The sequence below is a fragment of the Vibrio sp. L5-1 genome, from assembly GCF_021728315.1.
Classification (GTDB): domain Bacteria; phylum Pseudomonadota; class Gammaproteobacteria; order Enterobacterales; family Vibrionaceae; genus Vibrio; species Vibrio splendidus_K.
The window spans coordinates 692,057-807,399 of the sequence record NZ_JAKKCQ010000003.1 but is presented as its reverse complement, the minus strand read 5'-3'; the positions used below and the strand labels follow the sequence as shown (position 1 = coordinate 807,399).

Here is a 115,343-nt window from a genome sequence, read left to right as displayed (position 1 = left end):
GTCGAAAACGAATAGCTATGGGTTCTCCGAAAGTGTTCAAACAGAGAATACATTCAAGTGGCCTTTGGTTGGCGAGACTAAGCTTACAATCAAGTTAGAAGCGAACCAGAGCTTTGCTGAAACCAATGGCAACTCCACTAGCGAGCAAGTAACACTGCAAGCTCGTCCTATGGTTCCAGCGAATTCGGAGCTTCCGATTCGAGTTGAGTTGTATCGTTCAACCATCTCTTATCCGTACCGATTCAACGCTGACATCAGTTACGATGTTGAATTTAACGGCTTCCTTCGTTGGGGTGGTAACGCATGGCACACTCACCCAGACAACCGCCCGTACAAAGCTCACACCTTCACTATGGGCCGTAGCAGCAATGAATCAGCCGATATTCGCTACCAATGGGATCACAGATACATTCCAGGCGAAACGAAATGGTGGGACTGGGGCTGGGCTATCAAAGAAGCCGGTTTATCAAGCATGCAGTACGCGACTGGAGGAAGCTTACGCCCATTCCACTCTTACGTATCTGGCGACTTTAACGCTGAATCTCAATTTGCAGGCACCATTGAAATTGGCCAAGCAACGCCAATTACCAACAGTGTTCGAAGCAAAAGAAGCGTTGATTCAGTCAACGAAACCACTGAGCGCATTGGCGATATCGAAGTTACCACCAACTTCAATGCAGATGAGTTGAGTGACTTAGGTTTCGAAGGCGCTGAGATGAACATTAGCGTTGTCGAATAACGCAGTAGCTCACATCTAACACTCGATTTACCAGTAACAAAAAAGCCCACGGCAGTGTTTATATACAAACCTAACGTGGGCTTTCTTCTTTTTAATTTAACTGTGTAGAGCCTTTAGGACGACCCTCAATAACCTATACCCAAAACGGTTCAGGTTATACTGGCTCTTCCAACAGAAGCTTAACACCTAGCCCCACCAGCACCATACCCGTCACACCTTCCATCCACTTCATAAAACTCGCGTTCTTGAGCAAGTTTTTAGCTGAGTTAAGTGCCCCAGCCAAGCCGCATTGCCACACCATCGCAATCATAAAGTGGACCGAAGCCATCAACATAGATTGCAATAAAGGCGAACCTTCAGGGTTTACAAATTGAGGTAAAAAGGCCAAATAGAAAACCGCTGTTTTGGGATTAAGAACGTTAGACAAGAAGCCTTCACGCAAAGAACGTTTTGCACTGTATGCTTGCTGAGCTTGTTCACCGACCTTCAAACCACCACCGTTTTTCATCAACGCTCGTAAACTGCTTAAGCCAAGCCAGATGAGGTAAACTGCACCTACCATCTTAACGGCTTGAAAGAGTTCAGCAGACTGGGCAAGAATTGCAGAAATACCCACAGCAGAGAAAAAAGCGTGTACATAAAGGCCGCTACAAATACCAAAGCTCGTCATCACACCGTCAGATAAACCCGAGCGGCTCGTGTTGCGAATCACCAACGCCGTATCTAAGCCCGGCGTTAGCGTTAAAATAGTGATGGCAATTAGAAATGCCTCAAAGTTCAAAATATCCATATTATTGTCATTGTTGTTCAGCGATCTATCATCAATACCGTTTATCTGAACAATTCGCAAGCAACAATTACCACCAGCTATACAACTCACTGATTTTGTGCACAATAGAACAGTTTAATTTGTTAAGAAATAGTAAATTCAAGGCATCGTACTGCCTCATGCTTTTATCGCTATATCTTCTATCGCTGTATCTTCAACTACGAAGTACTGCGTCATTAAAAAGCAGAGCCATAATCTAAGTACATGAGAGATGAACCTTAAAGCTGACGCAGCCCTAAGGATCATTTACAGAAACCAAATTAAGAGTAGTCAAATGAGCGCATTCAAAAAACTAGTCGAGCACTCTCAAAAATGTTCACGCTTTCAACACCTAGCCTCTATTTGTGGTTGGGACCAAGCTTCAATGATGCCTGCCGGTGGTAACCAAGCTCGTAGTGAAGCGATGGCCGAACTTTCGGTTCATATTCACGGGTTGATGACGCAACCACAGCTTGGCGATTGGATTGCAGACGCTGAGAACGAAGCGCTAAATGGCGAGCAACAATCGTCTCTGCGTGAAATTAAACGCCAATGGCAACAAGCGAACCTACTTCCAGAAAAACTGGTTGAAGCGAAATCTCTAGCGGGTTCAAAATGTGAACATGCATGGCGCAGCCAACGTGGTAACAACGACTGGGTTGGATTCGAAAAGAACTGGCGTGAAGTGGTTGAGCTATCTCGTGAAGAAGCGCAGATCCGCGCCGATGCAGCGAACCTAACGCCTTATGATGCAATGCTGGATATCTATGAACCGGGCACCAGCTCTGCTTCGCTTGATATCTTGTTTGCAGACGTTAAAACCTGGCTACCAAACCTGATTGACGAAGTCATCGAAAAACAGTCGAGCGAGCAATTTAATGCGCCATCTGGGATCTATTCGACCGAGAAACAGAAAGCACTGGGTTTAGAAGTCATGAAGCTGCTTCAGTTCGATTTTGAACATGGCCGACTAGATGAAAGTGTTCACCCATTCTGTGGCGGCGTGCCTTCAGACGTACGCATCACAACCCGATACGACGAAGCGGAGTTCGTTCAAAGCTTAATGGGTATTGTGCATGAAACAGGACACGCACGTTACGAACAAGGCTTACCAAAACACCTAGCAGGCCAACCAGCGGGCGAAGCGCGCTCTATGGGCATCCACGAATCTCAATCTTTGTTCTTCGAGATGCAAGTTGGCCGCAGCGACCCATTCATTGGGCACTTAGCGAACCTCGCTGGTCAGCAATTTTCAGGCTCAGAATTTGAGAAAGAGAACTTCCAGAAGATCTACACTCGCGTGAAGAAAGACTTCATCCGTGTGGACGCTGATGAGCTTACCTACCCTGCGCACGTTATCTTGCGCTACGAAATTGAACGTGACTTGATCAACGGAAAGATCAAACACACCGACGTTCCAGAGTTATGGAATACCAAGATGCAGTCATACCTTGGCTTAAACACTCAAGGAAATTTCACTAATGGCTGCATGCAGGATATTCACTGGACAGAAAGCAAATGTACAGTGCATAACTACAAGGACGGATGTTTACAAGACATTCACTGGACTCAAGGAGCATTCGGTTACTTCCCGTCATACACCTTAGGCGCAATGTATGCGGCTCAGTTCATGGCTGCTATGAAAAAGACTGTTGATGTAGATGCTGCTGTACGCTCTAGTGATTTGTCGCCAATCTTTAACTGGCTGTCAGAGAAGATCTGGAGTCAAGGCAGTTTGCTAACCACCGATGAGCTAGTGAAACAAGCGACTGGCGAGACACTGAACGCCAGCTACTTTAAAGAGCATTTGAAGAGTCGTTATCTTTGATCATTTTGTAAGGCAGGCATAGCCCAACCTATTTTGTGTTTCCTGCCTTCACTGTCATTTACAATGAATATAAGCAAAGCTATTACTCTCTAAATAAGCTCGTTGACGACTATAAGATGACTTCTAGTTATATAGAAACAGCTTCTCATCTGCTTACTGGTCACTGTTATACGCGCACAATCAACGCTCAAGCTAGTGAAATCTATCAGCGATATGGTGTATCAGCCTTAAAGCCCGCTGTGGAAGCTGTACACAAACATTTAGATTACTACCTCTCGACAAGCAATAACCCTCAACACACGATTAGGAAAATTTACGAAAAGTATGCTGAGTTGTGCGAACGGAGTTTTGAGTATGATGACTTAGAGAGAGCTGTTGATATTGCCAAGCGTGATAGCTCAGAAGATAGATTACTTCGATTAAAGTCTGCACGAACAAAGCTATATCGTCGAAACCCTGACGTGGTTGCTGAAAGACTGTTCTTAGCTAATGGAATATGTGCAGGATGCGAGCAAAAATCGCCATTTCTACGGAAAAAAGATAGCAGCCCTTATCTCGAAGTGCATCACATCATCCACTTGGCCGATGACGGGTTAGACTGCTTAGACAACACCGAAGCACTTTGCCCGAACTGCCACAGAGAGCGACATTACGGATAATAAAAAAGGAGCTGAACGCCCCTTTTCTTCTCTATTACTCTGAACCATGCAGCACATCAGAAAATGATGCATCTATTAATTCATTTAAGTCCTTGGGGAGCTCTGTAGCTGAAATTAAATATGCTCCCATAAACGACGTAAATTGCCTTATGCGATTGTTTTTACTTACAATCTCCTTACAGTAGCGTTCTTTGCTTTTATCTTTTTCGACCAACTCTCTAAAACCCAGCTCCCTAATAGGATTGATGCATTGCTGAATATTTGAGGGGGAGTCCATTAAGTTTCTAGATAACTCAATAAAACCATCCCAGTTATTGAGCTTTAACTCCGCCTCAACATGCACGACTTTAGGTTGAAGGGTTTGTAATTTATTTCTTAAATCAAAGCTATCCTTTCCGCCCCATATGTAATACTTCAACGCCTTTTCAAAGACCTTTTCATTCGCATCAAAATCTACGATATTGCGCAAATCATGGACAATTTGCGACATCAAATAAGCGAAAACCGACAAAGAGTATAAAAATACAGCTCTATGCTTTTCCTTTGTTGGGTCAAATTCCCCCCTCACCTTCTTTATTGCAGCAAGAAGTTTACGAAAGCCTTTCACGCAATCCTTTTCTAGTGGAATATCATTACAAAGAAAGCTTAAAAACTGCTGTAAAGGCTGGTTGCCATTGCATGACTCCTCTAACTTCACCCAGCTTTTAATGTTAGTGCTATATGAATAATCAATGTTAAAGTCCACAGAACAGGACTCACCATAGCTATTAAATTGCTTCTCATCAAAGAGGTGCACACCAATCTGTTTCGCAGACAAGCGATGAGCTTCAGACGCTCTCTTTCTAAGCACAATAAACGCTTCTTGACATCCAGTGAAGTGCATTAAGCCCGACGCCCAGAATGCTCGATTAATTGGGCTGGTGCTTTTTAAGGTTTTACAATCAAAAATAACCTTTCTCGGCTGACCAGTTGAGTCAATTCTAACCCCAAGCGCATCCACATCAGTAATAACCGTAGATGAATCAGATAACTCTCGAAAGTTCTGAACATTCACCTCCAAAAAAGGAATCATCCCATTTACTAAGCAGAAACGAACAGCCATTTCTTTCTGGTGCAAGTCCTTGTCAAATTTAGCCATTATGTATCAAACCCCAAAATCAGTTGTTCAAACTGCTCACTAGCTTCACTATCCATTGTTACTCGCTCTCGATTTTTCAATTCAGCCGAAGAGATAATTGACTGTATGTATTTTTCATCCTTAGAAAGAGCCAGCTGAGCTTCTTTCTTGACATCCATGTTAGCCAAATCGCCAGTTTCGAGCAAACTAATGGCTAGGTTCAAAGCCTCAATATTTTCAGGTTGCTTATTTAAGACGAACTGACACCTAGTGCCATAGGTCTTACGTAACGACCCTACTTTTAGGAAAACTAAGTTTTTATATTGATTTTCAGCTTCTGAATTTGAACCAATATAACCCTTATCTCTTAACGCCTTTAATATGCTCACTGGGTATCTAATTCTGTACTGGTCCGCTAATAACTGCCCCTTTCGAACGCAAGAAACAAGCGCCATAGCGCGCTCATAAATTTCTCGATTCATCACATCAAGCCTAACGTTGCCGGGCTTTGGTGTGAAAATGAACATTTCTGATTTATCTTTAAATTCAATAGATGGCGGCTTTAATATGCCTTCACTACAAAGTTGAACTAGTAGCTCTTTCTGTGTGGTGGTTATCTTTCTCCCACCTAGCTCTAATCGACTTAAAACAAGGGATAAAGGCCAGCCCTGATTTTCTTTAATAATACTTAAAACTGTTGATATATCATCAGCACCAGCCTTTGCTGACATATCAGCAAGTCCATCTAGATTATCCGCAAAATAAAATGGGCTAGCCAAGATATCTCGCCCTCGCTTTCGATACTCTTTAAAATAGTTACCATGTTCGCCAATTTTCAAACAGCGACCCAAGACCCCATTATCAATCCCTGTGGATGATATGATTCTATTCTTATTTTCAGGCTTGTTCTGCAGAGCAGAAAGTATAAGTAGCGTGCCTTGTTCGTGCTCATTCAAATCAGAAAATGTAAAGTAGTCACCAACGCCTTCATAGAGGTCTTTAAATCTAGGTACTTGAGGGATTATGCTCAGGATTTTTGTGCGTTTTTTGTTTACGCGTATGTATTCAATTTCAGCAAGTATTGATAAAGCTTCTTTCAGTGCGATTGACGGGATATTAAAATAATACTCGCTAACCATTCGTAGTACATCGTACTCAATTTCGGGCATACCTCTTAGGTGCACAGCTAGTGTTGCGGCCATCCCCATTTCTCGCAACCCATCAAAATCAGGCACATCAGTATTACCGAGACCAGACTGTATGTCATATGACAGCTCAACTAGTTTGCGACCCTTCAACTCTTCCATATGATTTTTTACCTATCTTTATTCGATTGAGACAACACAGAAGCAGCGAACTCTTTAGTTTCGTCGCTATACTTGTCACTCTGGAGCACTGCCGAAGCTTTCTGTTCCATGCCCTTGCCTGTCTGTTTCGACTTATCAGCTTGAGCCATAGCACTAGCCGCTAAAGACTTTTTGATTTTTGATGCGTTAGGGTCTGATAGTGCTTGAGCCGCTTTAGAAGCAACTTGCTTAGATGTTTTCTTCTTATTCATACGTCCTCCAGAGTGTTTACCAAGTAACCATACCTAATTTGGGGGCACTTTTCGTAATATCAAGTCCAAAAAACTACTTAAAGTCATATATTTCAATCACATAGTAACAGTTCTATCAATACATGCAGGTGCAAGGAACAATGATACGAACTCAGCTAAGAAACAACTACAGCCAATAATCAACGCCAAACTTTAATTCCTCTAGCCCTCGCATCACGTCGAGGGCTTTTTCATGCTCAAAAACCTGCTCAGAAACTCTATATAAATACTTGCATATGAGAAATGCATCTTCTCATGCACCCCACGATTCCTACTAGTGAGCCGCGCTAGTGGTGCGAAAAGCGGCAATTCTAAATTTACAACATAGAGGCAATAACATGAAAAATGCAGGCGGCAGACCAGAACGGTTTGATGAGGCAGCCAGTGCCGAACTGGCTATCTTGTCTTGTCTTGGTATCAAATCGATTAGTTCATTAGCTCGTGAAAACGACTGTTCACGGAACACAGTAATCAAGTATGTGAATCGATTTAAAGAACAATTAGAGGTACTTGGCTATGCAGCTTAAGATTAACTTGAACCACGTCCAACGTGATACTTCCAATCGTTGGCTTGCTAGTGCTGTTCTCGATGCTATTCAATATCAAGCGCCAGAAGCGTTCCAAGCTTCTTGTCGTGTTGCTGGCGGGCTTAGTCAATGGCTAGACGATGATGACTTAGAAACGCTTCTCTCAGCTCATGAAAACGAATTAAAGCAATTTAGACAACATGCTGAGAATGAACGACTCAAGAAGAACAAAGAAGAGTCTCAAGTACTCTATGCCTACGACAAAAAAAACGATGTTCTTAAATTCGCTGTTGGTAGAACAACACTAGACAGTGAACAAATGACTTTTACTAATTCTCAGTTCAAGAACTGGGTTCAACGTCAGTTAGATCGTAATGACATTACGGTGTCACAACGAGAGGATTTGATTGGCGCTAATTACTGGCTAACGAAAGCCGAGCAAATAACTATTAGAAACGGGATTTAAACATGTACTTCCAAGAATTAAAAAAAGCAGCGTCTGCTTTAGATGGCAAGTTTTTCTATAGCGTTGTCAGTCGATTAGCAACTCTTGAAAGCCAGTCAGAAAACTGCACAAGAGCTTATCAGGCTATGTTTGAAAGCGTGTTAGAAACAAAGACTATTCAGCAATTATCTTACACTGAAGTGCGCTTTGGAACTAAAGGGACAATGCAAGACCTAGCCGATGATGCAAAGTACTTACTTCACGGCAAACACTTAGACCAGTTCATGAGAGAGAACACGCATTACGCAAGCATGCCAAAGCCAGTTGTTAAAACCGGTGCTCGTACTTTTGAAGAGTGGCTTAAATCAAACAAACCAAACTTGGTGGTATAAAGATGAAATTATCTAAAGAACAACAACGAATCAAAGAACTGGAAACAGCTTTAGCCACGGCTCAAATGCAGATTGAACGACTTACAGAAGAGCAAGACTATCAAGAACCAATTGTATCGGGCATTGAAGTTAAACCAGTTGAATTAGTGACATTCAAACAACACTGCCGAGCAATCGAAGACGAGATTGAAAGTAGCAACTACTTGTCAACTGGTGTAACCGATGCTCTGACTGAATTACGTTGGATGGTAATCAATTGCCAGACTATCTCCCAAGCAATAGAGTATGAAAAGCAGTTGATGAGAACTAAAGCCGTTAACACTTCAGACAAGTACATTGGTCAGCTTGCTCGTGATGTTGCAAAGAAATCTGTACTTGGTTCTAAAGTCGCTACTCAACTATCAGTTTTTAATGCTCTTTTTGAGCTAGATAGGATTCAAGAAGAAATGGACATCATCGAGTTTGAAGAACATCTTTTGAATCATGATGCAACATCACTTCTTGCTAATTCAAGTGGTAAACTATCAGATTTAGTAGCATTAAGAAAAGCAAGAACAAATGGCTCTTTTTCTCAGATCGAAGAGATAATCGACAAGATTCTGGATGACGATGATGAATAAAGAAGTGCTTGAGATTGAGCGAGAAGAGCTACTTGGTTTGATACGAATTCATCAAGCTCTTATTGAAGAGCTAGACAACAACGACAATCTAGTATTGAAGTCTGCCGTCACAAGAAGAAAGTAAATGAACTTACGAAAGAAGTTCACGCTATAGAAATGGCGATAAAAACGAGCTAGTAGCTCGCTTTTTTAGGTCTAATATGCACTAGCCCATACTCGTTCTGACAGCTTTGCTGATAAATAACGATAAAATCGTACACACGTTCCGTTCGTATCGTGACTTAAAACTGGACAATTTCAGTTTCGTAAAGCGAGCATTAGCAAACTATAAACAATTTAAGGTATGGCAATCGATAATTTCTATATCTAAATACTATTAAAACCCCCATTATTATAAAATCGTGTTGTATCTATCATTAGTAACTATTTTCTACTACAATAATCTGTGCAATATGATTTTATCAAAGGTTCCTATCACATATTTTACATCATGGTTTAAAGTCTAATGTCATATGACACATTGAAAATTCATGTAATACAAGACTCCTAGGGAACCTTGTATTAAGATTAATTTAAATCATGAAGCAACTTTTAAGTTCTTCTTTTCATTTATTTCAAATTCAATTATTGGCCAATTATTATAACAATATTGTAGAGCAGGCTCATGACTAATGTTATCAGTAATATGTCGTATATACTGCTTATTTTTGTCTAATATAATGTTAGCACATATCCACTTGTTTGAAGTTAACTCAAATGATTGACTTGCCCCCTTAGACTTGCCTGACTTAGAAATAATTTCGTTCAACTTGCTTTCATCTATAGGTTTATTTAAACGTTTCAATGAAAACTGCTTATTTATTTCCAATATATCTGATGAGTCTTCATCAACTTTAGAGTTATTGACTAAGGTAATAGCCTCTTCATATTTTTTAAAAACCAAATATATGAAAGATTTAGAAATAGAATACTCAGATTCCGTCATTCCTCTAAGATATGCTGTGTCTATATACTTAATTGCGCTAGGCATATCGCCATCCAATATAGCCAAATTAGATAATGATTTGTAGTATTCACTTTGGCTTATGTTTTTTTTGATGAATTCTAAATACAGTTTTGCATCTTCAGTCGAATTGAATATGTCACAATAAATATCAATAATCTTATCGTAGTACGGATAAGATTCTTCTTCTGACTTTAGCTTGTTAATTAAATCATAAGAATAATTCTTATCTAGTTCTATGTATGAAAAGAAATACAACCTGGAAAATACAAAATGAACTGAGTTAGAATTGGAAAAATCATTAGACTTGATGAAATAACCAAAATCTGATTTATAGTCCTTCCCTTTTCTGAGATGAAGGCCAAGTAATGACTTTGATATTAACCTTTCAAGACTATCTCTTTTTTTTGAGTTTGAAACCAGCCTCACTTCGAGCATATCGCAGATAATCTGTTTAGAGTAGCATGTGGTATCCTCATGGACAAAACTATGTAACTTCATCTTAAAGAATTCAACATGAGAGTTATTTAGTTTAAATTTATCTATATGTCTTTGAGCCTTTTCTTTGATTTTTTCATCATTTTTATTTTTTTGAAGTTTAGAATCAATGCTATAACAGCTTAAAAGTAAAAGATTTGCCTTATTATTAATAGATGGGTTTAGTAGGAGACTTTTCTCTATGATTTCTATAGCTTTGGCTAGAGTGTAAGGAGAATTGATTTTTTCCTCAAAAGTATCAATCATACATTCACCCAATGTATTCAAGTAGAGAGGCTCATTTTTATATTTATCGTAACCTTCCATGAGAGCATCGATACGCTTCACTAAATCCGAATAAAGAAAAGCCTTACAAATCAAGTATTTACTTTCATACTCATCTGTTTTAATAAGTTCATCGGCATACCTAATCGCGTCAAGCTCATAATCACAGCCTAGTAATTTATTGATTGAGATTAACCTTTCAAGTACTTTTTTTCTAAAGTCTATTGAAATGTCATCACTTAATATCCGTAAACAAGATGATTTTGCATTAGGAAAATCTTCTGCCTTAATGCTTTTGTCGATATTAAGTAGTGTTTTAAACTCAGAGTCATTGATAGAAGTATTAAGAGAATCGTTGTTATTGAAGTCAATAATATACTCTAGAATATCTTTCTGTGTATTCTTCTTTTTAAGAGATGTTATATCTTTATTGATTATTTCATTGTTTCTTAGGTTATACTTATCAGTAACAAAGCTATTTATTATCTTATCTTTCTTTGTTTCATTAAACTCATTAAGTATTGATATGTCATTCTTAACAGTACTATTGACCTTAGCCATAAACTCATCGAACCCATCAATCTCTACGATAAAAACTTTATCATAGTTATTTAATAGATTTGATAGTTTCTCACTTATTCTATCACCTCTACGGATACACCAATATATCCCATTCTCGAAAAAGTCAGCCTCACTATCTTCCAGTAGCCTCTCTATACATTTCATTACTGAATCGTCATTACCGGCATATCCTAAAACGATAAGGCCAAAATCTTTAGAAAACTCTCGAAATTTAGCTTCGGTATTTTTTTTCGAGTGTATTAGTTTCTATATTAGTAGACTTTATACCATCATATAAATAATCGCCATGAAGTTTAATGATCTTTGGACGCTCAGTATGAGTAGATAAGCTCTTTACTGAAGAGTCATGTGCACAAAGAATAGGTCGGTCTTGACCAAATTGATAAAATGAATCATTTATTAAGTCATCAAAGTTTGTAGTATAAATTGTATCAAAATATTTATTATTTTTATCACATAGAGAAACTAAATATGTATAACCAATGGATGGGATTTTTCCGTCAACTTGAGATTGTATAAACTTTCTGCGTTGTACTGGTAGATGATAAATCTTTTCAAAAAATGAAGAGTACTCATTACCTGTTTTATACCATGTGCTTTCATTTTCAAGATGTTTAGATAACTTATCTTCCGAATAGTCGTCGCACCCAAATTTAAGCTTAAAATACTCTCTTTTCCATTGTTGAACTAAGTCTACACCAGTACCTATATCTGAAGTGACAGAGCAACCTGCTCCTAAGAGAAGACTATAATTTGGTATTCGATCACTGATTTTGTTTTTTATGAAGAAAATGAGTTCGGATTCACTTTTAATTTTGTTTGTATCTATTTGATGCAACTCTGTGTATGTCATTTGTATTCCATCGCTCTTCAAATCCAATAAAATTGATATGTATGCAGTTACACTGTTACCAGTATCAGTACTGTATGCTAAAAATCACATTTATCAAAGTAATATGTTTGCACTCTGCATGATGGCTGGTTATTCAATCTTAGGGGTATGTTTAGGAATGCATTTTCGGAGTGATCGTAAGTTAAAACTTGCTTTGCTATAAGAGTTTACCCCTTAACTCAACACAAGAACTCACAACGTAAGACATTAGAAAAATAGATAACTTTTAGTGAGAAAAAGCATATGAATCCGTGAAAGTCTAACCAAAAAATGAGGTAACAGGCCAGGATTTCTTAGCTGTTGCCAGCACACTTCAGGGCATAAATGAGGTAGAGTAATCTGTCAGATCAGATTAAACCTTGAATTGAAAAGTGACAGAGTGTGTTCTGACTAATCCATCCAATACCCTCGTATTACCTTTCTGAACTCAATCGGCTCCGAAGCCAGATCAAGTAGTTCTTCATCACTCCAATTTCTGATTACAGACATAAGATTTTCAAAATAATCAAAGTCACGATCAGTTAAACCACGAACTCTCTTTCTATCTGTTTCTTGTATTTTAGACCAAAGTTTGTTGATTAATAGTTCTCGGTCTATTTGTTGGTCAGAAAGATACGTTTCTGGATCGACGTTTTGACTTGATAATAAGCTTGGACAAAGCATTGAATACACCTCTTGTTAGTTTGATATATTTATGAATTCCCTATAGCCAAAAAAAGCAGCCTTTACGGCTGCAAATTGAACCAACAAGAGATTTTAACAATCATATTTATCCAACTCTCCACGGCAGTAAATAGCTCTATAATTGCTTCTAATCGACTTTAAAGATACATCCAGAACCAGATACTACTAGCCAGTTAAAACCTCCTTAGAATCGCATTGAAGAGCAATGGCTAGCGCTATACAAGTCAAATACAAACCAGTAGACAGTCAAAAGCTAGACTGTCCGGTGGCACGAAGTGCTGCCGAAAGACGGTGACTGCGTAGCAGTCTCTTAGTCATCCAGTAGAAACCACTTCAAGACTATCTACTTGTAGAGCGAAGCGATAACAAGGTGAGCCTAAGGCGAACGGGCGAAGCCCCAACTGAAGACCTATTGAAGCCACGTTCCAAGAACGACCGATTAGCCCTTCGGGCGGTCGCTTCGCTCCCCGTTCTCTTCTTGTTGTCCTTCCTTGGACTCTCGTTCTCTATCTCGTTGCTCGCGTTAATGTTCCTCTTAGACCTCAACTGCCAACCTTTTGTTTTTACAAAACTTACTTCAGCAAAACAATGTCGAAAATCATGTCAAAGCCATGTCAAAAGTCATGTCGAGATTTAATTAAAACCATGTCAAAAGTCATGTCGAGATTTAACTAAAACCATGTCAAAAGTCATGTCTAGATTTAACTAAAGTGTACTTCAAAACGCACGCGAAATTATAACCCACTCATCTTCATCACCTTGCCTATTTGAAAATAATTTCAACTTTTTTCACTCAAATCATCAATCACCGAACTCAGTTCTTATAAATAAAAGTGAGAAATAACAATAGAGAAGAATTATGAAAACAAGACGCAATAGAAAACCAAGACGTTCACTTGAAGAGCAACGACGCATTTATGACGAGTTCATGGACGGTGCGACATACCATTCCCTTGTTAACAAGTACATGATCAGTTCAGCGACCATCAGCAAGATAATCAAACACTTTGAGGAATCGTAATGAGCAGATATCTAAACGAAACAAACAATACTCGGCAAGTAAGAATAAAACTTAGAAAAGATCTACTTGATGAATTTGACATCATTTCAAATGATTCATTAAACACAACACTTAATCAATTACTACAAGCTCATATAGCGGCTCACAAGGAAAAACAATGCAGACAAAACCATTAACTAAAAAGGCAACACTATTCACTAATAACAATTTGATTCAAGTTCGCTTACAAGAACAAACAGGTCAACGATCATATAAAGACTTGATCAAACGTGTGACTTTGAAGAAAACAGACAAGTTAAATGTTCGCACATTGATTGAATACGATCGCAAAGATAAACAGCTTGATTTAAGACACAGGCAACTAGCTAATAAGATTTCTAGTAAACTGCACAACACTTCCGATTTGTATACGGCAGTTACTGGCAATTACTTTATAGCTCTTGATGCAACTACCGCTCAAGTGCTATTTGCCGACATCAACACTCACGAAATTGAAATTGCTTGTGTTAAATGTGTTGATAAAAACGAACTTGGTGAAGTACACAATGGTGACGCGAAAAGCATACACGGCAAACTAAAAGAGACTTCAACTCTCTTAATCAATGACGAACTCAATTTCGAAGCGATTCTCCAGAATGCTTGCGATACATTTAGTCGTTCAAAAGGTGAAATACTATCGATTTTTGAAAATAGCATAAAGAGAAAACAAGTGAACGAATCTAAGCCAAACAGAATATCTGTTGAGTCAACTCTTACTATGAACTGGCAAGTAGAAGAAATCGACTTAGTTCTTGAAGAGAATGAAATTGATGCTTTATTTGAGAATGAACCAGAAGTAGAACAACGAATCGATAACATGATCAGTTCATTAGCGATTAACTACAACCGCGACTTACTCAAAGCGGTTAAGCCGTTAGTCGAACCCAAGCATGTCGAATATCTTGAAGATGTCGTAAAGCTGCTTGATAAAGGCATGAGTCTTTTGCCAGAACGATTCACTATTGAGGTGATCACTAACAACTATGCATCGATGTTCTGTAATGAGAACTTTCAATACACCCAAGACACTATTGCCCAAGAAGAATACCGATTAGCCAGTGCTCTCCTAGCTGAGAAAGATTGGTCTGAAGAGGAATCTCAATTTGAAATGCTAAACGGTTGAAACCCTACACTCTATACACCGCCTACACGTAAACGTGTAGAGCGTGTATAGTTGCTAAATAACTTTTTACACATCAAAAAAGTAATAATTTCCTGAGTTTTTGCGTCGTCGCTCAATTCCGAGCTGTACAACTTGTTTGCCGAATGCAGTGCTCGACAAGCTTTTCTCTTTGTTAACTTTACGCCATGAGTCATACAGCGCAAAAAGTTCTAACGCTTTATACGATTCTTTAACATTAGTCTCACGAAATTCATCTAGCCAAATCTCAACCGATGAGCGACTACGCTGAGTTTCATACTGAATTTGTGTAATACGTTCAATGTGATTATCTACGTACAGTGGGCAAACATCACTTTCATCTACGCATCGCCACAAGTTTTCAAAATCTACGCGCTCTAATGCGTCAAAAAGTGGCTTTTTCAAGTTAACTTGCCAAATACGACGCGAACCTGTTGAATCTTTTAAAATATCGCTAACATCTACATTACTTGAAGCTATCGCATTTGTTACTTTTTCAAATTGAAGCATCGTAGACGTGTTCGGATTTCGCATGGCGACTTTATCTGCGTAACACCACTCTTTAAATTTAGAGAGCATTGAGTTGTTTATCGAAGAAATTTCATCAAAATCAACAACAAGCAGCTTTCGCCACAAGCCGTTACCGAATGAATCTCGAATTGAACTAACATCTCGACGTAAAGAAAGCTCTGCTACAGGCTCATACAGTTTTTGATTGAATGTACTTTTGCCGTAACGCTGCTCTGTTGAGAACAGTAACGGTATCGGAACTTGCTCTTTTTCTAAATGATTAATTGTACGTTTTACATTCCAAACCCAAGATTTGTATATTAAAATATCATCATCTGATAATTCAGCATAACGTTGTAACTTAATAAACTCATCTTCGAGTGATTCGTCATACTTCAACTTATCTTGAAGCTGATTTAGTGTTTCATCATATTGATTTGCATCATATTTCGTAAATGCCGCTTTAATATATGTACTTTTATGCACTGATGTGTCTACACCTTTACGTTGCATCCAGAGTTTAAAATCAGCATCAAGTTCAGTCGGAGTGATTGTTCTATTATTGTTTAAGAAACGACAAAAGCCCCATGTTATTTCAGATTCATTAAAATAGCGTTCAACAATCTCTAAGCTGTCTGTACATGCAGAAACGCTTTGCGCCTCTGTTTCATTCATTATTTCATCAAATCTAATAATATTGCTCATGATAGTTTCTCTCTTAATAGCCTGAAGTTAATAACGGATTTTTGTCGATTTCATTTGTGATTAGAAACTTCTCTGTGTATGACAACACTTTTCTAATGTCACCTTTTGAAGCTGACAAAATCTTGCTGACAATAGATAAGAAATTTTTGTTTAATGCTTTGTTCTTACTATTTTTTTCAACAATATTTGCTATATATTCAATAACTTTATTTTCATTATTTGCGTGATTGAAATCAATACCGTTAACTCTTGATATTAAGTTTGCTGGCAATTTATCTATGCTATTCGCAGTCATAATTACGATACAATCAATTTTATTCGCAAATTTATTATAAGCTGATGAAATCATTTGCAATTTAGTACTATTCAACTTATCAATTTCATCTATGACAATAACGGGAATATTATTGTTTAAATCGCGAAAAGCGAGTTTTCTATCTAAATTATCAATTTGCTTTACTGATTGAGTGCATGAGGCATCAATAAAAAGTGTTGTAGATGAGATTGATTCAGCAACAAGTTTTGCAGCAAGAGATTTTCCGCTACCTGTACTATTGCTGTGAATGAGATAAAAGCCTTTCATTTTACTAATAATCTCTAGTTGTATTCTGTTTGATTCAGACAGAATCATTTCGTCAAGTGTTGTCGGTTGCTTAAAGTACATAATTCGTTTCTCTTCTCAGTTATCGCTATATTCGTATGTCTCTGTGGACGTGTATATACGGTAAACCGAGAAATGGTCATTCTAAACAAATTATTTCTAATAAAAATAAAAATCAATAAAAAACAACACTTTAACGTTAAAATTATTTTCGTGCGGTTAAATTTTAAGCTTTAATAAATCGATAAAGTGTCGCAACACCAATACCAACCGCTTTCGCTGCTTTCTCTTTGCTTAGTCCTGCCTCTACATAACTCAAAGCCTCTTCACATTTACGTGAAGTTTCTGGAGAAGCCACACGACCGCGATATTTCCCTTCACTCTTCGCACGCTCAATACCAATACGCTGCTTATCAAGAATTTCGTCTCGTTGCATTTCTGCTACCGCTGCTAATGTCGTTAGAACTAGCTTACCAGTCGATGATGTCACATCTAAGCCCCCTAAATCATCTACGTACACGTTAACTTCCCGCTTCTTCATGCATTCGATGAACTCAAGCACTTCAACTGTATTACGACCTAAACGACTCACCGAAAGTACTACAACACTATCGCCCGACTTCAAATTGCTCTTCAGTTTATTAAATTCTGGTCGATCAAGTGACTTGCCGCTCGCTTGTTCTTTGATTATCTTTGCATCGGCATGAGTACGCTGAAGATATGCCGCTTGTTGGTCAACGTTCTGGTCAGTAGTCGATGTTCTGGCATAGATGTATTTCATTGTGTACTCACTTCACTATCATTTAAGTACTCATATGATAAATCTATCTTTTAAATTATGAAACCTTTAAATGATAGGCCTCTATCGTAATACTCTATGGTTATAGTCTATTGATAGACAACAAATACAAAAAAGCCCCCGTATCTCTACGAGGGCTAGTGAATCAATCGACAAGTAACTTTTCTAGTGATTCAATTCGTTCACCGTTTTTCTTCGTCGTTTGTTTTATTGAGTCTATGTCTTTCAAAAAGACATCAGTTCTCTCGATCATCAAACCTTGCTGTACTACTAAAGTATCTAAAGTCGAGTTCAACTCACCATAGTTAGTTGAAAATGAAATATTTGAAATTGCTAGTGGCATTATCATGATTACAAGCCCAGCTAGTAGCTTATTCATTTAAACCTCCGAGTTGTTCAAGTGCCTCTCTGCGCTTACGCTCTCGCTCTGATTGCTCAAGTAACGCCTCTTCTTGCGATTCCAACCGAAGTTGTTCATGTCGTGTCATCTTATCTCGAATGGCGTTCATTCGTTTACCAGCTTCTTCTTGGTACTCTTTATCTTTATTCCGCTTCCGTTGAACTTCGTCGAGGCTGCCACACATTCTCAGTAGATCAAGTGCATTGCCACTCCAACCCTGTTCATCTTCTTTTTCGCTATTACTTCGAACCAGATTTAAAAAACTCATAACACCTCCAAATCGGCTTCGAGTGATGCAAGAAGAGCTTCTTTTTCCGACCTCGACAAGTCATTGATGATTGACAGCTCCAACTTAGACGCTCGATTAGTTATTCGCTTTATCTCGGCTTCACAGATAGCCGTGATCGCTCTTTCTGCTAAAACAACTCCAAAGTCACCAGACAATACCATTTTTAGAATCTGACTAGTGTCAATGTCGGCAGCACCAGTCAATGGCATTGACATATCTTTTAACTTCTTCTCTCGATTTTCGATGTCTCGTAACTCTGCTTTGCGTTCTAGCTTTTGTAGTTCAGTGGCTTTTTTACGTCTCGCAGCACCACTACGTCGCCCTGCTTCTTTAGCTTTCTCGTTATCAGTGAAATAAAGATTTTCCTTTTTCATACTTGTTCAACCTGTTCATTAATATGAATATATTTATTCAACAAATTGAAGCCATTAAAAAACCGCCCATCAAAGGCGGTTTCTATTGAATACGACGTTCTTTCAGTCGATTTTAATAAAGATGAATCTTGTTTGTTACCTGTTCAACAAAGCCGACTGCTTTACTTTGTAGTTGAACCATTCATCTTCAGAGCCAAACGAGAATACTTGATTTAACTCTCTTCCCTGATTCAATGCAGCCGTATACCCTTTCGAGCTGAAACGATATGTTTTCATTCCATCATAATCAACAACGATGTCGTCGTTCGTTTTTGAAATGAGTTCATGAAGATTCAAAGCGGACTTGTCGCCAGTATTGTATCTAATGAATGTACGCATTGTTTTGTTTTCACCACAAGTATTTTGAACGTAGTACTTTTTATTGTTGATAGTTGGTAACACGTTGTAGTAATTCATATCTTCACATTTGATATCAGTATGGATATAAAATGAACTGATTTTAGTCATTTTATCTTTATTTCTATATTCTCGACTCCCCTTTTTAGGCATTACACTCGGAATCACTTGTAATATAGAGTCATTGTTTTTTGATTTTGTATACACTGCATAAAGAACATCATTTGTACTCGCTACTTTATAGTCTCCATGCTCGGTCATCACATCAGGCATGAGATACTTAGAATCTGAAATCACTTGATGAACAAGTGACTCATTACCCTTTCTTAAACACTCCCTTGTAGTTTCTGCACTCAATGTCTTGCCATATGGATGATTGAAACGACGCTTATCCCACTGGATAGCTGATAAAATTGAATTTGTATTATAAGCCGCATCACGTTGCTTTATTAATAGATCAGTAGAGTCCATATTGCCAAAACGTTCTACTTTCTGACCTTTGTCTATTCGCATGAATTCGCCGCAAGTCATGTCACCAAAAACCTGCTCAACCGTTTTAGGGTTCTTAACAAACTGATATAGATTGGTGTCCATTCCTTTGTCTACATTTGTCTTTACTTTGGTCGCTTGACAACCAGCCAATGCAACCACCGACAGCGCGCTCACTACGCTAATTTTTACAAATTGTACTTTGTTCACTTTATTGTTCATAAAAACCTCAAATAAAAGCACCAAGCACCCATACGGGTGCAACACGCCTTTATCTTATATGTAACTCTACCTGCACCCATAAAGGTGCAGATAAAATCATGAACCAAGTCACAGAAAAAAAGAACATTACTGGCATTAAAATCAAAGAGATACGGTTAAGTAAGTCATGGTCTCAAGCAGATGTAGAGCGTGAGTGTAGTTTGCTTGGAATAGACATTACTCGAAGCAAACTTGCAAAGATCGAAAGCGGCATGATTCGTGTAACTGACGAGATGATCAAGAATTTATGTGTGGTGCTAGACACTGATGCCAATTCACTGTTTGAGTTTTGAATAGCTCTATTTAAACTCAAAAGGGAAGCTTTTCGCTTCCCTCTCAGATCACCAATGAGCATACTAAGCCAGTAGTGGTTTTAGTCTTCTGTTAACTATCATATCGTTATCAACAAATCGTACTCCACCATCACTAGCGACCCTGAATTCAAACTGCTCATCGGTGATAAACGTAACAGTTACTAATGGCTCTGATTTTGAATCATCCCCCCGTAACTTAATCACAATATTCTTGCATACGCTCTTGATTAGAGTTCGACACTTTAGCCTTGCCGCTTTGTCACCAGCCTTCGCTTTATCAGCTAAGTTAAGAAGTTCATCAACCCATTTTTCTAAATCATTTTGGTCAATATCTGGCTTTTGTGAATCTCTTTCGTTTTGAAGCCTTTTCTTATCTAGCTTCATTTTGTCGTGAACGTCTTTGAACAAATCCCAAGGCGCACCAGACGTAACCTGTTCAACAATATGTTTTATTTTTGCGTCAATTTCATCAATCAAAGCACTATAATCAACTGAGTTAGCGGTAGGAACTAAAGCTTGAGGCTGAACACCGACACAAGTGGCAAACAATACTGCATTCTCTATTGATTCTAAAAACACAGACGAACAACAAGAGCTTGTTTCTTTATGCGTTAAGCAATGTAATCGTGTAACGGTTTTACTGTATTCTCCAGAACGCTTGTATTGCTTTTGTGTTTGAGCTCCTAACCCGCCACCACAATAGCCGCAAATCGTGAACCCTTTGCCATGACCAGTAATTAAATGCACAGTCTCACCACGACCATGCATTGATTTACTTCGTTTCGTTCTATGCTGTTGTAGTGCCAGCCACTTAGACTTTGTAATTAACTCGGGATAGAAGTCTTCAAGATCGTAATCAACGCCTTGTACATTGATTCTCTTCAATCCATATAAAGCATGGGATTTCACGATATTGGCAACTGTGGTTTGTCCCCATGCGATCCTCTTGCCTGATAAAGTTGGTATGTTTTCTTCTGTTAACTGTCTTGCTATCTTTAGAGAGCCAATGCCCTGATTATAAAGACTCAGAACTCGGCGAATCACTTCTACACGTTCATTAAACGAATACGTTCCATCGTCTTTGTTAAAATCAAGCCAACTAGGGTCAGCACCAAATCGTCGGATCTTCCCACTTGTTTGATATTGCTTTAATGCACTCTTTAAGAAAGCATTTGAACGACGCTGTTTAGTTTCAGACTCTTCGTTTGCTCGAATCATCACAACTAAAGACATGATTAACTTAAACGGGTTCTGTTGAATCTCTTCCCGTGAATAAACTTGATTGTCCGCGGCAGTTACAACAGTAATACCAGACAAAACCAAGTCGCTTAATGCTGATTGAGCAATTAATGGATCTTCTCGGCTCAAACGGTCGAGTGATTCAACCACCAAGACTGACCCAGACTGGACTTTGCCTGCCGAGACTGCGGCTAAGAATCGACCAAACGCACCTTTAGTCTTATGCGCACCATGAAATGCACTGAGCCCCTTATCCATCATGGTTAAGCTCTTATCTAGCTCTAAGCCATGCTCAAGGGCGTATTGTTCAGCAAAATGTGACTGACGCTCGATTGATGTACCTTTAGCCTGTTCTGGTCGGCTAAAACGTATATAACTGTATACTTTTCTCATAGTTACACCATACTACAAAATGTAAGTTATCACTATACATTAGACAGACGGCGCATTCGGTTACTTCCCATCTTACACACTAGGTGCGATGTACGCGGCTCAGTTCATGGCTTCAATGAAGAAAACTGTCGATGTGAACTCTGTGATTGAAAATGGCGACCTATCACCTATCTTCACTTGGTTAGAATCAAATATTTGGAGCAAAGGCAGCCTGCTTAACACCGATGACTTGGTGAAAGGCGCAACGGGCGAAACCTTGAACACTCAGTATTTCAAAGATCATTTGAGAAATCGTTACCTTTAATGGAATAAATCGATAGAGGCTGATCAGTTTATTGATTCAGCCTTTTTAATCATATTTTCAAAACATACTTAGGTTGATTTGAAGGCTTTATCCCTTAATCGAACTTAACAATCACGGAATATCCTGGTACCTGCTAGCACGGAATTTGACGAAGACGTGTTTCGGTTTCCAGCGGAAGATGAGACTTCGGATAAGCGCTATTGATTTAAATTCCCAGTTTTACTTACCCACTCCAATCCTGTGGCTAAATGTCCAATTCACTAAGCTCACTATTACTTAAACCACTTTATAAGCGTTTGAAAGATGGCATAATTAAGGATATGAGAATGCCTCAATCAAATACACTTGGAGTACAATAATGCGTTACCTATTGAGTTTACTATTAGTGGCGACTTTATCAGGGTGCGGAACAGTACCAATGGCTTATCAACCAAAAGATATGTCATTAGAACAGGCATATGTAGTTGTAGAGCAGATGGTTATGACACAGCACCGTAACTGGAAACCAGATTACTTTGTTATGACTGAACATTATATCGGTTGGAACTTCGGTACTGTGTCAAAGTCAGTAGGTACTGGTACAAGTTTTGGTAATAGTAATGCAGTTGTAATTGCTTCAAGTAATACAACAACAAGAAATGTCGGTGAACGCATTTACTACAATCAAATAGAAGAAGTAAAGTTATTAAGTTGGAAGCGAAAATTTAAACAATGGTACGTAGTATCATTAACTGATCTGAATGGCAGAGTATTAAAGCATATTGTTAGAACAAGACAATTACGTGATGCTGAATTAGCTACTGATGCATTAAACGTCATCCTAAAAGATCGCCAAACAACTAACTAATCTGAAACCCCATGAAATTTACAAGCCCATCGGTAGAGATGTCAGTGTGATTTTGAGTTCTACTTCGACAAAAGATATGAACTAATGAGCCTTCAAATGACCATATACTTAGCATTGAGGTCAAGCTTTGTTTATCTGTTATTATTTCAAGTATTGCGAGAATCGAGCATTCTAGTCATCGTAATTAACGGCGCTCACACACTATTGGACAAAGACGTGTCAATGACTCTCCCAATTTAGCCGCGCCTGAATAACTTTTAGTATCTCAAAATATGAAAAGGCACTGTTGCTACAGGTGGCGATTTTGATAAGAACTAGGCAGTTTCTTCTATCTTCAGTTCGTTGTGTCGGGTTCACTTGATGCACTTTTATTTGCCGAACATTCAACTCCGACTGAATCGCTTATGCCCCTAAGTCTCTGATGTGAATATTTAACAGCAAGTTCAAGTATTAGTTTTAAAATACTTCCAGTTATTACTCAAGGTGATAAATACTGTACTAAACCTTTCTGGCTCTATGTCGGTATAGCCTACCAATAATATATAATTGACATATACATCAATATCTTACATTTAGATCTTTATCAAAATAACTAAGGTATTTAGCTGGTAAATTGCACAAAAATAATATGCATTTAAGTGAGAAAACATGAAATACATGGCCATTGGATTAGTGTTAATTGCAAGCTCGGTATTTGCCAATCCACTCGATAACCTTAACTGGGAATATGAAGGTATATATGACGTACCAAATCAAGACGCAACGATCCTAGTTATGACTGAGCAGTCTTTGGTTAGAGGTGATGACGCAGCAATTTTAGAAGAAGAAATTAATGGAGTTCCTAGCTCTCCAAATGCAGTTCTTTTAAACCAAGATTTAAGCAGATTTATTATAACAGAAAGCAGACCTGGCTTTATAAAAATGGATGATTGGGAAGAAAGTATTGATAGCAATGATTTACTTCAAGAGCTTATCGATAGTACAGAGGATGATAATAAGCATAGGAAAGGCGCGCTTCTCTTTATTGATGGATGGGCAGAGAAACCAACATTAAACAAGAAAGAAGCAACGATGTATTATGCTATAAGAGCGCACAGTAGTGAGAATGAGAAAATAGTTAATGCAAGAGCATTGAAATTATCTAGAGAAGGTTATAGTCAAATCACTTGGGTAGGATCTCAAGAGCAATTTATATCAGCGGAAGATAACTTAGCGCCGACTCTAGAGCAGCTAAAGTATAAAAAAGGCTATACCTATAAAGACTTTGTTCCAGAGACTGATACGGTTGCAGCTTTTGGAGCTGGTGCTTTGATGTACAAATTGATCACAGGGAAGGTTGCAGGTAAAGGTGGATTAGCTATTGGAGCTCTCTTACTCGCCTTCGGGAAAAAGCTATGGTTTCTTATATTCTTGCCTGTGGTTTGGTTAAAAAACAAACTATTCAAAAAACACAAATAGCAGTGAGGTTAATTACTGGGGCTACTGTACTATTTAGTCCAGATATCCTCGCAGTCATCAATAAGTGCAGGCAATTTGGCCAGTTGCGAGATATTACTGCCAACGAAAAACACAATGATGCATACGAAAATTACAAGATGAGAACATCGTCTGCGCACACTTTTGGGAGATTCCTTTCACAACTCCGGTAATAGCAACCATAAGTAAAAGTGCGATAATCTCAGTGGCTCGATCTGCCACTGAGTAATTACGTTAACACAGAATGGGGCAGTTTCGAGTTATGTCGTGCTAGCTAAGGTGGTTTTTTGTTACTCAATACTCAATACTCAATACTCAATACTCAATACTCAAGTTTATTTAAAAACATTGCCAGATGATGGCTCATAATAAACTCTTCCAGAAGTGTTACTATGATTACCACAATAGGTAAAATACACTCTTCTTGGCTTGTAGTTAACTGAACGTACCCAACCACCTTGGTGCTCAAAATCCTCCACTGAACAGACTCCTGTGTTTATGAGATCCTTCGATACTTTGATGAACTTTGCCTTGTAAGATATGTAGTCATCAGAACTATCTAACGCAGCTTCTAACCTGTTAGATGACATAACTCTCAATTCAGTTGGTTTATGTTTTGACAGATACTTAGAAGAAACCCACCTCGCTACTTCCCCATCAACACCTTCTATAGTGCCATCATAGTACTTGGAAATTCTTGACCAACCATTAGTCGTCTCAAAGACCTGCACCAATTGTCGTCGATATATTACATTGGTTTTCTTGCCTGTCTTAGCCGGAGACAGTCTAACGTTTAATTCACTTGCGGTTACGTAAAAATCACTAATTGTAATAGTTGTATCAGATGCAGTTACTGTTTTAGATTGAACAGAAGCTTGATTATTACGACTCTTTTTATCCTCGACATAGGTATTATCGTTATCAGACATTCCTATATATCCTAAAAATCCTCCCAAAAAAGCAGCAAATGTTAAGTATGACCATTTATTCTGCTGACTTGGGGTTGGTAACAGTACAATGATTGCTCCAAAAATTGGACTAAGAATAAAGGACAAAAAGAAAAAACCTATACCAGATCTTCCTTTACGCTTTGCATAAGCACCAACAGCTACAGACAACCCAATCCAAATAATATAACTAAACATATTAACTCACCTGTTGGGAACCGTTTTGGATCGGCCTAAGCACTTTACTTCACTACCTTATATAAACTTTAAGGCAAAGGTTGGATAACGCAAACTTTCACAAAAAAATATTTCTTAATTTTATCCGAAAAGTTATTTAATTGCGTGACGAGTAGTTTCCTTGCTCAGCAATGGAACAGCTTAGTCGATAATGAATTAATGATCTATTTGATAAGCCCTGCCAATGGAAAGAACGAGCCTAGATTAGATGAGAAGAAAAACTGAAACTCACAATAGGGCAAAACGAGTTAAACTAGGATCTACCTAATCTAAAGATTTGCAGGTTACATTACACCATAGATCGACCGGCGCATTTGGTTACTTCCCATCTTACACATTAGGTGCGATGTACGCGGCTCAGTTCATGGCTTCAATGAAGAAAACAGTGGATGTGAACTCAGTAATTGAAAGCGGTGACCTATCCCCTATCTTCACTTGGTTAGAATCAAATATTTGGAGCAAAGGCAGCCTGCTTAACACCGATGATTTGGTGAAAGGCGCAACCGGCGAAACCTTGAATGCGCAATACTTCAAAGACCACCTAAGAAGCCGTTACCTTTAATGTTTTATTAAAGAGTTTTCGAACAAAGAAAACTAGGGAATAGACGAATAAAAAAGGCTGAGCAGATTATCTGACTCAGCCTTTTTACTTTTTAAAACTAGCTCATTTATCGCCAGTGAGCATATCGAAGAAGAACTGTCTCGACTCAGGTGTGTTGTCTCTATGAGTTTCGTATCTTACATGCGTGTTTGCATCAACTGCTTTTGATAGCTTGATGCTCCAAAGTGCTTTCAGTTGGTTCGGTACGATTGAATAGCGGACATCGATAATACGCAGCTCGCCTGTTGGATCTTGTGCCACATAGCCATTCGAAAACCATCGAAACCGTTCAATGTCTCTCGCTTGTTGTGAATTCGGGTCGATCCAAGGGAAATCTCGGCTAACGTTGAGTTTAGCGATCGATTCTCCAGGATATTTCTTAACCGAGGTGCCGACCCGCACAGCATCTACATAGTATCGATGCTCTGTTTCATACACCACTTTCCAAACTAAGATGTTCGCAAAGCTCGGCTTAGCCTCTAATCGAATCGGCTTATGTTGTCTTTCTTCCGCTAATTGCAAACCAATAACCTCTGCCCTATCTCGCTGAATCATCCCTAATGTTGGGTAAACCAAAGCCCAAGCAAATGCGACACGTGCTAGCCAAGGTGCTCGTTTCAACGTTGCAAACACAAGTAAAATTAAGATGGGAAGCGTATAAACAGGATCGATTATTGATATGGTATTCCAAGCAAAACGCGCGTTGGTCAAAGGCCAAAGTAACTGCGTGCCATAAGTGGTACAAGCGTCTAACAGTGCATGAGTGCCGTAACCTAGAGTACAAAACAGCCAGCTTTGTTTGAAAGAAAGCCCGCGCCTTTTTGCAATGAGATGATGCAAAACCAAGGCACAGATCAAACTGCCAATGGGGATAAAGAAGAGTGAATGGGTAAATTGTCGATGAAACTCCAAAGCCAACAAAGGATCAGTCTGTGACTTAATCAGTGCATCTAAATCTGGAGCCAATCCAGAGAGTAGACCTAATACCCCAGCGACAACCAAGTTCTGTTTTTTGCTTGCCGACTGTGACAAAGAAGCGCCTAATACGCCCTGCGTTAAAGGATCCATAAACCACTCATTGATAGCATTCCGTTGAATCAAACAAGATACATTTAGCTATAGCAGTGAATCCCGTTAAACAACAAGATTTCATCAACATACTCATATACATAATCGTATAAATGTAGACTGGCAAGCAAAAAAGAGCAGCCTCGTGACTGCTCTTTTTGTTTGAATTTAACGATAGTTCTTACTTCTATATCGCTTTGTTAGCTTACAACTCTTCCCAATTTGTCAGATCGCACTTCCGATATGTCCAAAGGTAATACGCACTCATAAAAACAGAATAAAATGCACCAGCGATGAATGATTCGTACAGCAAGTTTAAAAAGGTCACTCCCTCTCTCGATATACTTAACAGCGATATCAAAGGAAGGAAAAAGACAAAGAATTCGACAAAGCGCACCACTACATTTCGTCCAAAAGACACATAATAAGGCGGCCTTAACTTAAGTCCTGCCTTTCTTAACCATTGATGCAATGGCGGGTTGTAGTTCCATTTTAGAATTTTGGCGGCTTGGAGTTGCAAAAATGCCCTTTTAAGCTTTGTTTTATAACTCATGTTGGAGATTTCCCGCGGCATCATAAATTCCTTTGGGTAAGTGTTTGATCAAATTTAAAATATTTATAAAACAGGACAATTCTATTATGAGCCATGATGCATTAAAAGGCGTTAATGCGGCGATTGATAGACTCAGATCGCAATTAGACATTTACATGCATTTTCTCGCACCTAAATGTCTAATTGATAAAGAAACTGAATCAGTACAGGCCAGAGGGCGGTCTTTAATTAACGCGCCACCATGCTTGCCGCGATAACCACCAACAATACTGAAAAGATTTTCTTAATCGTTGGAACCGGTAAATGATTGGTGGCTTTTGCGCCTAAAGGAGCCGTAAACCAAGACGTGCACACAATACCCAGCAGCGCAGGCAGATAAACAAAGCCAGCAAAGCCGTCTGATAGAGCAAAGTGGCTGCTGCCTGAGCTGATGTAACCTATCGAGCCAAACAACGCGATCACAATGCCACAAGCTGAGGCGCAGCCAATAGCCTTTTTCATATCGACAGAGAAGAACGTTAATAGCGGAACCAGCAATGCACCACCACCAATACCTATCATGGCAGACAAGCCACCCGTAATGGTTGTCAGCACCGTTAGCACGCCCTTGTTTGGCAGTTTTCGTTCCTTAGGTGCATCATTTTTACTGCTTAAGAACATCTTGATCGCAATAAGAACCACACTTACAGCGAACACAATACGAACGACTTTTTCCGGCAACAGAGCCGCCATAAAGCCACTAACCAGTGCACCTAGAGCAACACCGAGCATGATCCAAGGCGCCAGATCCCAAGGCACGTTCCCATTCTTGTGGTGAGCAAGTGCAGAAGAAGTTGAGGTGAACAGTATCGATGCCAACGAAGTAGCTATGGCCGCAACAACCACTTGATCCGCAGGTAGAATCTCTAAGTAAAGTAAAATGCTGCTTAGCACCGGAACAATGATCAACCCTCCGCCAATCCCCAAAAGCCCGGCAAGAAAACCAACACCACTGCCTAATAATGCACAGTATAAAATCAACAACAGCAATTCACTCATTTCATCCATCTCTTAATTAAATTAATCGTCTTAAATAACACACTATTAATGTGGTTATATTTCCATCAAGCTAATTAATATAACTGACACCGGCTTAAATATTCAAACAGAATAGATCATGAATATTCCTCATGTTCAACGTGAAGTAATACCATTGTTAATGGTGAACCTATCAACGTATAAAAACCTTAAGCGATTAACTTTATACGACATTAATTCTGCTAAGCATTAATGTCAGACAGCATAGCCTTCGATTCTTAATCCGGTCACAAGCAAAAAATAAAAGCCGTTTTAATACTAAAGACCGAGAGAATCAGAAAACAAATTGGGATACCAAATCAGCATGAATAAAGAATTTAATTTTACGATTAAGAGCATTAGCCTCGACGAAAACTACCAGCCTGCAGACAGCACGCGCATCACAACTAACTTTGCTAACCTGGCTCGCGGTGACAGCCGTCAAGCGAACTTACGTAATGCACTACAAATGATCGATAACAGTTTCAACGCGTTAGCACACTGGGACAACCCTAAGGGCGACCGTTACTCTGTTGAGCTTGAAATCATTTCTGTTGATATGGACATTGAAAGCAACGGCGAAGCATTCCCTTCAATTGAAGTGCTGAAAACCAATATTATAGACCGTAAAACTAACGAGCGTATTGAAGGCATTATCGGAAATAACTTCTCTTCTTATGTTCGAGATTATGACTTTAGCGTACGTCTATTGGATCATAATAAAGGCCAAGATAAATTCAGCATTCCAGAAGATTTTGGTGATTTACATGGCAAACTTTTTAAATATTTCGTTAACTCTGACGCTTACAAAAAGAACTTTAATAAGCCACCTGTTATTTGCTTAAGCGTGTCAGATAATAAAACCTATTACCGAACTGAAAATCAACACCCTGTATTGGGTTTTGAATACCAACCGAATGAGTCCTCTTTAACTGAACAATATTTTAAGAAGATGGGCTTACAGGTTCGTTATTTCATGCCGCCAAACAGTGTTGCACCTTTGGCTTTCTATTTCTTTGGTGATCTACTGAACGATTACTCGAACCTAGAGCTTATCAGCACCATCAGTACCATGGGCACGTTCCAGAAAATCTACCGTCCTGAGATTTACAACGCGAACGCGGTTGCGGGCAACTGTTACCAACCAAACTTGAAAAACTTGGATCACTCGCTAACTCAAATCGTGTATGACCGTGAAGAGCGAAGCCAGTTAGCGGTTGAACAAGGTAAATTCGCAGAAGAGAATTTCATTAAGCCATACCAATCAGTTCTCGATAACTGGTCGGCAAATTACGCACTTTAATCGTCTATTGCGCGCTCAAATCATCCAAGGATAGGCAGTATTATTATGAAAACACTATTACCGACTTCAACAGCGGGCAGTTTGCCGAAACCGTCTTGGCTTGCACAACCAGAGACGCTTTGGTCGCCATGGAAACTTCAAGGCGACGAACTCACAGATGGCAAACAAGATGCGCTGCGTGTCTCCCTGCACGAGCAGCAGCAAGCAGGCATTGATATTGTGAGTGACGGTGAGCAAACACGTCAGCACTTTGTAACGACCTTCATTGAACACTTGAATGGCGTTGATTTTGAAAAGCGTGAAACCGTTAAAATCCGCGACCGTTACGATGCAAGTGTACCTACAGTCGTTGGCCCTGTTTCTCGTCAGAAATCCGTGTTTGTCGAAGATGCTAAGTTCTTACGCCAGCAAACCGACCAACCGATCAAATGGGCTCTGCCGGGGCCTATGACGATGATAGATACGCTTTACGATGCGCATTACCAAAGCCGTGAAAAGCTCGCGTGGGAATTTGCGAAGATCCTCAACGAAGAAGCGAAAGAGCTAGAAGCTGCAGGCGTTGATATTATTCAGTTCGATGAACCTGCGTTTAACGTGTTCTTTGATGAAGTGAACGATTGGGGCATCGCGTGTTTGGAAAGAGCCATTGAAGGGCTTAAGTGCGAAACTGCAGTACATATTTGTTATGGCTACGGCATTAAAGCGAATACCGATTGGAAAAAGACGTTAGGCACAGAGTGGCGCCAATACGAAGAGGTATTTCCTAAGCTGCAGCAATCGAATATCGATATTATCTCTTTAGAGTGCCACAACTCTCATGTACCACTTGAGCTACTTGAACTGGTTCGAGGCAAAAAAGTGATGGTCGGAGCGATTGATGTGGCTACCGATTCCATTGAAACTCCGGAAGAAGTGGCCAACACTCTGCGAGAAACACTTAAGTACGTTGATGCAGACAAGCTCTACCCTTGCACTAACTGCGGCATGGCACCCCTGCCTCGCGAAATTGCCTCAGCGAAGCTTAATGCGCTAAGTGCAGGCGCAGAGATCGTTCGTAAAGAGCTTTCAGCTTAACGCTTCCCCAACAAAAAAAACTATACCCTGAAGCCTAAGTATCATATCGATGCTTAGGCTTCCGTACTCTTCTCAACTGCCATTCTCTATTTATCTATTTATCTAAGAAGGTAGCCATCTTCTTCAGAGTGATTAGCGCCTTATCAAGCTCGTCTCTTTCAATGCCTTCAGCGCCACTTTCAGCCCATTCTTCCTGTTTTTTATCTAATAGCGAATACGCTTCCTTGCCCTTTTCAGTCATGTTAACCAGCTTAGCTTTTTTGTGATTCGGGTTATCAAGCCAAGTTAGCAGACCATCTTTCACCATGATGTCGGTAACACGCTGAGTCGCTTGTCTGCTTTGCCCCATAATACGAGCAATTTGAGAAACCGTGACCAAATCATCCGACTTTTCGATCGCACCCATCACCTTCCATCTGGCACTGCTTAACCCTAACTCTTCGGTTAATTTGTCACCCTCAGCATTCAATAGACCACTGACCTTAAAGATCTCTAGTGCGATCTTTGTGAAAACTTCTCCATTCGTATCCATAATACTCACTTTGACAACATGCTGTCATTAAATTAGACTTAAACAAAATTGACAATATGTTACCAAACTAAAGGCACAAATGATATGAAACCAATAATCCACAAAACAGCTGCATTAACAGCAACACTGTGTGTCGCGACATTCTTTACCAGCACATTGTTTGTAGAACTGTTTGGCACTTTAGAATCAGTGAAGCTAGTCAAGTCGATGATCGTTTTTCCGGGCTTGTTTATTCTTGTCCCAGCCATTGCGATCACTGGTGCGACCGGTGCAGCTATGGCAAAACAACGTAAAGGGAAAATAGTTGAGCGTAAGAGTAAACGCATGCCAATTATCGCGTTCAACGGGATCGTTATTTTGATTCCGGCCGCATACTTTTTGAATCAATGGGCAAGTTTAGAAGAGTTCGACTCAGTGTTTTATGGCGTTCAGGTTTTAGAACTGATAGCAGGCGCGACCAACCTAACACTGATGTCTTTGAATATTATGGACGGTAGAAAGTTTCGTCCTAAGAAGGCAACACAAGGCTAAGCTCATCGTGTTTAAGCAAACAGATGAGCTTTATACGCGGCTGTTTACCAGGTTTTATCTAAGTCTTGAGCATATAAAGAGATCGCTCGCTGGTACTCTTTGATCGCTTCGCTATTCGTCGTGGAAACTAAAAGCTCAAGTAACAGCGATGTCGCCTCTTTATGGCGACCTAAATTGTACAAACACATTGCGTAGAAAGGTTTCACTTCTATCGAGTCAGGATACTCAGCCATAGTCTGTTCGAAATAGCCTAAAGCCTCTGCATAAAGGCCAAGGCTTCGATAAGTACTCGCCAAGCCGAACAGCGCATCAAAACGCTCTACTGAAGAAAGCACGCCAGACAGAGACAATACATAGTGATCAATCGCCTGTTGCTCTTTGCCCTGATTGTCGTAAGACCACGCAATCTGTAAATGAGCTTTCGCCGCATAGTTTTCATCAGTGAGTAGCGTTGCCAGTAAGTCACGCGACGCTTGGTACTTCTCTTCCTTTCGCAATTCGATTGCTTGTTTGATAATGGTGTCCATAAGTCTCCCTGACGCTTAAGCGCTGTGCTATGCGTTCATTTCCTCGAACATCTGTTTGTAAGACTGAGTTTGCAGTGCCGATTGAGTCAACCCGAATTTATTGGCTAACAACCCAAGCTCACTTTTATACACAGACAACTTAGACTCATCGTCCGTCATGATTGCAAATTCGGCAAAATCACCAATACCCGCAAGAGAATCGACCGTGATATGGAACTCTCCAACAAAGTAAATACTGCGAGTTTTCCGCGCTTTAAGAATCACTTCGTATCCCAAGTTCTCTAGCATGCTCTTGGCATTCGTCGCATCGGTGATATTTGTCGCTTCGCATCGATCAGGCTCAGGGCCTTTTACAATCCATAACTTGATGCCCGACGGCTCCATAGTACGAATACACAAGCTTTTGTTCTGAGCCTGTAAGCTTCTATCAGGGCTATCGAAATACCAATCGCATTCTAGGTTGTCTTGCAGCATTATTTCATGAGGAATTAGGTTCAAAGTTTTCAAGAACTCAGACTTAGAGCTAAGTTGATACTTCAGCTCAACCTCATATTTACCTTTGAAATGATCGTTAGTCATAGATTAGCTCGATGCAAAAAAGGCGATACTAGCACACGGACCGCATCCGAAATACAAACTGACGCACAACACAAACTAAAGCCGTGGAACTATGTTCGACACGCTAACAAATGCTTCCATTCTTCTTGGCTCATAGCGCCTTTAGAAAGGTAAATATTGTGTTTCTGCATTGCACCTTTCGTGTATGAAAGCTTGATAAATGAGCCAATTTGAAACGGAAGAAAGCTGCGCTGTAAAGTCACATCACAAGCAACTCCATTTAAACGTACGTGACCGTTCGTGATTTCAAATGAGCTATCGCGAAGCTTCCACCACAACATTAGAATTTTTATTAGTGGAGGAACACAAATTATTAGCCCTATGGTTAGCAGCGATGAACGATCACCGTCTGATATCCAATAGACAAGACTTAGTGCAATAACAATAAACAGCAACTCTAAAAATAAGTATTTAATAAAATTTAATTGGATACGACTGTCCATGATTTCTCTCGGTAATACAGCATGATGAAGATGTGAACACCTTAGTTGTTCAACGAAAAACTAACGTGATAGTAAATCACCATATTTGTTTTAATGGCTGACTCAACAGGGCAGTAATAACAACTTTAATACGTAGAGGATTTTCATCCCACATGGTTCTGACAGATTGCACCGTATGGGAAAAAACGCGGCTAAAGGTCAATCATTCATTCCGTAGTCACAAACGATGCACCAGTTACTTAGCACTATGCTCCTTTATGAAAGGAGTGATTTTTTCAAGTAATTGTTGTTGCTTCTCTTGAGCCTCTGTCATGCCAATCTGCGCTCCAAGCTTTGCTAACTCTGGCGATTTTTGTATCAGCTTTTGCCCAATTGGCGTGTCGTAGAACTCTATTATTTGGTTCATTTCCGTAACGGTAAACTGATTAGAATAGAGCTTTGCAATTTCGATACGCATTTTTACTCTATCAATATCATTTTCAAACCAATCTTTATAAATATCTTTTAGTTGGTCAGTTTCTTGAGAGTTAAGCTCAAGCTTACCCGCAAGCTGATTAACGATTGGCAACATGGCCTCGAAGCCACCTAACATTTGTTTGTCAACATCCATCGCCGTCAACAATTCTTGCGCAGTTTCAAACTCAACGGAAGTATTAGCTTGTGCAAATGTACAAATGAAAACTGACAAGACTAGACTAAACCCTTTAAACATGCTGATTCCTTTTATTTGATAGAATGCTATGGCGTATAGCGGTTATTAAGCAGACAGCGTCTGATTTATAATCCTAAGCTTTCTGTTCCGTTCTTTACGTCACTAATCTTACTTGAATTATTTTATAAATAACAAGAGGTTATATAATACTAATCCAACTTTATTGGAAATATGCAACATCGCACAAGATTTCACAAGTTTATTTACAAACAACTCAGTTCCGTTTGGATTGATACCTGCTCAAAATTCTGAAAACTGATAGAAATAACAATATGAAAACCCAAAGATATAATTATTGATAGATTTTAAATTTAACGAAATTAGCACATTAAATTCAAAAATTATTTACGATAAATAATAAAAATTAATCTCTTAAAATATTGTAATAACACATGATATTAGGTTGCTGAATATAGACTTACTATAAAGATGTGGGAGAAGATATTTAGATTAAAATCAGGAAAAAAGAGCCCACAACGTCAAGTAAGCTAGAAGATATCAACCATTCTAGGTACGTCGTTCAGCTTCACTGCATGCGCTGAAAAATAGTCAGAGTTGATAGTGATATTTTTAGAACGTTAGTTATGTGTATCGCTGCCAGTTGTACTCCATTTGCCGAGCGACTATCGTGGAGAATTCTAAACCATAGCGCTCAGATATCAGATGCAAGCTCATATCTATACCTGCTGAGATACCGCCTGAAGTTGTGAACTTACCTGATGTCACCCAGCGCTGATCGGCAGTCACATTTAAATCAGGAAACTGTAATGCTAAGTCGGAAATATCTTCCCAATGGGTAGTGACTGTTAACCCCTTAAGTAAGCCCGCTTTAGCCAATAAAAACACGCCAGTGCAAACTGACACAACTTGTTCAGCATTTGGCTCAACGGATACCAACCAATCCAGTACATTCGACTTGTTCATCTCGTCAGTATGCACACCGCCAACTACCATTAACAAATCTATCTCTGGATGATTTTGTAACGAGTAGTCAGTCAGAACCTTAAACCCACCACGGGCGACAACTGGCTCGACGTGCTCAGAAACCATGAATACATTTAGATCTTCAGCACCTAAGCGCTTTGCCGTACTAAAAACTTCAAATGGGCCAGAGAAATCGAGAACTTCTGCTTGATTATAAATATATATACCGATGTTCATTGTACCTCCATGTACAAAATGATGGATATTGAGGCTTACCTTCGCATCTTATTTAACTAATTAACACACCTATTTAAGAACTCATAAACATAGATAATTGACTTGTTTACAGCTGTCTATTTTCAACTGCGATAGAAAGAAGATGTGCCTGTATAACAGAGATCGTGAACACGATTAACGGCACGACTATTGAAAATAACGAGACGAAAATTATAAAGCCAGACATAAACAATTTCTCAATGTAACCAGTGCTATGAGCCCAACCCGCAACGTGACCGTCTGCAAAAAGACCGAATGCACCATAATAATAAAATGCATAAATCACAGCAGACTTATGCCATGAACCTCGTTGAAGGTCATCTATTGTATAAATCGATGCGAAGCCAGCTAAAACAACGCCCAACCATAAGAACACAAAGTCGAACGGGTAAACTGACGCTGTGGCTAGATAGTCTCCTCGAGAACTTAGCCATACAATTACAAACCCTATAGTAAGCGTAATGAACGCATTTTTAATTATTAACCATCTCATACTTTCCTCCTGGATTCAGTATGGATAGATGCCAATATAGGATTGTATGAAAACCCGATCTTTTCGATCTGCCTCAATAATAAAATTGGGGGGGAGGAGTCAACGTGCGTTAAAGTTAGTCGCCACTTCTTCATTGCCTAACAAGTACGAAACTGAAAATGCTGTTAAGTGAGCTATCTTTAATGCTTACGTGATTGTGGTTCGATCTGTTGGCTATCGAGCCAACTACACTAAAACTTGGCGAGTGTTCCTGATGAAGTAATGCACCTGACGTTCAATTTTCAAATCGACCATCTCTGTTGGACGACACCCATTTGGACATGCCATACGAGGTGTTGTGCCAAATAATCGACAGATTAGTGGCCTTTCTTCATACACTTCGCACCCATTAGGCCCTAAATGCACACAATTATATTCATCTAGGGCAGCTTCATGCTCAGCGTCAGTCTTCACTGGTAGCCGCGACATTTCTTCAGAAGAAGTCGTTACGGGCCCACAACAATCATGACAGCCCTTAACGCATTCAAACACCGGAATACTCTCTCGGAGGTATGTAATTATTTCTCTATTATTGTTCATCAATATCTTCTTCTCATGTAATACGCGATCATTATAGAGCAATACATAATTCGCTAGAAGTTGAGAACTAACCTAAATCAAAGGCACCGCGGTCTGGCGAAGTCATCAGGACCACTACGTATGCAAATCGTCGGTACGTATGCAGAACGATAGTTATACCAATTACACCAAACCAAGTTGGAACAAAAAACATCATGCATTAACTATAAGTTGGCATTATTCTTAAGCTCGCTTTCCAAACTTTACGGGTTCAATGCCCTTATTTGTAGGCCTAACAACGACTGTATTGGCAATTAAATCATGCCAACCTTGTTTCTTTCCGCTAAACGCAATCCAAACAAAGCCAAAACACAGTGGAAGAATACTTACGTAATACGCAAGGTACCTTAAAATTGATTTGCCCGTAGAAAGCGCCTCTCCGGTCTCCGCATTCACAACTTGAAGCTTCAAAGCAATTTTGCCTGGAGTGCCCGATCGATAAACCCAGAATATAACCGTTGCGATAAAAGGGAACACCCAATTTAACAACATATCCCAGCAGCCTAAGATGAACTCATCTGAATCAAAATAGTAGTCACCATATACCCAATACAATAAAGGCATAGTCACCAGCAAGAACAGGAAGGTATCAATCAACGCAGCTCCTAATCGCACCCAAAAGCCTGCATACTCTAATTGCTCATTGTCCATAAAATATCCTATCTATTTTGTTTAAATCACATTGCAGCCGAGCGCTCTGTTGAATTGTGATTACGACTACCAACTAAAACGATTGGCACCCAAAGTAAAAATGCCAAACGTTGTGAATCTTACCAAATCAATGCCTACCGCACAGATTATCGCTGCTTCATAAACGCCACAGCTAACCCAGAAGAAACGAATGTAATACCTGCACCAATATTCAACCCTGACACTAACTTAGGCTTGTTCCTGAACCACTCTGATAATTGAGACGAGAAAACACCCATTAAGCTAAAGCCAACTGCCGTTAATAAAGCAAACCAAACGCCATAACCGATCATTTGAGTTGTCACTGACCCTAAACTTGGGTATACAAATTGAGGTACAAAAGCAAGAACAAACATACCTGGCTTTGGATTAAGCGCGGCAGATAGAAAACCCGTAGAAAAGATGACTTTTAGAGGCTGTTTTTTCGCTGGTTCTAATGTGAACAAATTTCTCGTACGAAGCACTTTCACACCCAACCAAATTAGGTAAGCTGCGCCAACGAGTTTGACAACGTAAAACGCTACTTCAGATGTTTGAATGAGAAGGGTAAGCCCAAAGGTCGCGGCAACGACATGAAATAGAATACCCACCCCAGAAGACATACCTGACATTATTGCTGCCAATCGGCCTTGGCTTAAACCTCGACCTATAGCAAGCAAATTATCCGGCCCCGGCGAGATAACTAGCAGTAAACAAGCCAGCGTGTAAGTAACAAATATATCTAATGGAAACATAAAACCTCCTTGTAGTATGGCTCTTAGTGCTAACGTCACGTTATTAGTGAGAGACACATCCACATCGACTGTTTAATCGTACACACAAAAATCGACTGAGACGTGAGCCCGTATTACGCAGGCACGAGTTAGCCTATTATGAATCCAGCCTCACTTCAAAACATATATATCGGCGTTAATGTGGTAAGTCCCAGTTAGATATTCACATCCGTCCACCAGACTTATTTTTACTCAATAGAACAAGTACAAACTGCGAATCGCTCGCGTTAGCCGAAGGTCGCTTGTCATGTTTTCTCCGTGAAACTAACGATGAATAAAGATGGTGGTGATGTGACTGGCGTATTTGAGAAGCAAACCGGCTCAAATGGTGCTCTATAAACTCGATATCTGCGCGATAAAAATCATCAAGAGAAATAGCTTAGGGCTCTAGCCAATAGAAAGTTTGCTGTCTTTCTGCTTCGACCATTTTAGGCTCATCATTCTGAACCGCACGCAAAACTACATAATGAATCTCACCACCGACGTTATTCAAAGCTTGATGAGTACCGAGAAGTTGTAAATCTTTAAGACCTGTATCTTCCCACAATTCTCTAATTGCGGTTTGGCTACCCAACTCACCGGAATCAACTGAACCTCTAGGGAATTCAAAAACCATACCTTGAACATGCCTAAACCTCGTAACAAAACGACCTACTGGAAGCAATACAACCCATCACTCATTAACCGCGGATCTCTGACCTTTGGATTAGTGAAGAAGCGATAAGCGGGTGGGCGCAAAGCAAACATAATAAGCACGGGAGGCCACGTCGGTTCAGTGATTTAGCTATCACTACTGTGCTCATGGTGAAGCGAGTTTTTTCTATGCCACTGAGAGCGCTGCAAGGATTTATCGACTCGATATTTAGACTTGCCAATGTTCCATAAAGTTGTCCACATTACACCTGCGTCAGTCGTAGAACCAAGCAGGTTGAGGTCTCATTTAAGACTAAAATGAGAGGAGCAATATATGCACCGAATGATTACGTCTTTCAAAGACAAACTCCTTCAGAAAGCTTCCTTCGGTGCATATAATTTCAAGCGACTGACATAAATGACTAGCGCAAGAAACTAACGTAAATGGCTAACGCAAGAGACTAACGTAAGAAACTAGCGTAAGCGTCTCAACACAACCTGCTGGTCGAGCTCATTCTGATAGTCCGTGTAATCAAGCCCTTGGTCAAATATGTACTCAGTGACAAGAGTGCGAATACATTCAACTAACGTGTTTGCTTGCCAAGGCTTTTCAAAGTAACGGTCGATGCCTGCTGCATTAATCGCATTGATGGTATCGGTGTGAGTGGCCTGCCCCGTAAGAAGAATTTTCTTTGTATTCGGAAAGCGGCTGTCATGGAACACTTCAGTGAGTAACTCCACACCCGTTTTCCCTGGCATTACATGATCAGACACGATGACGGTAATGTGTTCGCCTTCTGCGTCAAGTTCATCAATGAGATCAAGCACTTCTTGCGCTGATTCACAATCTTCAATATTCAGCCAACTCGCCAGCGGCTCTAAATCTTGTACCACTGCGCTCAGTACTTCTCTCTGGTCATCGACACAGATTAAATTAAGCTTCTCCATGTTCACCCTCTATTGGTAACTTGATTCTAAATACAGTTTTAGAAGCATCACTTTTCACAATGATACTTCCGCCATAACCCGCCACAATCCGCTTAACGATTGATAAACCCAAGCCCAATCCAAACGATAAACCACCTTTTTTAGTGGTGAAGTTGGGCTGAAATACCTTTCTACGAGTCCCCTCGTCTATCTCAGGGCCGTTATTCGCAATCGTAACTAATATTCTTTTCTTACTTAATCTGGTTTGAATTTCTATTGCAGCATCGTCTGAATTCGACATTGCATCACAAGCATTCTTTACAATGTTGACCCAAATCTGAACGAGCTCTGTTTTCGATCCTTTAAAAGGCGGCAAATCTGCTGGGCTCAATCGCACAGATACTCTACGTAACTCACTTTGTAACAACGATAAGGCATGGTTAATGGAGTCGTTAATATCAACCGCTTCTTCGGTGTCAATATCAATTCTGCCAAGTTGTTTAACCGATTTTACGATGCCAACGGTGTGTCTAGATGCCAAACGTAAATCATGTAAATCACAGCCCATCTGCCAAAAGCGAATCGCTTCTTCTGGGTTTTTCAGCCAATGTTTTGAAATAACGTCTGTTGCAGATAAAGCGTTAATTGGAATCGCCTTTGCAAGAGAGCGTGCAATGTTTTTATCTAAACCATATTTTCTTTCAAATTGTCGCCCACGTGTTCGCGCTTCTGACGACGACGTTTTCTGACCATGCATTAACCCAAAATCGAAAAATTGACTGGCTTCTGGATGCACTTCTTCAAGTAGATCCATGATGACCGTTTCAAGTCGGCCAGATTTACTATTTACTACACCAATAGCGTTGTTAAGCTCATGGGCAATCCCTGCAGCCAATTGACCCAAGGTCGTCATTTGCTCAGCAGTATGTAACTTCTCTAGCGCTTTTTGTTTCGCTATCGCTTCTTGTGTTGCACGACGTTGACGACGCGACAACTCATTGACGATCACAGGTGTAAACTGTGCGGTAAGAGGGCCAAATTTACGTTCATCTTCTGCCGGCGTGTCTTTATCGATCCACGCTAACTCAACATCGGTTTTGGCAACAACCGTTGAAGATGCTGTCCAATTACCTGAAAAGAAGCTGTGAACGCCTATAAAAGCCCCACTACCCGCGCTAAACACGCGTACTCGCGGTGCATTCGCTTCGGTATAAAAGCCTTCCAGTTCTCCACTAAACACATAATATAAACGTGTGTTTAACGCTGATTGTTCAATAATGGTGTTACCAGCACGGCACGTCACCCGACGTTCTGTCTGATTAAAATAACGATCGATAAGTGCTTCTAGCTTTTGTTGATACACGTATCGTTATCCTATGTGACCAATTGAATGTAGCACCCACACCATAACAAAGCTCAGTAGCACACCAACCACACCCAAAATAATACCGATTCTGGCCATTTGATTACTTTGCACATGACCAGTGGCATGAGCCAACGCATTCGGTGGCGTACTGATTGGCAGAGACATACCTAATGAAGCGGCAAAAGTCACAACCAGAATTAACGTTAACTCACCGCCTAGTGGCGTAAGTGAAGCCATAGACGACCCTAATGCAGCCATAATTGGCATTAACAAGTTAGCCGTTGCGGTATGAGACATAAAGTTTGCCATTACCAAACACAAGAACGCCGCTCCGAACAACACCACATAGGGTGAGTAAGTATCAAACGGAATGCTGTGTACCACCAGCCTTGCTAAGCCAGTTTTATCGAGAGCTAAACCAAGCGCAATACCACCTGATACAAGCCACAGTACGTCCCAAGAAATCTTTTTCAGGTCTTCTTTATTGATGATCCCTGTGAGTGAGAACACAGCGACAGGAATCAGAGCGACGGTATAAGAGTTCATGCCATGGCTTGAGCCCATTAACCAAAGAATAATGGTTAGCGCAAAAGTGACGTATACCGCAATGGCTTTGGGCGTTTTAAGGAATTTGCCTTTGATGCTTAGCTCGATTTTCTTTTGGTCAGCTTTGTACATAAAGCCTATTAAAAACCACGCTAACGCCATCATAATAATGACAAACGGCACACCAAATGCCATCCATTCACCGAACGTAATGAGGTTATCGCCAACTAAATATTTAAGTGCGATAGCGTTCGGCGGGGTACCGATCGGGGTACCAATGCCACCGATGTTAGCGGCAACAGGAATACAAAGCGCAAACGCTATACGACCGGGGTCTTTCGGGCCAAACACAGCCAGTACCGGCGTTAAAATAGAGAGCATCATTGCCGTTGTTGCCGTGTTAGACATAAACATCGAAAAGATACCAGTGATCAGCATTAAGCCGAGCATCACAAACTTTGGGTCTTGTCCAAATGGCTTCAATAATACACGGGCTAAGTTTACGTCCAATCGATACTTAGTGGCGGCCATTGCTAAGAAAAAACCGCCCAAAAACAGCATGATGATTGGGCTGGCGAATGTCGCCATGATGTCGCTGTATTTTAACAACTCACCAAAATGTTCCTGCCCATGCTCAAACCTTAAAAAGATCAGCCCTTTATCCGACAACATCAACAATTGCAGAACGATAATAACAACAGACGTCGCGTAGATCGGAATGGGCTCGAACACCCAGCACAATGCCGCTAATAAAAAGATCGCGATAACGCGTTGTTGAATAATCGTAAGGCCTTCAAATGGAAACGCTGATAGCGGCATTACGAGGATAATGAAAGGAATTAAAATAGGGATAATGTATTTAATATAGGGGCGCATAGCACAAAGACTCTTCCTGAGATAACAACTACTTAGAAATTAGATTTAAAGTTCTAATTTAGATCCGACAACGAATTATCGACCTCTTATCACTATCTCACTATCGGCTAGATCAATGATTACGTAATCGCGATATCCCCTTTTTCGATTCTGTGCGCTACCTCTATGTTTATATGTGATTTACTGTTGCAATTAAATTCCGAGAAACAAAAGGCAAACGTTCGCCTTTGCGTGGGAGATCCGTAAACTTCGGCGCTTGCACCGTTGCAGAGTACTCGCCTAAAACTTTTATCTCAGTTTGGTCTATCAGCTCACTCGTTCTAAGCCACACATTGTCGGTTGTTCTGAAATAGTTATTAAGGTGATTCGTTGCTAAGTAGGCTTTAAGCGAGCGAGGTTGTGGAAAGGCGCTGCTATAAAGTGCCTTTTCCAATAGTTGGTCGCTTGTCATATTTCCTACGTGAAACTGATGCCCTATAGGTTTGGTAGTTATATGACTAGCATCTTTGAGAGGCAAATCGAACGGTCTACACCGACATATTTGCCATACGCACTGGATTCTGAGTAAGAGTGGCGACAATAAAAGGTCACCGCTTTTGAGTTAACTCTACGTGTCGATAAAACGGCTTTTCGATACCCTTTTTCGATCGCAAGACATTCGAGTTGTTTCAATAAATATGAGCCAGCACCGGCTTTGTTAGAGTACATCCGCTTAAGTTCACAAACTTCACTTTCGTGATATCTAAACACCCCACATGCCACAGCGCTATCATTCAGATACACCACGATGCATCCATCTTTTGATGGGTTAAAAGCGTCAGATACAAATGAGCTTTCACCTGTGTCATTAGTAATCTGGCGAAGTGACAAATTCAACTCAACAATTAATGAATTAAAGTCTCTATGATTGGAGTCTACTTTCTTATATTCGAATTCCATACCTGCCACGCACACCAAATCAATCTTAAATTTATGTTAGTGCTCAAATCCCAACTCTTTGCGCATTGTCTTAATTATCAAGTTTCTAGTTTCAACTAAAGAAACTCCCAGCTCATTCATCTGAATTTTACTCGGAGTTTCGAAGTTGAATTTACCAGTAATAAAGGATTCCGGAGTAAGAGATAGCTGAATTTCCTCCAGCATCTGAGGTTGTAAACTCATCATAGCTTGGTATGTCCCCTCAAAATCATCCAACAGTAAAGCTAACTGATTACTACATACAATTCTAAGGCTAACAAGCTCATTCGTAGCTTTCATAAACCCGTCATTAATGTCTTTGGTGAAAGCATTTAGTGTTTGCTGATATTCGACTAGAGCTTCTGGAGAAGAATGGGCTTCATAGAGCTGACGTGAAGCGTTAGGCAGCGTTTCAGTCAAATATTTATCGTAGTCCTGTCCCGCTAACCTCGCGGCTTCTTCCATTTTCTTAAAGTACCCCTGATACTCTTCTTTTCTCGTGTCAAAGAGCTTTTCTTCTCGTTCTCGCTTCACTTTATATTTATGTAAGAGAAACGGGAAAAGACCTGACGACAGCAAAACCATGAATGCTGGAACAACGTATTTTGGTTCGATCCACATAGATGTAGTTGAACATACTTCCTCTAAAGCCAAATTTTACTCCTGAGTACTAACGTCCCGAAAAGGCGTGAGTGAATGTGTGCCATCTGGGATGAAAACAACGCAAAAAATAAGTTGTTCACGCTATAGTCGTTTATTATGGGCAGGGAGACTACTCAGCTAGAACAGCCTCTATCTTAACTACTATGTCATCTGGACCACTTATTTTTAGTGATAAATCTTCGATATCATTTCCAACAACATCGATTTTTATTTGTAGTGCTTCATCTTTTGAAATAGCAGACTCAACTGTTTCTTTAATGCCTTCAACTACTGCTTCTAACATTGCTTTTTCTAATTCATTTTGAATATTGGCTTTCGTCATCGGCTTGCCATTTATAGTCATTTCAACTTGGAACATTTTTGTATCCTTTAAAGTAAGTCGATACTGCTAATAATATTAAGAAAACTCATGCCGCCAAGTTGAGGAGTGAACAACGCAGACACCTTACCTAAACCATTGTGCTATAAACACTAAACTTGCTTGAATTGAAGGTGCCAGCGTTGTGAATCACTCTTAAATACTTTGTTTAGTCACTTCTTAGTACTCAACTTTTTTGAGTCTTCTCTCGGCAGCATCTTTGTAGAAGTTATCCTTACCATTAGATTTCTCAATGATAGAATTTAACCATTTACGAGTATTATCCCATTGCTTTGCACTCCAATAAGCTTGAGCAATTTGATATCTAAAGGCTTGCAAAGTAGGTGCATTTGGAAACTCATTTTCTAATGAAGCAAAAGTTTCTAACACTTGTGGCATATAAGTACCAAAGTCTCGTTTTACTCCATAAGATGAGCCATACTTTCCTCGCTCTTCCCAACCAAGTAGAGTTCTTAATTTTTCTTCATGCGCAATTCTAGAAGCCTTTGAATTTGGAAACTCAACAATAACTTTATCGTACCACTTATTAGCAGCCTCTACTTTTGGAATCCAGCTAGAGTCAATAATAAATGTATTAGCTCGGTCATCAGACCAGAAGTCTGCATGCTTAAGATATGAAGCTGCAATAGCATTATCTACGCTCTCCTGAGCGTTCTCCCCAACAATTTGAGATAGCTCTTCAAGGCGGCCTTTTACAATTTTGGCTTCGGGCGAACTCGGATAAATTTCTACTAATTTTTTCCAAGAACTTAAAGCTGGTGATACTTGGTTATTTTCGAAAGAGATGTTGCCAAGTTCATAGTATGCTTTAGCTTTCACTTTACTGTTTGATTTACTGAAGATCACATCAATTAATTCTTCTTTAGCTTGTGCATGCAAACCATGTTCGGAAAGTAGATTTGCCTTATCTATAGATGCAGCAAAAACACTAGAGCAAGACAACGCGATAGTTAAAGCTAATACAGCTTTTTTCATAGTTAAATACCTTTACATTTTTATTTACAGAACATCATACAGGTGAATTTTCAAGCTGTAAATTAACAAATATCAGACAGAAAAATTCCATATCTAAATGCAGCGTTTTTCAGTCTAGTTTTTATATGACCTATCTTAAGCGACTGACTCTTTTCATAACAATGACTTATGTTTATTAGTTTGTGATTGAACAAGAAAACGTAGAAATTTTATGTCTCACAGAACTAAATGAAGAAAACTTGATAAGTTCTTTGATTGATATTGTTAAAGCAAGTTTACTATTGATAATAAAGACAATATTGCCACTTCCAAAAATTCTATTATTTACTAATTTGTTATTAAGATGAAAACAGGAAAATATCGAAGTTAACTTAGATACTTTCATTCTATAAATTAAAACAAAGCGGATTTTAATAACTCTCACCTCTTCATGTATTTACGATAAATAATAAAATTAGATTTTATAAAAACAATTTGATCAATAAGAGCTTTTGTAAACTTTGAATTACATACTCTAAAAATAAATCTCCCTGATAAACTTGTCATAAATCCAAATGATCTTCCAATCTTGATTCGCAACACATGGCATTAGTGTGTTGCATATAGACTTCCTATAAAGCCGTTGGGAAGAAGGAGTTTATATTAAAATCAGGAACGAAAAATGAACCAACAACGTCAACTAAGCTGGAAAATAGCAGCTATTCTAGGTACATCTTTTGGCTTTAATGCACACGCTGCAGAAATGGTCAGAGTCGATAATGATGCATTACTACAACAAAGCCTCGTCGCTCAGTCGAAGAGTGTTGCCCCACTAGAATTAGGTTTTTCTGAAGTTAAACGGGTGGTATTGCCCAATGGAAAAACCAAAGTCCGCTACCAACAAACTCATCTAGGTTTACCCGTCTTTGACACTTCGGTTGTCGCTACCCTTTCCAAGAACCAACCCACTCAGGTGTTCGGCTCCATGGCACAGGGGATCAGTGGTGACCTATCCAGCATCGCGCCAAAACTGAATCAAGAGCAAGCGATTGAAGCCGCACTGTCCGCTCATCGCACGTTTACCGTCGGCAAAAAGTCGATTGAAAATAAAAACGCGAAACTGATGGTGAGATTGGATGAGAACCAAGTCGCCCAAGTGGTGTATCTGGTCGATTTCTTTATCGCGTCCTCAATGCCAGAGCGCCCTTTCTACTTTATTGATGCCACAACTGGCGATGTGCTCCAAAAATGGAATGGACTAAACCACGCTAAAGCATTGGGTACTGGCCCAGGTGGTAACCTCAAAACCACTCGATATGAATATGGCAGTGACTTCCCTAGCTTTCCCATCGACAAAACAGGCACGACGTGTAAGTTAGAAAATGAATCAGTTAAGACAGTCGATTTGAGGAACGGAACGTCTGGCAACACAGCCTACAGCTACAACTGTGCCGACGGAACCAACTACACCGATCATAAATACATTAACGGGGCTTACTCGCCTCTTAACGATGCGCACTACTTCGGTAATGTTGTCTTCGATATGTACAAAGAGTGGATGAATACGTCGCCTTTGACTTTCCAGCTGACGATGCGAGTTCACTACAGCACGGATTATGAAAATGCCTTCTGGAATGGTACATCCATGACTTTTGGAGATGGCAAAAATACCTTTTACCCATTGGTCGATATCAACGTGAGTGCTCACGAAGTCAGCCACGGGTTCACAGAGCAAAACTCGGGGCTCGTTTACCGAAACATGTCAGGCGGTATGAATGAAGCCTTCTCCGATATTGCGGGCGAAGCGGCTGAATACTACTTGCGTGGCAATGTGGATTGGGTGGTTGGTAGCGATATCTTCAAATCGGAAGGTGGTTTGCGTTACTTTGATCAACCTTCAAAAGATGGCCGCTCGATTGATCATGCCTCTCAATATTACGACGGTTTGAACGTTCACTTATCTAGCGGTGTTTACAACCGCGCCTTTTACCTTTTAGCGAACAAATCGGGTTGGAATGTACGTAAGGGCTTTGAAATATTCACAGTCGCAAACCAACTGTATTGGACGGCAAACAGTACCTTTGATGCCGGTGCTTGTGGCGTAGCGAAAGCCGCAGCCGACATGGGCTATGTGTTTGCCGATGTTGAAGATGCTTTTAATACCGTCGGCGTGAATGCGAGTTGTGGTGTCACGCCTCCAACTGTCAATGTACTGACGAAAGGCACACCGATTACGAACCTAAGCGGGAATCAATCTTCGGAAAGCTTCTACACATTCACTGTTGATTCTGCATCAAGCGTGACGGTTTCAATGTCTGGCGGTTCAGGCGATGCCGATCTTTACGTGAAATCAGGCAGCAAACCAACGACATCGAGTTACGACTGTCGCCCTTATCGCGCTGGCAACAATGAGCAGTGCAGTGTGAGCGCGCAACCGGGCGTGACTTATCATGTGTTACTGCGCGGATACTCGAACTACTCTGGCCTCACGTTGCGCTTAGATTGAGTTAGAACGTACCGCTGAAGGTAGCAAAAAATAACAAAGCCTACTCATATGAGTAGGCTTGATTGCTTATTAGAAGGCTGAGTTGTTCTAGAGACTTCGGCGACCTCTTAAGATGCCGAATTAATCACGCAGACAGTTTTAAGATCTCACTGGTAAACAGTTCTCTTAGCCATCGGTTTACGATGTCGTCATTGCGATTGCTGTGCCAATACACACTCAATGATGGCTTGTTGTATTCGAATGGCAGTTCAAACATCTTTATTTTTTCTTCATCGAAGTACGCTTTCGCCACACTTTTGGGGAAGGTGGCGATCCAATCACTGTTGTAGATGGTCTCAGAGAAGTCAGCGATCGAATTCAGCTTTCTTGCTACTTTTCGCTCTGAAAAGATTGGGCTGTGAAACTCAGAGAGTTGGTTCACTCGGTAGTTATCATGTGTGAGTGTCACATGCTTTTCTGAAAGGTATCCCTCTAAGCTGACTTGCTCGTCGATGTTCGAGTGGTTTTGGCTACACACGATACACAACTCGTCGCTCCATACCTCTTGGCTTAATAAGGTGGGATGTGCGCTGGTTAAGTCGACAACAAGGTCGATCTTTTTCTCTCGAATGTCGGTCGCCATGTCTTCTTTGATGTTCACGATTTCAATAACACAGTCTGGTGCTTCTTTCTGAATCCTATCCAGAACTTGTGGCAGCGTCACGCTGCTTGAAATACTCATCGCGGCAATTCTAAACGTGTAGCTGCACTCTTTCGGTTCAAAGTCGTGGGTTTCAGGCAGCGAGTGTGAAATAAGCTTGTGCGCTTGCTTGAATATCGGGTACAAGTCGTTAGCAACGGGCGTTGGTTCGAGTGTGTACGATTTTCTAACGAAGAGCAGATCGCGATACTCATCTCGGAGCTGCTTCAAGTGGGCACTGAGACTAGGTTGTGAGATGTTGAGCCGTTCTGCTGCGTACGTTAAGTTTCCTTCTTCATATATCGCAATAAAGTAATAGATGAGGTTCAGATTAAATCGTTTCATTCGAGCCCTTTAGGCGGTCATTTAAATCAATAAACGGTGAAAATAATATCGTTTAACTTACCTTCTATTATCGTGTTTCATTCCCATCATTCAGTTAAGGGCATGACAGTTCATTGTAAAAACACCAAGTTCAAATAACATGAACTAGTACGATAGGATCGAATTGAATAGCGAGAAAAACAGACAAGGTTAATAGGCAAGGCTCTGGTTTATATAGAGATATAGGATTTCCTGATATCTAGTATAGGCGTGGCGTTATATTAGAACGCAGATGACTTTGACATAATTCTCGGTTCCTAAACAGACACGTGTAGAAATAGATAATGATGAACCGACTTGTAAAACCGATAATAATCTCAATGAGCCTTGTGACCTTATTTGGCTGTGTGGGCAGCAATGCTGTGACAGGAAAATTAATGGAGTTTAACGTTAAAGCCGTTGATAACCGTTACGCTCGTGGTGGCCTAAACATGTTACTTGCCCCTGCTTACGGTATTACCGTTGCCGCCGATTACATCGTGTTTAACTCACTGGAATTCTGGACGGGTAAGAACCCAATCAACAAGAAACCACACATCTTTGACACCAAAGTAGATACCTACATTGATATCAATGATCAACTGGATGACAGCCTAACAGATGCGCCAATCGACCCGCTGGCAAAGCATGTGATTGACCACAGTGACATGAGAGTGATCAACGAGGACCAAATCGCAATTGAGCTAACTTACAACGACGGTTCTCACGCGACATTAACGGGCGAGCGCTTTGGCGATGAAGTTCACTACTCTATTGATAACCAAGTTATCGCAAAAACAAGCTTAGAAGAGATGCAAATGTACATGGCATCCGCAGAGCAATCACAAGGCTAAACGACATTATTTAGCGCTGCGTCGTACTGATAGTTACAGTTACAATTACAGTTACAACCATCAGTATTTATAAGTACTGCCGTGTGCTTATAGACATAAAAGGGTTAGCCAATCGCTAGCCCTTTTTCGTATCTATCAATATGACAACCAACATACATTCGCATATCTAAACATATATAAGAAAAGCCTCAATAGTTAATAATCTTGTTAATTAACTATTGATTGGTTTATAAATTCGCATATATCAAGCCAACATCCGTTTGATATTTTATAAATTACTTAAATTGGGATCCTGTGCTGCACAATGAAATAAAAATAGCTGTCTAACTTTTAAACACATTCACGTTACTGATAGGTTAATCCTTATAGGGCAAATGCTCTATTAATGATAAAAACTAAAATAAGGATTATTTATGAGACCATCTTTTTCTATCAGTATGGTACTTGCAACGACAGTGGTTGGCTTTCAGTCCTATGCAAACAACATCGACACAACAAACTCACGATCTCTTTCGGAGAACGCCTCAGCACAAAAGCAATCTTTGGCGTTGCAAATCAGTGCCCGCTACTCCGAACTTGAGCTTTCTTTAAAAGACCAGATAACAGAAAAGCAGCTGTCTACGCCGATAGACAAGCTTAACTCAGCCAAGTCCTACTCTGCGTTTTCAAGCAAGATGCAGAAAGCCGACCTTAGCTACCGCAAGATGAAAGGGGTCAACGACTTCAGTGACTCTTTGCTAGAGATTCGCATGGCCGATGAAGCGATGATTGAAGCCTGGAAAAACGGTGAAAGTCCATTATTCGCATTTGAACCATCAGGTGATGATTCGAATTGGCAATACATTGAAGCGTATGACGTGTACGGACAGGTTCATGAACTAGATGTGTACCAAATGCCAGACGTCCCAGTATTTGTCGTCGATAGTAACGGTGCCGAAGAGCTCAAAGCAGGCTTAATGGCAATGCAAGCTGAAATGCAAAAGCTGGGTACAACAACGCAAATTAATTCAGGCTCCAAAAACACAAGCAGCAACAGTGAAAGCCGTAGCATTAAGACACAAACATTTATTGGTAAGGCTACGCGCTCCATGGCTATGTCAGAACCTGAGCCGTTGAATACCACTCAGTTAAAAAAGATTCGTTTGGCTGTAGACCAAGAACCGTGGATCTCTGGCAAAGCTGAAATCTACGCCATTGTGACAGGGGTCGATTCAAGCCGCTTAGAGCCACAAATAGATCTAGTCGAAATGCCTTATCTGGACTACGACAAACAGACGTACTACCCAAATCAAACGGTCATTTTCTGGCCTCGCTACCGCTGGGGCGCTGCAGATATGATCTTAATGGAGCACGATGATGGAACAGACTATAAAGCGCTAGCAAAACTCTTAGTTCAAGCCGCAGAAGAGATACTGAAGATGATTCCTGATCCAGAAGTTCAGGGTTACGCGATCATCCCTCAGATCACAGGCAAGATTATCGATGTGATTCCTGATGGTGTATTAGTGAATGATGATGACTTTGTGGACGTGTACTACACCTTAATGCAAAACACCTCTTATGTTGATCACCCAGGTGCCGGCGGAAATGCAGTAGCTTCGTTCGCCCCGGTGACTATCTCTCCTACAGAGTAGTTGGTACTTTCTTGATTAGGGCTTTCTCGGTTAGGACTCTGCCACACAAGCCCTAACGCTTCGTTATTCGAGATGACTCAGCGTATATACCTTGTATAAATAAACTTTAGGTATATACGCTTTTATCGCTTTTATTGCTTTTAGCTTTGGGCTTTTAGTTTAGGCTTTAGGCTTTAGGGAGCATGCAGAGAGGACCAATTATAGAGAGTAATCAAACACGATGATGTCGTCTAACAGCGGACGAAATACATCTTTCAGCGCATCATGCTCTGGATGTGGAAGATAGTTCTGACGCCCCTTTTCATCCGTAAACGTCATTAAAACTGAATGGGTATAACCTTGGTTCTTATTCTCTGGGCTATCATTTAACCCCCACTCTACTGAAGTTACCCCGTCAACCTTGTTTGGCATCGCTTCAAACAGCATCTTTAGTTTTTGAACCTCTGAAGCCTCTGCGTTTTCTTTAAACTTAATCAGTAGAATATGACGAATCATTCCCGTTTCTTTTTGAGTCATTCCTTGTCCTTTTCGAATCGTTCGCTTACTGGCTTGTAATGCTTAACCAACACCTAATAGCGTTCTAGAGTTAGAGTTAGAGTTAGAGTTAGAGTTAGAGTTAGAGAACAAAATGCCACACGTTACACAACATGCCAAGGCTAGATCACTAAGGTTTATAAAATACTCCAAATCCCAAAACAAAAAATGCTGCACCCGAGGGCACAGCATTTCTTATGACAATGATAGTAAGGTTAGCACATTAATCTCGGCGGCCATTCAACTGGATCGCTTGGTCTTGATCTACGTTCTTTTGGAATTGGATTCCGCCGTTAGACGCTTCATTTCTTCCTTCAAGAGTAGGGTTAGGCTCTACACGCTCTGCGTTTACCTGATTACCCGCGCTTCTTGTCATATCGATGGTTCCTGTATAAGTTCCATCAGCAGCAAAAGCAGTATTCATTGAGATAGCCATCAAGCCTAGTGCGATTAACTTTTTCATACATCACCTCTTATGATTTTTTAATATTATATTTGTTTGGTTGTTGTGTTTCTTTGTTGAAATAACTTTAACAACCGAATATCAGATTTTCGAGGAAAACCAATATTTACTAAATGGAAACTCGTTGAAAAATCAAAGAAATAGTTCACATCTTGACGTTGTGCTGTCTTAAAAACTGGCAGTGATGATTATGATATTAGAGTCAGATGGTCTTTAGGCTTTCACTGCGCCAAAGATTAGCATCGTTATCATCTAAGCAATTCGGAGTGCTTGTGGACATCAATCTCGATATTCAGAATATCTTGGTCATCAAACGTATGTATGAGCTTCGTAATGTTGGCTTAGTTGCAGAATCGCTAGGAAAAACCCCAGGGGCGATCAGTAAGAACCTTTCGAAATTAAGAGTACAACTGGACGACCCACTGTTCATTCAAACCAAGCATGGGTTCGAACCAACGACATTTATTGAAAACAATATTGATAATTTTGAGCAGATACTAAGCAGTGTCGAGGCGATAAAGCATCAAGAGTTCTGCCCTGTATCTTATCAGGGGGATGTGAAAATCTACGCCAATACACTTTTTTGGGAGCGCTTTGGTTCTAAGCTCTATCTCACTCTGAGTAAAGGAGCCCCGCATGTTCGCTTCTCACTGGAGAGATGGAGCACTAATGTAAAAAACAGAATCATCGAGGGTGAAGACGCAATAGCCGTTCACTACTTTGATGAAAGCCTGCCGCAGTCCATTTCACAGAAAGAGATTGGAAAAGGAAAAGTCGTATTCTTTGTGAGAGAAGATCATAAAGCACAAAGCTTTAAATCGCTCGTCAACTATCCAATCATCTTATTTAAAACCCCGGGCTGGAATGACAATAAATACCCTATTCTCGATCGCCTTCGAAATATCGGATTTCATGTCGATCCAAAAGTGGAAGCCGATCACCCCGCAATGATCCACGATATTGTACTGAAGTCCGATTATTTTGGAATCACCCTAGATGGCAGTGTGCCAGAAGGGTGTCGCAGCATTGATTTACCAGAAAAGCTCACGATTGATGTGAGTTATGTGATGAGTTGCCGTCGTTCTCAGAAAGATGCTCCATTGAATCAATGGCTTTTTGATACGCTGAGCTCAGTATTAAAACAGTAGTAATCCTGCGGTTTTAGTTCTGCTTGCTCAAAAAAAGCAAAGGCTCCAATAAGAGCCTTTGTGTTAATGACTGTTTAGCTTTCACTGAGAAATCAGTTCGAAAATTCAACAGACCTTAATGTATTTCCTTGTACTTTAAGCTTCTTCTAGCTCTGGTTTACTCTTCTTTATAGGTTGTTTGATACTGGTTTCTACCTCTTTCAAGCGCGCTGTAAAGTGTCTTAACACAGGCGGTTCATAGGTAAAGTCGAGCCCTTTTACTTTCCCAGCATTCTCTTTTACTTTCTCGAATGCTTCGATAATGAAATCCATGTGTGTTTGTGTATAGGTAGCGCGAGGAATGGTAAGGCGCAATAACTCCGCAGGGCATGGGTGCTGTTCACCTGTTGCGGGGTCGCGGCCTTGCAGCAATGAACCAATCTCAACCGCTCTGATACCCGCGACTTTATAGAGTTCGCACGCCAAAGCATGTGCTGGGAACTGACCAGCCGGAATATGAGGAAGCAGTTTACCCGCATCCACAAACGCAGCATGTCCGCCGGCTTGCTGACACACGATACCCATTGCTTCTAATCCATCAACGAGATATTGAACCTGGCCAATACGGTACTCCAACCAGTCTTGACGCATGCCGTCATAAAGGCCAACCGCAAGGCGTTCCATTGCACCTCCCTCTAAGCCACCATAAGTTGGGAAGCCTTCTTGCACGACACACAAGGTTCGACACTCTGTGTACACATCCATGAAAGAGTCGTCTTTAAAGCACAACAAGCCGCCCATTTGTACCATCGCGTCTTTCTTAGCCGACATGGCTAAACCATCCGCGTATTTGTACGACTCACGAGTGATCTGTTCGATTGTCCAATCTTGATAACCGGCTTCGCGCTGTTGAATGAAGAAGGCATTTTCAGCGTAGCGTGCAGAATCCATAATCACTGGAATATCGTACTTCTGAGCCACGTCATACACAGCTTTCAAGTTCGCGATTGATACCGGCTGTCCACCAGCAGAGTTACAGGTAATGGTACTCACGATGTAAGGAACGTTGGCAGCGCCCGCTTCTAAGATCGCTTCTTCCAATTTCACAACGTCGAAGTTGCCTTTAAAGTCAGCATTCACTGAAGTATCAAACGCTTCTTTGGTGTAGACGTTTTTCGCTACACAACAGTTCACTTGAGTGTGACCTTGTGTTGTATCGAAGAAGTAGTTAGACAGGGCGACCATTTTGCTGCGATCCAATCCCTTTTCCATTTCACGCATCTTGATAAGAACAGGAATGTAGATCTGCTCTGCTCCACGTCCTTGGTGTGTTGGAATCGTCAGTTGGTAACCAAAAATATCTTTCACTGCATTCGCCAACGCATAGTAACTTCGGCTACCACTGTAAGCTTCATCCCCCATTAACATCGCTGCTTGCATACGCTGAGTAATAGAACCTGTACCACTGTCGGTCAGTAAATCGATAAACACATCATCACTATCCAGTAAAAATGGGTTCATGCCCGCGTCAACAATGGCTTGCTCACGATATGCAGAGGTTGTTCTTTTTACTGGTTCTACAACGCGAATACGAAACGGTTCTGGTAGATGCTTGAAGTTTTCCATAATAGTACCTTTCAACAAATTCAGCCTAAATGGGAAAAGCCAAATTCATTATTTTCAAATGTCATGAGTCATCACCATTAATTTAATTTCACGCACGATCACTCTCGTGATAATTACGATGAAAAATTAATAGCTAGAAATAATTTATTTAATCAATAACGTATTGATTAGGACCCAATTAATAATAACTAAGAGATAAGAACTTCATGCACAACAACACAAATAGCGGCCGCATGGGTTACGAAGCTTCTTAAAGACAAAATTAACAGGATTGGCAAAGCTCAAGGGCTCTGCTGGCGCGTGACGCCTAGAGGGTACTACTCTGAAGAAAGGCGGAACGAGAGCTGGTGATCTAAGGTATACCAAGCTAACAAGGTTAGCCATGTGGTTGATTGCCATTTCAGATACATGTTCACAATATATCCCTACGTTGAAATCAAGGTGATCCGAAATTTAAATATAGTGCAATTGTTTTATAAATACAGCTTAGAAAAGTATAAATGTGATCAATATTTAGAATGGCAATTAAATACCATAGCGTGTCATATAAACTGTGAATTCCATCCGTTTATATACTATTAAACTAGTTCGTTGAGTTACTTAATAATATCGAATCTCTTTTAAACTCAATACTTATCTAATAAGGGGCGAAGATGGCTGTTTTCTAAAAAGCTATCATCTAATAAAGCCAAGCAATAAAAATCGCCGATCTAGAATAGCTAAGTTCTGATGAGCCTCAAGCCCCACCAGAACCGTATTCGCAGTGAATGACTTACTTTTTCTTCACAACTTGCTTGATGGCCATTTCAGCCAGTTTTGGTGTCGCTGCCTTCAATGCACTTGGTGCGACCTTCTTACCGGCCTTCACTACTTTGTTCAGTTGACCTTTAACCGATGTTCCCCGTTTCATTGCCTCCAAACGTTGGCGGTTTCTTTGCACATTATTAGCATCAGCTATGCCTTCGATTAGCATCTGCTTGAGTGCTTCTAAACCAAAAATCGTCTTTTCTGGTGCAATAGCGAGCGGCAACACGATATCAGACTGCAGCAATATATGGTTGTATTCGAGTGCTTGAGCAATGATCTTTGCTTTGGCCGATGTTGGGTTCTCTAAGTCATACGGAGGCTGCCACTCATCAACAGGCTTTAATCGGTCGACCTGATTCACAACCGAAACAACGATTGGCTTCTTGCGTGAGATGTTTTTAGGATCGCCATAGAAAGTATCAAACTTGCCCTTCAATTGCTTATCCAGTTCACGAGCCGATTGATTGGCTTTAAGAACCCAAAGTACAACATCGGCTTGAGTCATCTCTTTAAGCATCAGAGCTTCGGTTTTGGCATTGCCATCCAGCCCTTGAAGATCAACCACTCGAACATCATTGTCATCGACAAACGCGTTGTATACGGTTGAAGTGTCGGTTGATGGCAATACATCCACCTCGGCAACGAGCTCTTGCTTGAGCGCATTAATCAATGAGGATTTCCCAGAGCTTGTTTGCCCCACCAGCACAATTCTTACTGGCTCTAATTCTGGTGCAAAGCGCTGTTCATCTATTTCAGAAACATCAGACGCTCTTAATGCTTCATCTTCAATGCTGAATCGACCGCTATAGAGATCAATCGCTACCGCGGCCACCTCATCGAGTAAGGCTTGTTTCGCGGCGTATTGCATGTCATCCACCACGCCTTTGGTCATGGATGATGTCGCTTGCTCTCGACCTAAATCAGAAATCACTTTCAATGGATTCAAATACAGATTCTTAAGGTGATTGCCCCAGATAGCGGCTTTAACGATCTTCTGCCCTAGCTCACCGTACTTGTCATAGGCTTCGTAGCCCGCTTTGATATAGGAAACCTTAAGATACTCAATTCCCGGTATATGTTCCCGTACCACTAACTTGTATCGTCGGCTCACTTCTTCAAACAGCTTCAGCCCTTCAGGGATTGAAAAATCGAGTGATTTCTTATCAAACTTTTTGGCGACGAACTCAAGTACCTCTAAACCGGTTTGGTCGAGATTACCCCACTCGATGTCGACCATTAACTGTTGTCGTACATGGTGTTTCGAGTCGTTCCAGATTGATAGCTCTGCTTGAGACCATTCATCAGACGCTTTAACCAGCGCATCATTGATGTCTGAATTCTTGGGCGATGCTCCGGCTTCAGGTTGATCATCACTTTCATCATGTGAAGAAGAGTCGCTATAAGTTGGTTTACGCGAAGAACGGCTAGAAATGAATAAAGGAATGGTGAACACCAAGGTACTCACCGCAATGGCAATCGACATTTCCAATAGGTAGCCATATTTGATCGCCAAAAAAAGACCAAAAGCCATCATGATAATGCTCGGGAAGATGGCCGAAATCAGAGCAATACCCCAACGCCCACTAGACAGAACGGCCAATAATCGAAATAGGTTTCTAATTTTCTTCATAGCCCGACGCCGCCTTACCTTTTTTCAGGGATTCTTTGTAAATCTTTTGCATCTCTTTCTCAGAGACTTCTTCGCCTTTGTTCTTATGATAGAAGTAAAAACAAGCCGCTCGACCTAAACCATAGCTGGTACCGAAACTCATGGCGGCGGCTGCAACCGCTCCGACCGTTTGACCATAAACCGGAATCAACTTTATCAGCTGTCGAGTGCCCAGCTTCATTCCGTATTGCAAAGCAAAGCTGCTTCCCAAAGTGCCTATCAACTCACTGAAGACTCTCTTGTTCCATTCGACCCCATATTGGTTCGCCAAACTGTGGAGCATTTTCGCTTGAATCGCAGGTACAGACACTAAGCCAACACCCGGAATCAGGTCGCTCGCCGCAGCGCTTCCCGCATACCAAAGCACTTCGTTTTCGACTTGGTCAAAGTTGGCTTCTTCTTGAGTGGAATGCTCTTTGTCTACCACCATCATTCCAATAACAGGAAGGATGTTGGTCAGCTTTTCTAACAAGATGTCATAGTTGTAAACTGAGCCACTGTTATTGCTCAAGTCATCCGTTTCGAAATCCACCGCAACCGATTCCAATCCCTTACCCCAAACCGTTTCTACTTGGTTGATGTTGAATTGAATTTGTCTTGCGCGGTCTGTTTCATTGGAAGACAAAACTGCAGTATGAACAAGCAACAAGTGTTTAATTTTCTTTTGTTTCTTAATCTGTTTCAGAGCTGTAAGTACGGCAGACTGTTCAGGCTCATCAGCTTTCATCACCACGACTAATGCATTACCCGCTTGGCCGATCTCTTCTAGATCCTCTTTAGGATCATAATCCGCCTCACCCAACCCTCTGGTATCGAGGAATCGCATTACCGGCTTAATTTGAGGAAACTCATACGACATTGCCGTCATAGTGCATGGAGCAAAGCCATTCCCCACTTCAATAGAGGAATCACCCGTGACCGCTTGAATAAACGATGACTTGCCCGCTCCCGTTTTCCCCAACAGCCACAGCGTCGGCAGATGCTGACGTTGGTATTCCTGAGCCTGTGTGAGGTCTGGATTCTTACTCGGATTGATGAAATCTTTTATTTGATCAAACATGGTTGGCTAACGCTCACTTAATCTTGAAATTCGGGGTGGTGACAACGCAATACTAGCTTATATAATCACAAATCCTATTAGACTTATGTTTGTTCAGTCGCACAGGTTTACAATACCTAAACACTTGTTTTTATGTGCACACTTATTTTGTATACACGCTTTTTTATACGTGCGTGTATCACTATATTGATTCACGCATCGAACGAACAACAAACACAGAGAAGTAAAAGGTAAGTATGGAACAAATCTATTTGGCGGGCGGTTGCTTGTGGGGTGTACAAGAATTTATCAAATACGTTCCGGGTGTCATCAGCACAGAAGCAGGCCGTGCGAATGGAAACTCCGCACAGACACCAATCGATGCCGTAAAAAGCAATACAACAGAAAACGGTACATCAAATAATAGTGACTATGATGGCTACGCGGAGTGTGTCCAGATAGAGTTTGACCCAAGCATCACTTCAGTAACCATTCTGATGGAACATCTGTTTGAGATCATTGACCCATACAGCGTCAATAAACAGGGCGTCGATGTGGGTGAGAAGTATCGCACTGGTGTTTACAGCACTAACGCCCTGCACCTAACGGAAGCTGAGCGCTATATTACCTCTCGTGATGATGCAGACCGCATTGCTCTCGAGATCTTGCCATTGACCAGTTATGCCGCCAGTGATGATATCCACCAGCATCACCTTAGCCAGTTCCCTGAAGACCATCACTTGTGCAATATTCCTTGGGGTCTGCTGCATAAGTATAAATAACAGTAGTCACGACGTAAGATTGAGATGGTCACGACGTAAGATCGATAAAGCCTCAACAGGCATTACCCGTTGAGGCTTTTAAGTTTTAATGACCCAGACAGCTATCGTAAATTTGTTTGATAGCTCAAACCATTAAGCGTTTAGCATTAGCCAATAAGTTACTTAGTTGTATTCTCAAGCACGTAATCTGGACCCGCTGTTTCAGCCGTCACAACCGCAAGTTTAGACACGTCTGCACCTTCACCTTGGTAAGCGTTCATGCCATTAGTGACGGTCATTGCTGGTAACTCAACGGAATAGCTCGAAATCTGCTCAGATGCTGTCACTTGGCCAACATATGTTTCATTGTCATACGTTGCGTTCACTAACGGGTAATCTTCCGTTGCGCGAACACTGACAAACTCTGGAGACTCTGAATTGTCGACAACATTATTATTAAACGCGATATCAACACCGGCATAAATCTTTTCAACTTCGGCATTATTGAACAGGCTCACACGGTGAGTTTGATTGCCATAGATGATGCCCCACTGTGTATCAACCAATGAGTTGTTCTCGATGGTGCTGTTTTTAGGCGTCCACTGTTTGTTCAGCTCTTTGCCTTTAACCGACTGATCTAGCTCTTCGCCGTTTGCCACATCAATAATACCCGTATTAATCACGATACCACCACGTAGGTCAGCATTGCCTTCAATCACACCGTCACGTCCACGTGTATTCGCAATGTAGTTATTACGGATAACATGGTCTTCATCATAGATTCGAATGCCACCAGTTAAGTTCTTTTTATTACCTAGAATAATGTTATTTTCAACACTACTTCCTTTACCATGACGCAAAGAAATCAAAGCAGAACTTTCAAAAATTGTATTACCAGAAATTGTGTTGCCACCCGACTTAACTGAGACAAGCTCGCGCTCGCCATCCATGTCGATCATCAAGTTATTAACGAATTTTGAATTGGAATCCCACTGAGAGGATTTTGAATCACCAATACGAAGTGCTTCCCAGCTGTTGCCGTTGTAACGAATCGCTTCTTTGATGTCGAATTCATTAAACTGATTCGGTTTCTGGTCCATGAAGATGTTATTAGCAATCAAGTGATTGTCTGCAGAATCATCTTTTTGTACACCAATCAACGTACCGCGCTTTTGTTTGCCTTCAAAGCGGTTGTTGATCACTTTGCCGTCTTTACCCCACAGAGAAACCCACAGGTATCTCGGGTATTCAGAACGACGCTCATCGGGTTGATATTCATAAGCGTGGTTAAAGTAGTAAAAGGTTGAATTCTGTAAAGTGTTGTTGTCGCCCATCATTCGAACGCCGCCAAATCTTTCGTTTGGACCACCTTCGGTAAAGACTAAGCCATCTAGCGTGATGTCATCACCTTTAAGTTCAAACTGAACTAGGCCAGTTAACCATACAGAACCGGCTTGCTCTGCTTTAACGGTAATGTCATTCGCGGTAATAGTTATTTGACCTAAGTTCGCGTATTTACCGTTAGGAATAACAACTTCGTCGCCATCTTTTAGGTTTTCAAATTGTGCTTTAAGCGCGGCTACTTGCTCTTCTGATGCAACGTTTATTGTATTGCCATCCACCTCAGTTAAGCGGTCACTACTCAATAAGTAACTACGGTCGATTTCGCTAATAGCAGGCGTAGCTTGTTCAGCGACACTGACTACCGGTGCTGTTTTTTCTTGTGTTGTACAGCCTGTTGCAAAAGCGAGCGTGAACGCGCTAATAATGCTTACCGATAATAGTTTTTTGTTCATCGTACATCTCACGTTAAAGTTTGGATTATAAAAATGACGACCACCCATTTAGGTGGCCGTGATGTTATTTAGGATGCGTATTAAATTAGCCTTCGGCTGGAGTCACTTCGTCTTGTTGCTCGACTTTGTCATCGACTGCTTTAACAAGTAACAGACCAACAGAGAACACAATCAAGCCACACAGAACGAATACCATGCGTCCCCACATTGGGTTTGGCAGTACAAACATAGTCATTACGCCCACACCCGCTACCGCGATAAGTGAACCCAACATACGACGTTGCTTGTTATCCAGTTTCTTCTGTTCATTACTTTCAGCAACTAATGGTGTCGCTAGGTTGTTGAAGAACTTGTCTACGTCTTTCTCACGGTGCGCCGGTAATGGCTTGTAGAACAGCGTTGAAAGAACAAAGAAGCCAGCAGTAAATATGATGTGACCGATAAGACCGATAGCCACTTTTAGGTCAGACCATTCACGGCCTGTCAGTTCATTCAGACCGAACCAGTTTTGGATCATGTCAGCAGTGATAACGAAACCAACGAAGTAAGAAACCACACCACCGACAACTAGCGTGCCCCAGCCTGCCCAATCCGGTGTTTTACGGATAAAGAAGCCACAGAATGCTGGAATTGTCATTGGGAAGCCGATCAACGCGCCCACGTACATCATCGTATCGAAAAGGCTCAATCCTTTAAGCGAGTTGATGAACAGTGCAACCAAGATGATCGCGATGCCGAAGAAAGTAGACGTGAGTTTAGAAACGACCATTAGCTCTTTCTCTGTCGCTTTAGGGCGAAGAATCGGCTCGTAGAAGTTCTTAACAAAGATACCTGAGTTGCGGTTTAGACCAGAGTCCATTGAAGACATTGTTGCAGCGAACATCGCGGCAATCAGAAGGCCAACCATACCTGCAGGCATGTACTCTTGAACGAAGTAAAGGTATGCGAAATCAGCGGCTTTGCTGCCAGCTTCAGGGTAAGCGGCTGCTAAATCAACACCTTGACCAGCCATGAACCAAGAAGGCATGAACCAAATGATTGGACCAAGCGTCATCAGGATACAGGCAAGTAAAGCTGCTTTACGTGCGTTGTTTGAGTCTTTCGCTGCAAGATAACGGTAAGAGTTCAGCATGTTGTTCGTGATGCTGAACTGCTTCAAGAAGATGAACACTGCCCAGATGCTGAAGATGCTTAGGTAATTAAGGTTATCACCCGTAATGAATGAATCGGTTGGGAAGTCATTGATGATTTGTGTAACGCCGCCACCGTGGTAGACCGCTACTACAGCACACGTTACGGTCACTGCCATAATGATAACCATCTGCATAAAGTCAGATGCGATTACTGCCCATGAGCCGCCTGTTACTGACATTACCAATACAACCAAACCCGTTAGGATAATCGTTGTCGTCATGTCAAAGCCGAAGATACCCGATGCGATGATCGCAAGGCCGTTCAGCCAGATACCCGCAGAGATAACACTGTTTGGCATGCCCGACCAAGTAAACACTTGCTCATTAACCTTACCAAAACGCATACGAATCGCTTCAATAACCGTCACAACGCGCAGTTGGCGGAACTTCGGAGCGAAGTAAAGGTAGTTCATTAGGTAACCGAATGCGTTCGCGATGAAGATAATCGCTACGGCAAAGCCATCCGTAAAGGCTTTACCTGCTGCACCCGTAAATGTCCACGCACTGAACTGGGTCATAAATGCGGTTGCACCTACCATCCACCACAGCATATTACCTCCTCCACGGAAGTAATCACTTGTCGTACTTGTAAACGTTCTGAACATCCACCCTATTGCAATTAAGAATAGGAAGTAGATGCCAACTATCAGGGTATTGAGTTCCATCTTGAGACCTTTTATTTATGTTTTTTTGTTAGGTTCACTATAGATAGATGACAAGCATATTTGTACTACAATAATCCAAATGCGTGACAGTGATCTTACAGTACTAGACTCAATTAATCATACAAGTGATCGAGTTCAAAGTTGTACCGCCTGCGATCATAATTCCTCAAGTGAGTGCAGCCATCCGCACCAAATTTCGACAAAAACCCAAAAAACATGAAGTAACTCTCTAAAAACCGAAGAACTATCGACAAAAACCATCATTCGTCACGTTCAAAGCTCGAAGGAAATCAACAGAAATATCGCTAGATATAATTTATAAAAATGAATAACATCGATACATTTGTATTACAAATACAAGTGAAGACTTGCTCTAAAAAGTTCCCTATATGCGTCCGTCATTAATGCAAACTTGAAAACCATTATTAGATACTGACAGTGGTTCTCGGAAGTGAAATGCTTTTAACACACCAGTTACACTTTCCCCTCGTCCATTAAAAAGGTGTCATTATGAAGAAATACGTTCCAATCTTAATTGCTCTTAGTACGGTATCTTCTATGAGCTATGCAGCCACCAGCGATGATGCTGTTGACTACTTACAAATGCGCAAAGGTGTGGCTTATCAAGTAAACCACTCAAAACCCTTTACTGGTCAATTTGAAGAGAAGTTCGATAACGGCCAAGTCGCGACCCAAGCTCAATTTGCCGATGGCCTAGAACTTGGGTTAGAAACCAACTGGTACCCAAATGGCCAAGTTGCTTCTAAAGTGAATTATGTTAAAGGTGAACTGCAAGGTAAGGCCGAGACCTGGTATCCAAACGGACAAAAAAAAGCGGTGCTCAACTATAAAGACAATGAACTGTCGGGTGTTGCCTCTCGCTGGTATCCGAATGGCGAACAAAGCCTAAAAGCCGAATTCAGTGACGGGCAAAAAGATGGATTGGTAACGGACTACTACCCTAATGGCAATAAGGCCAGCCAAGCGAAATTTGATGAAGGCGAAGTAGCAAACGGGAAACTCACTCGCTGGAATACTAACGGAGACAAGGTTGAAGAACTGACCTTTAAAGACCACAAAGTCACGTCTAAGCAGGTTTGGATGCCGACGGAAAGCTAATACTAAAAAACGGCTCTCACAGGGTTAGTCTCCATACATATAAACGTCTACAGCGAATCCGTCTGCAATTAAGCGACAAGAGCAAGATACATGACAAGAGAAACGAGCATTCATGTGACTAAGCGTGAATGTTCGTGGCTTTTTCACTTGCTCTTTTCACTACCACTTCCCCTCATCACTTTGGTCCGACTATACCTCAATCTCTCGTTATTATTTACAGCACTCCATCTAGTGATAAAACAATCACCAATAGTCATTGAAAATAATAAATATTTAACTTGCGCATAACCTTTCCATAAAATACTGTAAGCAAACGTTTCCGTTGCGAGTCAGATCCCAGTTATCCGCTTGTAAGCTACTGATCACGCAAATAAGAGAAACGAGACTCCCAAATACGTTGTTGAGTCATATTGTTTTGCTTTGGTGCCTGCCTATGAAAATTAAAACCTCCCTTTTTAGCCTTGCTTGTTTATCCATTATTTCGTTATTGGTTGTCGTCTCGTTCACTGAAATGGCAAACCTAAAGCTGATCAAACTTGAGAAAACCCTGATCAAGGTGAAGTCGCTTGAAGTTTCGATGCTTCAACTAAATCGAACGGAACTAGAGTTTCTGATCAGCCACGACAAAGCCCTCAAGCCTGAATTCGCCAAAGAGTATTCACACTTCCAACAGTTAATGAATAACTTCTCTGTTTTACTCAAAGAGTCAGACATTGCTGTACCAGAGTTAGACAAGCTGACACGAGAAGTAAAACAATACGACAAAGATTTTTCCTTGATGGTAGACGCGATAGAACGCAACCCAGCAAAGGTCAGCGAACTGAAATCAGAAATGAAAATGCTGTTTGAAGATATCATCTCGATATTTACCGGCGTTGAAGGTCGTTTAGAACAACAGGTCGAATCGATTCAACAAACCATTACCACGTTTATTGTGAGTTCCGTAATCGCCTTCACTGGATTACTGATCGCGCTGTCCTTTGGGATCTCATCGCGTGTCGCTAAGAAGATAGCCTCGTTAAACGCAACCATGTTGCACGTATCCCAACAACGTGACTTTACCGTTAAAGCGGAAGACAGCGGTTCAGATGAAATTGCGGATATTGCCAAGTCATTTAACACCGTATTAGAAGATATTCGTCAACTTATTGGTCAAGTACAAGGGTCGATTCAAGAGCTCGGCAACATTTCGAACCAGTTGCAACACGACGGCATAGAAGTGGAAAGCGCTTTAAACAAGCAGCAACGACAAACAGAAAATATTGCGACCGCGATAAATCAAATGGGCAGCAATATCCAAAGTGTTGCGACCAATAGTGAAAATGCATCATCAAATGCACAGACCAGCTTCTCCACGGCGAATGATGGCCTGAACGATGTAGCCTTCACCAGAGACACAATCAATACGCTTTCAACTGACTTAGTAAGTGCGAGTGAAGAAGTGAATCGCCTTTCTGTGCACTCAGAAAAGATCAATACAGTACTAGAAGTGATCAAAGAAATTGCTGAACAAACCAACTTACTCGCTTTGAACGCCGCTATTGAAGCAGCGCGCGCTGGAGAGCAAGGTCGTGGTTTTGCCGTCGTCGCCGATGAAGTGAGAACCTTGGCTGGCAGAACACAGCTTTCAACCGAAGAGATCTCAACCATTATTCAAGGGGTTCAAGATCAAACCCAAATGGTGGTTAACACGATTCAAAATTGTTGTGAAAAAGGTAACAGCAGTGTCGACTCTTGTGAGAAGGCACATTCAAGAATCACATCGGTTATCGCAGACATGGAAACCATTCTAAATAACAGTTTAGAAGTCTCCAATGCTATGAAGGAGCAAAGTGAAGTTACGTCAGAGATCATCGAAAACGTAGATGCCATTAAACAGCTGACACTGACAAATGTAACGAGCGCTTCAAAAAACGCCGCTTCTGCAACTTCAGTAGTAGAACAGACAAACTCACTTGAACGCGCTGTCATTAACCTAAAAGCCTAGCTCTTAAGCCGCGGCTTACACGCTTATTGCGCTTCAAACGACTCTCTACTCAAATTTCAGATAAAAAAACGCTCATGTTGCCTGTATCAACATGAGCGCAAGGGTAGATCTTCGACTACCGTCTCCTACCTTTCTAAACGAAAGCAGAAGTTATAATTAGAATAGTTGGGAGCAATAATCAAAATGCTTTCGCAAGCACTTCAACGATTTCTTCTTTGTCGCTAATAAGAACAACGGGTAACCATTCGAACCCTGTTCATTCCTATCAAGTTCATATCTATATAGCAGGCTATGTCACTGCCTTGCCTACTACATTTCAAATCATCTCTGGTCGAGCTCTATAACACCTAAAACAAATGCCTAGCGGTTTAAAGTATTTTGGCTTTTAGCCATTTTCCTTTCTAACCATTGAGCCTTTAAATCATTTTTACTTATCCGCTTCGCAGCGTCAGTTCATGCAATCAACACAGCAAAGTTATGTGTTGCTACAGAAAGTTAGTAAATAATAATGTATTACAAATAAAAATGACATCTAAAGATTCAATTTTTTGCTGTAGCGCACATTAATTGATGAACAAAACCCTTAAAAACCATTATCAACAGACAAATAAAACACTAAAAATCATAAGCTTACCTAGACAAACCAACTTTGTAACCCTTTGTAAATAGTGGTTTTGTCTCCACAACACGATCCAATTCACAGATCATACACCTTCAAATCGTTAGCATATTTGTATTATTTAAATGCAAAACAAACTTGGAATGGCTAAGAAATCGTTTCAACAAAAAAATGCATTGAAGACAAGAACTACTCTATTTGGCTTGTAATTATGGCCAATACTCAACCTATAAATATGGAATTAATACCATGAATAAAACTAAAATCGTGATTGCTGTGGCATCTGTACTCGCTGCTGGCTCTGTTTCTGCGGCGTCTTTCGATATGAGACACGAATACAAGAGTCATACAGATCAACACGCTACTCGTGTAAAACTGGGCGATAGCATTGGCAACTTCCTTGTAGATATCGAAGCGAAATTCAAGGGAGAAGACGGTAAATTCATGGAAGATTTGAAGAATAACGGTTGGGAGCTTGGTCTAAATTACCGTCATGTACTAAACGATAACTGGACAATGACTTACGGTATGCCAATTGAAGGTCGCGAATCTGGTGTTACGTACAAACCTCAAGTTCGTGCAACATATAAATTGGATAGCATTGACGGTTTAAGCCTAAGTGCTCGTTACCGTTACGATATGAGACAAAATACTAGCACAACTGAGTACGAGCTCGACGGTAATGGTGACATTGTCGGTGTTGAGAAAAACATTGAAAACCAACGTCGTCACCGTCTAACGGCAAACGTTAACTACTCAATGGAAAACTGGCGCTTTGGTTTAGAAGGTAACTACTACAAAGCGGATGGATATGACATCTACGACAACGACGACACCAACTACGAGTTGAACGCAAGTATTCGCCACATGATGGGCCAATGGGCACCATATGTAGAGTTTGGTGATGTGAGCACTTCATCGACTAAAGCGACTCGTGAACTACGTAGCCGTGTTGGTCTAACTTACAGCTTCTAATCGATAGCTATATAAATAATCTAAGATAATTACTGTCCTAGTTTTCTTAGACCTAAACAAAAGCCAGCTTAATCGCTGGCTTTTTTTCCTTTCAAATCGATTCGTTCAAATAAGAGCCGAGCACTTAACGCTCCTAACTCTAGTGACTGATCCGATAGAGAAATGCAACGGTCACGTCATCGTTAGGCACAACTCTCTTTTGTTGAGCTAAAAACAATTCTGCAGTTGATACTGCATCAGCAAGCGCATTATGATTGTTGTATTCAGGAAGCCCGTATCTTTGGCGAGTGCCTGCTAGAGTCAAATCCACTTCTTGATGGTTGCTGATCGCTTTCTCCATACTCTTTTCGATACACAATGTGTCTAGCCAAAGCAGAGGAATCGCTCGTAAACCGTAGCAGCGAAGAAGATATTGGCTAATGAACCTCTCTTCAACCATGCACGCGTGCGCGACAATAATCTTGCCTTTCGCTGCTTCGAAGAACGTCAGCATCGCATCATGAATAGAAGCGCCCTCTTCCAACATTTGCGGCGTAATATGGTTGATCACGGCGGTTTCGGCGTTGATCTGCGAATCGTTATCCAGGTAAATATGCTTGGCGGACGCTAAGTCTATTCGCCCCTTGACCACATCGACCCAACCCATGGACAGAATCAGATCTTGTTCGCTGTCTAGACCCGTGGTCTCAAGATCCAACACGATATAGTCACTGTCTTTGGCCAAGTCCGCCATCTCTGGACACGGCTGTTCAACAAGATCGTGTAGTGCTTCAGGCAGTTTAACCGTGTTTAGGTATTGTTTTCGCTTGCGCTTGACTCGCTCAAGCGGATGAAAATAATTTAACAATGCTCTCATTAGCGCGCTCCGAAACGAATCTTCGCCGCCTCTTGGAGATCAGCAATGATCCTAAAGGCATCTTTCAAGTGCTTACGTTCAAAGCTACCAAAACTGTCTGGGTTGATGTTGTTGTCAGGCACATCCCCGTTCTTCAGCGCTTCAAGTTGATGACCAAATCGGAAAGAGAGAATGAACTGGTAAGCACCCAGAATGTTCTTAAATGCGTCATCGCTCAGCATGCCTTTTTCATTGGCAGCAGCGAAACGTTCATCAGTGGCCGACAAGTCGCACTCTACAGCAAGGCCATAAATACGTGCTAAATCAATAATCAAGTTGATGGCGTATTTCTTCACGTTCAAGGTTTTCTTGTTCTCACCCGATTTCTCTAACACCAAGCTGTTGAAGATACCCAAAGGTGGATTGGTATTGACCGCATCTTTCACGAGCGTACTTAGGAACTCACGGTTGCCGCGAATATTGGTATGCAGCTCATCACGAAGAATGCCTTCGAACTCACTGTTGCCATAAATAGTACGGATCTCTAGGAACACACTGATGTTGAGTAGGCGTTCGTACTCAGGGTTTGCGACCCATTTTTTATAGTAGTGCTTCCAAACATTGAGTGGCTGACACCATTTTGGCGTCGCTGCCATGAATTTACCTGGGCATAACGGGTAATCGCAGCTTGCCAACCCGTTGGTCACCATCATCGCTAAGTGTTTGAAGTAAATACGGTCACTGTCTGTCGCATCATCAGCCAGTACAATCGCACTGTCTTGATCCGACAGCATGTGAACTTCGTTACGCGCGTGTGAGCCAGCTACGATCCAAGAGAAATCACACGGTGGTGGGCCTAACTTATCAATCGCGATCTGAATCAATCGGCGGGTGTAGGCATCCATGATCATGGTCATTACCTTACCGACGGTTTCCGGTGCTACCTTGCCTTCCACCAGCGCTTCAAAAATAGCTTGTCGCTCTGGGGTAAACGAAGACATGGTTTTCACACTGCCCGCGTATTTGATTTTCTCGATTAAGAAGATCGCTTGGACACGGTGGTTTTGAACTAAGTGAGACGTGGTGAGAAGACCAACGACCTTATTCTCTTTCACGACGGGCAAGTTACGGATATTGAATTGCATCATTATAGATGCAGCATGCAGCACTAAATCATCCGGCTTCACTGTGAGTGGAGAGTGTGTCATTACCTCTGAGATCAGGCTATCAGTGCTGACACCGTGGGCGATCACTCGCTTAGTCATGTCTCGGTCGGTGATCAAACCAACAATGGTGTCACCTTCATAGATCACCGCACACGGTGAGCGTTGATGAAGCATTTCAACCGCAACCGACTGGATGCTTTGCTCAGACTTAACAATGGCCACCTGCCCGCTTGCTACTTCCTCGACTTTACGAATGAATAGGCCTTTCTCTTTATTTGACCACACCACATCCAATGCCGACTTTAAGCGAACCTGCGCCTGTGAAGCGAAGTGTTCTGCGCAACTTGGAAAGGCTTTGAAAAGCGTTTGAAGTGCCGAGTGTGGAATCACATAAAGTAAGGTGTTCTCAATTGCGATGGCTCTGTAGCCTTTCTCGTCGTTAACTTCAGAATCTAAGAATGTAAAACCGAACAAGTCTTCGCTACCTAGACGTGCGCGAAGCACACCGTCCGATTTTCGTTGCTCCATAGAGCCAGTTCGAATGATATAGAGCGACTTTTCCTTGCCCGATTCACACAGATCAACCACATCCCCTTTGCCGAGGTAAGTTATCTGAACATTAGAGGCAAGTTCACGCAGCGCTTCTTTAGGGATCTTATCGAAAGGGTCTATCTGACCGATAAACTGAAGAATATTTGGTAATAAAGACTGAGGCATAATCACACTCGCAATAATTTGATTAGTATTATTATATAACTAACGAGACTGGTTGCTAGTGGTTTTAACAAAACAGCAAAGAATAGGTTAAATATTGGACACTGGTCAGGTTTTCATCAAATTCGAATACAAAAAAAGCACGTATCAAACGTGCTTTCCTGGTGTGCCTTTTAGTTCCAATGAACTCATTCCAACAAAGATTCAAAGTAAAAATCTTTTTAAAACCATTAACTAGCGATTGGTAACCTGTGGTTCGTTTCTAGCAAGTGACTCGCTGACGCTTGACGCGCTTTATCACTGTTCCCCGCCATGATTGCTTCATAAATTTGGCGGTGTTCTTCAATGCAAGTACTTCCCTCTTCAGAAGAGTGAGAAATAAAGTTAACAAACATAGTCGTTAAGATATTGCCGAATGGTAGGTAAAAGTCGTTCCCTGTTGCGTTGAAGATTAGGCTATGGAACTTCATATCAATATCTAGCCAACGCTCTTTATCAAGAATTTCTTCGCTAGATATCTCCACCATTTTTTGGAAAATTTCTGATAATTCAATTCGTTGATCCGCAGTCGCAAATTTAGCGGCCAACGCACAAGCTTCAGGTTCGATGGCACGGCGCAAGCCTAAAAACTGATGGCAGAATTGGTCGGTGTCAGCTAAACCGTCCATCCATTCGATCAATTGTGGATCTAAGAAGTTCCAGAACGCGCGGTCAACAACACGAGTACCAATCTTAGGGCGAGATTCTAATAGGCCTTTTGAAGTAAGAAGCTTAACCGCTTCTCTTAATGCTGTTCTACTGATACCAAATTGCTCACACAGAGCCATTTCACCAGGGATAATAGAACCTTGAGGCAAATTGCCCGACAAAATACCACGAGCGATTTCACGTGCAACTTGCACATGAAGGCTTCGCTTAGAGCCTGAAATAGAATTGAAATGACCAGCCATGTGTCTACTTACTTATTAGATATGTATTATTTAATTCGTACTATAACACTGATTTATATCTCTACCAACTCAGTATAAGAATAACGTGAGGTCACTACCAATATAGGCTAGAGCATTATTTTGACAATCTTATAAGTATTAAGCTCATCAAACCAAACACACCCATTTATTCATACAAATAGTTCTTATTTACACATTTTTTGTATGCGTGAACTCACAAAACCACTCTTACTCTCACTATTTATGTCGGTAATGATCAGTTTTTAGATGAACACTCTTGAATATAGCAAGTGTTATTGTATGATTTATTAACGCAAATAATCTACAATATAGGCGACTCTGATGTTTAACGATTTAAAAGGCAAACGCATTTTAATTACTGGCTCTACTGCTGGTATGGGCTTAGCTACTGCACGCATTTTTGCAAAGTACGGCGCAAAGATTGGCATCAATAGTCGTGCTTTCAGCCCAAAAGTCGATGACGTTCTCACCGAACTCACCGCATTGGGTGGCGATGTTGCGTTTTTTCCTGCAAACCTAATGGACACATTAGAGTGCGAAAGGTTAGTCAAAGAGTTCACCGACCATTTTGGCGGCATGGATGTGTTGATTAACAACGCAGGTGGCCTTGGTGGGCGTGCAAGTCTAGAAAATATCGATGACGAGTTTTATGAGCGTGTGATGAACCTGAATGTTCGATCCGCGCTGATGACAACTAAGTTCTCCATCCCACACTTGCGTGCATCTGCTGCTCTATCGGGGCAAACATCGTGTGTGATTAGCACGGGCTCTATTGCCGCTCGCGAAGGCGGTGGTGTGGGTGCTGGCGTATATGCCGCATCTAAAGCGTGGTTACACGACATTCACCGCAATTGGGTAAAAGAGTTCGCGCAAGACAATATCCGTTTCAACATTGTTTCACCGGGCACTATCGACACCGCATTTCACGATGGCAAAAGCGACGATCTGAAAGCGACCATTGCTAACAACATTCCAATGGGACGCTTTGGCAATATTGATGAAGTTGCCCCTTCATTTGCTTTCTTTGCATCGCACGCTTGCAGCGGGTACATCACAGGGCAAATCCTAGATGTTAACGGCGGACAAATAACGCCCTAGCTAGCTGACTAATATAAGCTCACTAAGTTATATAGAATCGTTAAGTTATATAAAGTCGTTAAGACCGTCACACTTAAAAAGGTCATCAGACCCAAGTAGATGAGGGAAAACCTCACACTATATTAGACGTATACACTGACACTAAGCGCCAGATTCGTCTGGCTTTTTTTGTTTTCAAAGTTTCAATTTCAGGTGGTTTAAATGTCAATATTTACATTGGTGGAAGATTCAAGCCGCCGAATTCATGTCCAAGTCGCGAGACAAATTGCTCGCAAAATCTTGTCTGGCGAGTTGAAAGAAAATCAGAAGTTACCTAGCGAAATGGAGTTGTGCGAGATCTTTGGAGTCAGCAGAACTGCCCTTCGAGAATCCACTAAGCTGCTTTCAGCAAAAGGGTTGATTGAATCAAAGCCTAAAGTGGGCACTCGTATCAAACCAAGAACGCAATGGCACTTTTTAGATCCTCAATTACTGTATTGGATCCAAGATTTAGAAGACACCAAACCCTTCTTATCTCAATTCTTGGGCTTAAGAAAAGCGATTGACCCAGAAGCATGTGCGCTTGCGGCATCCAACGCTACGGTAGAGCAACGCAAAGAGCTTTCGATCCTTTTCCAAAAGATGACCATTGCCGCAAACGGCTTTGATTATCAAGAGTGGACAACCAACGATCATCTGTTTCACCAAACGATTTTCTTATCGACGGGTAACCAGTTTTACATTCCGTTCGCGAACATTCTTTCGACAATTTTCAAACAGTTTATCGACCACTCTGCCGAAGGCGGTCGCTTCTGTTTAGAAGAGCACAAAGCGATATACGATGCGATTATGTCAGGCAATGCGAATCAGGCTCGAATAGCCTCTCAAGCTTTACTTGATGATGAAAACCAAAAGCTGTCTAGGGTTGAATTAGCCATCGCATAACCGAGATTGACCAGACTGACTCGTGTATCCCAATACACGAGTCAGTCATGTTTTAGCACCCATTTTTAACCATCCATTACCGTAGTGTTTCATCTTTAAATGTTGAACTCGGGTCCTCTCAGAGAAAACTTACGGTTACACACATAAGGTGTTGTTTGTGTCTACACAATCGTATGTAAGGAAAAATTTCTCTCTCGCCTGGCCCCTAGCCCTAAACGGTATATTGATGCAGTCGATGTTGATGATCGATACACTGCTCGTTTCTCCTCTTGGTGAAATACCTTTGGCTGCCATGGGAATTGCGACGACTATGGTTGCCTTTGTACTCGGTATTCAAATGGCGCTGGCAAACGGCACTCAGCTAGTATTGAGCCGCGCCGTGGGTTCTGGCATCACCGCTTCATTATCCAAAGCGTTTTGGGCAGGTCTGTTCATCAACTTAGGTATCGCGACAATATTTTGGTTTCTGCTCACCTTTTTAGAACAGCCTCTAATTCAAGCCTTAACCGACGATAAAGCCCTTTACCTAGAAATTAGCCACTACCTTGATATCTCAAAGTATCTCGTCATTTTCACAGCATTAACGCAAGTGATTATCGCCCTATTTAATGCATTAGGAAGAACCAAAATACCGTTTAAAGGGTATTTGATTGAATTGCCGATCAACGCTGTACTTTCTTATGGACTCATTCACGGCTTTTCAAATTTCGAAGGTATTGGTGTTCAAGGCGCCGCGCTAGGCAGTGTTATTGCTATCACCCTTCGACTTGTGTATCTGGTTCTTTGCGTGTATTTGAGCTCAGCAATTTCACTCAAATTAGACGCCCAGCGATCTGAGTTCATGACAAACGTTCGTCGTCACTTTATCGAGATATTCCCTGTCGCAGCAAATGTAACCATGCTATTGATTGGCGCAACGATTTATCAGTTACTGTATTCGCAACTTAACATCAACGCGTATGTTGCGATTACTTTGGTGATGCCTTGGATCAGGGCTGTCTCTCAATTTATTACTGCTTGGGCTCACTCTTCCGCGATTACTATCAGCCAAGCGATTGGCTCTAAAAAGATGGATGACCTAGTCAAAAACGTCGATACCAGTATTGATATTGCGGTAGTCATTTCTTTTGTGTGTGCAATCTTGTTCGCTGGCTTAAGTCTGGTGATTGGTGACATTTACCCGAACTTGGACGAATCTACGTATCAAGCATTGGCCGTTATCGCCCCGCTCTACATCTTCTTACCGATTGTTCGTGGCTACAACACAGTTCATGGAAATGTATTGAGAGCACTAGGAAAAACAACCGCGGTCTTCAAAATCAACTTTACTGGTCAATGGGTAATTTCAATCCCATTATGTGCATTGATCATCTTTGGATTAGACGGTTCTATCTTTTGGGCGTTTGCTATCCAACCATTCGAAGAGATAGTTAAAGCTTTCCCATTCCGTCACTTGGCTCGTAAGTCTCTTAAAGAGTTTGATGCCGACAAAGCCAAAGAGTTGATGTATGACTAAACTCCGTATCTAATTGCCATCAGAGCTTTACTCGAACTTTCTAAAACAGCCTTGTCTTTTGACAAGGTTGTTTTGTTTTAGCTGTACTTTTCATTGGTAGGCTTCAGGTACACCCTCTTTGATACCAAGGTCAAATTGTCACCAAGGTCACATTAATACCAAGGTCATCTTAAAGCTCATATAAAACAAAAAGACCACTCAACATTCGGTTAAGTGGTCTTCGAAAGTATTCCTTAAGGACTGCGTCTAGCTAGCCTATTGGTTATGCTACGTGCTATTTACCGTTCAACTTAAGCGCTGAGAAAGTCACACTGTTGTAATCGCCATTCTTTTTATCGACAGCGAAATCGCCAGTACCGCCACAACCAGGCCCCCATACAGGGTGAGAATCGCTCACGCTACATTGACCGTATGCGCCCGCTTTGTAATAGAAGTCATCTTCAGCATAACCCGTTGGTGAGTCAAGCTCATCAATACCCTTGCTCAGGTCGATTTCATACTTAACGGTATCGTGACGCTCGGTTTCAAACGTTAGGTACATCATGGTGCCTTTCACTTCCACTTTGTAGCTAAACTCTTCACCAAGAGCAATACCCGCTTCACCCGGCTCTGCAGGGTTTTCCCACGTGTTACCCCACACTGGATAAGCGATATCGGCACGGTTAGGATCTTTTTTCTCTAGGTTACGTTCATAGTTCCAGAATACTGAACCCATTTCTTGGTCAGGAAACTTCTTATAGAAGATCTTTAGTGGTTCATTACCATGCCCATAACCGGTTCCAGCTTTGATTAGCTCATTGTGTTTTTTAGCATGAATCTGACCAACCACAACAGAATGCGCTGGGTATTTTTCTGGGTACTTTGCGTTAACTGAAACGTGATTCACTTTTAGTGTCGCTTCTAGTGTACCGCCAACCGCACTGTACTCGTTTGCTGATGGATGGCTCGACAGTGCCCACTGGTTTCCTTTATCAGCCGTATCGATAGAGAAGTCAGCGCCTCGTGGCATTTGTCGTAATTCAGAACGCGCATTCTTCGAATTTTTTGTCGTAATCGCTTGGTTCTGAACTTCAAATACAAGGTTACCGTCTTTATCAAGATGGAAGAAATCACTATGTGAGTAGCTCATCATGGCTACCCCCTCTATTTCATCAACACGACCATCTTCATTAATATCTGAAGGTATGGTTATTTTCCAATTATGCATATCGAATTTATCGGCAGGTACGGGGTAAGAAACACCGTTATTTGCGAAAGTAACCATTGGTACAGTCGCTAATAACGCCACTGCTAATATGTTTTTCTTAAACATGACTCATCCTTTATTGTTAACAGATACTGAGTACACTCTCAGCACAAAAACTACTTTTGAACACGAATTAGTACTAAATATTTTCTCTTCGACTTAAATAAACCAATCAATAAATAAATAGAATTTACATTTCGCCATCTTTTAACTTTTACCAAACATTTGACGGTGGTTTATATCTATATCCCTCAACATGCTCCGCTATGTTTAAACCACAATAACTAGAACATCGATATGAAAGCGTGGGAACATCCTTATATTTGTATTATTTTAACACATACATATAACTGAGCTTACAAGGTTTGTTAATATGAGAACTGAGTCATGATTGATTTGATTGGCAAGCCTTAAATTGAGATATTCATAACATTTAGCTATATAAATAGGCCATTAGTCGGAACTTTTGATAGATCTCACAGAAATCTACCCTAGAAATAAATACCATATTTGTCATACATTAATTTAATACCATGTAAGGTGTTGGTTTGTGAATCAGGGGTACATTGGATGTATCCAAAATAAAAAAATAATAGTGAGACAAAGGTATGAATTCTGTTACAAAAATTGCTGCAGCTGTTGCATGTACTCTTTTGGCGGGCACAGCTGCTGGTGCATCTCTTGATTATCGTTACGAGTATCGTGCTGCGACGGATTATACAAAGACTAATGGTGATACGGCTCACGTAGACGCTCGCCATCAACACCGAGTTAAGCTAGGTGAAAGCTTTAAGCTGTCAGACAAGTGGAAGCACTCTACTGGTCTAGAACTTAAGTTCCACGGTGATGACTCTTACTATGATGAAGATTCAGGTTCTGTTAAATCAGCAAACAGCCAGAGTTTTTATGATGGCAATTGGTACATCTATGGTATGGAGATCGATAACACTGCGACATACAAAATAGACAATAATTGGTATCTACAAATGGGTATGCCTATTGCCTGGGATTGGGATGAGCCTAATGCTAACGATGGCGATTGGAAGATGAAGAAGGTTACGTTCAAACCTCAGTTCCGCGTTGGTTATAAAGCAGACATGGGTTTAACGACCGCAATTCGTTACCGTCATGAATATGCTGATTTCCGCAACCACACACAATTTGGTGACAAAGATTCTGAAACTGGCGAGCGTTTAGAATCAGCTCAAAAGTCTAAAGTTACACTGACGGGCTCTTACAAAATTGAATCTCTACCTAAGCTTGGCCTTTCTTACGAAGCAAACTATGTAAAATCTTTGGATAACGTACTTCTTTATAATAGTGATGACTGGGAATGGGATGCTGGCTTAAAAGTAAACTACAAGTTCGGTTCTTGGAAACCTTTTGCTGAAATCTGGTCTTCTGATATCAGTTCATCTTCAAAAGATCGTGAAGCTAAATACCGTGTTGGTATTGCTTACTCATTCTAATAATAAAATAGCCATAATATAAAATAGCCCTCTCCTCTTGTAATTTATTTGGGCATATTTTAATTACTTTATTTTAAATAATAGGATGTTCTAATCAGAATTAGCTTCGTCCTAATAAATATTTAACGACTATTCATTATCTATTTCTTATGTGATTTACATATGGATTTAATATCATAAAGAGAATATTTTATGCAAATTTCTAAAGTCGCTACAGCTGTCGCTCTTTCGACAGGTTTATTATTCGGTTGTAACAGTGATGGTTTACCTATTCCAACAGACCCAGGCGGAACCGACCCTGTTGAACCTGTTGAACCTGTTGAAGTTTACTCTATAGAAAACGTCTATTGGGATCTGACAGGTGGTGCTGTTGCTGCACAGTCACTCAGCGGAACTTCACCATATCGCTTTGATAATAATGAGGAAGGTACTCGTGCTCTAAGCATTTACAGTGGAGACGTAGCTAATGGCTTCACTTTTGAGAGTTCAATATATACTGCTGAAGAAGAAGGTGTTGTTTCATTTGAAGGTAAGGACTGTACTTACACAGTGACTGAGCAACAGCTAGATATGACCTGTGAAAAAGATGACGTAGAAACAGCTTACTCAGCAACAGAGATTACAGATGAATCTGTTATAACTGCATTAGAAAATGCCGATGATGGAAAGCCTAAATCAGTCGATGATGTGAACGCTGCGATTGCATCAGCAGAAGATGGCGCGATTATTGAACTATCATCTCAAGGTACCTTTGATACTGGCGTTATCGAGTTAAACAAAGCCGTTATACTTGATGGTGCTAGTTTGGTAACAATTACCGGAGATGCTTGTATTGATGTCACTGCACCCGGTGCTAGTATCAAAAACATGACTTTTGCCAATGATAATTTGGCCGGATGTTTTGGTAGAGAGTCAGCAGGTACTTCGGATAATGAAACTGGTGCGATCATCATTGGTAAAATTGGTAAAGATTCAGATCCTGTAGCACTTGAAAACCTAAAGTTCGATGCAAACGGCATTACCGGAGATGATCTGGGCGAGAAAAAAGCAAGTTGGTTATTCTCTCGAGGTTACTTTACATTAGATAGTAGCGAGTTTGTCGGTTTAAGTGGCAGTATCCAAAATAATGCAATTCGTATTAACTGTAGCAGTAACAACGCGCGATTTGGTTCACAAATCACAAACAATACATTCACTATTAAATCTGGTGGTAGTGATGTGGGCGGAATTAAAGTTGGTGATTCTAGCAGTGCCGTCATAAAGAATAGTGATAACAACCTTAGCTGTAATGTCACTATCGAAAGCAATACGTTCAATGGTTACAAGACCCTACTTTCAGCTGACAACGGTGAAGATATAAGAAATACAGCCATCTACGCACAACCATCTGCCGTGAACACTGCGACAGGTAAAGAAAATATCTTGAACTAAGACTAAAAATATCAAAACAGACAAGTTGACATGCTGTTTTCTTATCTTAGAACCTGACTTATCCAAAGCCATAGCAACTGCTATGGCTTTTTGATTCTTTAGAATACAGAGGTATGATGCGCTTACATTTAACAAGTCAATATCCCTGATTATCTCCAATTCCAAACTAGAATAACTGTAGTGCAAATTATCACTCTGTCCTCCCTACTTATTTAGCCCTTTCAAAGCCCTGTATCTATCATATATAGATAAAAACCCTCAGCTTTACACTTATCCAACAAATTATTATTCAGCGTCACCGTACCATTACAATCAGAGCATTTACGGCCTGCAAATAACTAACGCTAAAGCGCATACCCGTGAGCTGTTAGAGTCGTTTGATTATCGACTTAAACCTACCTATGTATTTCATAAAGCATAAGAGCTAATAGAGTGATGGCTAACCCTACCCTTCTAATTATGAAAAAGTTAAAGCACTATTTATGGCTGTTACTAGGAGTCTTACTAAACAACCCAAAAGTGACGGTTTCAAGAACAGTACGGGAGTAGTCAGCCGAGCTAACGTTTATAAGTAGACCACGCACAATAATACGTTCGTGCATTGGCAAAGCCTTGAGAACGAGGTCAAAGTTTTCGAGCTATGGTGATTTCGATAAACATCACGACATTATTTGGGTTTGAATTCGCGACAAGTTGGCCTATTAGTAACTGAGATTAATCATGATCGAGGTTAATGGTGATCGGCGCTTGGGGGGTTAATGGTGACTAAAACTGATAGTGACTCAAGTTAATAATGAATGAGCTTGATGATAATCTCCCAAATTCTGTGTAACTGATAGCCTCCCTACTTTTACTTAATCAAATCATAATATTACGCCCAAACAATAGACACAAAAAAGCCTCCAAACCCTGAGACTGGAGGCTATTGCGATTGCTTTAGTATTAAGTGTTATTCGGTTAGATTACTTTTTGTATTGATCGTGCGATACGTCTAGCTGGTAGAAAGTCGCTTGTGAGTAATCGTCTAGGTCACCGCTGATGTTTTGGTTGTAAACACCCGCTTTGAAGTACATGTATTTGCCACCAACGTCGTAGCCGCTTTCGCTCATATCAACGACTTGTACAACGTCGTCTTTGCCTTCACGCATTAAGCTAACAGTCATCGTGTTGCCTTTAACGTCAATGCGGTAGCTGAACACTTCACCAAGTGCAATACCGTCTTCACCCACTTCAGCCGTCATGTCGCCCACTAGAGGGTAGAAGTCCTCTTTGGTCGCGTCTTGGCTTTCGTGTGCAAAGTAAACTGCGCCCGTTGCTTGGTTTGGCAATTTACGGTAGTACAAACGAATCGGCTCATCGTTTTGATCGTGAATCTGACCAATGATAAAGCGACCTACTTCATTCGCATTACCTGTCGTTGTTGCGTGGTCGATTTTCAATGTCGCTTCTAGAACGCCGTCAATCCCCGCCGCCGACTCCAAGTCAGATTCAGGCGCGCTTGAGAATACCCAGTTGTTCTTGTTAACACCTTTAGTGCTAATAGACTGATCACCACGACGCATCATTTCACGAAGCTCTGTACGCGCGTACTTAGTGTTTTTAGAGGTACGTACACCTTTCACGTAAGCTTTGAATACTAGGCCGCCGTCATCAGCTGTGTAGAAGATTTCAGGGTGTTGGTAACCGTTTGCAAGGTTCCACTCAGAAACGTCATCAGGTTTGCCATTTTTGTCATGGTCGAATGGTTGAGATAGGTACCAATGCGTCATGTCAAAGTTTTCGCTCGGTGCGTTACCAGCAACTGGTGTCGCTGGTAGGCCTGTCGGAACTGGAAGTGCACTGCGAGTGTCACATTCAACGGTCGTCTCACAAGGGTAAACCGCTGCTACACCGAAGTTACCAGAGCGTAGATCTTTGCGCGCATCTTTACGTGCTTTTTCTGCCGCTTTCATTTCAGCGATAATCACGGCTTCTGCTGCTACCACGTCTGAAGTGATGATATGGCTAGCAGGACATGCGTTAATGCTACAGTTAACCGCCGCTAATCCAGTCACACTGTTCCAACCGTTTTTGGTGTTACCGTGACCAACGTATCTTACGTAGCGTGCTTGCACTGCTGGCTCAAATTGGAAACGCTCTAGGCCGATCGCTTTACCTGAGCTTAGTTGGTTTTCTAGTACCGTTGTCCAGCTTTCGCCATCGACACTCACTTGAATATCAAATTTAGATTGGCGCTGATTACCTTTACTGAAAGATGCCTGAACCGCGTCAAACTCTTGTACTGAACCATAGTCTAGCGTTGCCCACTCGCCGTCACCCGCAGATGACCAACGTGTAGTTAGGTCTTGGTCAACGAGACGATCAGGTCCGTTACCATCATGGCTACTAGCGGTAACAGCAACTGGCGTCAGAAGCGCTTCACCAGTTTCTTTGTTATTTGGAAAATCAGCAGTAGGCGTGCTCGTGCTCGCACAACCAACCGCAAGTAGAATAGAAGAAGCGAGTAAAGTTTTTAGAGTAATTTGTTTCATATTTAATCCATTATTATAATACAAAGACAGCGTTCGTAAGTGAAAGCTAAATCAGCAAACACGAGCTATAAGGCGATTCACCTATCAGTATTTGCGATAACATGAAAATATTACGTAATCTTATAATACAAATAAAACACTTCGTTGGATAAATGAGACTAGGAACACTTTCCGATTTTTCCATACTTTAACTGGATCACATTTCCTATTGATAAAAGACAATATATAAGAATTTAGAATGCGAAATGAGCTAGCAAGGGCAGAGCAAGCGAGCTGTAATCGTATGTATTTGCAGGGTTCAAGCAGAACATTTGTCCCTACAAACACATCACTGTAAGTGTCCAAAAACAAAAAAAGACCACATTGTTAGGAATCAATATGGTCTTCTTCATTACCGACATGGCTAATCAAACATCAGAGAACTCAGTGATGCTCTGCTCTTAGAGAACTAAAGCTCACATCAAACACTTCACCCGCATAGTCGCTATCAGGCTTAAATTGTGGGTAGATGCCCGCTTTGAAATAGAAAGCGATGTCTGTCGATGTCCAATCTGACGTCAACGAGACCGTGTCCCCATTTTTATCTGGGTAATCTTGTCCCCAAGGGATTGAGTGAGAAACAGTATTGGTTCCATCTAAATCATGAGTCGCCAAGTAGACACCGTCTTGATCAGCGCGAATCGTATATCGCCACTCTTCACTTGCCGAATAAGTACCTAACTCGACACTGAATGGGTCACAATGGTTACAGTCTTGGTTGTTGCGTTCAAAATCGGAGTTCAGTATCACTCTTACTGGCTTACTCTCTCCTTCCCATAACAACTTCACCAATGCTTGATTGATCTTCCAACCATGGATTTGCCCAACTACCACTTTTGGATCTTGATTATTGATGTTCGGGTAGTCTTCAATTCGTAAGCTTGCGGTTAACTCGTGACTGGTAGCGTTCGTTCTAGTGTCCTCCAAATACCAACTTGTATCTTCATCGCTGGTGCTACAATCCGGTTGAGCACTGCTTTGATACAACTCCCTGAGCTCAGAACGAATATAGCTAGAGTTTTGTGTACTAGTGCCATATCCCATATCAGCTCTAAAGTGCATTCTTCCGTCATCGGTATTGAAATAAGAAAGACCAATATCGCTGTCGTAGACATCACTGTTATTGGCGAGAAGGTCTTTGCTCGATTCGCAGCGCTCAGGTTCTAGTTCAGCCGCACTGTCACCCCCACTTCCATACCAGGTGTCTTTACTCGCAGGAATCGTCAACTTCCAATCATTAATATCCCAATCGTTTGAGCCGTTGGCCTGTGTTGTAGTGTATCGCAAAGCCTGAAAGTGGGCCGTAGCTTCACCATTTTCAAATTGATTATAGATACCTGCTTTAAAGTAACTCAGTAGGTGCTGCCAGTAGGTGATGTCTTCGTCGACTTTAACTTCATCGTTCACTTTGAGCGAAAGGGTGTTTTCATAAACAGAAAGATCAAACTTGGTGAAACTATCGAGATCCGCCTCTCCCAAATCGTAGCGATTATATGAAGTGGCGTAACAATCCGAAGAGTCAGCAGCACTGCTACAGTCAATGGCATTGTTTTTCATGACCGCCCAGTAGTGACCTGTGAGGCCATCTCGTTCCTGCTCCCAAACTACACGCAATAGCGGATGAGGGATATAATCCGTACCATTCTCGTCAGTGCCCTTATTGTGTATCTGTAGCAACGTCACTTCATCATGATCAGCGGGTGAACTCGCCATTGCATGTTCGATATCAGGTAAGCTTATTTCCGCATACAGGCTTCGTCTTACACCAGTTTCATTGATATCGAAGTTTTCTCCCTCACGAACCTCTGAACGCATCTTATAGTTCGCCATTTTGAAGATTAGGTTTTCCGTCTCTTCATCCGCGTAAAAATAATCACTGATGTAGCCATCGAAATCCCCACCTTTAACTTCAGAAGTTTTATTACCCTCTGTGCCATTAGGATCCGATACCTGAAGGTCAGAACTCGAGAGGATGTTTTGATACTTAGCAATCTCATAAGGCGCAACAACACCATAAGAAGTACCTGGACTGGTGTTATCAGAAGAGTCATTGCTATCGCTTGAGCTGCTTCCACCGCAGCCGTATGTGAGCGAAGCGAGCGCAACGATGATGATTGGCTTATTCACATTTATCTCACTTATCCATAAGAGTAGAGTGATAATGTATATTTGTACTATTTTATGTCAATTATCTATTTATCAGAATGTGAGATACGGCAAATGAAGTGAAATTAACGGATATTGCGTAGAATTAGATTCAAGAACAACGCAGAAAAGCCACTCTAAACTCGACAGTTAATGAGTGGCTCTCAGATCAACAACTAAACTTAGTATGTTGATTTTTAGATATAAATATTAGAAAGATTAAACCTTAAAGCTGCTCATCAACTCACTAACGCTACCGTTAAGTGTTTTGATTTCTGCTGATTCAGTCAACTGATCTTGGCTTAGCTTATTAAGTTCCTCAACAAAGCTTTCAATCTTATGCATGTTCTTAGCAATGCTCTGAATAAGGGCGTTTTGCTCAACAGATGAACCCGAAATGTCATTGTTGAAACGACTTACTGTTTCCATCTGCTCGGTTAGCTTCGCCAACATGTTTACAGCTTGAACCACTTGAGCGCGAGTCAGTTCACAGTTACTTTTGGTCAACTCAATCGATTTAACCAAACCATCTGATTTAGACTGCAAGCCAGATAACGCTTCATCAATTTCAGAGGTACTGATTTGCGTTCGGTTGGCTAACGCACGGACTTCATCAGCAACCACCGCGAAACCTCGACCATGTTCACCCGCTCTCGCCGCTTCAATTGACGCATTCAATGCCAGCAAATTAGTTTGTTCCGCAATCCCGCCAATCACAGACACAATAGACTGGATGCTCTGCGTTTCATTGGCCATTGAGCGAATATCATCAGAAGTGGTGCAGACTTGCTTCTCAAGATCACTGATATAGGTTTCCGTCACGGTGTTAATCTGTTTAGTCTCATCACTGAACACAGCCGCTTCTCTTGCTGCTTCTGCCGCGGACTGAGAACTCTTTTCTACTTCATTCGATGCTTCAGACAAGCCGTTAATCGCAGAGACCACTTGAACCGTTTCATCAGTATGAACTTGCAGTACGTCGCTGGTTTCTTTACAGCCTTCGCGAATACTCAGTACCTTGGTATCGAGATCCGAGTTCTTATATTTCACATCCTTAACCATCTCTTGTAAGCCGATAATGAACAAGTTGATGTCTTTGGCGATATGTCCTAAGTCATCATTCCCCTTCTCAGCAAGCCTTTGAGTCAGGTCTCCGTTACCTTGAGATAGGTCGTGGACGATTTTGCGTAGTGACACGATTGGGCGATAAAAACGATTTAGAAGCAAAATCATCAATATCACCGAGCCAAGCACACAAGCCACGATAAGGATGCGCGCACTCGACATCACGCCATTCAACTGATTGAGCGCGAGCTCAGGGTCAATACTAGAGATCATGAACCACTCTTTCTGGCTGCCAATATCCACTTTCTTGGCCATCAATATTCTCTGGTTACCATCAATCACACCCTCAATGAATTGATCAGGCTGTTCAATGGCACTGTTGAGTTTCATCCGCGTATCTGCGGAAGATATATTGCTTTGCGGAAGTACGTTTTCGATTGTTGAAGCGACCACCATGCCCTTCTCGTCGATGATAATACCTTTGGCTTCGTAGATGCTGTCCAACTGTTCAAGCTGCGTTTCCAAATCGTCAAAACGTATGTCGGCCATGATGACGCGATCTTGGTATGAGTACGTCACACCAATCATAGGCACTTGAGTACTCTTAGTGAAAAACAGATCACTAAAAGATAAGCCTGATTTCAATTTCGCTTGTTGATACCAAGGTCGAGTGGTTGGATTGTACTTTTCTTTGATTCCAACACCGTTAGGGAAAGACTCTGACGGACGAGAAGTGTAAGAACGGCCGTCGTCAAAACCAACTACGATTTTATCAATGCCACCGAGCTTGGCTGCGTAATGCATAAGCGCTTCATTAGGCACTTGGTATGGGGATTTCATGAACTCTTGTGCGACAGAGTTTACGGTATCGATAGTGCGCTGAACGGTACTTTCTATTTGATTGATTTCTATCGTTAGCGAGTGGTCAATCTCGTTATAAATCGTTTGGTTTACCTGGTCTGCTGCTAAGTCAAGCGTAAACCAGTTCGTAAATGCCAACGCACTAGAACTGACGATCGCCACCATTAAAATCAATTTTCCTTTAAACCCTAGAGACAATTTTGAATTCATAAAACTCATCATCCATATCAACCTATGTCTATTATTTTCATCCGAATGAAATGGTCATTTTTTACATTTTCGAAGATACGGGAAGCGAAACTTGTTCATGCCGATTCATCGTCACAACCATTACTTTAATTAATATTGTATGTTTAATTAGCGAAACTTTCTGTGAGCGATATTGACATATTAAAACTGGCTAAAACCACCCTGTGACATAGGTATCATTTATGAGTCTTGGCTTTTAACGCGATTGGGAAAGAGCAAGTAAATCACGAAAAATGATCGACTTTTAAATAACAACCAAATAAATTCGCCGATAATGCTTCTAATCAAATTATTAATATCAATTTCGATTCACTGACTAGAAAGTGAGCCTTAAGTCACATTTTCACTAACCAACCATTCACTAAAGGCATTCAACCTTTAGATTTATTTGTAATACAATAACCCCTAATGTATGGTGTACTTGAATCATAACTTAAGTTATTTCTGGATGCTTTTGTGCAATTCAAAGTGGTAATTGAAGCAACGCGCTTTAAGGTCATTGAACACGTTTAATGTAGAGACTGTCGGGGGATCTCGTTAATCGTTATTTTACTTGTCTCGTTCATTGGTTTTTCCAGACGGCTAGTCCGAATACGCCCACACAGTCACCAGCTGTGTGGGCTTTTTTTTTACTTTCTTTTCAGACCCAATATACGAGTCGTTTTAACCCATCGCTAACAGTCAGTTAAGTGCACTGGTTTAAGCTTGCGAGGAAAAGTGAGTGAACGAGTGGGTGCTAGAAGGCTTTGAACTTGCCGTTAGAATAGATATAGATATAGATATAGATATAGATATAGAAAAAATAGGAATTGAGGCAGTAACAGAGTTAAACAGAGTTTTGATAAGGTGTAGCTGAGGGAATTGAAGTAGAAGTAGAAGTAGAAGTAGAAGATTTTAAACAGAGAACAAAGGATTGGATATGGCAGATAAAAACGAACCTCGCTGAGGTATCGCCGCCTAGAAGACAAGCGATACCCTAGCGAGGTCGTACGTCGATTACTTCTCTAGTTTAGCGAAGTAGTCGAAGATTACTGGTACATCGTTGTTACCCATGCCTGCATCAACAGCAGCTTGTAGGCTTGTTGCAGTACCTTGAGCGATTAGAGACTCAGTACCTAGCTCTTCACAAAGTGCAAGGAAGTAACCAAGGTCTTTGTTAGCGTTAGCAACAGAGAAACCTAGCTTCTCTTCGCCGTCTACTGCGTAGAACTTACAGAATTGCATGAACGGAGAGTTAGATGGACCTGCAGACATGATATCAAACAGTTGTTGGCCATCAACACCAGCGCGTTGAGCAACAGCGAAAGCTTGAGACATAGTTGCAACAGTCGTCATGCCCATGAAGTTGTTTACAAGCTTAGTTACGTGACCAGAACCTAGAGCGCCTAGGTGGAATACGTTTTCGCCTTGCTCTTCAAGAACAGGTTTAACTTTGTTGAAAGTTTCCATGTCGCCAGCAGCCATGATGTTCAGAAGACCATCTTTAGCGTGTGCAGGAGTACGACCTAGAGGTGCGTCGATCATGCCCGCGCCTTTTTCAGCAAGAGCTGCGCCGATTTTCTTAGTAGAAGCAGGGATAGAAGTACCGAAGTCTACTAGTACTGCGCCTTCTTTGATGCCCGCAAGAACACCGTCTTCGCCGTATACGATTTTTTCAACAACAGCTGAAGTTGTAAGACAAAACTGAACAATGTCACTTGCCGCAGCGAGTTCTTTAGCAGAAGTGAATGCAGTCGCATTACCGCGGTCTGTAACGCGAGCAACAGCTTCAGCGCTTAGATCCATTACGTTTACGTGGTAGCCGCGCTTTTGCAGGTTTTCAACCATGTTGCCGCCCATAAGACCTAGGCCAATGAAACCGATTACAGGTTTAGTCATGTTCAAACTCCAAATATAGTATTGTATGATTATATGCTCATTATAATAACTACGTATTTCTCGTTTCGCAATAGTTTTAGGGCATTGATTTGATGGTTAGACGCAAGTTGTGACGGGGGTTCACTTTACGAGAAAATATGGGGCACGCTTTGTACTTACAGGAACTATATGCCACCTAAAAAACCGTCTATTGATGAAATAACATACGTTAAATGTCATACGATTAGTAAGAACAAGCTACGCCTTTACCTATGTATAGTTCACTCCTCCCTTACTCAGCCAGTGATTAGGCTGTTCACGGAAAAGTAAGTCATAACAATTTCTAGGAAACAGGCGTTGGCGCCCTATTCTTCTAACAGAGCGATACATGCGAGTCTCTTATACGACTCCCGCACATTTCATTCAGCATAGTGGCTAAGTACATATCCGGCCTTTGTGTGCATCAGTGTCCAGATTCAGCCCCTTGAGCCACTGACTTAGCATCAAGAAGCTATTTATCTCTGGCCAATTAAGTTTTCTTGCAACCCGATGGGTTTGCTAACTGATTTAACTCTTCCAGCTAACTAGACAAACAAAAAAACTCCGAGCTTTCACTCGGAGTTTTAATATCTAGCTTCTGTTACTTCAGCGGATTACAGTTCGATTGAAACCGTTTCACCGTCAACATTTAGCAGTAACGTGTTGCCTTCAAGCTTATGAGACACTTCAACTTGCTCGCCTTCGTTCTTATTAGGAACGAGAAGCGTCAAGATGTTGTGCTCTTTCGATGGCTTGAATTCCACTTCAACGTGACGGTGGATCTCAAGATCTTTAAACTCGTATGGGTCAACTTCGCCGAAACCTTCAACGTTCTTAACTGAAGTGATGTTATCAGCAGACTCGTTGATGAAGTTTACGTCTAGGTGTGCAACTTCACCGCGGATAGTGAAAGACTTGTCTGCCACTTCGTTTGCGAAAGTTGTGTGCATTAGCCAAGTCATGTCTTTCTCTTCAGAAAGCGTAGTCTTGTCTTGCATTACGAATACTTTACCTTGAACGAACCAGACTTTACGCTTGTAAGATTCGATTTCAGGAACGAAGTACTTGTAAGATGCCGTTGCATCACCTTCAACCATCTTCACATCAGATTCTGTATCGAAGTCAGAGATAGTGCCGCCCGCTTCGATACAGAAGCGATCTTGGTGGTTTTCGTAGCCTGTGTTCTTGTTCTCGCCGTACTGACCTTTACCGCCAAATAGTGGAAGGTTTTTAGAGAATGTTTGACGACGCCACTTAGTGTGCATGTCTACACCGAAACCACCGTAGTAACCTGTTACTGACGCTAGCGTTTCACCGAATGCGTGCAACGTGAATGCGTTTTGGTCACCGTGAGAGTGGCTGATTGAGCCAAACGGAGAACATTTGAATACCATGTGAATATGGTTATCACGCTCAGTCATCTTGTTGTGGAATGCAGCCCAACCCGTGATTGGGAATACTTTCAACAGTGGATCATTCGATGGTGCTTTCTCTTCAGGAGCATCCCAAAGGAAGTTAAAACGAAGATCGTCGTAGCCGAAGTCCCACCAACCAAAGTTGTAGAATTTGGTGTGTGCTTCAGTATCACGGCCTTTCAGTTGGTTGTAGTACCAAACGTACTCAGGCTTCTGGTTAACACCTGCGTAGTGCTTGATGTTGTAAGCCAGTTTTAAACCTGGGAAATCACCGATTGAAGACTGGTCACAGAAGCTCGCGCGCTTAGAGTGAACAGGCATACAGTAAAGTGGGAAGTCACCTGTGTTTTCGTAGAATGTTTTGTTAAACATGTCTACGCCACAGTATGCTTTCAATAGGTCGAATGCTTCGCCTAGGAATGCTGTTTGTGTGTTCCAGTAGTCAGGACCTTCAGCCCAACCGCCGTCTACACCGCCCCATGGTGGGTAGTGTACTGCGTAGTATTCTAGAGCGTAAGCGATGTACTCGCCTGCTTTCGGGTGATCGTGGTAAAGCGCGATACACGTTGGGATGATAGCAGAAGAGATAGAACGAACACCGTGGCTGTTTAGCGGGTTGTTTAATAGGTCAACCGTCACTTTCAGGTGGTGCATGATTTCGTCTAGACGCTCAATTAAAGCATCTTGAACTTGCTGACGTTCTTCATCTGTGAAGTAGCCGTGTAGCCAGTCGTAACCCCAAGCCATAGCAGCGATAACACGGAAAGCCGCTTCATCGTTATAGCCACGAGAAGTCACGCCTTCTGGATCGTACGTAGACAGTTTTAGAGTCCAAGCTTTTGCTTTCGCAATGAGCGCTTCATCTTCTTTCACAACACCAGCAATCGCTAGGTTACGTGTCGCGTTCAGTGCCATTTGGCAATCAACGTACATTTGACGCCAATAAGGACGCCATAGAGAAGCTTTACCTACCGTCTCAGCTGGGTACGCTTGAGGCTCTTCAAAAGGAGCAGTCTCAAGGAACTTAACTGTCGAGTTGTTGTAGAAGTCATCAAACATGCAGTGAGCTTCATCAGCTTTCACTTTCGCTTTGAATTCTTCTAACTGATCAGCTTGAACAAGAAGACGCGGACGTGCTTCGCTCAAGGTGTCTAGGAATGATAGGTCAAAGTCACGTGTTTGAACTTCGATAGGGAGTAGGTCTACAAGATTACCTGCTGAAGTATCGTTTTCCAGCTTCATCTTCCTGATTGCATCAAGAGATTTTTGGTCGCTCATTCTAACTCACTTATTTTCAAGTTGATTGAAAGGAATTGCGATCAATATACGTCTTATTGTAGGACAATTGAATATATTTCGATTCGATTGAACCACTTTGTACAGTTTTCGTGATTTAGGTCAGATATCTTTCACCTGACGGTTTTCCGGTTCCGCAGAATAAAAAATGCGACGCCCTTTCGAGTCGTCGCATTCTATTATAAACGTTTTCTATGTATTAGCTTTCTGTTACTGCTTTCGCTTGCTTGCCGCCGTCATCGACCGCTTTCACAAGTAGAACACCGACACCACCAACTATCACACCACATAAGATGAAGACTAGGCGTCCCCACATTGGGTTAGTAAGAAGAGCCATCAACATGATACCAACACCCGCTACCGCAATCAGTTTACCAAGCATTTGACGTTGTTTGTTATCCAACACTTTTTGCTCTGCCGATTCTGCTACTAATGGTGTATCTAAGTTGCCAAAGAACTTATCAACATCCGCTTGACGTTCTTTTGATAGAGGCTTGTAGAACATCGTAGATAGTACGAAGAAGCCACCAGTTAGCGTGATGTGAGCAATCAGACCAATCGCAACTTTAACGTCAGACCATTCACGTCCTGTTAGAGTATCAAGACCAAACGCCGCTGCTACCATCTCCGCGTTGATAACAAAACCAACCACATAAGATACGATACCACCAACAACTAGCGTACCCCAACCAGCCCAGTCCGGAGTCTTCTTGATGAAGAAACCAAGGAATGCAGGAATCGTCATAGGGAAGCCGATTAACGCACCTACGTACATCATCGTATCAAACAGGCTCAAACCTTTTAATGAGTTGATGAACTGTGCGATTAGGATAATAGCGAAACCAAATACCGCTGAAGTAATTTTAGATACGGTTACTAACTCTTTCTCTGATGCTTGACCTTTACGAACGATTGTTTCGTAGAAGTTCTTAACAAAGATACCTGAGTTACGGTTTAGACCTGAGTCCATTGAAGACATTGTCGCTGCAAACATCGCGGCAACTAATAGACCAACCATACCTGCTGGCATGTACTCTTGTACAAAGTATAGGTAAGCAAAATCACCCGCTTTTTTACCTGCATTCGGGTAAGCCGCTGATAAATCGACACCTTGACCTGCAATGAACCAAGAAGGCATGAACCAAATAAACACACCACACAACATCAACACACAAGCAAGCAGTGCGGCTTTCTTTGCATTCTTTGAATCTTTTGCTGCTAGGTAACGGTATGAGTTAAGCATGTTGTTCGTGATTGAGAACTGCTTAACGAAGATGAAGAATGCCCAAATCGTAAAGATGCTTAGGTAGTTGATGTTGTTGCCCCAAAGGAACGAACCACCATCTTGTACTGGGAAGTTGTTAACAATCTCACCCACACCACCACCTTGAACAACCGCTACAACCGCGCAAGTTACCGTTACCGCCATGATGATAACCATCTGCATGAAGTCAGATGCGATTACCGCCCATGAACCACCTGTTACCGACATCGCCAACACCACTAGGCCAGTTACCCAGATAGTCATGTTCATGTCGAAACCGAAGATACCCGAAGCGATGATTGCCAATGCGTTTAACCACACACCCGCAGATACCACTGAGTTCGGCATTGAAGACCAAGTGAATACTTGTTCGTTGGTCGCACCAAAACGCATACGAATCGCTTCAATTACCGTAACAACGCGAAGTTGACGGAATTTCGGCGCGAAGTACGCGTAGTTCATGAAGTAACCAAATGCGTTGGCTACGAAGATGACCGCTACAGCGAAACCATCGTTATACGCTTTACCTGCTGCACCGGTGAATGTCCATGCACTAAACTGGGTCATAAAGGCGGTTGCACCAACCATCCACCACAACATGTTACCGCCCCCGCGGAAGTAGTCACTAGTAGTGCTTGTAAATGTTCTAAACATCCAACCTATCGCAATCAAGAATAGGAAATAAATGCCGACAATAATCGTGTTGAGTTCCATCGTGTATCCTTTGTCCGTTATAATTTGTTACGAGGACTATAGGAAATTCGACTCTTTATTTGTAGTACAATAATCCAAATAAGTGATGGTGATCTTATTTTAATTGATTAAGTTAATTATATATATGACATAGGATGGAATATGACTAATCCATTAAGGAAATTGTTAGGGTTTTAGGTAAAAACCCAAAAGATCAAACACTTAAAATAAATTTCACCTTAAAAACAACGACTTAAAACAAAAACGAGACTTTGCACATTTATTAACAAATACAACCAAACACATATAAACATAAAGACCTAAAAAATAATAAAAGAGAATTCGAGACCAAATCCACATCATTCATCACACAATAAACCAGTGTTTTTTATCAAAATCGAGCGGGTAATATCATTAGAATTCAATTTAAATATCTAAATATTAAATCCGAGAACCCTGTTTGTTTAACCCCAGATTTAGAATACTGAGAGGTGAAAAATCCCGGCTGTCGCATAACTACTTGTCTGATACGGACAGTCTAAAAATGTGTTTAGAACGATGCTTGGGGATTATTACGTAGACGTTAAAAATAAGGCGGGTTGTAACGTGGAAGAATAGCTTAACAGACGTAGCGAAAAGACTGACCAAAAATAGTGCTACAGATAGTGCAACACGCGGCCTAAAAACCAAAAAAGGCATGCACTAGGCATACCTTTTAAAGTCGTTTATCCGAACGTGAGGATGTTCATCTCAAAGTGAGATGGCTCAGGTGCGCTTTAAATCATTTCTATTATGCTGTTGCCAAACGATGGTTGGCATCTTGCAAGTGAACAGCAGAAGCAATTCTAGCCTTGTCACAATCACCGGCCATGATAGCTTCATAGATTCTGCGGTGTTCATTGATGCATGTGCTTCCCTCTTCAGAAGAATGCACGATGAAGTTAACGAACATAGTAGTCAGAATATTACCGAACGGTAGATAGAAGTCGTTACCGGTCGCATTGAAGATCAAGCTATGGAAACGAGTATCAATGTCTGTCCAACGTTCTTGGTCAAACACTTCAGCTTCATCCACTTCGACCATCTTTTGGAAGATCTCTGAAAGCTCGATACGTTGTTCAGCAGTCGCAAATTTTGCCGCCAGTGCACACGCTTCAGGCTCGATCGCACGGCGAAGGCCTAAAAACTGAGAACAGAATTGGTCTACGTCGGTTAGTCCGTCCATCCATTCAATCAGTTGAGGATCAAGGAAGTTCCAGTATGCGCGGTCGACTACGCGAGTACCAATTTTAGGGCGAGACTCTAACAGACCTTTAGAGGTCAGTAGTTTAACTGCTTCACGAAGTGCCGTTCGGCTGATACCAAACTGTTCACACAACGCCATTTCACCAGGAATAATAGAACCTTGCGGCAGATCACCAGACAAAATTCCACGAGCGATTTCGCGTGCTACTTGCACGTGCAGGCTACGCTTCGAGCCCGAAATTGAATTAAAAGTGCTAGCCATAAGTTCGCTTATTTATATGTTATGTTTATGTATTATTTAAGGAACACTATAACAGTATTTAAACCTACAGCCAATTGAGTAAAATCAAAGCGGATAGTACCTGTTAATTTATTCAATTAATCAAACACTTAGAAAGCATCTAATTTCTCTTAGCTAGAAACACTGTGTTACACCACTAACAAAACCCTCGCCGAGCATGTAGGTTCGTCATTCTCGTTTTCTCTGCTCGCTTCCAAAAACATCACTCAATTGGGCTAAAATAATGGAACCGAAAAACGGTTAGTTTATTCACTACACAAGTTAACCTAGTTCAAATTAATAGGTTCAAGTCGTCTACGTACTGCAAATTCAGACATAAGCTCTGTAGCTCCCAACGCTAATTCAATTCCATCAGAACCGCACTTCGTTGACCACAGTCCCTATCCCTTCAATCGTGACACTCACTTGGTCCTTGTCGGACAAAGCATAGGTTCTTCCCGGCGTGCCCATGAAAACAAGATCGCCCGGTTTGAGGGTAAAATAGTGGCTCAAGTAGCTGATGACTTTTGTAGGTTTGTGAATCATAAACGATGTATTCTCTTGTTGAACAACCTTGCCATTTACACGCGTGGTTAATTGCACGTTGTTATAATCGATACCACGAACAATCGTATTACCAACGGGGCCAAAGCCATCTGAAGCTTTCGCTCGAAGCCATTGTAAGTCCGTGCCTTGCCAGCTTCTTTCTGTAATATCATTGCCCACCGTGACACCAAAGATCGCTTGTTCGGCTTCTTCTTCACTGGCTTGACTGAGTTCTTTCCCAATCACAACCACCAGCTCGCCTTCAAAGTGAACATTTCTTGCTTTTGGTGGCACTTGAATCACTTCGCCTGTGAGAATCAAAGAGGAAGGAAGTTTAAGAAACATCGGCGGTGGTGCATCGGCAGGTGAAGCTAAGTGGCTAGCGAAGTTCATCCCGACGGCGAATACCTTCTCTGGTTGTGTTGGCAGTAGCACTTCAACCGAATCCAGTGGAATCGAAGCCTTCGCGACTGAATATTCGCCAAAGATGTCGCCACTAATTGGCAGCACTGCGCCTTTATCTAACTTTCCATAACTGATCTTGTCTTGATATTGATAACGTACGAACTCCCCAGTTTCGACACTGCTATCAGACTCTTCATTTGCTAAAACAGCGTTAGCAAAAACAGAGGTAGAACAAGAGACCGCTAGTATTAATACCAACCCTTTCATTAACTTCATGATTCACTCCCTAACCGTTTATTCCTATCAGTTACTGTAGTCTAAACACAGGTGAGCATTAGCTATTTTCCTTCGCTGGGGTTAACTCTTTGTTCCTTATCCCTTCTAGTAAGCCGTTCAATTCTGTTTCCTACACGCATAAAAAAACCGAGCAACTCGCAGTGAGTTACTCGGTTTGACTTATTCCCGATGTTTTCAGTCGTTGTTGGTTTCAACGAATGATTTTTCAATCACGACTGAATTTCAATGTGATGCTTCGTTCCCGCAAAGCACCACATCAATACATGTCGTCGTTAAACGACATGTATGTTAATCATTTACAGTTGAGCAAATGATCCTTCCCACGAGTATGTCTCACCCGCGAACTCAACAGTGTGAGTTGCTTGCTGCGTGTCTTCAGCTTGGTTTGAAATACCATAGTGGTAAGTGTTGCCAGAAGTAGTCTGAATGCGAACAACAGTCCCGACACTGTTATCGCCCACAACAGACACTGATTTAACTAGACCACGAGCGCCTACAGAGGCTTCGATAGACTCGTTAAAGTAACCATGCGTTTCTAGTACAGAAGCAAACACGTGGTTTTGACCAGACTGACGTAAGATGAACGCAGGCTCACTCTTAAGGTTGAAGTCTGGATCGTTAGCACCAGTGCGAGCAAAAATCACTTCGCTGCCCGCATTCGCGCTGGTTACTAGGCTGTAGTAGCTGCTGTCATGTAGCCAGCTAACTAAAGAACCTTCTTCGTTCACTTTGCCTGAAGCAACGTTCCATAGATGTTGATAACCGTTATCTTCACCTAATGGCTTAAGCGTTTTTTCCATGTTGTAATCAAAGTCAGTACGGATGATCTGCCCAGAGTGGTGAACGGGTAGGTCGTACTGGTGCTCAGCGTCAGCTTCAATGCGGTATACATCGATAACTAGTGGCTTCTCGAACTCAGGAAGTTCAGCAAGAATCACGCTGCGTTGCATGTCTATGCCTGTGTAGTACTCAGAAATTGTGCCACTCATGCCTTGCAGAGACTGGTCGTCTGCTACGAAGAAGTGCTTCTGACCAAACTTAGACTCAGCCAATGCTGTGTTGAAGTTGTTCTGCGTTTTCTGATCAACCGTTACGGTGTTGTGAGCAACCGTCTGCTTACAGTAAGACTTGTTCTCAGGGATGTAACGACCGCCAAACTTAGGCTCAACGTTAACCCAGCGACCGAAGCCGTAATCGTGCAGCACTTCGTGGCCACGGTTGAATACGCTTAGGTGCAGTCCATCATAGTGACCGTGGTCTAGAGCAGAGTGGTACTGGTGATCGCTGCCGTGTTGACCAAACCAGATCAATGCCATCGTGTCGTCATCTTGCTCGTCACGGTGACGAAGGATGCTTACGCCGCCTTTTTCGCCTTCAGGGCCATCGGTTACAAACAGGCTACCCCAGTTGAATGCTTTGATGTCGTCAGCTGAATCAACCGCGTCAGACAATGTTTTACCTGAAGCATGAACCCAAACGTTTTGTTGGTGGTTAGCCATACCAAGCAGAGTTTCAGTCTGCTCGTAACGGTGGTAACACACAGACGTTGCCATGATAACGCCTTCATCGTTGATAGAGATTGTCTTCGATGAATCGTTCAGAGCTGGCAATGTACCGTCTGGGAATGCGGTTTTGAATACAGAGTAAGACGTTGTCTTGATCACTGAATCGTTGAATTCATAGATACCAACTTCAGGCTGACGACGTTCAATCGCTTCTGCGAACAGGTAAATTGGACGTAGAGAGAAACGGTGGTAGTAAGGACCTTCCATGTAGTAGCCGTCTGGCGAAAACAGTTGGTCAAGTTGCGCTAAGAAACCGCCGCTTACTTTGTCTAGTTTCAGGCCATATAGTGCTTTGTCTACAGATTCTTGGTCGTTGATCGCGTAGCCACAGATACCTACTGCTGCCACTGCCCATAGGCCGTGGTTGTGTACGATATCGAAGTCGTGTGCGTAAGTAACAACGAACATTTCGATCATTTGCTTAAGAAGATCGTCTTCGATCAGGCGCTTCTGCTCTTCAGAGATTGTGTGGTAAATACAGCTGTACGCACAAGAAGCGTAAAGCATCCACATGTTCTCGTTCAACGTTTGGTGGAACAGCTTACCCGGAGGGTTAGAGTCACGGCTTACGTTGCTTTCAAGTGTTGGGTACACCGTCGCGTACGCTGTTAGCATATCAACGATGTAATCACGGTACTTTGTTTCCTCAGTGATAAGGAACAAACGACCTGCTAGATCCATGTGGATGTAGTTTTGCTTGTGGCGGTTGTGTTCGTAACCGCCGCCTTCACCGTGACCTGGTACTTCAATGCCAACTTCAGCCATGTAAGCGTCAGTTTGTTTAATGTCGCGAGTCAGTGCGTTACCTAAAAGGCTATCCTTGCCAAGTTCTTTACGAAGCTCTGCTGCTTCATCAAAGTTAAGTAAAAGTGGTTGATAGCTCATTATTATTTCCCCTGCTCTGTTGTGCTTGCTAATTCTGGGTTTAAAATTGTTTCTACTGAGTAGAAGCCCGTCCAGCTGTATATTTTGCCGTTCAGTTCTACTTTGTGTTCAGTGCTGTCAGTCGCGCCAAGTTGGTTACTGATCATCACTGTCACGTTTGATTTCTCTGTCGTAATCTCTACTACTGAACCTACATTCGTGTGAGCAACAACATTGATGTTTTTCACAACACCACGAGCGTTTACTGATTGCTCGAATTCTTCGTTAAAGTAACCGTGTGTTTCTAGAACAGAAGCAAACAATGTTGTTTCGCCTTTGCTGCGTAGAATGAATGCAGGCTCTGAACGTAGGTTAAAGCTTGGATCGTTAGCACCAGTGCGAGTGAAGATGATTTCTCCGTTCTCGTTTGAACTTGTACCCAACCAAGTGTAGTACGTGTTGTTTTGTAACCAGCTAACTAACGCAGTGCCATTCACTTCACCACTTGCTACATTCCATAGGTGTTGGTAACCGAAGTCACTACCTAGTGTATTTAGCTCTTTGTTTGCTTGGTATTCGAAGTTAGTGCGAACAATTTGACCTTGATATTGATGAGAGTAGTCAAATTGGTGATCGCCTTCACCGCCTTTTGTAGAACCTAAGCGGTACAAGTCTAGCAATAGCGGAGACTCAAACTCTTCAAGGTCTAGCATGAACACGCTGCGTTGCATGTCAAAACCTTCGTAGTGATCGTTAGCAAATGCGCTCATGCCAGTGATTTTCTCGTCTTCAACTTTGAAGAAGTGAGGTAAACCGTGTACCGCGTCTGCACGTTCAACGTCAAAGTTGTTCTGACATTTTTCATCAATCGTTACTGCGTTATGAGCAATCGTTTGACGAGCGTAAGATTTGTTTTCGTCTAGGTAACGACCGCCGAATTTTGGCTCAACGTTAACCCAACGACAGAAGCCGTATTCACGTAACACTTCTTGACCGCGGTTGAAGAAAGAAATACCCAACGTATCGAAGTTGCCGTGGCCCATGCCGTGTTGGCCGTAGTTCATAACAAGTTGAGAAACGTCGCCTTTCTTATCCTGCATACGGAGAAAGCCTTGTGCGCCGTTGTGGCCTTCAGGACCCTCGCTCAATTCAACACTTGGCCAGAAAGGCATGCCGATTTCTTGTTTAGCTGAAGCCTCTTCGTAGGCTTTAGATAGCTCAAGACCACATGGGTGCATCCATACTGCGTCTTGAATCTTCGCCATACCAAGAATGTTTTGGTCAACGCCACTTTCAGAAGAGTAATGCTTGCTGTAGACGCTAACCGCTACTTGAACACCCATATCTGTGATGCCCATAGTACGAGACGCATCGTTTAATGCTGGGAATTCACCGTTCGGGTAAGCCGTAGAAAGCATTGCTTGTACTGTGTTACCAATCACGCCGCCTTTGTAGTTGTAGATATCAACTTCAGGCATGTGACGGTGAATAACTTCAGCAAATACACACGTTGGACGAATCGCGTAACGGTGGTAGTAAGGACCTTCCATGTAGTAACCAGAAGGTGCAAACAGTTGAGAAATTTGCGCTAGGAAACCGCCAGTATCGTTACGGTCGATGCCGTACACTGACATTTCAAGGTACTCGCGCTTGCCTAGAGCAAGACCACAGATACCCACAGCGGCTACTGCCCAAATTCCGTGGTTGTGAATGCGGTCGAAGTCGTGTGCGTATTTAACCGTGAACATTTCTAACATTGGTTCGAAAATGCGAGACTCAATGTTGTCACGTTGTTCTTGTGTCATTGTTGAAGCAACACAAGAGTAAGCTAAGCTTGAAAACATTAACCAGCAGTGCTCGTTCAGGATTTGGTGGAACAAACGACCTGTTGGGTTAGTGTTTTTCTGTACGTGGTAATCAAACGTTAGATATTTGTCTGCGTACACTTCTAATAATTTTGTAACGAAGTCAGCGTATTTTTGCTCTTTAGTGATCAAGAACATGCGACCAGCTAAGTTCATGTACGTGTAATTTTGCTTATGGCGGTTATGCTCGTAACCCCCTGCTTCACCGTGACCTGGAACATCGATAGGTAAACGCATAAACGCTTCTAAGTCTTTCGCGTTCGCTGCAATGGTTTTGCCCATTAAGCTAGAACGGCCCACTTCAAGGTGAAGTTGCTCAATTTCTGCTTCAGTCAACAATACTGGTTTGGTAGTCATATTCTTTGTCACCCTCAATAAAGAGTTTATCTGTTTAAACTTTGATTAAATTTTCAAACTCCATATAAAGTAATACAATATGAGCTTTAATCATACCTATTCGGTGCTAAATGATGAGTAGAATCACATAAACCACCATAAGTCATTGATGTAGTTAAATAATGATAAATATCGAGCATTTGTTAAGTTGTTGATTTATTTACGCTATATAAAGTATCACTTGATCAATATCACACAATTTTAGATATATTGTATTACAATTAGGCTCGTTCCCTTATTATGAATGCAAGCTAAGTAACACTTAAAAGATTTAAACAGATTAGGAGATACACAATGAACTCTTTCTTTATGCTAGATGAAAATCCATGGGAAGAACTTGGTGGCGGTATTAAACGTAAAATCGTTGCTTACACTGACGATCTAATGGCTGTACACCTGTGTTTTGATAAGGGTGCCATTGGCCATCCTCACACACACGAAATTCATGACCAAATCGGTTATGTTGTTCGTGGTAGCTTTGAAGCTGAGATCGAAGGCGAGAAGAGAGTACTTAAAGAAGGCGACGCTTACTTCGCTCGTAAACACATGATGCACGGTGCTGTTGCACTAGAGCAAGACAGCATCCTTCTTGATATCTTCAACCCTGCGCGTGAAGACTTTTTAAAATAATGAATAGCGCAACCTCAGTTGCTAAGGTAAGCATATGAAATCATTAAACATCGCGGTCATTGGCGAGTGCATGGTTGAGCTACAAAAGAAACAAGATGGGCTTAAGCAAAGTTTTGGTGGCGATACGCTGAATACTGCACTTTACTTGTCACGCTTAACAAAAGAGCAAGATATCCAAACAAGCTATGTAACAGCACTGGGCACTGACCCATTCAGTACTGACATGTTAGAAAAGTGGCAAGCTGAAGGTATCGACACAAGCTTGGTGGCTCAGCTCGATCACAAACAACCAGGGCTTTATTACATCGAGACCGATGAAACTGGTGAGCGTTGCTTCCACTACTGGCGTAGTGATGCTGCAGCGAAGTTCATGTTTGATCAGCAAGACACGCCTGCTCTACTTGATAAGCTGTTCTCTTTTGATGCGGTTTACCTAAGTGGCATTACGCTTGCTATCTTGACAGAAAATGGTCGCACACAGCTGTTTAACTTCTTAGACAAATTTAAAGCTCAAGGCGGTCAAGTATTCTTCGACAATAACTACCGTCCTAAACTTTGGGAAAGCCAACAAGAAGCAATTTCTTGGTACTTGAAAATGCTTAAGTACACCGACACGGCTCTACTAACGTTTGATGATGAACAAGAGTTATACGGCGACGAAAGCATTGAACAATGTATTGCTCGTACGTCTGAGTCTGGTGTGAAAGAGATCGTGATCAAACGTGGTGCGAAAGACTGCTTAGTCGTCGAAAGCCAAAGTGCTCAATATGTAGCTCCAAACCCAGTTGACAACATCGTAGATACTACGGCTGCTGGCGACTCGTTCAGTGCTGGCTTCTTGGCTAAGCGTTTGAGCGGCGGTAATGCTCGTGACGCAGCATTTGCAGGTCATATTGTGGCAGGAACCGTGATTCAGCATCCAGGTGCTATCATTCCTGTAGATGCGACGCCTGAACTGTCTCTATAATTACGCACTTTAACTATTAATCAAGGGTTTGCTTAGTTAAAAGCAAGCCCATAATTAACGTGAGAAAGAATTCATGACTACATTAAATGAACAACTAGCAAACCTAAAAGTAATTCCTGTAATCGCTATCAACCGTGCTGAAGACGCTATCCCTCTAGGTAAAGCACTTGTTGAAAACGGCATGCCATGTGCAGAAATCACACTACGTACAGAATGTGCAATCGAAGCGATTCGCATCATGCGTAAAGAGTTCCCTGACATGCTAATCGGTTCAGGTACAGTACTGACTAACGAGCAAGTTGACGCATCTATCGAAGCGGGTGTTGATTTCATCGTAAGCCCAGGTTTTAACCCACGTACTGTTCAATACTGTATCGATAAAGGTGTTGCTATCGTACCGGGCGTAAACAACCCAAGCCTAGTTGAGCAAGCAATGGAAATGGGTCTTCGCACGTTGAAGTTCTTCCCTGCTGAGCCTTCTGGCGGTACTGGTATGCTTAAAGCACTAACAGCGGTTTACCCTGTTAAATTCATGCCTACTGGCGGCGTAAGCTTAAAGAATGTAGATGAATATCTATCTATCCCTTCTGTACTTGCGTGTGGCGGTACTTGGATGGTTCCAACTAACCTTATCGACGAAGGTAAATGGGACGAACTAGGTAAGCTTGTTCGTGATGCTGTTGCTCACGTTAACGCTTAATCTGTTTTAGATTTCGTGATAAAGCCTCACTTCGGTGGGGCTTTTTGTTATCTGAGGTTTTTCAATAACTGGATTTTGTTATCTAAATCTTTTGGGTAACTGAAGTTTGATCGTTGATAGTTTGAGGCTGTTACCTGAAGAGCACGACGCTCAAACAAGTTAAGACCTCTACAATACATTCCCGTTTATCAGGCCATCCACCAGCTTTGTGACTGGTAATTTGTAATTTTTAGCACGTGCTATTTCACTGTGCTAAAACGCCTTACACGACCTGGCAAACACTCTAAGCACTCACTTATGTAATCTAACTCACTCGACTCATACCGTGTCTTGAGCCCTGTATCGACGCATCCGCCCTTACTCACCATTAAGCATACAAACCTCTTACATATGGTTGGAAATCGCCATGAAGCAATACAAGGCTTATGGCTATGATTATCGCTTATCGGATATCGGATATCGGATATCGGATATCGGATATTGGGTATAATTCTCGCTAGCGCCTACTCCAATTTCGAGCGGTTGGACAAACCAAGACTCTAAACACAAGAACAGCAGAAAAATTGAGCGGATAAATCGCGTAGATAAATAGTACGGATAAATAATGAGCAATTCAGGGCGTGAAATAGAAAATAGCGACATAAAAACAATAAGCTACACTTAAATGATAGAAACAATATTTTGCGATTTAGTACGGAGATTTAACGTGAATCCCGTCGCACAACCACGTTCAGTTGTAGCACATTTGTTACGGTTATAATTAAAATCTTATAAATAAGGCAAACTAAAGCCTTATTACTTATATTGTAATACATATAAATATTTGAGCTTCAATTTATCTTGGATCTAGAGCAATTCATAAAAACAATTAAAGACAATAAAAACAGCAGGTTAAGCTAGATTGTCGTGTGTGCTCAAAAATCAATGCGACCTAGATCATACTAAAGACATATTGTAGTACAAATAAACCTTTGGACGCGTTAATCTAAGCCCAGTTAATTATGATATTTAAAAGGCTGAAAAGATGACTATTGATACTTTTGTTGTTCTCGCCTACTTCTTCTTTTTAATCGCTATTGGTTGGATGTTCCGTAAGTTCACCACGTCGACTAGTGATTACTTCAGAGGGGGCGGCAAAATGTTGTGGTGGATGGTTGGTGCAACCGCCTTCATGACACAGTTTTCAGCATGGACGTTTACTGGAGCCGCAGGACGCGCATTCTCCGATGGTTTTGTTATTGTAATTCTGTTCTTAGCCAATGCATTTGGTTATTTCATGAACTACATGTACTTTGCCCCAAAGTTCCGTCAACTTCGTGTTGTAACCGCGATTGAAGCAATCAGACAGCGTTTTGGTAAAACTTCAGAGCAGTTCTTTACTTGGTTCGGTATGCCGGACAGCCTAATTTCTGCAGGTATTTGGCTAAATGGTTTAGCAATCTTTGTTGCTGCTGTATTTAATATCCCTATGGAAACCACCATCATCTTCACCGGTGCTGTGTTAGTCATCATGTCGGTAACTGGTGGGTCTTGGGCCGTTGTCGCATCTGACTTCATGCAAATGCTCGTTATCATGGCGGTTACGATCACTTGTGCGGTTGCTGCTTACTTCCACGGTGGTGGCATTACGAACATTGTTGATAATTTCCAAGGTGACTTCATGTTGGGAAATAACCTCAACTATGTAAGTGTATTCGTACTATGGGTTGTTTTCATCTTTGTGAAGCAGTTCGGTGTAATGAATAACAGTATCAATGCTTATCGTTACTTATGTGCTAAAGACAGTGAAAATGCGCGTAAAGCGGCAGGCTTAGCATGTATTCTAATGGTTGTTGGCCCTCTTATCTGGTTCCTACCACCTTGGTACGTAAGTGCATTCATGCCTGATTTCGCATTGGAGTACGCTTCAATGGGTGATAAAGCGGGTGATGCTGCTTACCTAGCATTCGTACAAAACGTAATGCCAGCAGGTATGGTTGGTCTATTAATGTCTGCGATGTTCGCTGCAACAATGTCTTCTATGGATTCAGGTCTGAACCGTAACGCTGGCATCTTTGTAATGAACTTCTATAGCCCTGTTCTTCGCAAGAATGCAGAGCAAAAAGAACTCGTGATTGTAAGTAAGCTAACGACAATTCTGATGGGTATAATCATTATCTCGATTGGCCTATACATTAACTCGTTACGTCACTTAAGCTTATTTGATATCGTAATGAACGTGGGTGCATTAATCGGCTTCCCAATGCTTATTCCAATCTTCCTAGGTATGATTATTCGTAAAACACCAGATTGGTCGGCTTGGACTACATTGATTGTCGGTGGTTTTGTTTCTTACATCTTTGGTATTTCTCTACAAGCAGAAGATATTGAACACCTATTTGGTTTAGAGCAACAATTGACTGGTCGTGAGTGGGCAGATCTTAAAGTTGGCTTAAGCTTAGCTGCACACGTAATCTTTACTGGTGGCTTCTTCTTAGCAACTCAATTCTTCTATAAACCTCTATCAACTGAGCGTGAGAAAGAAGTTGATACATTGTTTACTAACTGGAATACACCACTTGTTGCTGAAGGTGAAGAGCAACAAAACCTAGATACTAAACAGCGTTCAATGCTTGGTAAGCTTATCAGCACAGCGGGTTTCGGTATTCTAGCAATGGCTCTAATTCCAAACGAACCAACAGGACGCTTGTTGTTCCTACTATGTGGTTCGATGGTACTAACCGTTGGTATCCTACTGGTTAACGCATCTAAAGCTCCGGCTAAGATGAACAACGAGTCAGTTGCTAAATAGCTAAACAGCTAAAATAAGCAGCTAACAAGTTAAACCAAAATGAAGCCCATGTTATTCGATAACATGGGCTTTTTGTTTGTCTACGGTTTATCAAAATTGAACTAGTACGTACACGCCTCTATTTTCAAGACTCTATGCAAATCCCCCAACCTTCCCTCGGTGTTCATCTCCTTGACAACCATTTCCAATGGTTTGATCTCTTTCTGCTTTTCTTTCTGTTACTTTGAACAACAACACAAACACAACAGATAATTACAATGACAAAAACATCACTATTACTTGCTTCCATTACTCTGGCGCTCTCTGGTGTAGCACAAGCTGACCAATTAGAAGACATCCAAAAATCAGGCACACTTCGCGTTGGCACCACAGGCGACTACAAACCTTTCTCTTACTTTGATGGCAAGAGCTATTCTGGTTATGACATTGACGTAGCTAAGCATGTTGCAGAGCAGCTGGGCGTCGAATTACAGATTGTCCGTACTACATGGAAAGATCTGCTAACCGACCTCGACAGCGATAAATACGACATCGCGATGGGCGGTATCACACGTAAAATGCAGCGTCAGTTAAACGCAGAACAAACTCAAGGCTACATGACCTTTGGTAAGTGTTTCTTAGTTGCGAAAGGCAAAGCAGAACAATACAACAGCATTGAGAAAGTGAACCTTTCTTCTGTGCGTGTTGGCGTCAATATCGGCGGGACTAATGAGATTTTCGCGGATGCTAACTTACAAGATGCGAGCTTTACACGTTACGAGAACAACCTAGACGTTCCGCAAGCCGTTGCGGAAGGTAAAGTTGATGTGATGGTGACAGAAACCCCTGAAGGTCTGTTCTATCAAGTGACTGATGAACGTCTTGAAGCTGCTCGCTGTGAAACACCGTTCACCAACAGCCAATTCGGCTACCTGATTCCAAAAGGTGAACAACGTTTGTTGAACACGGTGAACTTCATTATGGATGAGATGAAGCTAAAAGGCGTTGAAGAAGAGTTCCTGATCCACAACTCTCTTAAGTAACCTCTTTTCGATTTATACAGTGACCAAAAAATAGGCTAGCATTGCTGGCCTATTTCGTTATGGTTTGATAGTTCGCTTCTAATCACTATCGTGCCCTTAACTATCGGACACTTAACTAGCGCTCACCTATTTAACTTTAACCGTGAGTGATGACATTCTGCTGTACTAACGCATCCAGAATGTCTGACGGCATGGTGCTGCTTAGCGTCAACTGAGGTGCAAGATCTTCAACCACAATCACCTGTTCCGTGGTACCTAAACCATCAGACTTGATCGTAAGCTCAATATCATCCCCTTCCACTTTCGCGTCTATCTGTTGCAGTAACGCCGTCATGTCTGGAGATGTGTTCTTCAGCTCTGGCAATACTTCGCGCAAGTCGATCTGGTCACCTTCAGATAGGCTGAAATCGGTAATGGTGTCTTCAACGCCATCTTCGATATTAAGCCATACGAACGAGTCCATACCATCGTCACCGGTTAGAATATCTGAACCACCGCCGCCAATCAGTGTGTCGTTACCATCACCGCCAACAAGCGTATCGTCACCCGCGCCACCTTCCAGTCGGTCATTTCCAGAACCCGCAGTTAGGTCAGTCGCATTCGCGCTAGCCAATAGTTGAATGTCGTCAGTTTCCGAAGCCAGATTAATATCGACCGCGTCAGACACAATATTCAGGTTAAGGTCGATTGAAGCTGATGTCGCCGTATCGTTGTTGTCAGTCTCTTCAGAAACCGCCTCAACTTTAAGCGTGTAACTACCCGGAGTTTGAGAAAGCCCTACCGCCTGCAAGCTATCGATCGCATCTGCCGTTGCCACCCAAACACCACCACCGAGATCGGTCACAGAACCAACTTCACTGGTGATTTGAGCACCAGCAGGCACATCACTGATATGTAGCGTTAGCTCCTCAGTAATGTCCGTTAAGGCAGCGATAATTCCAACCAAAGGAATGCCACTCGCACTGACTGACTGACTCGCGGTAATATTTCTCACGTAATTAGACGCAGTATCAACCGACAAGGTTGGTGCATTCGCGACTGGCGTCACCGCGATATTGTAAACCACAGGCGTCGTCTCTATCGCAATACCCGAAGGGTTTCCGCTGTCTTTGGCGACAACTTCTAAGCCAATGCTATTGGTTGGAGACAGGCTCGCATCAAGGTAGACACCGTTTGGACTGGTTGGCGTATCAATCAGCGCATTTAGGTCACTCAGAGTGCCAACTAAGATAACCGAACCGGTGTTGTTGCCGTTGACCATCACCGTCGTCACTGCCGGAAGTGATACATTCAATGTACCGTAATCTACAGTCAGCGTGACGGTCATGAGATCATCAGAAAATGTATCAACATAATCAGGGTCACTGACATTGATGCCACTCAATAGCTGACCAGAATCCTCATCAATAATCGTAGTGACACTGTCACCATTAACAACAGGTGTATCGTTCACTCCGTCGACAATCGCGGTGATCTCTGCAGTATCCGTTAGGAAGTCATTAGCGCCGTTGGTGGTACCATCATCTTCGATGGTATAGGTGAACTTAACGTTACCATTGTATTCATCAGCCGCCGTAAATATCCAGTACGGGCCAGAAATCATAGCGTCATCAGCACCACCTACGTTCTCAAAGCGCTGTAACTGGCCTTGGCCTTCATCGAGCACCAGATTAGTCACGGTAATCGTGTCATTTTCCGGGTCGCTTGTCGCAGTAATTAAGTCGCCCTCTTTAATGATCAACTGACCTTCTTCAAGGATGTTTCCTAAGTCGATATCCGTTGCCACCGGCTGATCATTCACTTCCGTGACGATCAGGCTTATTTCAGCGCTATCGGTTAAGAAATCATCCACACCGTTAGTTGTACCGTCATCAGTAATTGAGTAGTTGAATTTGACGTCACCGTTAAAGTCGTTGTCAGCTATGAACAGCCAGAATGGCCCGGTAATCGCTGCATTATCAGCGCCACCAGCATTTTCAAAGCGCGTTAGTTGGCCTTGTCCATAAGTCAGAGTTACACCTGTTACCGTTAAGTTGTGGTTTTCTGGATCAGAGCTTGCTGCAATCAAATCACCTTCAACAATGACGATTTGGCCATCTTCAGCAATCGAACCTAAATCAACGTCTGTCGCGACAGGTGCATCATTCACTTCCGTTACGACGAGGCTGATTTCAGCATTGTCAGTTAAGAAATCATCCACACCGTTGGTCGTACCATCATCAATAATCGAATAACCAAGCTTAACATCACCATTAAAATCATTGGCTGCCGTGAATATCCAGAATGGGCCTGTAACCGTAGCGTTGTCAGCACCACCTGCGTTCTCAAAGCGCTGTAATTGACCTTGACCTTGAGTAAGAGTCACGCCCGCTACTGTTAGGTTATGATTTTCTAAATCAGAACTTGCTGTAATCAAATCACCTTCAACAATCACAAGTTGACCCTCCTCGGCAATCGAGCCCAAATCAACATCGGTAGCGACCGGAGCGTCATTCACTTCTGTCACTTTAATGGTGAAAGTAGTTTGATTGGTTTGAGCGGTATTCGGATCACCCGCGTCAATCAGACCGTTATTACCACCGTCATCAAGCGTTGCATTGATCGTAACCAACCCATTCTGATTAAGGTAGTTCTGGTCAAGGTCTGGTTTGAATGTCACAGCCCCATTGGTCAAAGCGGTATTGATGTCAGCTTCTTTACCTGTAATCACAAGCGAGCCATCAGCCTGCAATACAAACGACACGTCAGGTGAGCTAGTGAACTCAAACACACCCTGTGCACCCGGCAGTGTTTGGTCGACTTTAAGCGTCAGTTCATACGGAGCATCTGGATTATCAAAGTTTGCGTCGACGTCGTAGATACTAAAGTTGTCGATGGCAACACTGATGTCTTCCGATGTTTCAATGTTGGTCACATTCACAAAGATCGGTTGATCGTTAATAGGATCAATCACCAGATCGACATCGAAGCTGGTTGGCGTACCTAAGTATTCGGTGTTGTCAGCGTCAGTATCTACTGAACGTACCGTAATCTGCAGTGGACCATTGATACCCAGTACATTGCCTGTATCACTATTATGTTCTCCAGAATTGAATACGATCTTATCGAGCGACTGTGCAGGAACATCAAGTGTCCAAAGCTGCGTCGCCGGATCGTAGCTAGCCAATGTCGTGCCATCTGGATAGAAAATAGAAGCATCTTGAGGAACACCCGCCACTTCAACTCGAAGCGTTTCGGGCGCATTCTCGGTATACGTCCCGCTTCCTGTTGCAGACAATTCTTTGTCCAAAATAGTCGCATTGATTTCGATATCAATGTTTTGGCCTTCATTGCCTGTCACAGAATCGGTTGGGTTGGTATCAACATCATCACCAACAGGTACCACATGCAGTTTGAAGCTTGGCAAGTTTGCCGCCGCAGTAGGCACACCCAGCAACGATTCTTGAGTGAAGACTTCCACACCAAACTCAGCGGTACCACTGAAGTTTTTAGGCGGCAAGATCGAAATCTCACTTAAATCGAATGACAACCCCGAAGCTTGAGGCAGTTGAACACTCCACTCTCCATTACCATTATTTTTCACGGTATATGTCGAGCCTGGATCTGCACGCATTTGGAAGCCATCAGGGACATCTGTAAACTTAATCGACACAAACTGTTCTGAACCATCAAGGTCAGTCAGTGCAATCGATACAGGCCCTGTACCCGACAGAGAGATGAGCTGGTCTTCGTTGCCAGTAATCTCGATAACATCCGGATCGCTACCCGGTCCAGTGACAGACACGTCATCGACCACAGGAACGACTTCAAAGCTGACACTTGTAGAAAAAGTATCGGAGTCTGTTGCCGTACCCGCAGGAGAAGCAGGATCATTATAGGTTGCTGTATCTGTGACTGTTCCGCTGACATTAACTTTAACTTGATTGATGTCATTACTCGTTGGGTAGTTTGTTACAGCTCTAAAGAGCACATTATCTAGAGCACCTGCCGCTATTTCAGCCTGATTAAACGTGACAGATGTACCTAATGAGGTACCCGTATTGTCATAGAATGCACCAATAGAAGGGTCGTCCAACGTTAAAGTAATGGACGTAAACTCTTCTTGACCACCTTCGACGCCTGAAACTTGATCCGAAATGGTCGAGTTGAAGTCGAGCTGAATATAGGTGTCTTCGTAACCCACCGGATCTTGCCCAGCTTGACCGTCGGTATCAACAGGATTAAAGGCATCATCAAGAGAACCCACGACATTCACCTCAATCGTTGGATCCGTCTCAGCATCTGGTGCGACTTTGATGATAACTTCAGTCACTAAAGTCTTCTCATCGCCAGATTGTAAATCTTTGGTCACTATGGTCATTGGCAACCTAAAGTCACCAGAGTAGTTTGGTGGCAGATTCAATAACAAACCCGATGAATCGACGGTTACGCCCTGTTCGACAGTCGTCTCGTAAACATATTTTCCGTTCACAAAGTCAACATCACTTGTTCCCGACAGGCTAATTGGGAATGATGTTGTAGCATCAATGACCAGAGTACCATCAATGATCACCGTCACTTGGTCAGTAGAATCATCGCGACCCGTCAAGCTCAAAATGCCGTTGAGTGCCGCGCCGAGATCAAGCTGAGTATCCTCAACGGCGTCGATAACACTGTCTGGCACAATCGCAATATCTGCAGCAACTTTGTCAGGTGCCGTCAGCACCTCAGGATAAGAAAGCGTTACCTCTCCGGTGCGTTGCACTTGGGCGGACGTTTCATTGTTAGCATCACCAGGATCTGATACCAAAGTGAAAATTGTCATCTTGATATCATTGAAATCAGTAGCGACATCGTCCGCATCATTGGCAGGAGTGAAATCTAATCCATTGGGCGCACTGACGCTAAAGGCATCTTCATTGGTCACAACCCAACGGCCACCGCCTTCGTAAGAGGCGCCAGTTACTAAAAGTTGCCCTAAGATATCATCAGATAACGCGCTTCCGTCGGTGTTAGTCAACTGAACAATCACTTCGTCGACTTGCTCTTCTACTGTGCTTAAATCCGTTTCTTGGTATCGGACGACGTATTCACCGTCCCAGATTTCGTCTCCGTTAATATCAGTCGTTTGGTTATCACTGTTGGTTGTAAATTTAATTACGCCATTAGCGTCAGCCGTAATCGTAGTCAGATCTCCAGAGCCATCTTCGTTTGAAACAACAATCTTGTTGTCGGCATCTCCAGGCTCAACGACAGGCCGCACGACAACATTAATCGTACCGGTGATCGTCGCCGTTACAATGCCTTGCCCAGGGTTTGAAGCATCGACATATTCATGATCTCGCTCTTCAATCATTACCACAGTATCGAGTGTAAAATCAGCACTGGAATCTTGAGCTGGCGTTATTTGAATAAAGTTATTATTCAGCGCGATCTGAGTAAACTCTTCAGCAGTTTGACCGCTCTTCGGAGTAATCGTCAAAGTACCTGCTACTGCATTGTAAACCCAAGTTACATCGCCATTAACCACAACACTTTCAACATCCGTTGGAATGTCACTGATGACAATAGAAGTGAAATGCTCATCATCATCAATATAGTCAGTACCCTCTGGGTGCCAGTCAATGTTGATCGCGGTATCTTCATCACCATTAGTAACCGTGTTGTACGTCGCAGAGGTATCGATTCTAGGTTCGACTAGCACTCGAATTTCCTGATCAAACGTAAGCGTGTGACCATCATTCTCAGTCACAATCACTTTACCTTGAATGTGAATATTCTCAGTTGAAGAGTCGACAGGTCTGATGCGAATGCCTGAAGTTTTACCCGCCTCAGTAATGTTCGCTTCGTAGATAGGTTTGGATAAGTCAGGGCTGCCACCCGGACCAGTTTCGTAGCCGACGAAGTTAAGGTCAATAATTGTACCGTCCCCATCTTCCAGAACAACGCCGTCAGGAATACCCGAGAGAATAACAGTTATGGACTCGGAACCGTCGTCAGGTAATGGTGTCGTACCTGTATCTGGTCTTCTCTCTCCCGACAACACGGTGAAATCAAGCTCAGCAAAGGTATCACCATTTTGGCTCTCTTGAATCGTGGTTTGAACACCAGATGTAGTGCCATCTGTAATTGCGATCCAATCGGTACCATTGGTACCACCATAAGGAGTATCAGCAACACCTTTAACTTCTACGTTAACCGTTTTAGTACCCAGTATTTCTTCATCGACTTGCGCACCTGAAGAAAGGTTCGCGGTGTCTTTAACCACACCGGTGACATCGAAAGTAAAATCCACATTGCTGTGTTTGGTTGGAACAACTTCAACGTTAGCCAAATCGGAATACGCGATTTCTTGGTAATCCACACCATTAATCGTGATGGTCGGAACGACTGTCGTGGTGCCTAAGAAGTAAAGCACTGCTCCTTCCGTAACATTACTGATGCGCACAAACAGTTCTTCAGAACTGTCAGAATCGACCGAACCTGTCATGGTGATGACTTCGTCTAACGTGAACGCATCTTTATTGTCCAAAGGACCAATGTAATCAGGGTTATCGATGTTGTCTTCGTTGATCTGGATACGACTCACACTGAATTTACCCGGGTCGGCGTCAGCAGTGGCATCAATAATGATATTTTGCTCTACAGAACGAGCCGTCGTCTTATCGTTTGCTCCACCGTTGGCTGAATCATCGTATGGGTTAAGCGTCTCTTCCGTAATTGCCGTCGCTTTGAACTCAATCTGGCCTGAGAAGTTATCAATAGGGTTAACTACAGTGCTATTGATATCAGCAGATGCGATGATATAAACACCATTAACGGGCGTTAACACATTGCCATTTTGATCAAGTAGCTCAAACTTCCCGTCGCCTTGAACTGCTTCAAGTTCATAGGTAATCGTCTCAGTATTACTGTTATCTTGCGACTCTGCGTTCAGCTGCAACGTGACATTGTCTTCATCTTCGTTGACTTGATACTGATACGTGCTGTTGGAATCATCCCAAGTCGCAATATCCGCTACCGCTTCAATCTCGATTCTGAAGTTTGAGTTAATGGTGTGCTCCGTAGTGCCATTTTTCTCAATTTCAAGCTCATAACGAACTCGCCCACCAGTTTCATCCGAACTAGCGTGTTGGTCTGGAACAAAGAACAGGTTGTCTATCGTCGCGATAGTTTGTCTTGGTTCACTCGGGTTTGGAGCGAAGCTTTGTTCGAGTTCAGGAGAGCCAAATATAATGCTCCCATTTGACTCAGGCACTAATTCAATGTAGTCAGCACCATCAAAGTAATAAAAAGTACCTTGGTGACTATCACCTCCGTTCGGGCTTTTAATCGTCAACTGGCCAATAGATTCAGCGTTATCTTGGTCATACAGACTAACTTGCAGCGCAACTTGAGCTGGTGCATTAGGCAAGCCATTTTGGTTATCTTGAACATTCTCAAGAGTCGGCTCATCGCCTGTTGCGTAAGGTATGGTTGAGTCTCTACCCGCATCCTCGAAGGTCGTCACTTTCAGCGCAATTCTTGTAGAATCCCTATCAGTAATCGTAATATCTAACGGTGTTTCAGAGGTGTCTAAATCGCCATCCGTCGCAATCACGTTAATCGAGAAGTCGATAGTGTCTAGGCCGTCATGATCGAGATAGCCGTTAGCTTTGAATTCGACCTCACCATTTGAGTTGATGCGTAAAGTACCAAGCTGCCTTTCCTGAGTACCACCATTGCCATCATCGGTTTGCTCATAAACGCGGATAATTCGACTTCCGCTTTGAAGATTCAATGCGTCACTGTAATCAGTCGCATTACCTCTTTGGAAAACAATATCTGCACCATTATTTGAGATACCCTCAATTCGACTCAGTACCGCACCATCAGCCCCCACATCCGTCGCATTAGCAAACATGTCGACTTTAGAGTTGTTGTAACCCTGCCCTTCAAGACGAGTAATCGATTGAGTTGTCACCAACGGAACATCATCAGTAACCGTGATTTTTAGATCAATCGCGTTTGATTGGTCTTGATCAAAATCTTCAGCCACGACCGAGAAATCAAGTTCGATGTTATTTTCGTCGGCACCATCAGGGTGTTCAAGCGGTTTAAACAATTCAAATTGATAGCTGTTATCTGACGTATCAAAAATAATATCGAAAACAGGCACTTGACCTGTGGCAGTTTGAGCAACGTAAGTAAACGTACTGCCTGATACAGAAACAGGTAACCACTCTAAGCTTTCGCCGTCTGAAGTTAAGCCACTAAGCACTAGGTCTTCATCAACAAGCTCATACTTCACAACGCCATCGACACCTTCATCGACTGTGAACAATCCATTGATGATGGTGTCTTCAGATTGATCGGAACCAATGCCAGTAAGATCGTCTTCATCAACAACCGTTTCACCAGTCGGCGCCGTCATTACCGGTACATCATCAATAACTTCGATGGGTAATTTATACTGGTTGGAATCATCACCATCACTGTCAACAGCCACTACATCAAAGGAGATAGGCAGCTTATTTCTCGCCTCTGAGCTAGGCTCATGATCTAGAGGACCAAGTAAGGTAAATGTGTATGACCCATCGTTACCCAAAGCAAGAGTAAAAATCGGTGTTCCACTTGTGGTGGTTCCTTGATAGGTGGTTGTGTTCGCTGCTCCAGAGATCTCAGTAATCGAAATTGCTTCACCACTTGAGGTAAGCGTAGTTTCTAGAGTCGCTATATTACGTAGTTCGTAAACCTCGACTTGATCTGCACCTTCTGTGGTTACAAACGAACCCGTCGCTTGTGCCAGAGTGCCCAAATCATCTTCATCAACCACAAACGTACTGGCGCCGGTGGTGTCAGTAATGGTTGGTACATCATCAGTAATGGTCACCGTAAGAGGCTTCAGCGCTGAATCAGTGTTGTCTTTGTCGACGGCTATAACTGGCAAGGTGAAGATTTGATCATTGTTACCTTGTACAGACAGGTGATCTAACTCTTCCAACAAGGTGAATGTGTACTCTCCTAGAACCACGCTGCTAA

At 41.9% G+C, this 115,343-nt stretch carries 93 protein-coding genes and 5 pseudogenes (2 of these 98 running past the window's edge); 37 read left to right on the top strand and 61 right to left on the bottom strand.

The features are described 5' to 3' along the window. Positions 1-739, top strand: the 3' portion of a protein-coding gene (locus L3V35_RS15935) for an aerolysin family beta-barrel pore-forming toxin (RefSeq protein ID WP_102492242.1). The gene continues 737 nt to the left of window position 1, outside the view; only the last 739 of its 1,476 coding nucleotides appear in the window; its start codon lies off the left edge, out of view; its stop codon occupies positions 737-739. A gap of 154 nt (positions 740-893) precedes the next feature. Here L3V35_RS15935 and L3V35_RS15930 read toward each other — a convergent pair whose 3' ends face one another. Next, positions 894-1,529: a LysE family translocator gene (locus tag L3V35_RS15930; RefSeq protein ID WP_017089445.1), complete on the bottom strand. Its 636-nt coding sequence runs from the start codon at positions 1,527-1,529 to the stop codon at positions 894-896. A gap of 313 nt (positions 1,530-1,842) precedes the next feature. On the opposite strand from L3V35_RS15930, the gene L3V35_RS15925 reads away from it, so the two are divergent. Continuing rightward, the gene (locus L3V35_RS15925) at positions 1,843-3,375 is read left to right on the top strand and encodes a carboxypeptidase M32 (RefSeq protein ID WP_237300263.1); all 1,533 of its coding nucleotides are present in this window, start codon (positions 1,843-1,845) and stop codon (positions 3,373-3,375) included. A gap of 116 nt (positions 3,376-3,491) precedes the next feature. Next, positions 3,492-4,034 carry an HNH endonuclease signature motif containing protein gene (locus L3V35_RS15920; protein WP_237300262.1) on the top strand — a complete coding sequence of 181 codons (543 nt, stop codon included), beginning with the start codon at positions 3,492-3,494 and terminating at the stop codon, positions 4,032-4,034. Positions 4,035-4,068: 34 nt separating this feature from the next. Here L3V35_RS15920 and L3V35_RS15915 read toward each other — a convergent pair whose 3' ends face one another. Genes L3V35_RS15915 through L3V35_RS15905 form a run of 3 tightly spaced genes read right to left on the bottom strand, consistent with a single transcriptional unit; the run spans position 4,069 to position 6,709 of the window. Next, entirely contained in the window at positions 4,069-5,172 is a 1,104-nt protein-coding gene (locus L3V35_RS15915) for a hypothetical protein (protein ID WP_237300261.1), read from the bottom strand. Then, on the bottom strand, positions 5,172-6,458 hold the full coding sequence (locus L3V35_RS15910; RefSeq protein ID WP_237300260.1) for a hypothetical protein: 1,287 nt from the start codon (positions 6,456-6,458) through the stop codon (positions 5,172-5,174). The genes L3V35_RS15915 and L3V35_RS15910 overlap by 1 nt, the downstream gene beginning before the upstream one ends. A gap of 8 nt (positions 6,459-6,466) precedes the next feature. Beyond that, positions 6,467-6,709, bottom strand: a complete 243-nt coding sequence (locus L3V35_RS15905) for a hypothetical protein (protein WP_237300259.1) — start codon at positions 6,707-6,709, stop codon at positions 6,467-6,469. Positions 6,710-7,086: 377 nt separating this feature from the next. Here L3V35_RS15905 and L3V35_RS15900 point away from each other — a divergent pair, with 377 nt between their 5' ends. Genes L3V35_RS15900 through L3V35_RS15880 form a run of 5 tightly spaced genes read left to right on the top strand, consistent with a single transcriptional unit; the run spans position 7,087 to position 8,856 of the window. Then, positions 7,087-7,275: a hypothetical protein gene (locus L3V35_RS15900; RefSeq protein ID WP_237300258.1), complete on the top strand. Its 189-nt coding sequence runs from the start codon at positions 7,087-7,089 to the stop codon at positions 7,273-7,275. Beyond that, a complete protein-coding gene (locus tag L3V35_RS15895) occupies positions 7,265-7,741 on the top strand; it encodes a hypothetical protein (RefSeq protein ID WP_237300257.1) in 477 nt (158 codons plus the stop codon). The genes L3V35_RS15900 and L3V35_RS15895 overlap by 11 nt, the downstream gene beginning before the upstream one ends. 2 nt (positions 7,742-7,743) lie before the next feature. After that, on the top strand, positions 7,744-8,112 hold the full coding sequence (locus L3V35_RS15890) for a hypothetical protein (protein WP_237300256.1): 369 nt from the start codon (positions 7,744-7,746) through the stop codon (positions 8,110-8,112). Between the two features lie 2 nt (positions 8,113-8,114). After that, positions 8,115-8,732, top strand: a complete 618-nt coding sequence (locus L3V35_RS15885; protein ID WP_237300255.1) for a hypothetical protein — start codon at positions 8,115-8,117, stop codon at positions 8,730-8,732. Further along, complete coding sequence (locus L3V35_RS15880) at positions 8,716-8,856, top strand: hypothetical protein (RefSeq protein ID WP_237300254.1); 141 nt, start codon at positions 8,716-8,718, stop codon at positions 8,854-8,856. Before L3V35_RS15885 ends, L3V35_RS15880 begins: the two co-directional genes overlap by 17 nt. A gap of 453 nt (positions 8,857-9,309) precedes the next feature. Here L3V35_RS15880 and L3V35_RS15875 read toward each other — a convergent pair whose 3' ends face one another. From L3V35_RS15875 to L3V35_RS15865, 3 genes are all read right to left on the bottom strand, one after another. Continuing rightward, entirely contained in the window at positions 9,310-11,223 is a 1,914-nt protein-coding gene (locus tag L3V35_RS15875; protein ID WP_237300253.1) for a hypothetical protein, read from the bottom strand. A gap of 67 nt (positions 11,224-11,290) precedes the next feature. Continuing rightward, on the bottom strand, positions 11,291-11,932 hold the full coding sequence (locus L3V35_RS15870) for an SIR2 family protein (RefSeq protein WP_237300252.1): 642 nt from the start codon (positions 11,930-11,932) through the stop codon (positions 11,291-11,293). 429 nt (positions 11,933-12,361) lie between these two features. Next, positions 12,362-12,634, bottom strand: coding sequence for a hypothetical protein (locus tag L3V35_RS15865; RefSeq protein WP_237300251.1), 273 nt, complete (start codon positions 12,632-12,634; stop codon positions 12,362-12,364). Positions 12,635-13,514: 880 nt separating this feature from the next. Here L3V35_RS15865 and L3V35_RS15860 point away from each other — a divergent pair. Next, on the top strand, positions 13,515-13,676 hold the full coding sequence (locus L3V35_RS15860; RefSeq protein ID WP_237300250.1) for a hypothetical protein: 162 nt from the start codon (positions 13,515-13,517) through the stop codon (positions 13,674-13,676). Positions 13,677-13,833: 157 nt separating this feature from the next. After that, on the top strand, positions 13,834-14,838 hold the full coding sequence (locus L3V35_RS15855; protein ID WP_237300249.1) for a hypothetical protein: 1,005 nt from the start codon (positions 13,834-13,836) through the stop codon (positions 14,836-14,838). A gap of 66 nt (positions 14,839-14,904) precedes the next feature. Here L3V35_RS15855 and L3V35_RS15850 read toward each other — a convergent pair whose 3' ends face one another. From L3V35_RS15850 to L3V35_RS15820, 7 genes are all read right to left on the bottom strand, one after another. Continuing rightward, a complete protein-coding gene (locus tag L3V35_RS15850; RefSeq protein WP_237300248.1) occupies positions 14,905-16,071 on the bottom strand; it encodes a VapE domain-containing protein in 1,167 nt (388 codons plus the stop codon). 13 nt (positions 16,072-16,084) lie between these two features. Continuing rightward, positions 16,085-16,735: an AAA family ATPase gene (locus L3V35_RS15845; protein ID WP_237300247.1), complete on the bottom strand. Its 651-nt coding sequence runs from the start codon at positions 16,733-16,735 to the stop codon at positions 16,085-16,087. A gap of 163 nt (positions 16,736-16,898) precedes the next feature. Then, entirely contained in the window at positions 16,899-17,453 is a 555-nt protein-coding gene (locus tag L3V35_RS15840) for a recombinase family protein (RefSeq protein ID WP_237300246.1), read from the bottom strand. 163 nt (positions 17,454-17,616) lie between these two features. Next, entirely contained in the window at positions 17,617-17,850 is a 234-nt protein-coding gene (locus L3V35_RS15835; protein ID WP_045421332.1) for a hypothetical protein, read from the bottom strand. Beyond that, the gene (locus tag L3V35_RS15830) at positions 17,843-18,139 is read right to left on the bottom strand and encodes a hypothetical protein (RefSeq protein WP_237300245.1); all 297 of its coding nucleotides are present in this window, start codon (positions 18,137-18,139) and stop codon (positions 17,843-17,845) included. The genes L3V35_RS15835 and L3V35_RS15830 overlap by 8 nt, the downstream gene beginning before the upstream one ends. Beyond that, entirely contained in the window at positions 18,136-18,534 is a 399-nt protein-coding gene (locus L3V35_RS15825; RefSeq protein WP_237300244.1) for a hypothetical protein, read from the bottom strand. The genes L3V35_RS15830 and L3V35_RS15825 overlap by 4 nt, the downstream gene beginning before the upstream one ends. 135 nt (positions 18,535-18,669) lie before the next feature. Next, positions 18,670-19,641 (bottom strand): hypothetical protein, encoded by a 972-nt coding sequence (locus L3V35_RS15820; protein WP_237300243.1) that lies wholly within the window; start codon positions 19,639-19,641, stop codon positions 18,670-18,672. A 98-nt stretch (positions 19,642-19,739) separates the two neighbouring features. Between L3V35_RS15820 and L3V35_RS15815 the strand changes: the two genes are divergently transcribed. Beyond that, a complete protein-coding gene (locus tag L3V35_RS15815; protein WP_237300242.1) occupies positions 19,740-19,973 on the top strand; it encodes a helix-turn-helix transcriptional regulator in 234 nt (77 codons plus the stop codon). Between the two features lie 63 nt (positions 19,974-20,036). Here the strand turns inward: L3V35_RS15815 and L3V35_RS15810 are convergent, their stop codons facing one another. Next, complete coding sequence (locus L3V35_RS15810) at positions 20,037-21,626, bottom strand: recombinase family protein (RefSeq protein WP_237300241.1); 1,590 nt, start codon at positions 21,624-21,626, stop codon at positions 20,037-20,039. A 34-nt stretch (positions 21,627-21,660) separates the two neighbouring features. On the opposite strand from L3V35_RS15810, the pseudogene L3V35_RS15805 reads away from it, so the two are divergent. The 3 genes and pseudogenes from L3V35_RS15805 to L3V35_RS15795 form a co-directional block, all read left to right on the top strand. Continuing rightward, positions 21,661-21,930 (top strand): annotated as a pseudogene (locus tag L3V35_RS15805) (carboxypeptidase M32); the annotation flags it as partial. Positions 21,931-22,288: 358 nt separating this feature from the next. Beyond that, positions 22,289-22,777: a hypothetical protein gene (locus L3V35_RS15800; RefSeq protein WP_017082697.1), complete on the top strand. Its 489-nt coding sequence runs from the start codon at positions 22,289-22,291 to the stop codon at positions 22,775-22,777. 648 nt (positions 22,778-23,425) lie between these two features. Beyond that, on the top strand, positions 23,426-24,235 hold the full coding sequence (locus L3V35_RS15795) for a DUF2167 domain-containing protein (RefSeq protein ID WP_237300240.1): 810 nt from the start codon (positions 23,426-23,428) through the stop codon (positions 24,233-24,235). 353 nt (positions 24,236-24,588) lie between these two features. On the opposite strand, the gene L3V35_RS15790 is transcribed toward L3V35_RS15795, so the two are convergent. Beyond that, positions 24,589-25,398, bottom strand: coding sequence for an SH3 domain-containing protein (locus L3V35_RS15790; protein WP_017084343.1), 810 nt, complete (start codon positions 25,396-25,398; stop codon positions 24,589-24,591). A 346-nt stretch (positions 25,399-25,744) separates the two neighbouring features. Between L3V35_RS15790 and L3V35_RS15785 the strand changes: the two are divergent. Further along, positions 25,745-25,999: pseudogene (locus L3V35_RS15785) on the top strand (carboxypeptidase M32); the annotation flags it as partial. Between the two features lie 102 nt (positions 26,000-26,101). Here L3V35_RS15785 and L3V35_RS15780 read toward each other — a convergent pair. The 3 genes from L3V35_RS15780 to L3V35_RS15770 form a co-directional block, all read right to left on the bottom strand. Then, entirely contained in the window at positions 26,102-27,106 is a 1,005-nt protein-coding gene (locus L3V35_RS15780; protein ID WP_237300239.1) for a metal-dependent hydrolase, read from the bottom strand. A 205-nt stretch (positions 27,107-27,311) separates the two neighbouring features. Beyond that, positions 27,312-27,659, bottom strand: a complete 348-nt coding sequence (locus tag L3V35_RS15775) for a DUF6404 family protein (RefSeq protein WP_237300238.1) — start codon at positions 27,657-27,659, stop codon at positions 27,312-27,314. Between the two features lie 228 nt (positions 27,660-27,887). After that, on the bottom strand, positions 27,888-28,697 hold the full coding sequence (locus L3V35_RS15770; RefSeq protein WP_237300237.1) for a sulfite exporter TauE/SafE family protein: 810 nt from the start codon (positions 28,695-28,697) through the stop codon (positions 27,888-27,890). Positions 28,698-29,040: 343 nt separating this feature from the next. Between L3V35_RS15770 and L3V35_RS15765 the strand changes: the two genes are divergently transcribed. Together L3V35_RS15765 and L3V35_RS15760 are read left to right on the top strand one after the other, a co-directional pair. Beyond that, entirely contained in the window at positions 29,041-30,018 is a 978-nt protein-coding gene (locus tag L3V35_RS15765; protein WP_237300236.1) for a DUF1852 domain-containing protein, read from the top strand. Between the two features lie 45 nt (positions 30,019-30,063). After that, complete coding sequence (locus tag L3V35_RS15760; protein ID WP_017082702.1) at positions 30,064-31,092, top strand: methionine synthase; 1,029 nt, start codon at positions 30,064-30,066, stop codon at positions 31,090-31,092. Positions 31,093-31,186: 94 nt separating this feature from the next. Here the strand turns inward: L3V35_RS15760 and L3V35_RS15755 are convergent, their stop codons facing one another. Further along, positions 31,187-31,624, bottom strand: coding sequence for a MarR family transcriptional regulator (locus tag L3V35_RS15755; protein ID WP_237300235.1), 438 nt, complete (start codon positions 31,622-31,624; stop codon positions 31,187-31,189). 84 nt (positions 31,625-31,708) lie between these two features. On the opposite strand from L3V35_RS15755, the gene L3V35_RS15750 reads away from it, so the two are divergent. Then, positions 31,709-32,155: a hypothetical protein gene (locus L3V35_RS15750; RefSeq protein WP_237300234.1), complete on the top strand. Its 447-nt coding sequence runs from the start codon at positions 31,709-31,711 to the stop codon at positions 32,153-32,155. 44 nt (positions 32,156-32,199) lie between these two features. On the opposite strand, the gene L3V35_RS15745 is transcribed toward L3V35_RS15750, so the two are convergent. From L3V35_RS15745 to L3V35_RS15700, 10 genes and pseudogenes are all read right to left on the bottom strand, one after another. Beyond that, positions 32,200-32,682, bottom strand: a complete 483-nt coding sequence (locus L3V35_RS15745) for a tetratricopeptide repeat protein (protein ID WP_108092780.1) — start codon at positions 32,680-32,682, stop codon at positions 32,200-32,202. Positions 32,683-32,709: 27 nt separating this feature from the next. After that, positions 32,710-33,261 (bottom strand): class IV adenylate cyclase, encoded by a 552-nt coding sequence (cyaB, locus tag L3V35_RS15740; protein ID WP_237300233.1) that lies wholly within the window; start codon positions 33,259-33,261, stop codon positions 32,710-32,712. Between the two features lie 89 nt (positions 33,262-33,350). Then, positions 33,351-33,743, bottom strand: a complete 393-nt coding sequence (locus L3V35_RS15735; RefSeq protein ID WP_237300232.1) for a hypothetical protein — start codon at positions 33,741-33,743, stop codon at positions 33,351-33,353. 235 nt (positions 33,744-33,978) lie between these two features. Continuing rightward, a complete protein-coding gene (locus L3V35_RS15730) occupies positions 33,979-34,455 on the bottom strand; it encodes a DUF2059 domain-containing protein (RefSeq protein ID WP_054547659.1) in 477 nt (158 codons plus the stop codon). Positions 34,456-35,037: 582 nt separating this feature from the next. Further along, positions 35,038-35,616 carry a DJ-1/PfpI family protein gene (locus L3V35_RS15725; protein ID WP_237300231.1) on the bottom strand — a complete coding sequence of 193 codons (579 nt, stop codon included), beginning with the start codon at positions 35,614-35,616 and terminating at the stop codon, positions 35,038-35,040. A gap of 106 nt (positions 35,617-35,722) precedes the next feature. Beyond that, positions 35,723-36,148, bottom strand: coding sequence for a hypothetical protein (locus L3V35_RS15720; protein WP_237300230.1), 426 nt, complete (start codon positions 36,146-36,148; stop codon positions 35,723-35,725). A gap of 225 nt (positions 36,149-36,373) precedes the next feature. Then, positions 36,374-36,727, bottom strand: coding sequence for a YkgJ family cysteine cluster protein (locus L3V35_RS15715; protein WP_267136143.1), 354 nt, complete (start codon positions 36,725-36,727; stop codon positions 36,374-36,376). A gap of 222 nt (positions 36,728-36,949) precedes the next feature. Continuing rightward, on the bottom strand, positions 36,950-37,417 hold the full coding sequence (locus L3V35_RS15710) for an RDD family protein (protein WP_237300229.1): 468 nt from the start codon (positions 37,415-37,417) through the stop codon (positions 36,950-36,952). A 146-nt stretch (positions 37,418-37,563) separates the two neighbouring features. Next, positions 37,564-38,190, bottom strand: coding sequence for a LysE family translocator (locus tag L3V35_RS15705; RefSeq protein ID WP_237300228.1), 627 nt, complete (start codon positions 38,188-38,190; stop codon positions 37,564-37,566). 421 nt (positions 38,191-38,611) lie between these two features. Further along, positions 38,612-38,845: pseudogene (locus L3V35_RS15700) on the bottom strand (NUDIX domain-containing protein); the annotation flags it as partial. A 9-nt stretch (positions 38,846-38,854) separates the two neighbouring features. Between L3V35_RS15700 and L3V35_RS15695 the strand changes: the two are divergent. Beyond that, positions 38,855-39,195 (top strand): annotated as a pseudogene (locus L3V35_RS15695) (transposase); the annotation flags it as partial. Between the two features lie 141 nt (positions 39,196-39,336). On the opposite strand, the gene L3V35_RS15690 reads toward L3V35_RS15695, so the two are convergent. The 8 genes and pseudogenes from L3V35_RS15690 to L3V35_RS15660 form a co-directional block, all read right to left on the bottom strand. Further along, positions 39,337-39,810 carry a response regulator gene (locus tag L3V35_RS15690; protein WP_048662187.1) on the bottom strand — a complete coding sequence of 158 codons (474 nt, stop codon included), beginning with the start codon at positions 39,808-39,810 and terminating at the stop codon, positions 39,337-39,339. Further along, positions 39,797-41,152 (bottom strand): ATP-binding protein, encoded by a 1,356-nt coding sequence (locus tag L3V35_RS15685; RefSeq protein WP_237300227.1) that lies wholly within the window; start codon positions 41,150-41,152, stop codon positions 39,797-39,799. Before L3V35_RS15685 ends, L3V35_RS15690 begins: the two co-directional genes overlap by 14 nt. Before the next feature lie 6 nt (positions 41,153-41,158). Next, positions 41,159-42,577 (bottom strand): SLC13 family permease, encoded by a 1,419-nt coding sequence (locus L3V35_RS15680; RefSeq protein ID WP_237300226.1) that lies wholly within the window; start codon positions 42,575-42,577, stop codon positions 41,159-41,161. Between the two features lie 238 nt (positions 42,578-42,815). Continuing rightward, positions 42,816-43,028: pseudogene (locus L3V35_RS25545) on the bottom strand (hypothetical protein); the annotation flags it as partial. Between the two features lie 38 nt (positions 43,029-43,066). Next, positions 43,067-43,516, bottom strand: coding sequence for a GNAT family N-acetyltransferase (locus L3V35_RS15675; RefSeq protein WP_237300225.1), 450 nt, complete (start codon positions 43,514-43,516; stop codon positions 43,067-43,069). Positions 43,517-43,552: 36 nt separating this feature from the next. Then, positions 43,553-44,188 carry a hypothetical protein gene (locus L3V35_RS15670; RefSeq protein WP_237300224.1) on the bottom strand — a complete coding sequence of 212 codons (636 nt, stop codon included), beginning with the start codon at positions 44,186-44,188 and terminating at the stop codon, positions 43,553-43,555. Positions 44,189-44,306: 118 nt separating this feature from the next. Then, positions 44,307-44,555 (bottom strand): hypothetical protein, encoded by a 249-nt coding sequence (locus tag L3V35_RS15665; protein WP_237300223.1) that lies wholly within the window; start codon positions 44,553-44,555, stop codon positions 44,307-44,309. A 180-nt stretch (positions 44,556-44,735) separates the two neighbouring features. Beyond that, positions 44,736-45,551 carry a tetratricopeptide repeat protein gene (locus tag L3V35_RS15660; protein WP_237300222.1) on the bottom strand — a complete coding sequence of 272 codons (816 nt, stop codon included), beginning with the start codon at positions 45,549-45,551 and terminating at the stop codon, positions 44,736-44,738. A 661-nt stretch (positions 45,552-46,212) separates the two neighbouring features. Here L3V35_RS15660 and L3V35_RS15655 point away from each other — a divergent pair. Continuing rightward, on the top strand, positions 46,213-48,036 hold the full coding sequence (locus L3V35_RS15655) for a M4 family metallopeptidase (RefSeq protein ID WP_237300221.1): 1,824 nt from the start codon (positions 46,213-46,215) through the stop codon (positions 48,034-48,036). A gap of 124 nt (positions 48,037-48,160) precedes the next feature. Here the strand turns inward: L3V35_RS15655 and L3V35_RS15650 are convergent, their stop codons facing one another. Further along, positions 48,161-49,060 (bottom strand): LysR family transcriptional regulator, encoded by a 900-nt coding sequence (locus tag L3V35_RS15650; protein WP_237300220.1) that lies wholly within the window; start codon positions 49,058-49,060, stop codon positions 48,161-48,163. A 323-nt stretch (positions 49,061-49,383) separates the two neighbouring features. On the opposite strand from L3V35_RS15650, the gene L3V35_RS15645 reads away from it, so the two are divergent. Together L3V35_RS15645 and L3V35_RS15640 are read left to right on the top strand one after the other, a co-directional pair. Further along, a complete protein-coding gene (locus tag L3V35_RS15645; protein ID WP_054547429.1) occupies positions 49,384-49,932 on the top strand; it encodes a DUF3332 family protein in 549 nt (182 codons plus the stop codon). 413 nt (positions 49,933-50,345) lie between these two features. Beyond that, positions 50,346-51,566 (top strand): DUF3103 domain-containing protein, encoded by a 1,221-nt coding sequence (locus L3V35_RS15640; RefSeq protein ID WP_237300219.1) that lies wholly within the window; start codon positions 50,346-50,348, stop codon positions 51,564-51,566. A gap of 198 nt (positions 51,567-51,764) precedes the next feature. Here L3V35_RS15640 and L3V35_RS15635 read toward each other — a convergent pair whose 3' ends face one another. Together L3V35_RS15635 and L3V35_RS15630 are read right to left on the bottom strand one after the other, a co-directional pair. Further along, positions 51,765-52,082, bottom strand: a complete 318-nt coding sequence (locus L3V35_RS15635; RefSeq protein WP_016767095.1) for a Dabb family protein — start codon at positions 52,080-52,082, stop codon at positions 51,765-51,767. Between the two features lie 241 nt (positions 52,083-52,323). Then, positions 52,324-52,563, bottom strand: a complete 240-nt coding sequence (locus L3V35_RS15630; RefSeq protein ID WP_237300218.1) for a hypothetical protein — start codon at positions 52,561-52,563, stop codon at positions 52,324-52,326. 272 nt (positions 52,564-52,835) lie between these two features. Between L3V35_RS15630 and L3V35_RS15625 the strand changes: the two genes are divergently transcribed. Continuing rightward, entirely contained in the window at positions 52,836-53,711 is an 876-nt protein-coding gene (locus L3V35_RS15625; protein ID WP_108188460.1) for a LysR family transcriptional regulator, read from the top strand. Between the two features lie 135 nt (positions 53,712-53,846). Here the strand turns inward: L3V35_RS15625 and tnaA are convergent, their stop codons facing one another. The 3 genes from tnaA to L3V35_RS15610 all read right to left on the bottom strand — a co-directional run bounded on the left by tnaA (position 53,847) and on the right by L3V35_RS15610 (position 58,852). Further along, positions 53,847-55,316, bottom strand: a complete 1,470-nt coding sequence (tnaA, locus tag L3V35_RS15620; RefSeq protein WP_237300217.1) for a tryptophanase — start codon at positions 55,314-55,316, stop codon at positions 53,847-53,849. A gap of 772 nt (positions 55,317-56,088) precedes the next feature. Next, on the bottom strand, positions 56,089-57,753 hold the full coding sequence (locus L3V35_RS15615; protein WP_237300216.1) for a GTPase: 1,665 nt from the start codon (positions 57,751-57,753) through the stop codon (positions 56,089-56,091). Next, positions 57,740-58,852: a GTPase gene (locus tag L3V35_RS15610; protein ID WP_237300215.1), complete on the bottom strand. Its 1,113-nt coding sequence runs from the start codon at positions 58,850-58,852 to the stop codon at positions 57,740-57,742. Before L3V35_RS15610 ends, L3V35_RS15615 begins: the two co-directional genes overlap by 14 nt. 236 nt (positions 58,853-59,088) lie before the next feature. Between L3V35_RS15610 and L3V35_RS15605 the strand changes: the two genes are divergently transcribed. Next, positions 59,089-59,613, top strand: a complete 525-nt coding sequence (locus tag L3V35_RS15605) for a peptide-methionine (S)-S-oxide reductase (protein ID WP_237300214.1) — start codon at positions 59,089-59,091, stop codon at positions 59,611-59,613. A gap of 158 nt (positions 59,614-59,771) precedes the next feature. On the opposite strand, the gene L3V35_RS15600 is transcribed toward L3V35_RS15605, so the two are convergent. Together L3V35_RS15600 and L3V35_RS15595 are read right to left on the bottom strand one after the other, a co-directional pair. Beyond that, positions 59,772-61,388, bottom strand: coding sequence for a polysaccharide lyase 6 family protein (locus L3V35_RS15600; protein ID WP_237300213.1), 1,617 nt, complete (start codon positions 61,386-61,388; stop codon positions 59,772-59,774). A gap of 85 nt (positions 61,389-61,473) precedes the next feature. Continuing rightward, positions 61,474-63,246: a transporter gene (locus tag L3V35_RS15595; protein WP_065204759.1), complete on the bottom strand. Its 1,773-nt coding sequence runs from the start codon at positions 63,244-63,246 to the stop codon at positions 61,474-61,476. Positions 63,247-63,756: 510 nt separating this feature from the next. On the opposite strand from L3V35_RS15595, the gene L3V35_RS15590 reads away from it, so the two are divergent. The 3 genes from L3V35_RS15590 to L3V35_RS15580 all read left to right on the top strand — a co-directional run bounded on the left by L3V35_RS15590 (position 63,757) and on the right by L3V35_RS15580 (position 67,946). Further along, positions 63,757-64,365 carry a toxin-antitoxin system YwqK family antitoxin gene (locus tag L3V35_RS15590; protein WP_065204760.1) on the top strand — a complete coding sequence of 203 codons (609 nt, stop codon included), beginning with the start codon at positions 63,757-63,759 and terminating at the stop codon, positions 64,363-64,365. Between the two features lie 433 nt (positions 64,366-64,798). Further along, a complete protein-coding gene (locus L3V35_RS15585) occupies positions 64,799-66,352 on the top strand; it encodes a methyl-accepting chemotaxis protein (protein ID WP_237300212.1) in 1,554 nt (517 codons plus the stop codon). 868 nt (positions 66,353-67,220) lie between these two features. Beyond that, positions 67,221-67,946, top strand: coding sequence for an oligogalacturonate-specific porin KdgM family protein (locus tag L3V35_RS15580; protein ID WP_054547419.1), 726 nt, complete (start codon positions 67,221-67,223; stop codon positions 67,944-67,946). Positions 67,947-68,085: 139 nt separating this feature from the next. On the opposite strand, the gene L3V35_RS15575 is transcribed toward L3V35_RS15580, so the two are convergent. The 3 genes from L3V35_RS15575 to L3V35_RS15565 form a co-directional block, all read right to left on the bottom strand. After that, positions 68,086-68,802, bottom strand: coding sequence for a 3'-5' exonuclease (locus L3V35_RS15575; protein WP_054547418.1), 717 nt, complete (start codon positions 68,800-68,802; stop codon positions 68,086-68,088). Continuing rightward, the gene (locus L3V35_RS15570; protein ID WP_171313004.1) at positions 68,802-70,664 is read right to left on the bottom strand and encodes a DUF294 nucleotidyltransferase-like domain-containing protein; all 1,863 of its coding nucleotides are present in this window, start codon (positions 70,662-70,664) and stop codon (positions 68,802-68,804) included. Before L3V35_RS15570 ends, L3V35_RS15575 begins: the two co-directional genes overlap by 1 nt. Before the next feature lie 227 nt (positions 70,665-70,891). Next, positions 70,892-71,611: a FadR/GntR family transcriptional regulator gene (locus tag L3V35_RS15565; protein WP_004733531.1), complete on the bottom strand. Its 720-nt coding sequence runs from the start codon at positions 71,609-71,611 to the stop codon at positions 70,892-70,894. Between the two features lie 342 nt (positions 71,612-71,953). Here L3V35_RS15565 and L3V35_RS15560 point away from each other — a divergent pair, with 342 nt between their 5' ends. From L3V35_RS15560 to L3V35_RS15550, 3 genes are all read left to right on the top strand, one after another. Beyond that, positions 71,954-72,730 (top strand): SDR family oxidoreductase, encoded by a 777-nt coding sequence (locus L3V35_RS15560; RefSeq protein ID WP_004733530.1) that lies wholly within the window; start codon positions 71,954-71,956, stop codon positions 72,728-72,730. 201 nt (positions 72,731-72,931) lie between these two features. Beyond that, positions 72,932-73,654 (top strand): FadR/GntR family transcriptional regulator, encoded by a 723-nt coding sequence (locus tag L3V35_RS15555; protein ID WP_004733529.1) that lies wholly within the window; start codon positions 72,932-72,934, stop codon positions 73,652-73,654. A gap of 148 nt (positions 73,655-73,802) precedes the next feature. Further along, positions 73,803-75,170 (top strand): MATE family efflux transporter, encoded by a 1,368-nt coding sequence (locus L3V35_RS15550; RefSeq protein ID WP_114633648.1) that lies wholly within the window; start codon positions 73,803-73,805, stop codon positions 75,168-75,170. Between the two features lie 274 nt (positions 75,171-75,444). Here the strand turns inward: L3V35_RS15550 and L3V35_RS15545 are convergent, their stop codons facing one another. Further along, on the bottom strand, positions 75,445-76,482 hold the full coding sequence (locus L3V35_RS15545; protein ID WP_054547414.1) for a polysaccharide lyase family 7 protein: 1,038 nt from the start codon (positions 76,480-76,482) through the stop codon (positions 75,445-75,447). 542 nt (positions 76,483-77,024) lie between these two features. Here L3V35_RS15545 and L3V35_RS15540 point away from each other — a divergent pair. Continuing rightward, the gene (locus L3V35_RS15540) at positions 77,025-77,885 is read left to right on the top strand and encodes an oligogalacturonate-specific porin KdgM family protein (RefSeq protein WP_004733526.1); all 861 of its coding nucleotides are present in this window, start codon (positions 77,025-77,027) and stop codon (positions 77,883-77,885) included. A 192-nt stretch (positions 77,886-78,077) separates the two neighbouring features. Next, a complete protein-coding gene (locus L3V35_RS15535) occupies positions 78,078-79,316 on the top strand; it encodes a hypothetical protein (RefSeq protein ID WP_237300211.1) in 1,239 nt (412 codons plus the stop codon). 962 nt (positions 79,317-80,278) lie between these two features. On the opposite strand, the gene L3V35_RS15530 is transcribed toward L3V35_RS15535, so the two are convergent. The 10 genes from L3V35_RS15530 to L3V35_RS15485 all read right to left on the bottom strand — a co-directional run bounded on the left by L3V35_RS15530 (position 80,279) and on the right by L3V35_RS15485 (position 100,194). Continuing rightward, positions 80,279-81,847 (bottom strand): polysaccharide lyase family 7 protein, encoded by a 1,569-nt coding sequence (locus tag L3V35_RS15530; RefSeq protein ID WP_065204768.1) that lies wholly within the window; start codon positions 81,845-81,847, stop codon positions 80,279-80,281. 423 nt (positions 81,848-82,270) lie between these two features. After that, positions 82,271-84,013, bottom strand: a complete 1,743-nt coding sequence (locus tag L3V35_RS15525) for a polysaccharide lyase family 7 protein (protein WP_237300210.1) — start codon at positions 84,011-84,013, stop codon at positions 82,271-82,273. A gap of 237 nt (positions 84,014-84,250) precedes the next feature. Further along, entirely contained in the window at positions 84,251-86,122 is a 1,872-nt protein-coding gene (locus L3V35_RS15520) for a methyl-accepting chemotaxis protein (RefSeq protein WP_237300286.1), read from the bottom strand. A 1,080-nt stretch (positions 86,123-87,202) separates the two neighbouring features. Next, positions 87,203-88,084 carry an NAD(P)-dependent oxidoreductase gene (locus L3V35_RS15515; protein ID WP_004733521.1) on the bottom strand — a complete coding sequence of 294 codons (882 nt, stop codon included), beginning with the start codon at positions 88,082-88,084 and terminating at the stop codon, positions 87,203-87,205. Between the two features lie 632 nt (positions 88,085-88,716). Next, positions 88,717-90,795 (bottom strand): DUF4962 domain-containing protein, encoded by a 2,079-nt coding sequence (locus L3V35_RS15510; protein ID WP_237300209.1) that lies wholly within the window; start codon positions 90,793-90,795, stop codon positions 88,717-88,719. A gap of 217 nt (positions 90,796-91,012) precedes the next feature. After that, positions 91,013-92,791, bottom strand: a complete 1,779-nt coding sequence (locus L3V35_RS15505) for a transporter (protein ID WP_017092953.1) — start codon at positions 92,789-92,791, stop codon at positions 91,013-91,015. A 769-nt stretch (positions 92,792-93,560) separates the two neighbouring features. After that, positions 93,561-94,277: a FadR/GntR family transcriptional regulator gene (locus tag L3V35_RS15500; protein ID WP_004733498.1), complete on the bottom strand. Its 717-nt coding sequence runs from the start codon at positions 94,275-94,277 to the stop codon at positions 93,561-93,563. Positions 94,278-94,667: 390 nt separating this feature from the next. Further along, on the bottom strand, positions 94,668-95,522 hold the full coding sequence (locus tag L3V35_RS15495) for a fumarylacetoacetate hydrolase family protein (RefSeq protein WP_237300208.1): 855 nt from the start codon (positions 95,520-95,522) through the stop codon (positions 94,668-94,670). Between the two features lie 317 nt (positions 95,523-95,839). After that, on the bottom strand, positions 95,840-97,993 hold the full coding sequence (locus L3V35_RS15490) for a heparinase II/III family protein (RefSeq protein ID WP_237300207.1): 2,154 nt from the start codon (positions 97,991-97,993) through the stop codon (positions 95,840-95,842). Between the two features lie 2 nt (positions 97,994-97,995). After that, a complete protein-coding gene (locus L3V35_RS15485) occupies positions 97,996-100,194 on the bottom strand; it encodes a heparinase II/III family protein (protein WP_237300206.1) in 2,199 nt (732 codons plus the stop codon). 333 nt (positions 100,195-100,527) lie between these two features. Here L3V35_RS15485 and L3V35_RS15480 point away from each other — a divergent pair, with 333 nt between their 5' ends. The 5 genes from L3V35_RS15480 (at position 100,528) to L3V35_RS15460 (ending at position 106,343) form a co-directional block, all read left to right on the top strand. Then, entirely contained in the window at positions 100,528-100,863 is a 336-nt protein-coding gene (locus tag L3V35_RS15480; RefSeq protein WP_010438329.1) for a cupin domain-containing protein, read from the top strand. A 34-nt stretch (positions 100,864-100,897) separates the two neighbouring features. Further along, the gene (locus L3V35_RS15475; protein WP_237300205.1) at positions 100,898-101,830 is read left to right on the top strand and encodes a sugar kinase; all 933 of its coding nucleotides are present in this window, start codon (positions 100,898-100,900) and stop codon (positions 101,828-101,830) included. 73 nt (positions 101,831-101,903) lie between these two features. Beyond that, a complete protein-coding gene (locus tag L3V35_RS15470) occupies positions 101,904-102,530 on the top strand; it encodes a bifunctional 4-hydroxy-2-oxoglutarate aldolase/2-dehydro-3-deoxy-phosphogluconate aldolase (RefSeq protein ID WP_010438323.1) in 627 nt (208 codons plus the stop codon). Positions 102,531-103,554: 1,024 nt separating this feature from the next. After that, positions 103,555-105,321 (top strand): transporter, encoded by a 1,767-nt coding sequence (locus tag L3V35_RS15465; RefSeq protein WP_017076754.1) that lies wholly within the window; start codon positions 103,555-103,557, stop codon positions 105,319-105,321. 257 nt (positions 105,322-105,578) lie between these two features. Continuing rightward, a complete protein-coding gene (locus tag L3V35_RS15460) occupies positions 105,579-106,343 on the top strand; it encodes a transporter substrate-binding domain-containing protein (protein WP_017076755.1) in 765 nt (254 codons plus the stop codon). A gap of 136 nt (positions 106,344-106,479) precedes the next feature. Here the strand turns inward: L3V35_RS15460 and L3V35_RS15455 are convergent, their stop codons facing one another. Beyond that, on the bottom strand, positions 106,480-115,343 hold the 3' end of the coding sequence (locus L3V35_RS15455; protein WP_237300204.1) for a retention module-containing protein. 9,070 nt of this gene lie beyond the right edge of the window; 8,864 of the gene's 17,934 nt are visible here — the last part of the coding sequence; its start codon lies off the right edge, out of view; the stop codon is at positions 106,480-106,482.

Coding starts and splice junctions, on each gene's coding strand:
- L3V35_RS15905 (WP_237300259.1), bottom strand. CDS start 6,709: ATGAATAAGAAGAAAACATCTAAGCAAGTTGCTTCTAAAGCGGCTCAA.
- L3V35_RS15920 (WP_237300262.1), top strand. CDS start 3,492: ATGACTTCTAGTTATATAGAAACAGCTTCTCATCTGCTTACTGGTCAC.
- L3V35_RS15865 (WP_237300251.1), bottom strand. CDS start 12,634: ATGCTTTGTCCAAGCTTATTATCAAGTCAAAACGTCGATCCAGAAACG.
- L3V35_RS15480 (WP_010438329.1), top strand. CDS start 100,528: ATGAACTCTTTCTTTATGCTAGATGAAAATCCATGGGAAGAACTTGGT.
- L3V35_RS15795 (WP_237300240.1), top strand. CDS start 23,426: ATGAAATACATGGCCATTGGATTAGTGTTAATTGCAAGCTCGGTATTT.
- L3V35_RS15555 (WP_004733529.1), top strand. CDS start 72,932: ATGTCAATATTTACATTGGTGGAAGATTCAAGCCGCCGAATTCATGTC.
- L3V35_RS15580 (WP_054547419.1), top strand. CDS start 67,221: ATGAATAAAACTAAAATCGTGATTGCTGTGGCATCTGTACTCGCTGCT.
- L3V35_RS15930 (WP_017089445.1), bottom strand. CDS start 1,529: ATGGATATTTTGAACTTTGAGGCATTTCTAATTGCCATCACTATTTTA.
- L3V35_RS15500 (WP_004733498.1), bottom strand. CDS start 94,277: ATGGCTAGCACTTTTAATTCAATTTCGGGCTCGAAGCGTAGCCTGCAC.
- L3V35_RS15710 (WP_237300229.1), bottom strand. CDS start 37,417: ATGGACAATGAGCAATTAGAGTATGCAGGCTTTTGGGTGCGATTAGGA.
- L3V35_RS15900 (WP_237300258.1), top strand. CDS start 7,087: ATGAAAAATGCAGGCGGCAGACCAGAACGGTTTGATGAGGCAGCCAGT.
- L3V35_RS15635 (WP_016767095.1), bottom strand. CDS start 52,082: ATGACTCAAAAAGAAACGGGAATGATTCGTCATATTCTACTGATTAAG.
- L3V35_RS15640 (WP_237300219.1), top strand. CDS start 50,346: ATGAGACCATCTTTTTCTATCAGTATGGTACTTGCAACGACAGTGGTT.
- cyaB (WP_237300233.1), bottom strand. CDS start 33,261: ATGACTAACGATCATTTCAAAGGTAAATATGAGGTTGAGCTGAAGTAT.
- L3V35_RS15715 (WP_267136143.1), bottom strand. CDS start 36,727: ATGAACAATAATAGAGAAATAATTACATACCTCCGAGAGAGTATTCCG.
- L3V35_RS15775 (WP_237300238.1), bottom strand. CDS start 27,659: ATGAGTTATAAAACAAAGCTTAAAAGGGCATTTTTGCAACTCCAAGCC.
- L3V35_RS15860 (WP_237300250.1), top strand. CDS start 13,515: ATGAAAACAAGACGCAATAGAAAACCAAGACGTTCACTTGAAGAGCAA.
- L3V35_RS15745 (WP_108092780.1), bottom strand. CDS start 32,682: ATGGACACCATTATCAAACAAGCAATCGAATTGCGAAAGGAAGAGAAG.
- L3V35_RS15485 (WP_237300206.1), bottom strand. CDS start 100,194: ATGACTACCAAACCAGTATTGTTGACTGAAGCAGAAATTGAGCAACTT.
- L3V35_RS15770 (WP_237300237.1), bottom strand. CDS start 28,697: ATGAGTGAATTGCTGTTGTTGATTTTATACTGTGCATTATTAGGCAGT.
- L3V35_RS15845 (WP_237300247.1), bottom strand. CDS start 16,735: ATGTACTTTAAGCAACCGACAACACTTGACGAAATGATTCTGTCTGAA.
- L3V35_RS15465 (WP_017076754.1), top strand. CDS start 103,555: ATGACTATTGATACTTTTGTTGTTCTCGCCTACTTCTTCTTTTTAATC.
- L3V35_RS15605 (WP_237300214.1), top strand. CDS start 59,089: ATGGAACAAATCTATTTGGCGGGCGGTTGCTTGTGGGGTGTACAAGAA.
- L3V35_RS15755 (WP_237300235.1), bottom strand. CDS start 31,624: ATGGATACGAATGGAGAAGTTTTCACAAAGATCGCACTAGAGATCTTT.
- L3V35_RS15725 (WP_237300231.1), bottom strand. CDS start 35,616: ATGAACATCGGTATATATATTTATAATCAAGCAGAAGTTCTCGATTTC.
- L3V35_RS15470 (WP_010438323.1), top strand. CDS start 101,904: ATGACTACATTAAATGAACAACTAGCAAACCTAAAAGTAATTCCTGTA.
- L3V35_RS15885 (WP_237300255.1), top strand. CDS start 8,115: ATGAAATTATCTAAAGAACAACAACGAATCAAAGAACTGGAAACAGCT.
- L3V35_RS15610 (WP_237300215.1), bottom strand. CDS start 58,852: ATGTTTGATCAAATAAAAGATTTCATCAATCCGAGTAAGAATCCAGAC.
- L3V35_RS15630 (WP_237300218.1), bottom strand. CDS start 52,563: ATGAAAAAGTTAATCGCACTAGGCTTGATGGCTATCTCAATGAATACT.
- L3V35_RS15690 (WP_048662187.1), bottom strand. CDS start 39,810: ATGGAGAAGCTTAATTTAATCTGTGTCGATGACCAGAGAGAAGTACTG.
- L3V35_RS15530 (WP_065204768.1), bottom strand. CDS start 81,847: ATGAAACAAATTACTCTAAAAACTTTACTCGCTTCTTCTATTCTACTT.
- L3V35_RS15490 (WP_237300207.1), bottom strand. CDS start 97,993: ATGAGCTATCAACCACTTTTACTTAACTTTGATGAAGCAGCAGAGCTT.
- L3V35_RS15835 (WP_045421332.1), bottom strand. CDS start 17,850: ATGAATAAGCTACTAGCTGGGCTTGTAATCATGATAATGCCACTAGCA.
- L3V35_RS15660 (WP_237300222.1), bottom strand. CDS start 45,551: ATGAAAAAAGCTGTATTAGCTTTAACTATCGCGTTGTCTTGCTCTAGT.
- L3V35_RS15535 (WP_237300211.1), top strand. CDS start 78,078: ATGCAAATTTCTAAAGTCGCTACAGCTGTCGCTCTTTCGACAGGTTTA.
- L3V35_RS15655 (WP_237300221.1), top strand. CDS start 46,213: ATGAACCAACAACGTCAACTAAGCTGGAAAATAGCAGCTATTCTAGGT.
- L3V35_RS15575 (WP_054547418.1), bottom strand. CDS start 68,802: ATGAGAGCATTGTTAAATTATTTTCATCCGCTTGAGCGAGTCAAGCGC.
- L3V35_RS15600 (WP_237300213.1), bottom strand. CDS start 61,388: ATGAACAAAAAACTATTATCGGTAAGCATTATTAGCGCGTTCACGCTC.
- L3V35_RS15855 (WP_237300249.1), top strand. CDS start 13,834: ATGCAGACAAAACCATTAACTAAAAAGGCAACACTATTCACTAATAAC.
- tnaA (WP_237300217.1), bottom strand. CDS start 55,316: ATGGAAAACTTCAAGCATCTACCAGAACCGTTTCGTATTCGCGTTGTA.
- L3V35_RS15825 (WP_237300244.1), bottom strand. CDS start 18,534: ATGAAAAAGGAAAATCTTTATTTCACTGATAACGAGAAAGCTAAAGAA.
- L3V35_RS15760 (WP_017082702.1), top strand. CDS start 30,064: ATGAAAACACTATTACCGACTTCAACAGCGGGCAGTTTGCCGAAACCG.
- L3V35_RS15870 (WP_237300252.1), bottom strand. CDS start 11,932: ATGACATACACAGAGTTGCATCAAATAGATACAAACAAAATTAAAAGT.
- L3V35_RS15460 (WP_017076755.1), top strand. CDS start 105,579: ATGACAAAAACATCACTATTACTTGCTTCCATTACTCTGGCGCTCTCT.
- L3V35_RS15850 (WP_237300248.1), bottom strand. CDS start 16,071: ATGAGCAATATTATTAGATTTGATGAAATAATGAATGAAACAGAGGCG.
- L3V35_RS15510 (WP_237300209.1), bottom strand. CDS start 90,795: ATGAGCGACCAAAAATCTCTTGATGCAATCAGGAAGATGAAGCTGGAA.
- L3V35_RS15815 (WP_237300242.1), top strand. CDS start 19,740: ATGAACCAAGTCACAGAAAAAAAGAACATTACTGGCATTAAAATCAAA.
- L3V35_RS15875 (WP_237300253.1), bottom strand. CDS start 11,223: ATGAAATGTATAGAGAGGCTACTGGAAGATAGTGAGGCTGACTTTTTC.
- L3V35_RS15680 (WP_237300226.1), bottom strand. CDS start 42,577: ATGCGCCCCTATATTAAATACATTATCCCTATTTTAATTCCTTTCATT.
- L3V35_RS15705 (WP_237300228.1), bottom strand. CDS start 38,190: ATGTTTCCATTAGATATATTTGTTACTTACACGCTGGCTTGTTTACTG.
- L3V35_RS15820 (WP_237300243.1), bottom strand. CDS start 19,641: ATGAACAATAAAGTGAACAAAGTACAATTTGTAAAAATTAGCGTAGTG.
- L3V35_RS15895 (WP_237300257.1), top strand. CDS start 7,265: ATGCAGCTTAAGATTAACTTGAACCACGTCCAACGTGATACTTCCAAT.
- L3V35_RS15675 (WP_237300225.1), bottom strand. CDS start 43,516: ATGGAATTCGAATATAAGAAAGTAGACTCCAATCATAGAGACTTTAAT.
- L3V35_RS15915 (WP_237300261.1), bottom strand. CDS start 5,172: ATGGCTAAATTTGACAAGGACTTGCACCAGAAAGAAATGGCTGTTCGT.
- L3V35_RS15615 (WP_237300216.1), bottom strand. CDS start 57,753: ATGAAGAAAATTAGAAACCTATTTCGATTATTGGCCGTTCTGTCTAGT.
- L3V35_RS15840 (WP_237300246.1), bottom strand. CDS start 17,453: ATGAAATACATCTATGCCAGAACATCGACTACTGACCAGAACGTTGAC.
- L3V35_RS15720 (WP_237300230.1), bottom strand. CDS start 36,148: ATGAGATGGTTAATAATTAAAAATGCGTTCATTACGCTTACTATAGGG.
- L3V35_RS15790 (WP_017084343.1), bottom strand. CDS start 25,398: ATGTTTAGTTATATTATTTGGATTGGGTTGTCTGTAGCTGTTGGTGCT.
- L3V35_RS15910 (WP_237300260.1), bottom strand. CDS start 6,458: ATGGAAGAGTTGAAGGGTCGCAAACTAGTTGAGCTGTCATATGACATA.
- L3V35_RS15520 (WP_237300286.1), bottom strand. CDS start 86,122: ATGGTGGCGATCGTCAGTTCTAGTGCGTTGGCATTTACGAACTGGTTT.
- L3V35_RS15750 (WP_237300234.1), top strand. CDS start 31,709: ATGAAACCAATAATCCACAAAACAGCTGCATTAACAGCAACACTGTGT.
- L3V35_RS15650 (WP_237300220.1), bottom strand. CDS start 49,060: ATGAAACGATTTAATCTGAACCTCATCTATTACTTTATTGCGATATAT.
- L3V35_RS15545 (WP_054547414.1), bottom strand. CDS start 76,482: ATGTTTAAGAAAAACATATTAGCAGTGGCGTTATTAGCGACTGTACCA.
- L3V35_RS15590 (WP_065204760.1), top strand. CDS start 63,757: ATGAAGAAATACGTTCCAATCTTAATTGCTCTTAGTACGGTATCTTCT.
- L3V35_RS15765 (WP_237300236.1), top strand. CDS start 29,041: ATGAATAAAGAATTTAATTTTACGATTAAGAGCATTAGCCTCGACGAA.
- L3V35_RS15540 (WP_004733526.1), top strand. CDS start 77,025: ATGAATTCTGTTACAAAAATTGCTGCAGCTGTTGCATGTACTCTTTTG.
- L3V35_RS15880 (WP_237300254.1), top strand. CDS start 8,716: ATGACGATGATGAATAAAGAAGTGCTTGAGATTGAGCGAGAAGAGCTA.
- L3V35_RS15570 (WP_171313004.1), bottom strand. CDS start 70,664: ATGCCTCAGTCTTTATTACCAAATATTCTTCAGTTTATCGGTCAGATA.
- L3V35_RS15780 (WP_237300239.1), bottom strand. CDS start 27,106: ATGGATCCTTTAACGCAGGGCGTATTAGGCGCTTCTTTGTCACAGTCG.
- L3V35_RS15925 (WP_237300263.1), top strand. CDS start 1,843: ATGAGCGCATTCAAAAAACTAGTCGAGCACTCTCAAAAATGTTCACGC.
- L3V35_RS15505 (WP_017092953.1), bottom strand. CDS start 92,791: ATGGAACTCAACACGATTATTGTCGGCATTTATTTCCTATTCTTGATT.
- L3V35_RS15475 (WP_237300205.1), top strand. CDS start 100,898: ATGAAATCATTAAACATCGCGGTCATTGGCGAGTGCATGGTTGAGCTA.
- L3V35_RS15495 (WP_237300208.1), bottom strand. CDS start 95,522: ATGAAGTTAATGAAAGGGTTGGTATTAATACTAGCGGTCTCTTGTTCT.
- L3V35_RS15735 (WP_237300232.1), bottom strand. CDS start 33,743: ATGGACAGTCGTATCCAATTAAATTTTATTAAATACTTATTTTTAGAG.
- L3V35_RS15645 (WP_054547429.1), top strand. CDS start 49,384: ATGATGAACCGACTTGTAAAACCGATAATAATCTCAATGAGCCTTGTG.
- L3V35_RS15890 (WP_237300256.1), top strand. CDS start 7,744: ATGTACTTCCAAGAATTAAAAAAAGCAGCGTCTGCTTTAGATGGCAAG.
- L3V35_RS15730 (WP_054547659.1), bottom strand. CDS start 34,455: ATGTTTAAAGGGTTTAGTCTAGTCTTGTCAGTTTTCATTTGTACATTT.
- L3V35_RS15515 (WP_004733521.1), bottom strand. CDS start 88,084: ATGACTAAACCTGTAATCGGTTTCATTGGCCTAGGTCTTATGGGCGGC.
- L3V35_RS15560 (WP_004733530.1), top strand. CDS start 71,954: ATGTTTAACGATTTAAAAGGCAAACGCATTTTAATTACTGGCTCTACT.
- L3V35_RS15810 (WP_237300241.1), bottom strand. CDS start 21,626: ATGAGAAAAGTATACAGTTATATACGTTTTAGCCGACCAGAACAGGCT.
- L3V35_RS15565 (WP_004733531.1), bottom strand. CDS start 71,611: ATGGCTGGTCATTTCAATTCTATTTCAGGCTCTAAGCGAAGCCTTCAT.
- L3V35_RS15800 (WP_017082697.1), top strand. CDS start 22,289: ATGCGTTACCTATTGAGTTTACTATTAGTGGCGACTTTATCAGGGTGC.
- L3V35_RS15665 (WP_237300223.1), bottom strand. CDS start 44,555: ATGTTCCAAGTTGAAATGACTATAAATGGCAAGCCGATGACGAAAGCC.
- L3V35_RS15595 (WP_065204759.1), bottom strand. CDS start 63,246: ATGGAACTCAATACCCTGATAGTTGGCATCTACTTCCTATTCTTAATT.
- L3V35_RS15830 (WP_237300245.1), bottom strand. CDS start 18,139: ATGAGTTTTTTAAATCTGGTTCGAAGTAATAGCGAAAAAGAAGATGAA.
- L3V35_RS15585 (WP_237300212.1), top strand. CDS start 64,799: ATGAAAATTAAAACCTCCCTTTTTAGCCTTGCTTGTTTATCCATTATT.